The 115,343-nt window shown below is 40.4% G+C and carries 103 protein-coding genes and 2 tRNA genes (2 of these 105 cut by a window edge); 47 read left to right on the top strand and 58 right to left on the bottom strand.

The genetic code is table 11. From position 1 onward, the window contains the following. Positions 1-608: the 3' end of an outer membrane beta-barrel protein gene (locus B2O97_RS12885; RefSeq protein WP_286767508.1), read on the top strand. It extends 2,134 nt beyond the left edge of the window; only the last 608 of its 2,742 coding nucleotides appear in the window; its start codon lies off the left edge, out of view; the stop codon is at positions 606-608. 58 nt (positions 609-666) lie between these two features. On the opposite strand, the gene B2O97_RS12880 is transcribed toward B2O97_RS12885, so the two are convergent. Both B2O97_RS12880 and B2O97_RS12875 read right to left on the bottom strand, forming a co-directional pair. After that, entirely contained in the window at positions 667-1,341 is a 675-nt protein-coding gene (locus B2O97_RS12880; protein ID WP_070561365.1) for a response regulator transcription factor, read from the bottom strand. A 121-nt stretch (positions 1,342-1,462) separates the two neighbouring features. Then, complete coding sequence (locus tag B2O97_RS12875) at positions 1,463-2,899, bottom strand: sensor histidine kinase (RefSeq protein WP_070561367.1); 1,437 nt, start codon at positions 2,897-2,899, stop codon at positions 1,463-1,465. Positions 2,900-3,018: 119 nt separating this feature from the next. Here B2O97_RS12875 and B2O97_RS12870 point away from each other — a divergent pair, with 119 nt between their 5' ends. Next, entirely contained in the window at positions 3,019-4,395 is a 1,377-nt protein-coding gene (locus B2O97_RS12870; RefSeq protein WP_070561369.1) for a DUF4270 family protein, read from the top strand. Between the two features lie 3 nt (positions 4,396-4,398). Beyond that, positions 4,399-5,421, top strand: a complete 1,023-nt coding sequence (locus B2O97_RS12865; protein ID WP_046672697.1) for a Kelch repeat-containing protein — start codon at positions 4,399-4,401, stop codon at positions 5,419-5,421. Positions 5,422-5,969: 548 nt separating this feature from the next. On the opposite strand, the gene B2O97_RS12860 is transcribed toward B2O97_RS12865, so the two are convergent. From B2O97_RS12860 to dnaG, 3 genes are read right to left on the bottom strand one after another with little or no spacing between them, the layout of a single operon-like run. Continuing rightward, a complete protein-coding gene (locus B2O97_RS12860; RefSeq protein ID WP_070561373.1) occupies positions 5,970-6,998 on the bottom strand; it encodes a glutaminyl-peptide cyclotransferase in 1,029 nt (342 codons plus the stop codon). A gap of 30 nt (positions 6,999-7,028) precedes the next feature. Further along, complete coding sequence (locus B2O97_RS12855; RefSeq protein ID WP_046672699.1) at positions 7,029-7,385, bottom strand: YraN family protein; 357 nt, start codon at positions 7,383-7,385, stop codon at positions 7,029-7,031. Positions 7,386-7,393: 8 nt separating this feature from the next. Then, a complete protein-coding gene (gene dnaG, locus B2O97_RS12850) occupies positions 7,394-9,397 on the bottom strand; it encodes a DNA primase (RefSeq protein WP_286767507.1) in 2,004 nt (667 codons plus the stop codon). A 226-nt stretch (positions 9,398-9,623) separates the two neighbouring features. Here dnaG and B2O97_RS12845 point away from each other — a divergent pair, with 226 nt between their 5' ends. Then, complete coding sequence (locus tag B2O97_RS12845) at positions 9,624-11,009, top strand: nucleotide sugar dehydrogenase (RefSeq protein WP_286752773.1); 1,386 nt, start codon at positions 9,624-9,626, stop codon at positions 11,007-11,009. Positions 11,010-11,149: 140 nt separating this feature from the next. Here the strand turns inward: B2O97_RS12845 and B2O97_RS12840 are convergent, their stop codons facing one another. Beyond that, positions 11,150-11,470 carry a hypothetical protein gene (locus tag B2O97_RS12840; protein ID WP_070561379.1) on the bottom strand — a complete coding sequence of 107 codons (321 nt, stop codon included), beginning with the start codon at positions 11,468-11,470 and terminating at the stop codon, positions 11,150-11,152. Positions 11,471-11,597: 127 nt separating this feature from the next. Next, positions 11,598-13,709, bottom strand: a complete 2,112-nt coding sequence (locus B2O97_RS12835) for a M3 family metallopeptidase (RefSeq protein WP_286767506.1) — start codon at positions 13,707-13,709, stop codon at positions 11,598-11,600. A gap of 170 nt (positions 13,710-13,879) precedes the next feature. Between B2O97_RS12835 and B2O97_RS12830 the strand changes: the two genes are divergently transcribed. Then, positions 13,880-14,956, top strand: a complete 1,077-nt coding sequence (locus B2O97_RS12830) for a DUF4407 domain-containing protein (protein WP_070561383.1) — start codon at positions 13,880-13,882, stop codon at positions 14,954-14,956. Positions 14,957-15,062: 106 nt separating this feature from the next. Here the strand turns inward: B2O97_RS12830 and rmuC are convergent, their stop codons facing one another. Together rmuC and B2O97_RS12820 are read right to left on the bottom strand one after the other, a co-directional pair. After that, on the bottom strand, positions 15,063-16,385 hold the full coding sequence (rmuC, locus tag B2O97_RS12825) for a DNA recombination protein RmuC (protein ID WP_046672705.1): 1,323 nt from the start codon (positions 16,383-16,385) through the stop codon (positions 15,063-15,065). A 222-nt stretch (positions 16,386-16,607) separates the two neighbouring features. Then, positions 16,608-17,795: a formimidoylglutamase gene (locus B2O97_RS12820; protein WP_070561385.1), complete on the bottom strand. Its 1,188-nt coding sequence runs from the start codon at positions 17,793-17,795 to the stop codon at positions 16,608-16,610. Positions 17,796-17,986: 191 nt separating this feature from the next. On the opposite strand from B2O97_RS12820, the gene B2O97_RS12815 reads away from it, so the two are divergent. The 5 genes from B2O97_RS12815 (at position 17,987) to B2O97_RS12795 (ending at position 26,115) form a co-directional block, all read left to right on the top strand. Then, a complete protein-coding gene (locus B2O97_RS12815) occupies positions 17,987-18,958 on the top strand; it encodes an NAD-dependent epimerase/dehydratase family protein (protein WP_070561387.1) in 972 nt (323 codons plus the stop codon). A gap of 104 nt (positions 18,959-19,062) precedes the next feature. Then, entirely contained in the window at positions 19,063-20,355 is a 1,293-nt protein-coding gene (locus B2O97_RS12810; RefSeq protein ID WP_286767505.1) for an HAD-IB family phosphatase, read from the top strand. A 137-nt stretch (positions 20,356-20,492) separates the two neighbouring features. Then, positions 20,493-21,077 (top strand): hypothetical protein, encoded by a 585-nt coding sequence (locus B2O97_RS12805; RefSeq protein ID WP_286767504.1) that lies wholly within the window; start codon positions 20,493-20,495, stop codon positions 21,075-21,077. Positions 21,078-21,369: 292 nt separating this feature from the next. Next, positions 21,370-24,705, top strand: a complete 3,336-nt coding sequence (gene mfd / locus B2O97_RS12800; RefSeq protein ID WP_112375070.1) for a transcription-repair coupling factor — start codon at positions 21,370-21,372, stop codon at positions 24,703-24,705. Between the two features lie 219 nt (positions 24,706-24,924). Further along, a complete protein-coding gene (locus B2O97_RS12795) occupies positions 24,925-26,115 on the top strand; it encodes a trans-sulfuration enzyme family protein (RefSeq protein ID WP_286767503.1) in 1,191 nt (396 codons plus the stop codon). Positions 26,116-26,206: 91 nt separating this feature from the next. Here the strand turns inward: B2O97_RS12795 and galK are convergent, their stop codons facing one another. The 5 genes from galK to B2O97_RS12770 all read right to left on the bottom strand — a co-directional run bounded on the left by galK (position 26,207) and on the right by B2O97_RS12770 (position 31,729). Next, positions 26,207-27,358, bottom strand: a complete 1,152-nt coding sequence (gene galK, locus B2O97_RS12790; protein WP_112375072.1) for a galactokinase — start codon at positions 27,356-27,358, stop codon at positions 26,207-26,209. Between the two features lies 1 nt (position 27,359). Further along, complete coding sequence (locus B2O97_RS12785) at positions 27,360-28,409, bottom strand: UDP-glucose--hexose-1-phosphate uridylyltransferase (protein WP_286767502.1); 1,050 nt, start codon at positions 28,407-28,409, stop codon at positions 27,360-27,362. A gap of 68 nt (positions 28,410-28,477) precedes the next feature. Then, a complete protein-coding gene (locus B2O97_RS12780; RefSeq protein WP_070561399.1) occupies positions 28,478-29,752 on the bottom strand; it encodes a metallophosphoesterase in 1,275 nt (424 codons plus the stop codon). Positions 29,753-29,764: 12 nt separating this feature from the next. Further along, positions 29,765-30,799 (bottom strand): ferrochelatase, encoded by a 1,035-nt coding sequence (hemH, locus tag B2O97_RS12775; RefSeq protein WP_286767501.1) that lies wholly within the window; start codon positions 30,797-30,799, stop codon positions 29,765-29,767. An 81-nt stretch (positions 30,800-30,880) separates the two neighbouring features. After that, complete coding sequence (locus B2O97_RS12770) at positions 30,881-31,729, bottom strand: 4-hydroxy-3-methylbut-2-enyl diphosphate reductase (RefSeq protein WP_070561403.1); 849 nt, start codon at positions 31,727-31,729, stop codon at positions 30,881-30,883. Between the two features lie 285 nt (positions 31,730-32,014). On the opposite strand from B2O97_RS12770, the gene B2O97_RS12765 reads away from it, so the two are divergent. Then, entirely contained in the window at positions 32,015-32,434 is a 420-nt protein-coding gene (locus B2O97_RS12765) for a nucleoside-diphosphate kinase (RefSeq protein WP_046672716.1), read from the top strand. 139 nt (positions 32,435-32,573) lie between these two features. Here the strand turns inward: B2O97_RS12765 and ybeY are convergent, their stop codons facing one another. Together ybeY and ruvX are read right to left on the bottom strand one after the other, a co-directional pair. Then, positions 32,574-33,002 carry an rRNA maturation RNase YbeY gene (gene ybeY, locus B2O97_RS12760; protein ID WP_070561407.1) on the bottom strand — a complete coding sequence of 143 codons (429 nt, stop codon included), beginning with the start codon at positions 33,000-33,002 and terminating at the stop codon, positions 32,574-32,576. Between the two features lie 49 nt (positions 33,003-33,051). Beyond that, entirely contained in the window at positions 33,052-33,465 is a 414-nt protein-coding gene (gene ruvX, locus B2O97_RS12755) for a Holliday junction resolvase RuvX (RefSeq protein ID WP_070561409.1), read from the bottom strand. Between the two features lie 322 nt (positions 33,466-33,787). On the opposite strand from ruvX, the gene def reads away from it, so the two are divergent. Then, the gene (gene def / locus B2O97_RS12750) at positions 33,788-35,014 is read left to right on the top strand and encodes a peptide deformylase (protein WP_286767500.1); all 1,227 of its coding nucleotides are present in this window, start codon (positions 33,788-33,790) and stop codon (positions 35,012-35,014) included. 123 nt (positions 35,015-35,137) lie between these two features. Here the strand turns inward: def and B2O97_RS12745 are convergent, their stop codons facing one another. Beyond that, positions 35,138-36,127: an aspartate-semialdehyde dehydrogenase gene (locus tag B2O97_RS12745; protein WP_286710269.1), complete on the bottom strand. Its 990-nt coding sequence runs from the start codon at positions 36,125-36,127 to the stop codon at positions 35,138-35,140. Between the two features lie 577 nt (positions 36,128-36,704). Here B2O97_RS12745 and B2O97_RS12740 point away from each other — a divergent pair. From B2O97_RS12740 to B2O97_RS12695, 10 genes are all read left to right on the top strand, one after another. Continuing rightward, on the top strand, positions 36,705-37,652 hold the full coding sequence (locus B2O97_RS12740) for an NAD-dependent epimerase/dehydratase family protein (RefSeq protein ID WP_046671586.1): 948 nt from the start codon (positions 36,705-36,707) through the stop codon (positions 37,650-37,652). A gap of 2 nt (positions 37,653-37,654) precedes the next feature. Further along, positions 37,655-38,380 (top strand): YebC/PmpR family DNA-binding transcriptional regulator, encoded by a 726-nt coding sequence (locus B2O97_RS12735; protein WP_046671585.1) that lies wholly within the window; start codon positions 37,655-37,657, stop codon positions 38,378-38,380. A gap of 121 nt (positions 38,381-38,501) precedes the next feature. Then, complete coding sequence (locus tag B2O97_RS12730) at positions 38,502-39,653, top strand: hypothetical protein (RefSeq protein WP_286767499.1); 1,152 nt, start codon at positions 38,502-38,504, stop codon at positions 39,651-39,653. Between the two features lie 65 nt (positions 39,654-39,718). Beyond that, positions 39,719-40,462 (top strand): DeoR/GlpR family DNA-binding transcription regulator, encoded by a 744-nt coding sequence (locus B2O97_RS12725; RefSeq protein WP_046673148.1) that lies wholly within the window; start codon positions 39,719-39,721, stop codon positions 40,460-40,462. A 23-nt stretch (positions 40,463-40,485) separates the two neighbouring features. Continuing rightward, positions 40,486-41,946 carry a lipopolysaccharide biosynthesis protein gene (locus B2O97_RS12720; protein ID WP_070561415.1) on the top strand — a complete coding sequence of 487 codons (1,461 nt, stop codon included), beginning with the start codon at positions 40,486-40,488 and terminating at the stop codon, positions 41,944-41,946. Then, a complete protein-coding gene (locus B2O97_RS12715; RefSeq protein ID WP_115046389.1) occupies positions 41,947-42,819 on the top strand; it encodes a glycosyltransferase family 2 protein in 873 nt (290 codons plus the stop codon). It begins immediately after the preceding gene. Positions 42,820-42,822: 3 nt separating this feature from the next. After that, entirely contained in the window at positions 42,823-43,737 is a 915-nt protein-coding gene (locus B2O97_RS12710) for a glycosyltransferase (RefSeq protein ID WP_286710271.1), read from the top strand. A 5-nt stretch (positions 43,738-43,742) separates the two neighbouring features. Further along, complete coding sequence (locus B2O97_RS12705; protein ID WP_070561421.1) at positions 43,743-44,498, top strand: glycosyltransferase family 2 protein; 756 nt, start codon at positions 43,743-43,745, stop codon at positions 44,496-44,498. After that, positions 44,498-44,713 carry a DUF3820 family protein gene (locus B2O97_RS12700; RefSeq protein WP_046673143.1) on the top strand — a complete coding sequence of 72 codons (216 nt, stop codon included), beginning with the start codon at positions 44,498-44,500 and terminating at the stop codon, positions 44,711-44,713. Before B2O97_RS12705 ends, B2O97_RS12700 begins: the two co-directional genes overlap by 1 nt. Positions 44,714-44,808: 95 nt before the next feature. Next, the gene (locus B2O97_RS12695) at positions 44,809-45,795 is read left to right on the top strand and encodes a rhodanese-related sulfurtransferase (protein ID WP_070561516.1); all 987 of its coding nucleotides are present in this window, start codon (positions 44,809-44,811) and stop codon (positions 45,793-45,795) included. 128 nt (positions 45,796-45,923) lie between these two features. On the opposite strand, the gene B2O97_RS12690 is transcribed toward B2O97_RS12695, so the two are convergent. The 5 genes from B2O97_RS12690 to trmB form a co-directional block, all read right to left on the bottom strand. After that, positions 45,924-46,631 (bottom strand): DUF937 domain-containing protein, encoded by a 708-nt coding sequence (locus B2O97_RS12690; protein WP_070561423.1) that lies wholly within the window; start codon positions 46,629-46,631, stop codon positions 45,924-45,926. 129 nt (positions 46,632-46,760) lie between these two features. After that, positions 46,761-48,023 (bottom strand): DUF5689 domain-containing protein, encoded by a 1,263-nt coding sequence (locus tag B2O97_RS12685; RefSeq protein ID WP_139144882.1) that lies wholly within the window; start codon positions 48,021-48,023, stop codon positions 46,761-46,763. 3 nt (positions 48,024-48,026) lie between these two features. After that, entirely contained in the window at positions 48,027-49,496 is a 1,470-nt protein-coding gene (locus tag B2O97_RS12680; protein WP_070561428.1) for a SusD/RagB family nutrient-binding outer membrane lipoprotein, read from the bottom strand. A 12-nt stretch (positions 49,497-49,508) separates the two neighbouring features. Continuing rightward, on the bottom strand, positions 49,509-52,760 hold the full coding sequence (locus B2O97_RS12675; protein ID WP_083295772.1) for a SusC/RagA family TonB-linked outer membrane protein: 3,252 nt from the start codon (positions 52,758-52,760) through the stop codon (positions 49,509-49,511). 636 nt (positions 52,761-53,396) lie between these two features. Continuing rightward, positions 53,397-54,053: a tRNA (guanosine(46)-N7)-methyltransferase TrmB gene (gene trmB, locus B2O97_RS12670; RefSeq protein ID WP_070561432.1), complete on the bottom strand. Its 657-nt coding sequence runs from the start codon at positions 54,051-54,053 to the stop codon at positions 53,397-53,399. Between the two features lie 201 nt (positions 54,054-54,254). Here trmB and fcl point away from each other — a divergent pair, with 201 nt between their 5' ends. Further along, a complete protein-coding gene (gene fcl, locus B2O97_RS12665) occupies positions 54,255-55,196 on the top strand; it encodes a GDP-L-fucose synthase (protein ID WP_070561434.1) in 942 nt (313 codons plus the stop codon). 16 nt (positions 55,197-55,212) lie between these two features. On the opposite strand, the gene B2O97_RS12660 is transcribed toward fcl, so the two are convergent. The 3 genes from B2O97_RS12660 to B2O97_RS12650 all read right to left on the bottom strand — a co-directional run bounded on the left by B2O97_RS12660 (position 55,213) and on the right by B2O97_RS12650 (position 56,582). Beyond that, on the bottom strand, positions 55,213-55,716 hold the full coding sequence (locus tag B2O97_RS12660) for a hypothetical protein (protein WP_070561436.1): 504 nt from the start codon (positions 55,714-55,716) through the stop codon (positions 55,213-55,215). Then, entirely contained in the window at positions 55,706-56,125 is a 420-nt protein-coding gene (locus B2O97_RS12655) for a hypothetical protein (protein ID WP_070561438.1), read from the bottom strand. Before B2O97_RS12655 ends, B2O97_RS12660 begins: the two co-directional genes overlap by 11 nt. Before the next feature lie 187 nt (positions 56,126-56,312). After that, complete coding sequence (locus B2O97_RS12650; protein WP_070561440.1) at positions 56,313-56,582, bottom strand: YtxH domain-containing protein; 270 nt, start codon at positions 56,580-56,582, stop codon at positions 56,313-56,315. Between the two features lie 235 nt (positions 56,583-56,817). Between B2O97_RS12650 and B2O97_RS12645 the strand changes: the two genes are divergently transcribed. Then, positions 56,818-58,362, top strand: coding sequence for a YifB family Mg chelatase-like AAA ATPase (locus B2O97_RS12645; RefSeq protein WP_070561518.1), 1,545 nt, complete (start codon positions 56,818-56,820; stop codon positions 58,360-58,362). Here the strand turns inward: B2O97_RS12645 and B2O97_RS12640 are convergent. Genes B2O97_RS12640 through rsfS form a run of 4 tightly spaced genes read right to left on the bottom strand, consistent with a single transcriptional unit; the run spans position 58,359 to position 62,196 of the window. Beyond that, positions 58,359-58,982, bottom strand: a complete 624-nt coding sequence (locus B2O97_RS12640) for a rhomboid family intramembrane serine protease (protein ID WP_286710272.1) — start codon at positions 58,980-58,982, stop codon at positions 58,359-58,361. The genes B2O97_RS12645 and B2O97_RS12640 overlap by 4 nt on opposite strands. 8 nt (positions 58,983-58,990) lie before the next feature. Continuing rightward, positions 58,991-59,638: a LutC/YkgG family protein gene (locus B2O97_RS12635; RefSeq protein ID WP_070561445.1), complete on the bottom strand. Its 648-nt coding sequence runs from the start codon at positions 59,636-59,638 to the stop codon at positions 58,991-58,993. Positions 59,639-59,693: 55 nt separating this feature from the next. Further along, positions 59,694-61,775: an ATP-dependent zinc metalloprotease FtsH gene (gene ftsH / locus B2O97_RS12630; RefSeq protein ID WP_112375078.1), complete on the bottom strand. Its 2,082-nt coding sequence runs from the start codon at positions 61,773-61,775 to the stop codon at positions 59,694-59,696. 46 nt (positions 61,776-61,821) lie between these two features. Continuing rightward, entirely contained in the window at positions 61,822-62,196 is a 375-nt protein-coding gene (gene rsfS / locus B2O97_RS12625; RefSeq protein WP_046673130.1) for a ribosome silencing factor, read from the bottom strand. Positions 62,197-62,243: 47 nt separating this feature from the next. Between rsfS and B2O97_RS12620 the strand changes: the two genes are divergently transcribed. The 4 genes from B2O97_RS12620 to pfkA all read left to right on the top strand — a co-directional run bounded on the left by B2O97_RS12620 (position 62,244) and on the right by pfkA (position 66,581). Beyond that, a complete protein-coding gene (locus tag B2O97_RS12620) occupies positions 62,244-63,014 on the top strand; it encodes a biotin--[acetyl-CoA-carboxylase] ligase (RefSeq protein WP_083295773.1) in 771 nt (256 codons plus the stop codon). 155 nt (positions 63,015-63,169) lie between these two features. Continuing rightward, the gene (locus B2O97_RS12615) at positions 63,170-63,619 is read left to right on the top strand and encodes a protein-disulfide reductase DsbD domain-containing protein (protein WP_070561447.1); all 450 of its coding nucleotides are present in this window, start codon (positions 63,170-63,172) and stop codon (positions 63,617-63,619) included. 86 nt (positions 63,620-63,705) lie between these two features. Next, positions 63,706-65,409: a protein-disulfide reductase DsbD family protein gene (locus B2O97_RS12610; RefSeq protein WP_070561449.1), complete on the top strand. Its 1,704-nt coding sequence runs from the start codon at positions 63,706-63,708 to the stop codon at positions 65,407-65,409. Positions 65,410-65,606: 197 nt separating this feature from the next. Beyond that, entirely contained in the window at positions 65,607-66,581 is a 975-nt protein-coding gene (gene pfkA, locus B2O97_RS12605; protein WP_046673127.1) for a 6-phosphofructokinase, read from the top strand. 167 nt (positions 66,582-66,748) lie between these two features. Here pfkA and B2O97_RS12600 read toward each other — a convergent pair whose 3' ends face one another. From B2O97_RS12600 to B2O97_RS12580, 5 genes are all read right to left on the bottom strand, one after another. After that, the gene (locus B2O97_RS12600; protein ID WP_070561451.1) at positions 66,749-67,195 is read right to left on the bottom strand and encodes a hypothetical protein; all 447 of its coding nucleotides are present in this window, start codon (positions 67,193-67,195) and stop codon (positions 66,749-66,751) included. Between the two features lie 327 nt (positions 67,196-67,522). Continuing rightward, a complete protein-coding gene (locus B2O97_RS12595) occupies positions 67,523-68,662 on the bottom strand; it encodes a TlpA disulfide reductase family protein (protein ID WP_070561522.1) in 1,140 nt (379 codons plus the stop codon). A 74-nt stretch (positions 68,663-68,736) separates the two neighbouring features. Then, positions 68,737-69,498 (bottom strand): TPM domain-containing protein, encoded by a 762-nt coding sequence (locus B2O97_RS12590; RefSeq protein WP_046673124.1) that lies wholly within the window; start codon positions 69,496-69,498, stop codon positions 68,737-68,739. A 199-nt stretch (positions 69,499-69,697) separates the two neighbouring features. Beyond that, positions 69,698-70,126: a TPM domain-containing protein gene (locus B2O97_RS12585; RefSeq protein ID WP_070561453.1), complete on the bottom strand. Its 429-nt coding sequence runs from the start codon at positions 70,124-70,126 to the stop codon at positions 69,698-69,700. A gap of 155 nt (positions 70,127-70,281) precedes the next feature. Further along, positions 70,282-70,860, bottom strand: coding sequence for a LemA family protein (locus tag B2O97_RS12580; RefSeq protein WP_046673163.1), 579 nt, complete (start codon positions 70,858-70,860; stop codon positions 70,282-70,284). Positions 70,861-71,025: 165 nt separating this feature from the next. Here B2O97_RS12580 and B2O97_RS12575 point away from each other — a divergent pair, with 165 nt between their 5' ends. Beyond that, entirely contained in the window at positions 71,026-72,570 is a 1,545-nt protein-coding gene (locus B2O97_RS12575; RefSeq protein ID WP_286767498.1) for an NAD(P)/FAD-dependent oxidoreductase, read from the top strand. A gap of 59 nt (positions 72,571-72,629) precedes the next feature. After that, positions 72,630-72,702 (top strand) — tRNA-Gly (locus B2O97_RS12570). Positions 72,703-73,220: 518 nt separating this feature from the next. Here B2O97_RS12570 and sufD read toward each other — a convergent pair. From sufD to sufB, 3 genes are all read right to left on the bottom strand, one after another. Continuing rightward, a complete protein-coding gene (gene sufD / locus B2O97_RS12565; protein WP_286710273.1) occupies positions 73,221-74,528 on the bottom strand; it encodes a Fe-S cluster assembly protein SufD in 1,308 nt (435 codons plus the stop codon). Between the two features lie 59 nt (positions 74,529-74,587). Then, the gene (sufC, locus tag B2O97_RS12560) at positions 74,588-75,346 is read right to left on the bottom strand and encodes a Fe-S cluster assembly ATPase SufC (RefSeq protein WP_046673119.1); all 759 of its coding nucleotides are present in this window, start codon (positions 75,344-75,346) and stop codon (positions 74,588-74,590) included. 62 nt (positions 75,347-75,408) lie between these two features. After that, positions 75,409-76,860: a Fe-S cluster assembly protein SufB gene (gene sufB, locus B2O97_RS12555; protein ID WP_046673118.1), complete on the bottom strand. Its 1,452-nt coding sequence runs from the start codon at positions 76,858-76,860 to the stop codon at positions 75,409-75,411. Between the two features lie 332 nt (positions 76,861-77,192). Between sufB and B2O97_RS12550 the strand changes: the two genes are divergently transcribed. Next, entirely contained in the window at positions 77,193-77,663 is a 471-nt protein-coding gene (locus B2O97_RS12550) for an Lrp/AsnC family transcriptional regulator (protein WP_046673117.1), read from the top strand. Between the two features lie 148 nt (positions 77,664-77,811). Here the strand turns inward: B2O97_RS12550 and ung are convergent, their stop codons facing one another. Continuing rightward, positions 77,812-78,486, bottom strand: coding sequence for a uracil-DNA glycosylase (ung, locus tag B2O97_RS12545; protein ID WP_070561461.1), 675 nt, complete (start codon positions 78,484-78,486; stop codon positions 77,812-77,814). Between the two features lie 228 nt (positions 78,487-78,714). Here ung and B2O97_RS12540 point away from each other — a divergent pair, with 228 nt between their 5' ends. Then, complete coding sequence (locus B2O97_RS12540) at positions 78,715-79,254, top strand: hypothetical protein (RefSeq protein WP_070561463.1); 540 nt, start codon at positions 78,715-78,717, stop codon at positions 79,252-79,254. A 68-nt stretch (positions 79,255-79,322) separates the two neighbouring features. On the opposite strand, the gene B2O97_RS12535 is transcribed toward B2O97_RS12540, so the two are convergent. Both B2O97_RS12535 and B2O97_RS12530 read right to left on the bottom strand, forming a co-directional pair. Next, complete coding sequence (locus B2O97_RS12535) at positions 79,323-79,787, bottom strand: hypothetical protein (protein WP_070561465.1); 465 nt, start codon at positions 79,785-79,787, stop codon at positions 79,323-79,325. 67 nt (positions 79,788-79,854) lie between these two features. After that, positions 79,855-80,337: a DUF4293 domain-containing protein gene (locus tag B2O97_RS12530; RefSeq protein ID WP_070561467.1), complete on the bottom strand. Its 483-nt coding sequence runs from the start codon at positions 80,335-80,337 to the stop codon at positions 79,855-79,857. Between the two features lie 194 nt (positions 80,338-80,531). Here B2O97_RS12530 and B2O97_RS12525 point away from each other — a divergent pair, with 194 nt between their 5' ends. Further along, positions 80,532-81,053 (top strand): hypothetical protein, encoded by a 522-nt coding sequence (locus B2O97_RS12525; RefSeq protein WP_070561469.1) that lies wholly within the window; start codon positions 80,532-80,534, stop codon positions 81,051-81,053. Here the strand turns inward: B2O97_RS12525 and B2O97_RS12520 are convergent, their stop codons facing one another. The 3 genes from B2O97_RS12520 to B2O97_RS12510 form a co-directional block, all read right to left on the bottom strand. Then, on the bottom strand, positions 81,054-82,817 hold the full coding sequence (locus B2O97_RS12520; protein ID WP_070561471.1) for an ABC transporter ATP-binding protein: 1,764 nt from the start codon (positions 82,815-82,817) through the stop codon (positions 81,054-81,056). 8 nt (positions 82,818-82,825) lie between these two features. Then, positions 82,826-83,581, bottom strand: coding sequence for a tRNA pseudouridine(38-40) synthase TruA (gene truA, locus B2O97_RS12515; protein ID WP_083295775.1), 756 nt, complete (start codon positions 83,579-83,581; stop codon positions 82,826-82,828). A 330-nt stretch (positions 83,582-83,911) separates the two neighbouring features. Beyond that, positions 83,912-85,213 carry a UDP-N-acetylmuramoyl-tripeptide--D-alanyl-D-alanine ligase gene (locus B2O97_RS12510; protein WP_070561473.1) on the bottom strand — a complete coding sequence of 434 codons (1,302 nt, stop codon included), beginning with the start codon at positions 85,211-85,213 and terminating at the stop codon, positions 83,912-83,914. Positions 85,214-85,597: 384 nt separating this feature from the next. Here B2O97_RS12510 and uxaC point away from each other — a divergent pair, with 384 nt between their 5' ends. The 5 genes from uxaC to B2O97_RS12485 all read left to right on the top strand — a co-directional run bounded on the left by uxaC (position 85,598) and on the right by B2O97_RS12485 (position 91,923). Beyond that, positions 85,598-86,998 (top strand): glucuronate isomerase, encoded by a 1,401-nt coding sequence (gene uxaC, locus B2O97_RS12505; RefSeq protein WP_070561475.1) that lies wholly within the window; start codon positions 85,598-85,600, stop codon positions 86,996-86,998. Positions 86,999-87,007: 9 nt separating this feature from the next. Next, positions 87,008-88,033 carry a sugar kinase gene (locus B2O97_RS12500; protein ID WP_236586150.1) on the top strand — a complete coding sequence of 342 codons (1,026 nt, stop codon included), beginning with the start codon at positions 87,008-87,010 and terminating at the stop codon, positions 88,031-88,033. Then, the gene (locus tag B2O97_RS12495) at positions 88,030-88,674 is read left to right on the top strand and encodes a bifunctional 4-hydroxy-2-oxoglutarate aldolase/2-dehydro-3-deoxy-phosphogluconate aldolase (protein ID WP_070561479.1); all 645 of its coding nucleotides are present in this window, start codon (positions 88,030-88,032) and stop codon (positions 88,672-88,674) included. The genes B2O97_RS12500 and B2O97_RS12495 overlap by 4 nt, the downstream gene beginning before the upstream one ends. Before the next feature lie 115 nt (positions 88,675-88,789). Beyond that, positions 88,790-90,232 (top strand): MFS transporter, encoded by a 1,443-nt coding sequence (locus B2O97_RS12490; protein WP_376745389.1) that lies wholly within the window; start codon positions 88,790-88,792, stop codon positions 90,230-90,232. A 71-nt stretch (positions 90,233-90,303) separates the two neighbouring features. Further along, on the top strand, positions 90,304-91,923 hold the full coding sequence (locus B2O97_RS12485) for an NADP-dependent glyceraldehyde-3-phosphate dehydrogenase (protein ID WP_204990872.1): 1,620 nt from the start codon (positions 90,304-90,306) through the stop codon (positions 91,921-91,923). 83 nt (positions 91,924-92,006) lie between these two features. On the opposite strand, the gene B2O97_RS12480 is transcribed toward B2O97_RS12485, so the two are convergent. The 3 genes from B2O97_RS12480 to B2O97_RS12470 form a co-directional block, all read right to left on the bottom strand. Beyond that, a complete protein-coding gene (locus B2O97_RS12480) occupies positions 92,007-94,415 on the bottom strand; it encodes a TonB-dependent receptor domain-containing protein (protein WP_070561483.1) in 2,409 nt (802 codons plus the stop codon). 138 nt (positions 94,416-94,553) lie between these two features. Beyond that, entirely contained in the window at positions 94,554-96,224 is a 1,671-nt protein-coding gene (locus B2O97_RS12475) for a PspC domain-containing protein (protein ID WP_286767497.1), read from the bottom strand. Next, positions 96,217-96,588 (bottom strand): PadR family transcriptional regulator, encoded by a 372-nt coding sequence (locus B2O97_RS12470; protein ID WP_286767496.1) that lies wholly within the window; start codon positions 96,586-96,588, stop codon positions 96,217-96,219. The genes B2O97_RS12475 and B2O97_RS12470 overlap by 8 nt, the downstream gene beginning before the upstream one ends. A gap of 154 nt (positions 96,589-96,742) precedes the next feature. Between B2O97_RS12470 and B2O97_RS12465 the strand changes: the two genes are divergently transcribed. After that, positions 96,743-97,129: a VanZ family protein gene (locus B2O97_RS12465; RefSeq protein WP_083295776.1), complete on the top strand. Its 387-nt coding sequence runs from the start codon at positions 96,743-96,745 to the stop codon at positions 97,127-97,129. Between the two features lie 131 nt (positions 97,130-97,260). Here B2O97_RS12465 and B2O97_RS12460 read toward each other — a convergent pair whose 3' ends face one another. The 6 genes from B2O97_RS12460 to B2O97_RS12435 all read right to left on the bottom strand — a co-directional run bounded on the left by B2O97_RS12460 (position 97,261) and on the right by B2O97_RS12435 (position 104,324). Next, complete coding sequence (locus tag B2O97_RS12460) at positions 97,261-97,959, bottom strand: ComF family protein (RefSeq protein ID WP_115046362.1); 699 nt, start codon at positions 97,957-97,959, stop codon at positions 97,261-97,263. Between the two features lie 40 nt (positions 97,960-97,999). Next, positions 98,000-99,100 carry a 23S rRNA (adenine(2503)-C(2))-methyltransferase RlmN gene (gene rlmN, locus B2O97_RS12455; RefSeq protein WP_376746079.1) on the bottom strand — a complete coding sequence of 367 codons (1,101 nt, stop codon included), beginning with the start codon at positions 99,098-99,100 and terminating at the stop codon, positions 98,000-98,002. A gap of 74 nt (positions 99,101-99,174) precedes the next feature. Continuing rightward, complete coding sequence (locus B2O97_RS12450; RefSeq protein WP_046673102.1) at positions 99,175-99,756, bottom strand: tRNA-(ms[2]io[6]A)-hydroxylase; 582 nt, start codon at positions 99,754-99,756, stop codon at positions 99,175-99,177. A 71-nt stretch (positions 99,757-99,827) separates the two neighbouring features. After that, a complete protein-coding gene (locus tag B2O97_RS12445; RefSeq protein WP_201639991.1) occupies positions 99,828-100,868 on the bottom strand; it encodes an Atu2307/SP_0267 family LLM class monooxygenase in 1,041 nt (346 codons plus the stop codon). A gap of 171 nt (positions 100,869-101,039) precedes the next feature. Beyond that, entirely contained in the window at positions 101,040-101,708 is a 669-nt protein-coding gene (locus B2O97_RS12440; protein ID WP_286752806.1) for an AcvB/VirJ family lysyl-phosphatidylglycerol hydrolase, read from the bottom strand. A 21-nt stretch (positions 101,709-101,729) separates the two neighbouring features. After that, entirely contained in the window at positions 101,730-104,324 is a 2,595-nt protein-coding gene (locus B2O97_RS12435; protein ID WP_286767495.1) for a phosphatidylglycerol lysyltransferase domain-containing protein, read from the bottom strand. A 124-nt stretch (positions 104,325-104,448) separates the two neighbouring features. Between B2O97_RS12435 and B2O97_RS12430 the strand changes: the two genes are divergently transcribed. Continuing rightward, a complete protein-coding gene (locus B2O97_RS12430; protein ID WP_286767494.1) occupies positions 104,449-105,684 on the top strand; it encodes a glycosyltransferase in 1,236 nt (411 codons plus the stop codon). A gap of 8 nt (positions 105,685-105,692) precedes the next feature. On the opposite strand, the gene B2O97_RS12425 is transcribed toward B2O97_RS12430, so the two are convergent. Further along, entirely contained in the window at positions 105,693-106,775 is a 1,083-nt protein-coding gene (locus tag B2O97_RS12425) for an MBL fold metallo-hydrolase (RefSeq protein WP_286767493.1), read from the bottom strand. Continuing rightward, positions 106,775-107,311 (bottom strand): dCTP deaminase, encoded by a 537-nt coding sequence (gene dcd / locus B2O97_RS12420; RefSeq protein WP_046673098.1) that lies wholly within the window; start codon positions 107,309-107,311, stop codon positions 106,775-106,777. Before dcd ends, B2O97_RS12425 begins: the two co-directional genes overlap by 1 nt. 119 nt (positions 107,312-107,430) lie before the next feature. Here dcd and B2O97_RS12415 point away from each other — a divergent pair, with 119 nt between their 5' ends. From B2O97_RS12415 to B2O97_RS12405, 3 genes are all read left to right on the top strand, one after another. After that, positions 107,431-108,072 carry a 4'-phosphopantetheinyl transferase family protein gene (locus tag B2O97_RS12415; protein WP_112375444.1) on the top strand — a complete coding sequence of 214 codons (642 nt, stop codon included), beginning with the start codon at positions 107,431-107,433 and terminating at the stop codon, positions 108,070-108,072. A 110-nt stretch (positions 108,073-108,182) separates the two neighbouring features. After that, positions 108,183-108,254, top strand: a tRNA-Glu gene (locus tag B2O97_RS12410). Between the two features lie 247 nt (positions 108,255-108,501). Beyond that, positions 108,502-109,812, top strand: a complete 1,311-nt coding sequence (locus tag B2O97_RS12405) for a site-specific integrase (protein ID WP_286767492.1) — start codon at positions 108,502-108,504, stop codon at positions 109,810-109,812. A gap of 42 nt (positions 109,813-109,854) precedes the next feature. On the opposite strand, the gene B2O97_RS12400 is transcribed toward B2O97_RS12405, so the two are convergent. Continuing rightward, positions 109,855-110,391: a hypothetical protein gene (locus B2O97_RS12400; protein ID WP_286767491.1), complete on the bottom strand. Its 537-nt coding sequence runs from the start codon at positions 110,389-110,391 to the stop codon at positions 109,855-109,857. Positions 110,392-110,786: 395 nt separating this feature from the next. Between B2O97_RS12400 and B2O97_RS12395 the strand changes: the two genes are divergently transcribed. Beyond that, on the top strand, positions 110,787-111,134 hold the full coding sequence (locus B2O97_RS12395; protein WP_286767490.1) for a helix-hairpin-helix domain-containing protein: 348 nt from the start codon (positions 110,787-110,789) through the stop codon (positions 111,132-111,134). A gap of 155 nt (positions 111,135-111,289) precedes the next feature. Here the strand turns inward: B2O97_RS12395 and B2O97_RS12390 are convergent, their stop codons facing one another. Next, positions 111,290-111,571 (bottom strand): hypothetical protein, encoded by a 282-nt coding sequence (locus tag B2O97_RS12390; protein ID WP_286767489.1) that lies wholly within the window; start codon positions 111,569-111,571, stop codon positions 111,290-111,292. 360 nt (positions 111,572-111,931) lie between these two features. On the opposite strand from B2O97_RS12390, the gene B2O97_RS12385 reads away from it, so the two are divergent. From B2O97_RS12385 to B2O97_RS12375, 3 genes are all read left to right on the top strand, one after another. Further along, a complete protein-coding gene (locus B2O97_RS12385) occupies positions 111,932-112,888 on the top strand; it encodes a helix-turn-helix domain-containing protein (RefSeq protein ID WP_286767488.1) in 957 nt (318 codons plus the stop codon). A 207-nt stretch (positions 112,889-113,095) separates the two neighbouring features. Continuing rightward, entirely contained in the window at positions 113,096-113,311 is a 216-nt protein-coding gene (locus B2O97_RS12380) for a hypothetical protein (RefSeq protein WP_286767487.1), read from the top strand. 114 nt (positions 113,312-113,425) lie between these two features. Beyond that, the gene (locus B2O97_RS12375; RefSeq protein WP_286767486.1) at positions 113,426-113,770 is read left to right on the top strand and encodes a hypothetical protein; all 345 of its coding nucleotides are present in this window, start codon (positions 113,426-113,428) and stop codon (positions 113,768-113,770) included. 59 nt (positions 113,771-113,829) lie between these two features. Here B2O97_RS12375 and B2O97_RS12370 read toward each other — a convergent pair whose 3' ends face one another. After that, entirely contained in the window at positions 113,830-115,188 is a 1,359-nt protein-coding gene (locus B2O97_RS12370) for a RagB/SusD family nutrient uptake outer membrane protein (RefSeq protein ID WP_286767485.1), read from the bottom strand. A gap of 10 nt (positions 115,189-115,198) precedes the next feature. After that, on the bottom strand, positions 115,199-115,343 hold the end of the coding sequence (locus B2O97_RS12365) for a SusC/RagA family TonB-linked outer membrane protein (protein WP_286767484.1). 3,080 nt of this gene lie beyond the right edge of the window; the window shows 145 of its 3,225 coding nt (coding positions 3,081-3,225); the start codon falls outside the window, past its right edge; it ends in the stop codon at positions 115,199-115,201.

Below are 115,343 nucleotides of genomic sequence, written 5' to 3'. Positions count from 1 at the left end.
GGGTCTATAATCTCAAATGGCAAAATAGCCTTGGATACCGCCTTGAACCATGGAAACTTAACTTCAACCTAAACAATAACCTCTATTTCAACCAGAATTACACCTTATTGAATCTCGAAAAGGTCAATGCGCAAACGTACGGCCTGAGTCAACGGGTCGGTGTAAACACGGCATTCAGTAAGGATGTCATCATCGGACTGGATTACAATGGAAACATCGCCTTCTCCAAGAACTCAGCCAGCGAAAAATCGAATTATTCGGTCTATAAACATACCATTGGTAATTCCATTGCATTGACTTTATTAAAAACTTGGACACTCAATTCAACGTTTAACTACCTTTACAATGGCAGCATCCTGAATTCACCAAGTACGACAAGTTTGTTGTGGAATGTCTCTATCGGCAAGAAATTGTTCAAACGTAGGAATGCCGAGATCAATCTCACGGTATTTGATCTATTTAATGACAATAAAAACATCAATCAGCAGGTCAATGATCTTTGGGTACGTATATCCCAATCAAATGCAATAACGCGCTACGCCATATTAAGTTTTACCTACCATATTCGGGGACTTGGCGGAAAAGGAGAAGCGAAAACCCGTCGTTAATATGCACCACCATCGCCAATCCACGTGGAACACTCCGATCAATCAATCAATCAATCAATCAATCAACAGTAAGCATATAGCCAACTCCTCTGACATTGGTAATCTTGATGCGGTCATCCTGACTGAGGTATTTTCGTATCCGGCTGATAAACACATCCAAGCTTCGTCCCGTAAAATATTTATCATGACTCCAATAGGCGCGCATGATATCCTCGCGTGGGATGACCTTATCTTTTTGTTCGTATAACTTCCGCAGCAGCTCACTTTCACGGAAAGACAGCTTAAGCACCTCACCTTGATAGGTCAACTGATGTTTTAGGCTATCGAGGCTATAGTCTCCTATCATCAGCTTTTGGCCGAACAGCATTTTGGGGCTATTTTTTAACAGGGACTCTATCCGCACAACCAATTCTTCAATCTTAAACGGTTTTTTGACGTAATCGTCTCCGCCCAAACGAAATCCCTTTACAACATCCTCTGTCTGCACTTTGGCCGTCAAGAAGATAATGGGTATCTGCGTGTCTGATTCGCGTATTTTTGTTGCCAATGTAAAGCCATCCATCACGGGCATCATGACATCTACGACCAAAATATCCGGCCGAGCTGCTGTAAATGCTTCCAAGGCTTCATGACCATTGCTACAATGGGTGACATTAAATCCATTCGCCTCCAGGCTATCGGCAACGATCATCCCAAGACTTGGCTCATCTTCTACATATAAAATTTCAATCATAGCGTTGTCATTCAATCAAAATATATTTCGGCTTTGTTTCTAAGAAATCTTTAGCATAAATCAGCCTAATTACTGTCCGATAAACGGCCCTATTTTCTTTCTGAAATATAAATATTGCTTTTTATTTGTAAGGTAATCGGATATTAAAGGTACTCCCTTTTTCCAGCTCACTGTCCACTGTGATCTTGCCCTCGTGCCTTTTTACAACCTGCTTGACATAAGCAAGCCCCAAGCCAAAACCCTTCACATCGTGCAGATTACCGGAAGGAACCCGAAAGAACATATCAAAGATTTGATTATGGTATTCTGCGGATATTCCGTTACCATTATCTGTAATACGAATATGGACATTTTCTTTCATTTCCTTCACTTCTACCTCGATATAAACGTGCTGTCCAGCATATTTTATCGCGTTTTCCAGTAAATTATTGATCACATTTTTTAAGTGGGCTTCATCGCCATTGATCCTTATCTCACTTGGAACGGCAATGAGCTTAAAGTCCACTTGCTTGGACTTATTCAGCTGCGCAACTTCAATGGCTCCTTTCACCATCGCGACAAGATCAAAATCAGAACGCTGCAGCACAATCCCTCTCGTTGCATCAATATCCATCTGAAGCACTTTTTCAATCATATTGGACAGATGCTCCAGTTCTTTTTTGGAGATATTCAGATAACGATTCATCTTTTCCCGGTCATCCTGCACACCATACAACTGTATCGCTTCTATAGCTGCCATCACAGTGGAAACCGGTGTTTTTAGTTCATGCGTCATGTTATCGACAAAGTTCTTACGCAGCTCGGCCATCTTATTTTGGTTGAGAATGGTTTTCATCAAATAGAAGAATGTCCCAAGCAGCAGTCCAATCAAAAGCAGTGAGATCAACAGCTGCCAACTTAAGCTATACAGCAAATACTTCCAATCCTCCTGAAACTTGATAACAAGAAATTCATTTTTTATGGGATTAACCATCATGGGTCTCGTCCAAGCAAGATTTGCTTCGCGGTATTTGCGTCGTACATCTTTGATTTGATCGTGTGGAATCGTGACAATAGCCATTTCAAATGGTACTGCTATGCTCTTATTGTTCAGGGATTCTTTAAACTTCCTTTCGATCAAATCCAGATTAGCTTTGTTCATCTCAAAGTCCCGGAACAGAAAGGGCGGGATAATTGCGCCTTGCCCTTCGCGGCCTTTGGGAAACATTTTCTCCCGCCTACTGTGGATCTCGCGATCAAATCGCTCGTTTTTAGGTCGTTCGGCGCTTACACGTTGTAAAGCCTTATCGAGTTCAGCAGCTGGCAATAAGCCCAGAAGCTCTCGTTTTACATCTTGGAGGAGGCGATTCCGATCAGCCTCGGGGCCATCTAACTTCCGATCACCATTGCGCGCTTGGTATGCCTCCTGAACAGCATTGAAGAGTGAACGCTCTGCGGTAGAAAGGAACAGGTCGCGACGATTGGTATAACTTCCATAAAGCCAAAAGCCTAGCACTACAGTAATTCCTGCCCCTATTAAAACGATCAAACTGATCAGTAATTTAAATCTTCTACCCATAACTAAAACAAATTTAAATTACTAGATTTGCAATCGCTGTGGTAATTAACCATATTTAACAAAATATAACACTGATTAACAGTTCGCATTGATTACTTTTGCACTATTCAAAAATTAATATGATTAAAGACTTTAAGAGACGTAGTATTCAACTTTTACTTCCACTTTTTACATTGGCCGCTTTTGTTGGTTGTAATAAAGACATTTCGCTCTCATTGGATAGTTCAAGAGATGAAACAATCGGTTTAGTACCAATTGATACGGTTTCCGCCAAAGTTTCGACTTATCAATTGGACGATATTCCGACTTCTGCTACTGGAACAATGCTCGTAGGAAAGAATAGCAATGCTGTTACGGGTAGCATGAAGTCTACAGCTTATATGCGCCTAGGAGTAGGAACGATAAGTAATGCTTCTATACCTGATGATGCTACCTTGGATTCTGTAACCTTGGTATTAAAGCCAAACAAATATTTTTACGGTGATACAACGAAAGTACAAAAGATAGCAGTACACCGTGTCACAGAAGAAATTACGCAAACACAGATTGATTTAACCAAACCTGTTGATGAACGTCCTGTTTTTGTAAGTTCAGCAGCGATATTCAGTAAACAAAAGTTTGCCTATGAAAATACCCCACTGGCACAACTTTCCTTTAAACCGCGTATACAATCGGCAGATTCCTTATTTTTTAGATTCAACAACAGCATTAGCAATGAGTTGTTTACAATGATCAAAAATAATGATAACCGAATTCAAAATAGTACAAGTTTCCAAGAGTATTTCAAAGGATTGGCACTTGTCCCTGACAATAGCAATACGGCAGTTATTGGATTCAAAGACACTGTATTTTTACAGGTCCATTATTCATTCCTGAATAATGAAGGAACAAAATCCGTTGGCAAACAATATTTTTCCATTGATAACAAGGCTTATCAGTATAATCAAATTGAAGCAGATCGCTCTGCAACAAAATTTGCGCCGATGACCATAAAAAATCCGCAACTTGCAAGTCAACAAACTGATGGAAATGTATTTTTAGAAGGCTCAACTGGTGTTGTAGCAAAAATTGAATTTCCAACGTTATTAGAATTGGTGAACAATCCATCCATTGCAATCAATAAAGCGGAACTGATCATCGAGGTAGAAAATGGAGCCAAAACAAATTTTGCGCAACCCAAGAATGTAATTTTGATGATTGCCAGTCCAAACGGGAACCCAATTAGTATGTTATTAACACCCTATGCGACTGATTCTAGAAGTGTGCAAGCACCTACATTAGTTCCTGGCGATGATTTTGGTTCCAATGGAAAATATACATTCAATCTGATTGAATATTTGACAAAAATTAAAACAACAGCATACAAAAACACTTCATTATATCTATCTTTACCGACATCGAGTTTGTTTTCAACTGGAGACAGGTTAATATTGGCAAAAGATAATGAGAATGATCCGAAAATTAAATTAAACATCCTTTATACTAAATTTCAATAATTTATGAACAAGAAAAATTGGCTACTCGTTTTATTAGCTTTTGTATTTACAGTTACAACTATCTCTTCTTGTAAAAAAAGTGACGACAGCACAACCAAATCAGATGAATGGTTTGCAAAAGCTGCTTTTAAAGGGCCACAAACTTCATCTGCTGCTAGCTTTTTGATAAATAACGTTGCATATGTCACTACTGGTCTAGCAAGTAACGCTGGTGGTAAACCATTCCGCGTGAAAGACACGTATGCGTATGACGCAGCATCAGATACTTGGGCTGAAAAAGCACCTTTCACAGGTGTTGAGAGAAACGGTGCCATCGGCTTTTCCATTGGTAATGTCGGTTATGTTGGTGGTGGAAATGACGGAACAAACAACCTAACAGATTTCTACAAATTTGACCCTACAGCTAACGGCGGAAAAGGTGCTTGGTCAAGCATTGCTCCACTTCCTATTGCTTTGTCTAATGCAGTAGCTTTTACTTTAAACGGTGCGGCTTATGTTGGAACCGGTGAAACTGTAGTTAGTGGTGGAACAACAAATACCAATGAGTTTTACAAATATGATCCTGCTGCTAATACTTGGCAAGCAATTAGTGATGCTCCTTTTTCAGCGAAAAGAAAAGCAGCTTTCTCTTTTGTTGTCAATAATGTAGCCTATGTAGGTGGTGGTATTTCTAACGGTTCTTACCCAAAAGATTTCTATAAATTTGATGGTAGCAAATGGACTAAATTGAACGATATCAATAGAGCTGATAATTCATATACGTACGATTTGACTCGTTCAAATGCCTCTGCGTTCGCGATCAATGGTACACCATTCGTTGTTGGTGGTTACAAAAATGCAGTAATCAATAGTACATGGAAATATAATATTTCTGGTGACTACTGGACAAATGATAACGGCGCTTTCGCTGGTTCAGCACGCCAAGATGCTGTTGGTTTCGCTGTAGGAAACAACGGTTACATCACGACTGGACTTAACGGTTCATCTCGTTTTGACGATACTTGGATGTTTACTCCGATTTATTAATCGAAATTAAATCAATATAAAAAAAGGAATGGAGTTTCAAACTTCATTCCTTTTTTTGCTTTAACTATTTTGCTCCTACTGGTTCAAAGGGGTTTTTAGTTTCCTTTTATAACTGCCTATTCTAGCGAAATCAGCCAACAATAATAGCATACACCCATCAGCTATATTGATGTCGGGTAAACTCTGCTCTTCTTTATTAGAGAGGCACGCTCCCGGAGATCTGCTCGCCATAATGTTTCATTCACTCCATACACTTCTAAAAGCGATCTGTCTCAGCCCTTGAGGCATCATTATACAAAAGATTGAATTGCATGCCTCATACGATAACATCCATACTTCAAAAAAGAATGGGGCCAATAAAAAAGAAAATGCTCAAAAAGCCAAATCAGACCCGTTGAGAATTGAATCTCTAAAATGATGTGGCAGCGGAATACGTATAAAATTGCATGAAAAAGGGGGTATCCAATCTTTTGGATACCCCCTTCTAATTTTACACAAACTTGCAATACTGTCGACCTTACGAAGAAGGATCAAGACTTGAAGTTCATTTATTTTTCAACTGTCTTGATCTCAAATAATGTATTCCATAACTTCCCTGTGATAAAAAGACGTTTTCCAGCTTGATCGTAAGCAATTCCATTCAATTCATTGTCATAAGCGGAAGTATGCTCATAGATACCAACAAGATTAATCCGTCCTTCTACCGCTCCTGTTTGAGGATTTATAATAACAATAACATCCTTTTGATAGACATTTGCGTAGACTTTGTCGTCTATATATTCCAGTTCATTAAGTTCATCCACGGGTCCAGCTTCATCGTAAACTCCGATAGCATTTAGCTCTTTACCGGTCGTTGCATCTAAAAAGAACAATTTATTGGATCCATCAGACTTTATCAAATGCTGGCCATCGTAGGTCAAGCCCCAACCTTCTTTGCTATTTTCATATTTAAAGGAACTTTCCTTGACAAAAGAATTTTTATCAAAGACATATCCTTCTCCCTGTTGCCAAGTCAACATAAATAACTTATTACCAACCAATGTCATTCCTTCGGCAAAAGTCTTTTCATCAAATTTGATCTCCTGTAGTACTTTGCCTGTTTTTAGATCGACCTTTCTCAAGTTGGACTCTCCATAACGGCCATTGGATTCGTAGAGAATACCATCCGCAAACTGTAGCCCTTGTGTAAAAGCTGTGGTATCGTGCGGGTATTTGTTGACAACCTCAAAACCATAGTTCTTCGCATTTTCAGGTACAACATAAAATGTACTTGAAACAGAATCGGGTTTTCCAGCATTGTATACCAGGGCGGAAATATTACGTGTACCATAGGCCATGTCTTTGGTATCAACCGTAATTGCCGTTGTATCTGTTGATGATCCTACATGTTTATCATCTACAAAATAAGCCACAGAGTCCATTGATACAGATTCAAATTTCAATTTCAATTGGACCTGAGCACCTTTTAAAACAGCTTGATTTGCTCCAGGAGAGGCAAATTCCAAACTTGATTTTTTTGACTTACAAGAAGCAAAAGCTAGTGCTGCAATTGCCATAAAATAAGTTATTTTTCTCATCTATGTATAGTTATTTATAAGTACGTATCCTCAACTATCCCAAAACGCATCTTTGATATGATTGAGTGCTGTTTTGGGAGATTTTGTTATTGCGACAACATCAAATCTGACTTCACCGACATAACCTGTTTTAAGAATATAAGCCTGAGCTGCACGAATCAGTAGACGCTGTTTTTTGCGATCCACAAATTCGTAAGGTTCGCCGAAATCCGTTCCCGACCGCGTTTTTACTTCAACAAATACCAAGGTATCCTTGTCCACGACAATCAAATCTACTTCTAAATTCTTAAATCGCCAATTTCTTAACACTATTTTATAGCCTATCTTGACGAGGTATTCCATGGCCATTTGCTCGCCCCATTCGCCCGTTTCAAGATGCTTTGCCATATCAAAGATTACTTTACAATAGTGTTGCCCAGAAAGCCGCCCAATAGGCGTTCGGCTTCTTTTAATTTCTGATATTTAAAAATAAGGACTTCCAGGTTGGCCACATCTTGTTCATGTTTCATTTCTTCACGAATATGATGCATTTCAGCTTCAATCTTACGTTTCTTGATCCGATAGATCGCTGTAACGACAAGTTGTTTTAGATGTTCGTATTCTTGCGTTACATAAATTTTACGCTTATCGTCATTCCAATTTTCGCTGAGCGAATATTTACTGGCAACGCAATTGATCGCCAAATCTGCTATAGCAGGGTCAGAGTTTGAATAGAATTGTTTCGTATCTGGAATTTCGTATTTTTCCGCAGCTTCTCTATAGACGTTTAAAATATAAGCCGCAGCTTTATCCTTAAATTCAATGTCGCTGATATTTCCCAATAGCAATCCTGCAACTGGAATATCACCGTCACCTTCCCAGGTTGCCAGATAATCACCATAGTTGATTAAAATTCGGACGATCTCACGTTCCTGGAGAATTTCCGAAGTCAGCTGTGCAGGCTGTTCTACAGACTCTATGGGAGGTAATCCCGCCCTTTCACCATCTGTCATAAAGAAATCCGGCGGTGGCCCGTCCATTCCGAAAGGGGGCATCCCTGTATTTGGCGGCGGACTCTGAGTTTTACGAGCAGCATCCTTATCCGCCTTCTTTGCTCTATTGAGCCTAATCTTGTTGAGTTCAGCCAACAAAATACGCTCTTCGATATCCAAAAGGCTGCTACATTCGCGGATAAAAACAGAAACCTTAATTTCATCGGGAATCAATGCAATACTTTCGACCACATCGCGAATAACCTCGGCCCTTTTTATGGGATCGTTATTGGCATCGCGAAGCAGAATATTCGTTTTGTAGAAAATGAAGTCCTGCTGATTGGATTTGACATAATCTTTAAAAGCCGTGGCACCAAACTTTTGCACGTAAGAGTCGGGATCATTACCGTCGGGAAAAAGCAGCACCTTCACGTTTAAGCCTTCTTCGAGCAGCATATCTGTACCGCGTAGGGAGGCTTTGATCCCCGCTTCATCCCCATCATACAGTATGGTCACATTTTTGGTGAATCTGGAAATAAGCTTGATCTGACCTGTTGTCAACGAAGTTCCCGAGGAGGAAACAACATTTTCGACTCCAGCTTGATGTACCGAAAGAACATCTGCATACCCCTCTACCAAGTAGCAATTATCCTCTTCCATAATTGCTTTTTTGGCAAAATTCAATCCATACAGTACATCGGATTTATGGTAGATTTCGCTTTCAGGAGAGTTTACATATTTGGCGACTTTTTTGTCGGTCTTTAGTGTCCGGCCACCAAAGCCAATGACACGGCCTGTAAGGTTATGAATCGGAAACATGACCCGGCCACGGAAACGATCATATAAAGATTTATCATCGCGTTCAATAGCCAAACCACTCGCGGCCAAATAATCTGGGTGAAAACCCGCTACCTGTGCTTTATCGACCAATGCCGTCCATTCCTCAGGCGAATACCCCAATTCAAATTTTTTGATGATATCCTCACGGTAGCCGCGCTCCTTGAAATAGTTGAGTCCGATCACCTGCCCCATTTCAGTTTTCCAGAGTTGCTCGGCGAAGAATTTACTGGCCCAAGCGCTTAGCACATATAGACTTTCCCGTTTATCCTGCGCGGCAAGCTGGGCTGGAGAACGCTCGACTTCTTCAATTTGAATGGAATATTTATCGGCTAAATAACGAATGGCTTCGGGGTATGAGAACTTTTCCAGTTCCATGACGAATTTGAGGGAATCCCCACCGAAACCACAACCAAAACACTTATAGATACCCTTCGAAACAGAAACGTGGAAGGAAGGTGTCTTTTCATGGTGAAAAGGACAATTTCCGATCAAAGAAGTTCCCCGTTTCTTTAAATCAACGAAGTCTCCCACCACCTCTTCTATCCGTGCTGTTTCCAGTACCTTATCAATAACTTCCTGCTTTATCAAAACGTTTCTTTTTTAATGTAAAATTAGAATAAATCTTTTGCATCTCCACTACGAAATGGCTTCTTTAATAGCATTGCATAAGGGCAATTATGCAAATAGAAAGCAGAACAAGTGATGAGCCAGCTCCTATAAATAAATTGTTTTGATATGCTGTGCTTTGTATTGCATATCAAAAGCAATTTATCTAAGTTTGTTCTTCAATTTATAGCTGATTAAGATAATCAAAATGAGCAAAACAATCAAGAAAATATGCTGTATCGGTGCTGGTTATGTTGGTGGACCTACCATGTCAGTTGTTGCAAAGCAATGTCCACATATTGAGATTACGATCGTCGACGTCAATGCAGCCCGTATCGCGGCTTGGAATGATGAAAATCTCGATAATCTTCCTGTATACGAGCCCGGTTTACAAGAGATTGTTGCGGAAGCGCGTCATCGCAATTTGTTTTTCTCAACCGATATCGAAAAAGCTATCGACGAGGCCGACATGATTTTTATTTCGGTCAATACACCGACTAAGAATTACGGAAAAGGCAAGGGGATGGCTGCGGACTTAAAGTATATTGAACTTTGTGCACGGCAGATCGCAGCGGTTGCCAAAAACGACAAAATTGTCGTTGAAAAATCGACTTTACCCGTTCGCACAGCGGCAGCTTTAAAAAGTATCCTGGATAACACGGGTAATGGTGTTAATTTCCATATTCTTTCCAACCCTGAATTTTTGGCTGAAGGAACAGCGATACAGGATTTAATCAATCCGGACCGCGTGCTTATAGGTGGAGAGAATGATGAAGCTATTGCTGCATTGGTCGATATCTATGCACATTGGGTAAGTCGCGACAAGATTCTCACAACAAACCTTTGGTCGTCTGAACTGTCAAAACTAACCGCAAATGCCTTTTTAGCACAACGCGTCTCCTCCATTAATTCCATCTCGGCACTATGCGAGAAAACAGGCGCGAACGTCGATGAAGTCTCCAAGGCAATCGGTATGGATTCCAGAATTGGATCCAAATTTCTGAAAGCTTCTGTAGGTTTTGGAGGCTCTTGTTTTCAAAAAGATATCCTCAATTTAGTTTATATCGCACGGAGTTACGGTCTCACAGAGGTTGCCGAGTATTGGGATCAGGTGATTTTGATGAATGATTATCAAAAACAGCGATTTGCGGACAACATTATCCAAACATTGTATAATACTGTATCGGGCAAAAAGATTGCTTTCTTAGGCTGGGCATTCAAAAAAGACACGAATGATACGCGTGAATCTGCGGCGATCTATGTGGCTGATTATCTATTGAGTGAACAAGCTGAAATCACGGTCTATGACCCCAAAGTTTCTGCTGAACGCATCTATGCCGACCTCGATTATCTGAACACCAGATCTTCGGAAGAAAACAGGGCCTTGGTAAAGGTGGTCAATACCGCCTATGAGGCTTGCAATGATGCACATGCAATTGCAGTATTGACTGAATGGGATGAATTTAAGAACTATGACTGGGCCAAAATCAAGGAGCACATGAAAAAGCCTGCATTTGTGTTCGATGGCCGTAAACTATTGAACCGTAAGGAACTTGAAGACCTTGATTTTAAATATTACGCGATAGGCGAGTAATCAATATATAGGTAAAAAAGAACCCTCAGGATACAGTTGCGTACACTTATGCAGCTATAACTGAGGGTTTTGTTTGTGCCTGTTGTCAACGCATAAGGAAAGAGAGATGAAACACAAGCGATGCAACAGGACTTTTTATCTTAATTATTCAGCATTCCATAAAACTCATTCATGTAATAAGATTCTTGGAGCGCATCTCTGAAATTCTGCCATTGTTCTTCGTCAAATGAAAATACGATATCTGGATAAGGTGTTTTCATGATCAATCGAAATTCACCATCTGGAAATGTGCTAAAAAAGAGTTCATCACCATTACTTTTCGTAATATTCAAGAAGTCGAAGAATTTTTTCTTCGTAAATGTCAGTACAAAACTTTGTTGCCAGATATAATAGGTCTGACACTTATGGCAAACACTAATATGGGTATCTCCTCTTTGGCTTAGAATTTTTGTGTCACACATAGTATCTTTATTTATTTAGACTCATTATAAATAATATTCAAATGTAAGAATAGTTTTTAGAATAACAAGTACCTGAACAAAAAAAAGGCGATATATTTCTATATCGCCTTTTTTTGATTAGTGAGTATTAGTTCAAACCTCTCTTTTTCAATAGATATTTTGGATCTGGATCCGCACCTCTAAACGTACGGTACATCTTAGCAGGATCATCTGTACCTCCTTTTTCAAGAATATTCTTACGGAAAGAATCTGCTGTCACTTGATCGTACAATGATTTTTCCTTGAAAGCTGCAAAAGCATCCGAATCCAATACTTCAGACCAGATATAAGCATAATAACCTGCAGAATACCCACCTGCGAAAATATGTTGAAAATATGTACTTCTATAGCGCGGAATAATAGCATCAATAATACCTATTTTTTTCATTGCCGTTTTTTCAAAGCCATTAATATCTTTTGAAATTTCTTTTGTGGTAGCATGATAATCCATGTCTAACAACGCAGCAGAAAGGTATTCAACGGTTGCAAATCCTTGATCAAAGGTACCGGCCTTTTCCATTTTCTGAATCAATGAATCTGGCATCGCTTCTTTCGTCTTATAATGCTTAGCATATGTTTTTAATACCTCTGGATCTGCTGCCCAATTTTCCATCACCTGTGAAGGTAACTCAACAAAGTCACGTGGTACAGAAGTTCCGGCCATTGAGCGGTATCTTACATTGGAAAGAAGACCATGCATAGCATGTCCAAACTCATGGAACAAGGTAGTTGCTTCATCAAATGTCAACAAGGCAGGATTTTTTCCCACTGGTTTTGTGAAATTGCATACGATGGAAATTACCGGAGCAACACGTTTTCCATCTTTTGTCGACTGATTACGATAAGAAGTCATCCAGGCACCGCCTCTTTTTGATTCGCGCGGGAAAAAATCAGCGTATAAGAGACCTAAATGTGAACCGTCTTTGTCTTTAACTTCATACACTTCTACGTCTTTATGGTAGGTTGGGACATTGTTTAAGGCTACGAATGTCAAACCATATAATTTATTGGCGACACCGAATGCTCCTTCACGAACTGCCGGAAGACTCAAATAAGGTTTAATTTCGTCTTCATTCAATGCAAAACGTTTTTTGCGAATAATCTCTGTATAATATCTCCAATCGTAAGGAGCGACAGCAAAATTGCCGCCTTCAGCTTTAATTTCCTGTGCGATATCAGCCTCCTCGCCTTTCGCTTTAGCAAGTGCTGGAGTCCAAAGTTTATTTAACAGTGCATAGACATTGGTCGGATTCTTCGCCATGGATTCCTCGAGTACATAAGCTGCATGTGAAGAATAACCCAATAATTTTGCTTTTTGAAGACGGAGATTAACAATTTTTTGAATGATTGCCTTGTTATCGTTGGTGTTATCTTGATTGCCACGCAACTGATAGGCTTCCCAAAGCTGTTTTCTCAACTCACGATTTTTTGCATACTGAAGAAAGGGCATAATGGACGGATTCTGTAAGGTAAAGACCCATTTGTCTTTCTTTCCTTTTGCTAAGGCTTCTTCAGCCGCTGCCGTTTTCAACGATTCCCGCAAGCCTTCCAATTGGCTCGCGGAATCAACGACCAATGTATAAGCATTGGTTTCAGCAAGCAAATTTTGTCCGAATTGTGTTGTTAATGTTGAAAGTTCAGCATTAATTTTTTTCATTTTTTCCTTATCCGCATCCTTTAGATTTGCGCCAGAACGAACAAAACTCTTATAGGTTTCTTCTAACAGTTTATTATCCTGTTCGTCCAGTCCAAGTGTATTTCGGCTGCTCCAAACTGTTTTGATACGGTCAAATAATTTGGTATTCATCGAGATTTCATCCGAATGACTCGATAAGATGGGGGCCAGATCTTTCGCTATTGCCTGAATACTGTCATTCGTATTGGCACTATTGAGATTATAAAATACAGTTGATACATTATTCAGTAATCCACCCGCATTTTCTAAGGCGACTATCGTATTTTGAAATGTTGCTTTATCCGAATTGTTGACTATTGTGTCAATTTCCAAATTGTGTATTTTTATTGCTTCATCAAACGCTGGCCTAAAATGCTCTGTTTTGATCTTGTCAAAAGGTGGTACATTAAATGGGGTTTCGTAAGCCAATAAAAGAGGATTATCTGTCATCACTTTTTTTTCCTCACAACCAACAAATGCAGTTGCCACTATCACAAAGAATGGCAAAAGTTGTCTTTTCTTCATATTATCTGATTATTCCTGATTTTTTTCAAAGATAATAAAATTAGGCAAATGCTGTGTCTTCTGGGGGAGGCGTTACAAAGGAGCATGAAAACAGTCATCCTATTGTAAAACAAAAACTTATTCATAAATCTTGTTAAAAATAATCTGTCAATTTGAGTAAAAATATATTAATGAGCGATATTAACCGTTTCTTTTGGAGATGTGCGGGGGTACATCAAGAAACTCTTGAAAAATATCCGGAAGAACATAGTAAGTACACAGCCATAGGTGCTACTATTTTTTTTACGGGATTGTTTGCCAGCCTTTCGGGTGGTTATGCCATGTATTTCGTCTTTAGTGGGGGAACATTTGACTGGCTTTTAGCTATTGTATTTGGTATTATTTGGGGTTTAGCGATATTTAACATGGATCGCTATATTGTGCTCAGTATTAATAAATCCAAAAGTGGCTTTATGCAGCTTCTGCAGGCCCTGCCGCGAATTTTATTGGCTATTTTGATCGGGTTGGTTATCTCTAGGCCATTGGAGTTAAAAATCTTCGATAAAGAGATCCGGGAAAACCTCCGTGTACGGTTTCTTGCCGACCAACGCGCTAAAATTGACACGCTCAACAGTACTTTCAATAAGAAATATGCCAATGAAGTTGCACTTTTGAAAGCAACCACGACAGAACGTGACTCATTGGAATCCAGCATTAAAAATGACCGTACAAAATTGAACTACGAGATATTCGGTAACAAAACAACTGAAACGTCCGGTGTCATGGGGTATGGCCCTTATGCCAAAATGAAAGAAGAAGAGCTGAAGAAAAAAGAGGGCTATTTGGACACTTTACGGAACAAGATAACGACCCAGCAAAACGCTATACGCCAGAAACAGAAATTTGAAGGGATATTGGACCAAAAAGTTTTATCCAACGCTTCTTTGGACAGCGCCGTCAATGTCGCTGGTTTTGCAGACCGCAACTCTGCGCTGGGCAATCTAAGGTACGATGCCAATGGAAAGGTTAACGAGTCCAATGCAAATGCTGTATTTTTTATTGCGTTGCTTTTTGTCTTCCTCGAATGTCTTCCGGTAATCGTCAAACTTTTGGCAGGAAAGGATCCTTATGATAATGAAATCCAAAATCAAAGGACTATTCATGATTATGAATCAGACACCAATGTCACTGTTCAAAAAGAAGCCGTAGACCGTTTAAAGGATACGTATGTTGATGTTTCCATCAATAAGCGCATGAAAGAGCTTTAGTAGAATCGCTAGCAGAAGTTAGCAAAGTAGGTTTTGCATTTCGAAGCTAAAAATTATAAACGGGCTTACCTTTCGGCAAGTCCGTTTTTGTTAATCTTCCTCATCGTTAATCTTCCTCATCTAAAAATTTGGAATCGATCTGTTTATTTGCTTTAGCTCCTAAACGTTTTAATTTCTCTACTTTTCCAATCACATTCCCAGCTCCTGTAGAAAGTTTTTTAGTTGCATCTTCATGGCTTTTTAATGCGCGCTCCAACTGATTCTGCACCTGCTCCATATCGTTCAGAAAGCTCACAAATTTATCGTAAAGGCTCCCGGCTTCCTTTGCTATTTCAATTACATTCCTGGTCTGACGTTCCTGTTTCCAGATACTTGCTATGGTACGCAGGGTTGCCAATAATGTAGAAGGACTTACAATAACGACTTTTCGATCCCAAGCCTCACTAAACAAATCCGGTTTTTGCGCCACAGACATACTCAAAGCCGATTCTATAGGCATAAATAGCAATACAAATTCTGGCGATTCTATACCATACAACTCGTGGTAGTTTTTTGCGGAAAGTTCTTTCACGTGATTTTCCACAGACTGTACGTGTTGTTTTGCGAAAATTGCACGATCCTCATCCGTGTCGGCGTTGACCCAACGTTCGTACGCAATCAGCGAAACTTTTGAATCCACAATCAGGTGTTTATCTTCAGGAAGGTCGATAATCGCGTCGGGCTGCATTCTTCTTCCTTCGGCATCCATAAGAGACACCTGTAATCTAAATTCGCGATCGCGCATCAGTCCAGAACGCTCCAGGACCCGCTCTAAAATTACCTCGCCCCAATTGCCTTGCTTTTTGGTATCCCCTTTTAATGCCTTGGTTAGGCTATTGGCTTCGTCTTTAATTTTAAGACTCTGTTCGACCAGCTGAAGGACAACTCCCTTTAAAGAATTTCTTTCCGCTGCCTCCTGATTGTAATTTTTATCGACTTTCTCTTCAAACAATTTGATTTTTTCCTTCAATGGGTCCAAAATCAACCCCAGGGAACGATGATTGGTCTCTGTAAACTTTTGTGTCTTCTCTTCCAATATTTTATTGGCAATAACCTGAAACTCATTGTTGAACTGCCGTTTAATCTCGGCGATTTCATTCTTCTGTTCCTGAAATTTATCGAGCTGCGCCTCATAAAATGAACGTGTACTTTCTAAAGACCGCTCTGCGACCAGAAGATTCTCCCGTTCCTTATCCAATTCATTTTTTAGCATAAGGCGTTCTTCCAGCAAACTTTGTTCCCGCTGTTGCGATCTGGCAAGCTCAATTTTTAGTGTTTCAACCTCTTTATTGTATGCAGGACCAGCACTGGAATCGGTATTCTTTTTTAATACCAATACGATCAAAATGACCAATAACAATACGATTCCCGCAAAGAAAAATATTTCCATGATTTGTATTTTCTGAAGATGGTGTATGCTTACCTGAGCAGGTCTGTTTAACCATCATTGCATTTAATTAAACCTATAACATCTCAAACTTAATGGATCTGCACGACTAAAAACACTTATAAAAAGTCTGTAGTCAGTTGGCAAGCTGTTGTCAATTTACAAGGTGCATCATCCGCTTCGCCATCGAAGCAGAATCAGAGCAATGTACCGTTCAACGAAGCTTTATTGCAATTTTTGGTGTGTTTTCCACCATAGATCGGGCATTTCACCTGAGACAGCCAATTGATAGTCTTCATAACGGCAAGGCACGAGGTAATAGCGTTCGTTGACTGATTTAGATCCAAAATAAGGCACTTGAATCCACCAGCGGTCTGATTTTTTACTTTTCACAAAGACCAATTCATGCTCCTCGTTTTCCAGTGTGGTGCGATAAATGATATAAGATGATTTGGGATACAACGGCGTATCTTGTTTCCGATTATAATAACCATCAATAAAGCACCAAATCATTTGCGAGACCAACATAGCCGTCTGTTCCATTGGATCAAATGTTGGATTGAATTCATAAAAACCGATGGAAGAACATTTATCCGACATCCCCGCATAGCGGGCAAGTTGACAAGCTTCATCGCCAAATAAACCATTTGGCATTGCATTGGCATTTCCAGGCGCCTCAGAGGCCCGAATGGCTCCTATGTCAAAACTAATCAAATCCGCTGCTCGGATCAAAGGCTCTGATTGGTCCATTTTACCCGCAATCATACCGACTCGTGTTGCATTAAAAAATAGTTTATCATACATATGGATAGACTCTTTACTGACGAGGTAAGTTTGATAGGCTATGGCATTTAAATTGAATAAATAGTCAGGCTGATGCAAAATAATATGGTTCACATAAGATCGGGAATTCAGGCTTACATTTTCGGCGTTCTCCTCATCAAGGTCAAACCGAGCATCTATAATCGCTAGCTCGATCTTTCGTTCTAAATTTTGATACCCCAAATATTGTGCATAGGTAAGGTCCTGTCCACCGCCAATGATAATCGGAAGAATATTCTCTTTGACCAGTTCCTCCACGACAGATTTTAAAGCGATATAGGTATCTTGAATCGTATTACCTGCTTTGATATTTCCCAAATCAACGATATTCATCGTATAATCGCCCTGATATAGTGCATAAAGATGTTTTCGAACAGCATCCGGCGCTTTATCCGTTCCATTATTATTGATGGATGCACGATCTTCCTCCACACCGACAATAGCCAACTGAGGCTGTTTATCCGTTTCCCAGCTCGGAAAATCTGTTTCATAGGCTTGAATAACGTTTCCTAGTTGAGAACTCAAGAACCCATGCTCAGGAGCAAAACCTGTAATTGAAATCGGGCTAAAGAATACGGACAGTGATGACATAAGCTATAATTTGTAAAATCTCCTATTTGTTCTGAAAGCGACTGTTTTAATTGGACTGAAAGAATCTACCTTGGCTTTCATGGTATTTGATACCCGCGAAAGCATGAAGGTTTTTTCAGGATGCAATTCACACAAATATCCATTTATTAACTAACTTTTGAAAACATTATTTTTAACAGTATCTTTATCAAGTGATATTAATAACTGGAGGAACAGGTTTTTTAGGGTCTACACTAATCAGACAGTTGATAGACCAAGGAATTGACGTCATAGCCATCAAAAGAGCTCAATCGACTATTCCGGCCTCGTTGTTATCTTCTTCGTTGGTGCAATGGATCGACGCTGATATCAACAATTATTTTGAATTAGAAGATGCTCTTGAAGGCGTTACTAAAGTGTTCCATTGTGCAGCATTGGTTTCCTACCAAAAGAAAGATGCTAAAGCGCTTTTTAAAGTGAATGTGGAAGGAACGACAAATGTGGTCAATCTTTGCCTTGAAAAGGGCATTCGCTTACTCCATGTCAGCTCAATCGCAGCTTTAGGGACAAATAGAGACAACCTGCCGGTATCCGAGAAAGACCACTGGGAGCACAATGCACTAACATCCAACTATTCGTTATCAAAGTATCAGGCGGAGATGGAGGTATGGCGTGGCATTACCGAGGGTCTAAATGCAGTTATTGTCAACCCCGCCGTAATTTTAGGTGCTTCGGCCAACGACAAAGGCTCTGGAGCTATTTTTTCAATGATCAATAAAGGGCTACGATTTTACCCAAAAGGAAGTGTTGGTGTTGTTGATGTAGAGGATGTTGCCGCGATCATGATTCAATTGATGGAGCGAGACGATATTACTGCTGAACGCTATATCATTAATCATCTCAATATAAGCAACAAGGATCTGTTGAGCGTTGCAAGTGTATTAATGAACAAGCCAGAACCGACAATCGAAGTTTCCGAGACCTTACTCCAAATTGCCTCTACTGTTTCCAGCATGCTTTCCGTATTTAAAAAATCGGATTCAACATTGACAAAAGAAACTGCGGCGGCTTCAAGTGCCAAATTGCAGTATTCCAACGCTAAAATCCAGGGGCTCCTAAACCACAGTTATCGGCCTTTGGAACAAACGCTGAAGGAAATTGCAGATTTATATAACAAACAATAAAACGATAACATAACAAACAACCGAACCTTGAAACCATCGGCACCTACCGATATCGGAGATTAGCATTCAGCACTCTCACGATCGTTTCATAAAAAAATAACAAGATGAAAAACTATTACATCATTGATTTTGATAGTACATTTACACAAGTAGAGGCACTTGATGAACTTGCACGAATCTCTCTTGAGAACCATCCGGATCGCGAATCTATCTATCACGAAATTGAGCGGTACACCAATCTTGCCATGGAGGGTAAACTATCTTTCCGTGAGGCTTTGGCTGGTCGCGTAAAACTATTAAATGCCAATAAATCTCATCTGGATAAACTTGTTTCACATCTTAAGAAAAAAGTTTCAACCTCTTTTTCCCGAAATCGTGAATTTTTCAAGAAACACGCCGACACCGCATGGATCGTTTCAGGAGGTTTTAAGGAGTTTATTACACCTGTTGTTACACCGTATCATATCAAGACCGAAAATATCTATGCCAATACATTCAGATTTGATGAAGACGGTAATATTATCGGTTTTGACGAAGAGAATCCATTATCAAATGAAGGTGGAAAAGTGCAATTATTAAAACAATTAAATATTGAAGGAAGACTGTTTGGCATTGGTGACGGTTATTCAGATTTTCAACTGAAGGAATCGGGATTAATTGAAAAATTCTTTGCATTCACAGAGAATATCCAACGTAAAAGTGTCACTGAGAAAGCAGACTTTATCACACCTAGTTTTGATGAGTTCTTATATGTAAATGATCTGCCCCGTGCCATCTCTTATCCTAAAAATCGTATCCTTTGTTTGATCGTGGGAGATGTACCAGAAATAGCGGCTCATATCTTAAAAAGAGACGGTTTTTCTATCCGCACAAAAGATACATTCGAAGAAAAGTATGTAAAGGATGTAGGGATGCTGCTCTTGGGCGACAATATCGACATCAGTGATGAACAGCTTCAACAGGCCGACAAATTAAAAACAATCGGATATTTGGGCGATATCAAAGGGCATATCAATAAGGATATCTGCAATTCAAAAGGTATTGTCGTTTTCGACGACAAGAAAAATAAAAAGAAAAATTCAGAGTTTATTCCGCGTCGAATGGCCGATTTTATCAACAATGGTGATACTTATTTAAGTCGCAACTTCCCAAATCTAATTTTACCAAAAGTAAAACAGGTCACAAGATTGCTGCATATCCACCAAAATGTTCCCGGAATTATGGCTCAGATTAATAAGGTCTATGCCCAAAATAACATCAATATCGTTGCACAATTTCTAATGACCAAAAGTGACATTGGCTATGCGGTAACCGATATACAAGGTGAATATGATAAAGATCTATTGAAACAACTCAAACAGATCGACAATACAATTAAGTTCAGAATATTGTATTAATAGCAAGCGACGGTAAATGTGGGGCAGCTATTGCGTACATAAACTCCGGCTGATGAAACGAGCAATTTATTCGGGCACACTGACAGCGTGCCTGAATTTTCGCTCAATAACTCTCTTTACACTAAAACACACAGATTATGTCCTTACATCAAGATGCCGAACTAAAGAAAGCTGTCCTTGACCTACCCCAAAAGGAAAAAGACAAACTCCTCGTACGCCTGATAAGCAAGGACAAAATGCTGATCAAGCAATTGCATTTCCAATTATTGGAGAATGCGGAGGATTTAGAGGAACGTATTGAAAAACTACGAAAGCAGCTGCAACAATTGTTCGATAGTGGTTTGAGTCAAATTGGTAATACGCCACAACACAGTAATTTTATTGCGCTTAACAAGCTTATCAAACAAGCAAGCGATTTAGTGAATGAGCACGAAAAAGTCACGAAGGATAAAATCAGTGAAGTAGAATTCAGATGCTATATCCTAAAGAGAGCCATCGCTGATTACGACAGGCTTTTCGCCTCCTCCTATCAGTCTGCTGCCCATAAATTACATAAATATATAACAGGGCGTATCAAGCATGCGGTGGGCAAATACAGTAAACTTCATGAAGACTTTCAATTTGACTATCGGGAAGATTTTCAAAATACACTGGATGCTTTTGGTAATACAACACTTAAAAGCTATATTAGTGAACAGAAGATTGACCTCGACCTAAATTAGTTATGAGAAACAGCAAAAATCGCGTTAAAATTGGATCCTTTCATGTTACAGCTTATGAGCAATATAAATTAATTTACCTGGCCACCTTATTGGTGTTGCTCGTTTTTGCCTATACTTTTTACCTCGCGAAATAAGCCCCTGCACAGATTCATCTATTATAGCTTTTGAGCTTCACAAAGTCATCTCCTTCTTAACGAGCAAGTCAGCTATTTTTTTACCAAAAAATTTAGTACTTCATACCCGATACTTGATACTATTTCGTTAAATTCGCACTTATTCGAAATTTTTGCTCGTGGGAATTCAAGAAATATTAGAAAAATACAGCCAAAGCGAAACTGTTCAGTCGCTTACCAAGGCTTTACAATCCAAAAACCCCAAGATTCAGTTGAAAGGGCTTATTGGTTCTTCGGATGCATTCATAGCCGTATCTTCTTACAACTTACAGGAACGTCCAATGGTCTTTATCTTACCGACTCATGAAGACGCTTCTTATTTTTTAAGTGACCTGGAAAGCCTGTTGGATAAGCAGGTTCTTTTTTTCCCTTCGTCTTATCGCAAAACATTTGATTTTACGCAAACGGACTCCGCCAATGTATTGCAACGTGCGGAGACATTAAGTTCGCTCAATCATACGTCGGAATTACCGAAAATGGTTGTTACTTATCCAGAGGCTATCGCGGAGAAAGTGATCAACCGCAACGACCTGGATAAAAACACCTTAGAAATAACAGAAAACACGGCGCTAAGTATTGATTTCATCAACGAATTTTTGATCGAATATGATTTCGAACGTGTCGACTTTGTGTATGAACCAGGACAATTTGCGATACGCGGTGGCATTGTAGATATCTTTTCTTTTTCGAATGACCTCCCATACCGTATTGAATTCTTTGGCGACGACATCGAAAGCATACGTACATTTGACATTGAATCCCAGCTGTCTGTCAAAAAAATCCACAAAGTAACCATTGTACCAAATGTTCAAGCGAAGTTCCTGACATCCCAACACATTTCTTTATTGGAATATGTAGATCAGGACGCTACAATCTGGATCAAAGACGCTCAATTTACGTTAGATATTGTGAAAGATGGGTTAAAGAAAGCGGAAAAATTATGGGCGGGGTTAACCGATAAGCAGAAAAAGGATAATCCGGAATGGCATAATCCAGCCTATGAATTTACAGACGAGAAAAACCTCAATGCGTTATTTTTTGAGTTTCCCATCATCGAATTCGGCAAACAGTTCTTTTATAAAGCTGAAGCCACGTTCAAGTTCGATATACATCCCCAACCTTCATTCAATAAAGATTTTAATCTCTTAATCCATAATTTCAAAGAGAATGAGAGCCAGCGAATTCAGAATCTGATCTTTTCAGATTCGACCAAACAGGTCGAACGCATCTATACGATTCTGGAAGATCTCGATAAATCAGCCACCTTCATTCCGATTCATAAAGCGTTACGCGAAGGTTTTAGAGACGACAGTTTAAAGTTAGCCTGTTACACGGATCACCAGATATTTGACCGTTATTATAAATATAAACGTAAGAAGGCTTACGAGCGCTCACAGGCAATTACGCTCAAAGATCTACGAGATCTTAAACCGGGCGATTTCATTACACACATTGACCATGGTGTCGGCCGCTACGGAGGTTTGGAGAAAGTAGATGTCAACGGTAAGTCTCAGGAAATGATCCGCTTGATCTATGCGGACAATGATCTTTTGTATGTGAACATCAACTCTTTAAACCGTATTTCCAAATATTCCGGTAAGGAGGGAACTGTTCCCAAAATGAATAAATTGGGTACCGACGCCTGGGACAAACTCAAGAAGACGACCAAGAAAAAAGTCAAGGATATTGCGCGCGACTTGATCATGCTTTATGCCAAACGAAAGGCACAGCATGGAAATGCGTTCTCACCGGATAGCTACCTACAGAATGAGCTGGAGGCCTCCTTTATTTATGAAGATACACCCGATCAGGAAAAGGCTACTGCCGATGTGAAAAAAGATATGGAATCGCCACATCCGATGGACCGATTGATCTGTGGGGATGTAGGCTTCGGAAAAACGGAGGTTGCCATCCGTGCAGCCTTCAAAGCTGTAGCAGACAGTAAACAAGTTGCTGTCCTGGTACCGACGACTATCCTGGCATTACAGCACTACCGGACATTTTCGGAGCGTCTAAAGGGTCTTCCGTGCACGATCGACTATATCAACCGTTTCAAGACGAGCAAACAGATCAAAGATACCTTAGCCAGGCTCGCTGAAGGAAAAATAGACATTATCATTGGTACACACCGCCTTGTTAGCAAAGATGTCAAATTCAAAGATCTCGGCCTGATGATTATCGATGAGGAACAAAAGTTTGGGGTCTCGGTCAAGGAAAAATTGAAAGTCATGCGTGCGAATGTAGACTCGCTAACATTGACAGCAACGCCAATTCCAAGAACATTGCACTTTTCATTGATGGGGGCCCGCGATCTGAGTATCATCTCGACTCCACCACCCAACCGGCAGCCCGTACAGACCGAACTCCACGTTTTCAATGAAACACTAATCGGAGAGGCCGTCAGTTACGAACTTGATCGTGGCGGGCAGGTATTCTTTATCCACAATCGTGTTGCAGATCTACCGCAGCTGGGCAATTTGATCCGCAAGCTGGTTCCTGGAGCACGGGTCGGTGTTGCACACGGCCAACTGGAGGGTGATGAGCTCGAGGATGTGATGCTTAAGTTTATCAATCACGATTTTGATGTCTTAATTGCAACAACGATTATTGAAGCGGGTCTTGATATCCCAAATGCGAATACGATCATTATCAATCACGCCCATATGTTTGGCCTGAGCGACCTGCACCAAATGCGGGGTCGGGTGGGCCGCTCCAATAAGAAAGCTTTTTGTTATCTACTGAGTCCGCCATTGTCGACCTTAACACCGGAAGCCTATAAACGACTTTCTGCAATAGAAGAGTTTTCGGAACTGGGCTCTGGATTTAATGTTGCCATGCGCGATTTAGATATACGTGGCTCGGGAAATCTCTTGGGAGGCGAGCAATCGGGCTTTATTGCCGAGATCGGTTTCGAAATGTATCATAAAATCTTAGACGAAGCTATTCAGGAGCTAAAAGAGGACGAGTTTTCGGCAGTATTCGCGGATGAGAAAGAACGAAAATATGTGTCCTTTACGCAGATTGACACAGACCTTGAGGTATTGATCCCTGATGAATATGTAACCAATATTACAGAACGGTATAATCTGTATACTGAACTCTCCAAATTGGAAAACGAGCAGCAATTGGCAGCCTTTGAAAAAGAACTTGAAGATCGCTTTGGCCCTATCCCACGCGAAGTCTTTGAATTATTCAATACACTCCGTTTACAGTGGTTTGGGAAGACGATCGGGTTTGAAAAAATAGCGTATAAAAAGCATACATTGAAAGGTTATTTTGTCAATAACCCCAAATCCAGCTACTTTGAATCAGATCAATTCGGCCGTGTGCTGTCCTTTGTACAAAGCCATCCCGAGATTAGCAACCTCAAAGAAGTCAAAGGCCAGCTTCGTTTAGCGTTAAATAATGTGAATACCATTGGGTATGCGTTGAGCCTGCTGAAAGAAATGTTGTAAGATGTATTAATGTTGTAAGCGATATTGATGCACCCGATATAAATAAAATCTACATATTGAGTAGATTTTATTTATATTTGAGATACAAGATAAACCGTCTTCGCGCTATTAGCACCAACAATGCTTTCAAACGAACGAAGGGTTCCTTACGGTCAAAGATTCGACAAGATCGAATCATAGACTTTTAAGGCAATACAAGCATCAATCAACATTATTAGCATGGCTACCAATACCGAAACAATACTCGTCCATGAAGGACAGCAATTCAACCAGACATCTGCAGTAACTACGCCAATCTATCAGACATCCACCTACTTTGCAGATCCTGACCCTGCGGAATACATCAAAGCTGCGACCGAGCCGAAACACCCTTATTTTTACCATCGTCATGGCAATCCGACGAATAGCCAAGTCGCCTCCATTCTAGCGAAATTGGAAAAAACGGAGGATGCACTGGTCTTTGCAACAGGTATGGCAGCGATCAGCACAGCCATATTGGCTATCGTTAAATCGGGGGATCATATTGTCGCCCAACATGCACATTATTCCGGAACAGCTATTTTCTTTAAAGAGTTTCTAACGGATTATGGGATCACGGTAACAGCCGTAGACCAGACCGATGTTTCAGCGTTTGAAGAAGCTATTCAAGCAAATACCAAGCTGATATATATTGAGACTCCATCAAATCCCAATCTCCATATCACCGACCTAAAAGCGATCGGAGAACTCGCCAAACAACATGGGATTCAGAGCATGGTCGATAATACATTTGCCTCCCCGATCAACCAAACACCGACAGATTTTGGAATCGACGTTGTTGTCCACAGCGCCACGAAATATTTGGGCGGACATAGTGACCTCACCGCAGGTATTGTCTGCGGTACGCAGGGCTATATCGCCAGCGTATGGAAACGATCCGTCGCTTTGGGCGCATCACTCGCACCGCTTGATTCCTGGTTATTGTTACGGGGACTGAAAACATTAAGTCTACGCGTCAAACAGATCAATACAAATGCGCTAAAACTAGCCGAGTTTCTAAATCAACATCCAAAAATCAATAAAGTCAGTTATCCTGGATTACCCAATCATCCACAACATGAGCTCGCAGCCCAACAAATGAGTGGATTTTCGGGTATGATTTGCATCGATATCAATGGTAAAGATGAAGAGGATGCATTTTTAAATGCACAGAAACTCATCAATGGACTGCACATATTTATTAACGCGGCCAGTTTGGGGGGTGTCGAATCGCTTATTGTACACCCTGCGAGTATGTGGGGAGGTCACCATACGAAGGAACAGAAAGAAGCTTCGGGAATCACGCTAGGGATGTTGCGTATCTCTGTTGGTATCGAACATGCCGATGATCTCATCGCCGACTTAAAACAGGCATTGGATCAGCTTGACTAGGACTTATGTGGTAAGTCCTTATCAAAAAAGGCAAAAAAAGAAGGGGAATAGCACGTGAATGTTATTCCCCTTACTGCACACCTATTTTTTATTAAAGTACGCGGGTACCATCGGCAATCCTGACCTGAATGACCGAAAGTTCTTTATCAAATTTCTCTTTGTATTCTTTTTCAAGTGTTGGCAAAATTGAAGGTAGTACGCCTTCTTTTACGATATTGATTGTACATCCACCGAAACCGCCACCCATCATTCGGGCACCGATCACCTCAGGAAACTGCTTGACGTAATCCACTAGATAATCCAGTTCCGGACAACTGACTTCATACACTTTACTTAATCCCTCATGGCTCTGAAAAATATACTGTCCAAGCTGAACAACATCTCCCGATCGTAGTGCATCACAGGATTTCTCTACGCGTTCATTCTCACGAACCACAAAGCTTGCTTTCGCATAGATATCGGCATCTTTATCTTTCACCAATTCATCAAGCATCGCTATGGTTACATCGCGCAAGTTCTTTACAGCGGGGTACTTCTCCTGCACCCATGCAGAAGCTTGTTCACATTGTTCACGACGTGTATTGTAAGCTGTGGAAGCTAATGAATGCTTTACGTTTGTATTCAATAATACAACTTCATAACCCTTAAGATCAAGTGGAACATACGCGAAACCCAAGGTGCGGCAATCCAGTTTGATGACATTTTTTTCTTTACCAAAGGCTGAAGCAAACTGATCCATGATACCACACATCACACCAGCATACGTATGTTCGGCCTTTTGAGCAATCTGTGGAATATCGAGTCGTTCGACCTGCAAATCGAACAGTTCGCTGAGTGCTAAGGTAACGGCACATTCAACGGCTGCTGAAGACGATAATCCAGCACCCAGTGGCACATCACCATCAATATACAGGTTGAAGCCACCTAGTGTTGCACCACGTTTCAGGTACTGGTCAACAACCCCCAAAATATAGTTTGGCCAATGTTTCTCAGAAATAGCAATAGCCGCTAGCTTGACCTCATGACGTTCCTTGTAGTCTTCCGCGTAAAGCACAATGTTATCATCCGATCGCTTGCTTACAGCAACATATATTGCTTTGTCAATTGCAGCAGGCAATACAAATCCATCGTTATAATCCGTATGTTCTCCAATGATATTAATCCGGCCGGGTGAAGTAACGACAAGAGGTTCTTCTTGATAGAGTTCTTTAAATTTATTTACAATTGTATCTTTTGTTATCATCTTATTTAGCTTTATAATGTACTGTCGAACAATTTCGCAACTGTTCTGCGGCAACCTCCGGTGTGATATCACGTTGTGGATTCGCTAGCATTTCATAACCAACCATAAATTTTTTAACGGTAGCAGAACGTAACAGTGGTGGATAGAAGTGCATATGCCAGTGCCATTCCGGGTGGTCACCGTCATTTACTGGGGACTGATGCATTCCTGCAGAATAGGGGAAGGATGCTTTGAAGAGATTGTCATAACGCGTCGTCAGCAACTTGAGGATAGCGGCAAAATCCGACTTTTCCTTCTCGTCAAAGCCGGCAATGTTTTGGATAGATCGTTTGCTCACAATCATCGTTTCGTAAGGCCAGGCGGCCCAGAAAGGGACTAGCGAAACAAAAGAATCATTTTCGTCAATAATGCGCTCTTCTTTTCTCAACTCCGCTTTAACATAATCTGACAGGATGGTACGTTGATATTTACTGAAATAGTGCAGTTGCTGAACGCATTCTTTCTGGATTTCTACAGGCAAATGATTTTGTGACCAGATCTGCCCGTGGGGATGCGGATTACTACAGCCCATAATCGCACCTTTATTTTCGAAAATCTGAATGTATTTGATCCAGTCAACCTTCGAAAGTTCGACAAACTCTTTTTGCCAAAGATCGACCACCGATTTGATTGCAGCCTGATCCATTTCGGGTAGTGTAAGATCGTGCCGCGGGGTGAATGCAATTACTTTACAGATTCCTTTTTCGGTTTCGGCGATAAATAATTCATCTTCATTAAATTCCTGCTGGCTTGTATCTTTTAATAAAGCTGAGAAATCGTTCACAAAGACAAAACTTTCTTTATAATCTGGATTGATATCACCATCTGCTCGTTTATTTGTCGGACACAAATAGCATTGGGGATCATATTCCGGTCTATTATCCCCGGGAAGATCTTCTACTTGCCCTTGCCATGGTCTTTTACTACGATGCGGAGACACAAGTACTTTTTCCCCGGTAAGAATATTAACACGTGTGTGGGGAGAGTCCCCAAAGTTTAAAGTTGATTGCATGTTATGTATAACTGGTGTACAGAATACACAATTATAGCTATATTAACTCAAAAGTCAAAGGGGATTTTTTAGGCTTTAAACTTTGGGTCCTGCGCTTTTAGCAATTCGAATATGGTAATTTCAGGCAGAATTCCAACACGTCCTGGATAACCCAAAAAGCCATAGCCGACATTAACATATAATCGTTTGTTCTGTTGCGCACGATAAAGCCCTGCCCATTCCTTATAGATATATTGTACCGGACTCCATTGCAACATCTCGGACCTTACACCAAATTGCATACCATGTGTATGTCCGGCAAACATCACATCCACGTCGGTATCCAATACCTGAGCCCGCCAATGCGACGGATCGTGCGATAACAGCAACTTAACAGGTTGCTCTTCGGTACCCATTAATGCTTTTTTGATATCACCATGTTTCGGAAAACGACCTGTCCCCCAATTCTGGACCCCGACAATACAAAGCTCTTCACCGTCGACCTTAATCTTACGATTTTCATCCATTAAAAGATCCCAGCCCATGATTTTATGCACATCGATAACATCCTGGAGGTTCTTACGCTTTGCAGGAGAATCTTCTTTACCATAATAATAGTCACCATAATCGTGGTTACCTAATGTAGAAAACACACCTAAATCAGATTTCACACGCGCAAAAATATCTTGATAACCACGCATTTCAGAAGCTTGGGCATTCACGATATCACCGGTAAAAAATGTCACATCCGCTTTTTCCTTTAAAAGCATATCAATACCACCGCTGACAGCCTTTTTATTATAGAAAGATCCTGAGTGCACATCTGAAATCTGCGCAATGGTCATTCCATGGAATGCTTTGGGCAAATTTGGCAAATACAAGGGGACTCTCCTTACACGATAGTCGTAGGCTCCTGAAATAATTCCCCAGCTCAAGGGTATCAAGGGTGAGGCACCAACTAGAATACCAGCTTTGGTCAAAAATTCGGATCGGCTAATCCCTTTCACTGGATTCTCTGGTAAAGGGTCTCCAGCATCGTCGACTAAATCCTCAACAGATCTCTTTTTTGCGAACAGACGCTTCAACCATACACCCCCACGTCGGATATCATCAATCAACAAAATCAAAAAGAAAAATATCTTTGACGCCGCTGTCAGAAAAAAGGCGACTAAAATAACCGACCGTACGATTAAAGGAATACTATATTGTGCTGAGATAAAAACGCCCAATAGCAGTAAAACAGAATAAGACCACCAGAGAATGGAAAATACTTTTGTTTTGGGAAATTTAATCTTCGTTGCACGGAGCGCAAAGAAAATATAAAAATCCAATATGAGTAATACACACGCGTTTACTAACAACATCTTTTATCGATTTTAGTTTTTGGCATTAAGCGCCAATTGTTTTAAAGATTCGATCCATTTGGGATCATCATTAAGACTCTCTACCAAACACACTTCCTCCCCCCCTAAATGTTTAAATTCATTAGCATATTCCACGCCAATTTCATCAATGGTCTCGATACAATCCGCCACAAAAGCAGGACTAAAAATTAATAACTTCTTATAACCCTTAGCGGCAAGATCATGCAGTAAATCGGAGGTATAGGGCTGTATCCAGGGTTCTTTACCCAAACGGGATTGAAAGCAGAGCGAATATTGTTCTTTTTTCAACCCGAGCTTGGCAGCTATCGTCCGTGTTGTCGCATAACATTGCGAAAGATAGCAATATGAATTGACTGTCATTTTACAAGAATCACAGCCTGATTCGGGGCATTTAAGCTGACCTGTCGGATCTACTTTTCCAAGCTGCCGCACAGGAAGGCCGTGATAACTAAAGACAAAATGGTCAAAACTTTCCAAATCGTGCCTACGGGCATGATCCGCATAAGTTTCTGCCATTAAGTAGTCCGTACAGAAATTGCTTACGAAACTGATTTCTGGCAGATAATTCCATTTGCGAATAAGCTCCATGACACGATCGATGACCGAACCCGATGTTGCTGAAGCGTACTGTGGAAATAAAGGAATGACACGAATGGACTCCAAAAATAGACCCTCCATATTTTTCAATGCAGCCTCAATCGATGGGTTTTGGTAACGCATCGCTAATTCCACATGGTATTCTTCACCCAACGCTTCTTGAAGCAGATTGCGTTGCAAAATACTGTAGTGCATCAAAGGTGATCCCGTTTCTTTATCCCAAATCGTTTCGTATACTTTTGCCGATTTGGGCGCACGTGTACGTGCAATGATTCCCTTGACCAATAAGGTGCGTTGAAAATAAGGAATATCAATAACTCGCGGATCCATTAGGAACTCCGTTAAATATCTCTTTACATCTGGAGTAGTGGGACTATCAGGTGTACCCAATTGTACTAAAAGAATACCTTTTTTGCCTTTATTGCTCATAGCTTACAAAGCTACGCAAAAAAGAATGCACTCCGGATCTAAACCGCGGAATTATGAAATATCTGTGACGGGTAATTGTGCTTATAATGCTTCTAAACTTGCTTTTACATCTTTCATCAACCACATTGGCGTTGAAGTGGCACCACAGATACCAATACGATCATTTTCAGCAAAGACTGATGCATCTAATTCAGCAGGATCAGAAATAAAATAACTAGCGGGATTGGCATTCTGACAAACTTCAAACAGCACCTTTCCATTGGAGGATTTCTTACCTGAGACAAAAACGATCTTATCATATTGTCTGGCGAAAGCGCCAAGATCTTCGTATCGATTGGAAACTTGTCGACAAATGGTATCATTAGCTTTCACTTCATACCCTCGCCTGATCAGTTCGTCTTTGATGGCATAAAATTTATCCACGCTTTTTGTTGTCTGGCTGTATAAGGTAAATGAGGCGGGCAATTCGACTTGATCCAATTCGGAAATATCCTGAAAAACTAAGGCTTCATTATTTGTCTGCCCCTGCAAGCCGATCACTTCAGCATGCCCGTGCTTCCCAAAGATTAAAATTTTCTCCTCTTGATCGAACGACGTTTTTATACGGTTCTGTAGTTTGAGCACTACAGGACAAGAGGCATCTATCAAGGTAATGTTATTTTCCAAAGCAACACGATAAGTCTCGGGGGCTTCACCATGAGCACGGATCAATACCTTTTCATTGCTCAAGGTCGGCAGGGCGGCATGATCGATAATGCGTAAGCCTTTTGCTTTCAATCGGGCAACTTCTTCGTCATTATGAACGATATCTCCCAAACAATAAAGATAACCCTCTTCCTCCAAAATTTCCTCTGCCATATCAATAGCGTATACCACTCCAAAGCAAAAGCCTGAATCTTTATCGATGTCTACTGTTAGATTTAATGCCATAATAACACAAAGTTACATATTCGTATTGAACTTAGATCAATTGTTTTTTTACTTTTCTATAAACGGCCAGATACAAAGTTTTGTTACATACAGAGAAAAACATTGGGCTGGGAACAAAAGGAAACATCTATTTCAGTAGAGGCACAAATCCGGGAACAAAAACCAATAATTTAGCGATAAGGGTGACATCAGCTAGTCGGCTTATCAATAATTGTGTCTATATTGAGGCGTAATGATATTGCATATGAAAAGCAATTTATCTAATTTTGCAAAAAAATTAAAATAATGGCAACTAACAGAACTTTTACGATGATCAAACCTGACGCAGTAGCGAACGGTCACATCGGTGCAATCTTGAACGATATCATTGCTGGTGGTTTTAAAATCATTGCAATGAAATACATACAACTTTCTCAAGAGACAGCAGGTGCATTCTATGCAGTACACAAAGAGCGTCCTTTCTATGGTGAGTTGGTAAACTTTATGACTTCAGGTCCTATCGTTGCTGCAATCCTGGAAAAAGATAATGCTGTTGAGGATTTCCGCACATTGATCGGCGCGACTAATCCTGCTGATGCAGCTGAAGGTACAATCCGTAACAAATATGCTAAATCTATTGATGCAAACGCTATACATGGATCGGATTCAGATGAGAATGCTGCTATTGAAGGAAACTTCTTCTTCTCTCAATTTGAAAGATTCTAGTCGTTAGAAACAACATAAAAAAAGCGTTTTACAAATTGTAAAGCGCTTTTTTTATGTATTGCTTCCTTCTCTCGAGTAAAATAGAATCTTCAGTCGGTTCACCGAACTGTGGGTCCTAATGAATGCACGAAGGAGTATATTAAAAGTTTCTTTTACCGAGATACTCATCCTCCTTGGCGGTCATCTTGGCTTTATCTGCCGGCTTTTTATCCGGATAGCCGCACAGATGCATTACACCATGAATGATCACCCGATGAAGCTCGTCTCGCACATCAACCTTAAATTTTTCGGCATTCTCCTGAATACGTTCCACACTGATAAAAATATCGCCGGCGATGGTGTCCTCATATTCGGAAGAATCAAAAGTAACGATATCAGTATAGGTGTCGTGATTTAAATATTGCTTATTGATTTCAAGCAAGTAAGCATCCGAGCAAAGGATAAAGCTTAATTCGCCCACACGCTTAAATCCTTCGCCTTTGATGGCATCAGCAATCCATTGACGAATCTTTCCCTTTTCTTTTAATTTGAAATCCGTATCCTCGGTAAAAAATAATATGCTCTTCATCCTTCTATTTTTTATTCATTCTTATTTTGACGTATTAGTCGCTGTGTATCTAAAAATTACGGCTATCCATGTAGCTTTGCAAAATAATCGTTGCAGACACCGTGTCAATCAGCCCTTTTTGTTGACGATCCTTCTTTTTTTTGCCACTTTGTGCGATCGCTGCAGAAGCCATTTTAGAAGTAAAACGCTCGTCTATTTCAGCGACAGCAATTGTGGGATAAGTCTTTTTCAGTTTTCGAATAAACCCGACAACATGCTGTGCGGATTCAGAGTCGGTCCCATCCAGTTGCCGTGGCTTGCCTACAACAAAAGTTTCCACCTGTTCTGTCTGTAAATAATCGGCTAAGTATGTCCAGATATCCTGCGGGTGTACCGTCGTCAATGCTGTAGCAATAATTTGCATTGGATCGGTCACCGCAACCCCTATTCGTTTTGTACCGTAATCAAAGGCCATCAATCTCATGGATATATATTTTTCACAAAAATACAAAGTAGTCCTGAGTATTACACAGGAAGATGTAATATTTCAATTGGACACTTCTTTTCAATACATGCCCTTTTCATTTTTGATCTTTTAATTCTGACTTTTTAATCAAAAAAAACTATAACTTTGATAGACTATTTAACAAAAGCAAACTAACTTGCTTTTTGGGGCAATAGATCACCGAATTCAATCCGATCATAGCGGGTCTACCGACTTACCCTATAAGTAAACGGATCAAAATAACAGCAAAAGCAACAGGGCATTTGACTGTGTGAAATCGGGCAAATAAATATGTAAACAAATGAAAAAAACACTCATTGCCAGTTTCCTTTTGGCCTTATGCTTGAATACGCATGCTCAAAGTAAATACGAGCAAAACATTACCGCTCTTCGTGAAGAAAAAGCCGCTGAATTGGCGAAAGAACAATATGGCCCCTTAAAGCCAGATCAAGTAGCTTTTTTGGATTACTTTCCTGTAGACGCCAGCTATAAAGTCAACGCCAAAATTGAGGTGCTGTTTGATGAACCGGTATTCCGGATGCCGACCTACGACGGCACAAGCAACGAATACAAACGTTATGCTATCATAACATTTACGCTTCATGGAAAAGAACATACGTTGAATGTCTACCAAAGTGTTGCATTATTTCAAAATCCTGCATACAAAAAACATTTATTTTTACCATTTTTAGATTTAACAAATGGTCAGGAAAGCTACAGTGGGGGCCGGTATATTGATTTATCCACAGACGACATTAAAGGAAACGATGTTGAGATAGACTTTAACAAAGCCTACAACCCATACTGTGCCTATAGCAACGGGTACCGTTGCCCAGTACCCCCAGTCGAGAACAATTTAGAAACAAAAATTATGGCCGGAGAAAAAGCATTTCATAAGTCAAAGAATGAAAGACCAGTCAATCTTAACGCAGGACAGGAGTTCAGTGCTGCCGACAAGAAAATCATTTTATCAGGAGATGAAAATGCAATTCTTCGCGTATTGCAAACAACAGACGATAAAGATCTGAGAGTTTTAAAAGCGACAAGCAGTGATGTCAAATACAACGACCCATTGATTGAGTCTCTTTCCAAAAGAATGTTCGCGACTGTACGTGATCCCAATCACCCCGGTGTAGGCATCGCATCGCCACAGATCGGCATCAATAAAAATTTAATCTGGGTACAGCGATTTGACAAACCGGATCAGCCATTTGAATTCTATGTAAATCCTAAAATTCTATGGCGCTCCAAACTGAAGCGCAAAGGTGCAGAAGGCTGTCTTTCTATCCCCAACCGTAAAGAAGATGTATTACGGAGTTATGCGATCCGCCTGCAATACATCAATAAAGAAGGTAAAGTTATCGAAGAAAATATCGAGGGTTTTACTGCTGTTATTTTTCAGCACGAAACGGATCATCTTTTCGGCATTCTATTTCCAGATCGACTGGAAGAGCAAAGCAAAGAAAGCTATGCTCCGTTGAATGACAAGATTGAATTTTCGATCCACCCCACAACATTGACACCATAATTTATAGCCCCGACATCAAGGACCAAATCATAAGTATCTAAATTGTGATTTGCTGATGGAACAAAAAGAGCCCCCATGAACGAATTCATGGGGGCTCAATATTTATTATGGAATCTACTTGAGTTAGATCAATCCTTTTTCAGCCAATAACTCCGCTACCTGAACTGCATTTGTTGCAGCCCCCTTACGTAAGTTATCCGCTACTACCCACATGTTGAGCGTATTTGGCTGAGATTCATCACGACGGATGCGTCCTACAAAAACCTCATCTCTACCGTGTGCATCCTTTGGCATTGGATATTGTAGTGACGCAGGATCGTCGACAACAATACAGCCACTTTGCGCGGCTAAAGCTGCACGTACATCATTCAAATCAAAGTCATTTTCAAATTCGATATTCAATGATTCAGAGTGTCCTCCCATAACAGGAATACGCACTGTCGTTGCAGTTACTTTAATAGAATCATCACGCATGATTTTATTTGTTTCCAAAATCATCTTCATCTCCTCTTTGGTGTATCCATTTTCTTGGAAAACATCAATATGCGGAATCACGTTCAGATCAATCTGATAAGGATAAGCTTTTTCACCATCTTTTCCGGCACGTTCATCCATCAATTGGTTAACGGCCTTAACACCTGTACCTGTTACAGATTGGTAGGTAGAAACGACAACACGTTTGATTTTATATTTATCATGTAATGGCTTTAAAGCCACCACCATTTGTATAGTTGAACAATTCGGGTTTGCAATAATTTTATCTTCAGCAGATAACACATCACCATTTACTTCTGGAACAACCAACTTTTTCGATGGATCCATACGCCATGCTGAAGAATTGTCGATCACTGTAATTCCAGCTTCTGCAAATTGAGGGGCAAATTCTTTCGAGGTATCACCGCCAGCAGAAAATAACGCAACATCAGGTTTCAAAGCAATAGCCTCAGATGGTGTAACCACCTTATACTTCTTTCCCTTGAATTCAATTTCCTTACCCTTACTACGCTCTGAAGCTACTGGAATTAATTCTGTTACTGGGAAATTTCGCGCCGCCAACACGGTTAGCATCTCAGTACCTACAAGGCCTGTTGCGCCGACTACTGCCACTTTCATTTTTGTCTGTGTTTAAATTGTGTATATTAAAATTGTTATTTGATTTTGTTTTTAGTTGATTCTCGAAGAATGAATTCTTCAAATTTAAAAAATATTCCCCAATTCCACTATTAAAATAACAAAATATTAAGCGCTTAGCTAAAAATGTCACAACATTTAGCATTTTCCCGCCTAAATTGCTAAAATGGAATCGTTAAGTTCTTTGATTCATGCTATAAAATTAGAATTAAAGCAATTCAAAAAAAATAAAAATTTTCACCGCTTATTCAAAAAAAAAGAACAAACGATTGAAACAGTTTAAAATCTCATAAAAACAGTCCCAAGAGTCTAAAAATTAACATTTTTTCCCGACTTCCTAAAAGACCACAAAGTTGATAGATACTGAAAAGCCTTTATATTTGCATCATAAACCGCCATGGTTGAAATTTCATTTTTCATTACATGATGAAACGTAAATTATGTCAGGCTAGATCCTATCATATCGATAGGAAGAAACGAGCGAAGCGATTCATTTATATTTTTGAGCATAAACACTCATTATAGTGAAAGCAGGAGCTTCATAAAATAAAACTTACAAATGAAAGAAAGCATTATTATCATTGGTGCAAATGGCCAGATCGGCACAGAATTAGCTATCGCCTTGCGCAAAAAATTTGGTGCAGAGAATGTTGTAACCACTGACATTAGAGAACCACAGATTAAAAGCCCTGACGAAAATTTCGAAATCGCTAATGTCCTTGACAAAAATGGACTCGAGACATTATTTCAACAATATAAACCTACTCAAGTATATCTATTAGCTGCCATGCTTTCAGCTACAGGTGAAAAATACCCTGAGAAGGCTTGGGAATTGAACATGAATGGTCTGTTGAATGTGCTTGATCTAGCCGTGAGCTATAAAGTTTCAAAGATATTTTGGCCAAGCTCGATTGCTGTTTTTGGACCGCATTCTCCGAAAACAAATACCGAACAATATTGCGTAATGGATCCGAACACAATTTATGGCATCAGCAAGCTTGCAGGTGAGCGCCTTATAGAATGGTATCAAGAACACCGTGGTCTGGATATTCGCAGTGTCCGTTATCCAGGTATCATTTCTTGGAAAACAGAACCAGGGGGTGGTACAACGGATTATGCAGTCGATATTTTTTATGAAGCATTGAAAACCGGGACTTACGCCTGCTTCTTATCTGAAAACACGGCCTTACCAATGCTCTATATGGAGGATGCCATCCGTGGTACACTCGAATTAATGGATGCACCCAAAGAAAGCCTAAGCATTCGCCACAGCTATAACCTTGGTGGAATTACGTTTACTCCAAAAGAACTTGCGCAAGAAATTAAAAAAATTCTTCCTAATTTTGCAATCTCTTACATCGAGAACGATCCAAGACAACAGATTGCCGATTCATGGCCTGCTAGTCTAGACGATTCTTATGCAAGAAAAGACTGGAACTGGACGCCGGAATTTGACATCCAGAAGATGACAGTCGACATGATTGAAAATCTTAAAAACAAAATATAACAATGGGAAGAGCTTTCGAATTCAGAAAAGAGCGGAAATTCAAACGCTGGGCCAAAATGGCCGTTCAATTTACACGTTTAGGTAAAGAAATCGCTATGGCGGTTAAAGAAAGCGGCCCTCACCCTGAAACTAACTCGAGACTTCGTACAGCAATACACAATGCCAAGGCAGTAAATATGCCAAAGGATCGTATCGAAGCCGCAATCAAACGTGCTTCGGAAAAAGATTCAAAAGGTTACGAAGAATATGTATACGAAGGCTACGGCCCTCATGGCGTACCTGTATTAATTGAAACTGCAACAGATAACACCAACCGCACCGTAGGAAACATCCGTAGCTATTTCACAAAAGCAGGTGGTTCATTGGGGAAAACAGGATCATTGGATTTTATTTTCAATCGTAAATCCATTTTCCGTTTTGCTGCAACAGATGAACTGGACCTAGAAGAGCTTGAATTAGAGTTGATCGATGGAGGCTTAGAAGAATTGTACGTAGAATCTGATGAAGAAGGCAATGATATTGCTGTCGTTCAAACTTCCTTTGAAGACTTTGGTAATATGCAAAAATTACTGGAAGAAAAGGGAATTGAAGTAACATCTGCAAAATTGGAACGTATCGCATTATCGCATTCAGATATTACGGAAGAACAAGCTGCTGATGTATTGAAGATGATCGATAAAATCGAAGAAGATGACGATGTTCAAGCAGTTTACCATAACATGGCTTAAGCTATTGAACCTATAAAACTATAAAAAAGAGCGCTTGTCGCTCTTTTTTATTTAAAGCACCGCCTAGCCCCGTCAGAAAAATTACTACATTTGTAATAGACTAAATCAAACTCGTACCAGAATGACTTTTGAAGAATTTTTCATAAAAAAGAAAATTGATTTAAAAGCTTTAAAAGCTGCAGATGAACCTTTATTTGAAGAGTTCAAAGCACATTATTCTGCTATGGGAGAAAAGAGTTTTGACCACAGCAAAAAGTTTTGGTTCAACAAGCTTCGAAAAAGTTTCCATTTAGCAGAGGAGGAAACTGTTATTGCAAAACCTGTTGAAAAGCAGGTTACCCCAGATTCATCATCCGAGACCTCCAGTATTCCTACGGCAAAACCAGCAGGCTTTAAACCGCGATTCAAGGCTCCTTCTGCCGCTGTAAAAGATGAAGCTCAAGCAACATCCAAACAGGAAATAGCTGATTCAGCGGAATCCACTCCAGATTCAATACCGACAGGCTTCAAACCGAGGTTCAAGGCCGGAGTTACCAAAGCTCCTGACGCAGCGGCAAGCACTCCTGCATCCGAAGAAACGACCGACGAAGCGACGACGGCGACTCCAAAACCAACGGGTTTCAAACCGAGGTTTAAAGCTGGAGTAACCAAAGCTCCTGACGCAGCGGCAAGCACTCCAGCATCCGAAGAAACGACCGACGAAGCATCGACATCGGCTCCAAAACCTACAGGATTCAAACCAAGGTTTAAAGCTGGAATAACCAAAGCAGAAACTGCTGACCAGACACCGCTGTCCGATACGAAAGACGAACTTAAGTTAGATGCGAGCATAAAGGCTGAACCTGAAAACAACAGCACAGAAACACAGGAACCTGCTGCCAGTAAACCTACGGGTTTCAAACCGAGGTTCAAAGCCGGAGTAACCAAAACAGAAACTGCTGAACAAACACAGCTGCCCGATACCAAAGAAGAAATTAAGTTAGATGCGAGCGTAAAGGCTGAACCTGAAAACAACAGCACAGAAACACAGGAACCTGCTGCCAGCAAGCCTACAGGCTTCAAACCGAGGTTTAAAGCCGGAGTAACCAAAATAGAAACTGCTGAACAAACACAGCTGCCCGATACGAAAGACGAAATTAAGTTAGATGCGAGCGTAAAGGCTGAACCTGAAAACGACAGCATAGAAACACAGGAACCTGCTGCCAGCAAGCCTACAGGCTTCAAACCGAGGTTCAAAGCTGGCATAACAAAAATTGATAAAAAGGAAGAATAATTTTCACTACATTTAGACTGATTTCTCAATTAATTTTAAAATTCCGATTAAAAACCAAAAGACCAATGTTAAAGGAAGAAAGACAAGCATTCATCATACATCAGATCAACCTACATAATAAAGTTTTATCCTCAGACCTCAGTGTTCAGCTGAATGTGTCTGAAGATACAATCAGACGCGACTTGAACGAACTTGCTGAGAATGGTAAAGTTCTAAAAGTCTATGGTGGAGCATTATCAAAATCATTTCAGTTCCCTTTTCAGGATGGAAACGTATATGCCAAGGAGGCAAAGAAAGAAATTGCCAAGAAAGCAAGCACTTTAATCTCCAATGGAATGACTGTTTTAGTCGGAGGCGGGACAACCTTAATTGAATTAGCGAGAACAATACCCGATCATCTTCAGTGTACGTTTTTTACTATAAGTCCATTAGTTGCACTAGAATTGGCCGAAAAGCCAAATCTTGAAGTCATTTTAGTTGGCGGAAAACTTTCACGCAATACAAACATTGTTTCGGGAGCCCAAGTCGCTAATGAACTGGCCGATCTTAAAGTCGATCTTTGTTTGTTGGGAACAAATTCTCTTTCCGTAGAAGATGGGGTGACCGATTCAGACTGGGAAGTGGTGCAAATCAAACGTGCGATGATTAAATGCTCAAAAAAAGTAGCTATTCTGAGCATTGCGGAAAAACTTAATTCAGTTCAAAAAATGAAAGTTGTACCGTTACGTGATATTTCTTATTTGATTACCGATGTCAATCCAACTGACGTTTCCCTAAAAGAATTTGCGAATACAATTGCAATACTTTAATATTGCCGCTCATTTAATTTAGCATGTCATCGCAAACGAAAAATGACTCTTTAAAATCAAAAACAACAAAAGGACTGCTATGGGGTGGTATGGCCAGTATCATCCAGCAGTTTTTGGGCTTCGGCTTCGGCATCTTACTAAACCGTAAGCTAACAGCAGAAGACTATGGTTTAGTCGCTATGATCACCATCTTTTCTGTTCTCGCTTCTGCTTTTCAAGAAAGTGGATTTGTGTATGGGATTGTCAATAAAAAAGATGTTGAACATAAAGATTATAACGCGGTATTCTGGACAAGCGTAGGAATTGGAACATTTATTTATATCGTTCTATTTTTTGCAGCTCCTCTTATCGCTTTATACTATAATCAACCAGTACTAGTAGAGCTCAGCAGATTTACCTTTTTGTCCTTTTGGTTAGGTAGTTTTGGTATTGCACACAATGCTTACCTCTTCCGGAATTTAAAAATCAAAGAAAGGGTCATCACGGGAACCTTTGCTCTTATCGCATCAAATATAGTCGGCGTTTATTTAGCCTATAAGGACTATGCTTATTGGGCATACGCGATCCAAATTGTTTCCTATAGTGGTTTCAATATGCTCGGATTCTGGTATTTTTCCAAATTCAGACCTACTTTCCAGTTCGATCTTAAACCTATTCGTGACATTTTAGGATTTAGCAGCAAAATATTGGTCACCAACATTTTTATCAATATCAACAAAAATATATATGCAGCGATCTTAGGCCGGCATTATACCGCTGAAGAACTGGGGTATACCGTGAATCCAAATCGTTGGAGCATCATGGCCCAGAATATATTGACTAATATGGTCAATAATGTGACACAGCCTATTTTAAAAGAAATAGAAGATGATAAGGATAGACAAGTTCGGGTTTTTCGCAAACTGATTTCCTTTACAGCCTTTTTAGCCTTTCCAATGTTATTGGGTTTAACCACGGTAGCACAAGATTTTATTACTATTGCGATCACCGACAAATGGGCGCAAAGCGCCATATTTCTTCAAATATTTTGTATTGGTGCCGCATTTGATTCTGTAAGCAATGTTTTCTCTAACTTAATCATTAGCAAGGGGAAACCTGAAGTTTATATGCGGAATATCATTGTTTTTGGCCTACTCCAAATTGCCATCCTATTTTTCGGCAAATCATTAGGCCTAGAACTGCTCATTGGATTGACCTCGGCATTAAATGCCCTCTGGATATTCGTTTGGTACATATCAGCCAAACCTTATATGAACTATTCATTTCGTTATCTGCTAACAGATATTTTTGCTTATGCACTATTGGCAGCGATAAGCTGCTTAGCAGCACATTATGCCACCGCAGCCATCGCCAACCTCTATCTTCGGTTTGCAAGTACAATTGGAATTGCAGTATGCAGTTATATCATCGTAAATAGAATCTTTAAACCCAGTATTTTGTTGGAATTATACCACTATTTCCTAACAGTTATCCGAAAAAAATAGATGGCCAGGATTCTCACCATAATCGTCTCTTATAATTTTGAGCCTTGGATTCACAAGTGCTTACCCAGCCTATTGGATTCGAGTTACCCAACAGATATTTTAGTTGTCGACAACAACTCGGGGGACAATACAACACAGATCATAAAAGAAAAGTATCCATCAGTAAGACTCATAGAAAGTTCCGAAAATTTGGGTTTTGGAAAGGCCAACAACATTGGACTTGACATCGTTTTGAAAGAAAAGTATGATTATGCATTTTTGGTCAATCAGGACGCCTGGCTGGATCGGGACTGTATTGCCAACTTAGTGAAAGTCAACGCAGACAATATCGGAATTATCTCACCTATTCACTACGATGGAACCGAAACAACACTGGACTATGGTTTTGCTGTCTATACAAAAAACGCCATCATCGAAAATTCTAATCGAATTTGCACGTTCGTCAATGCTGCATTTTGGTTTATCCCCAATCTGGTGATCCGAAAAGTCGGTGGTTTCGCACCGATCTTTTTCCATTATGGAGAAGATAAAGATTATGCCAACCGCATCAAGTACTACGGATTAAGCATTATTCTCGCTGAAGGAGCCAAAGCCTACCACGATAGGCAACAACGTAAAACAGACCGCAAGGCCTTTCTGAAAAGCGAATTTGTCTATCATTTGACAGAATATTGCAATATCAATTATACTTTTGTAAAAGCTTTTTCCATGGCAATATTGGCAAGTCTAAAGAAAATGGCGTCTTCATTTTTTAAAGGTCATGCTTTTGAAGCAAAAAGCTACTTAAACATTGCTTTTAGATTGCTGGGCAAAACAGGAGCAGTTTACCGTACCCGTGTGACCAACAAAAAAGCCTTCAACAAAATCTATTGATAAATGAACAATACTGCTCCAGTCATACTTTTTGTGTACAATCGTCCTGATCATACAATAAGAACACTCTCAGCTTTAGAAAATAATATATTAGCAGACCAGACCACGCTATATATCTATTCGGATGCTGCAAAAAACGAAAAATCTGTTCAGGCAGTTACTGAAGTACGAAAGATTATCAATAAGCAATGGAACTTTAAAGAGGTTATTGTTGTAGAAAGGACAGAAAATTGGGGTTTGGCAGCCAATGTGATCGATGGTGTTACAAAAGTGGTCAATGCCCATGGAAAGATTATTGTTTTGGAAGACGATCTGGAAACTGCGGTGTTTGCACTAGACTATTTCAATCAGGCACTGGAGCGCTATAAAGATCAAGATCGGGTCATGGAGATCAGCGGTTATGGTTATCCGTTAAAAGATTTAGATAAATTGCCGGAGACTTTCTTTTTTCGGGTCGCCAATAGTTGGGGCTGGGCAACCTGGGACCGCGCCTGGCAACATTTCAATCCCAATATTGATGAACTTGTATCGGATTTTACCGCCGACCAAATACACCAATTCAGTATCGAGGGAAAAGAAAACTTCTGGAAGCAAGTGCAAGAATTTAAAGCCGGAAAGATCAACTCTTGGGCCATACGCTGGTACGCTTCTGTATTCAAAAAAAATGGATTAGTTTTGTATCCAAGGAATTCAATGATACAAAATATTGGTAACGATGGATCGGGTACACATACAGCTGCAGAAGCTACGTATCAGGTTACACTAGCGGAAAGTCCTATACGGTATTTTCCGACGGAAATTTCAGAAAACAAGCAAGCTTATGAAGCCATCAAGTATTTCTACGCCCATCGGAAAGGATCTTTATTCAACCGTGGCATCCGATTCCTGAAGAAGAAAATAAATAAATTCAATACATAAAAAACATGTCTGCTCATCCTAAATTTTCGATTATAACTGTCGTTTACAACAATGTGCGTGACATAGAACACACCCTGAAATCTGTTGTCAATCAGAGCTATGGTCATATAGAGTATATTGTCATTGATGGACAATCAACCGACGGAACGTTAGAGATCATCCAAAAATACAAGGATAAAATCGCCGTCATCCTCTCCGAAAAGGATAAGGGTATCTATGATGCCATGAATAAGGGTTTAGCCTTAGCAACAGGCGATTATGTTCTTTTTTTAAATTCTGGAGACGAGATCTATGATCTGAATAGCATTGAGAACCTCGCCAAACTGAGCGATAACGCAGATATTCTTTACGGCGAAACAATCCTCGTGGACGACAACAGGAATATTATTGGTGAACGGCGGCACAAGGTTCCGGCTCATTTCGACTGGAAAAGCTTTCGCTACGGTATGAATATCTGTCATCAGGCGATCTACATCAAGCGGGAAATCGCCGAGCCATACGATCTCAATTATAAATTATGCGCTGATATTGACTGGGTTATCCGTTGTGCCAAAAAGGCAAAAAAAACGGTCAATGCACAGCAATATGTTGCCCGGTATCTTGTTGGCGGGATGTCAAAACAAAGACATCAGGAATCCTTGAAAGAGCGTTTTGCGATATTCAAACGCTACTATGGAGCCATTCCCAATTTATTCAATCATGGCATCATTGCGCTAAAAGCAGTTTGGTACCGTCTCAATTATGGAAAACCTCAAGACTAATGTTGAATCCTGAAATTTTAACCGAACTTGTTACAGTCAAGATGCCATTTGGCAAATACCAGGGATACACCTTATGTAATCTTCCTGAGCCCTATCTCGTGTGGTATAACCAAAAAGGCTTTCCAAAGGGAAAACTAGGCCAGCAGTTAGCAACACTCTATGAAATAAAGCTGAATGGCTTGGAATACCTCCTCGAACCTTTGAAGAAAAGGTGACGAGGGTCATTTTATTCCACTTATTATTTTTCGTAGCTTTGCACTAAATTTATTTTTAGCATTAAACGCCGTTTGCAGCGGTATCAATGAATATCATGACACAATATCAAACTTTGCTGTACTATTGTTACAGCCCTATCGAGGATGCCGAAAAATTCGCATCAGATCATTTAGAATTTTGTAAATCACTGAACTTAGTCGGCCGTATCATTGTAGCTGATGAAGGTCTTAATGGAACTGTTTCGGGTACTGTAGAATCCTGTAAAAGCTATATGGATGCCATTTATGCCGATGGTCGTTTCAATAAAACAGAGTTCAAAATTGACGATGTAGATGAACCATCATTCATTAAAATGCATTGCCGCTACAAAGCCGAAATTGTTCACTCTGGTTTGAGAGATCCAAAAGAAATTGACCCCAACCGTCAAACCGGTGTGCACCTTGAACCGAAGGATTTCTTAGCCATGAAAGACCAAGAGGATGTGGTTGTATTGGATGTACGCTCAAATTACGAGCACAATGTTGGTCATTTTAAAAATGCTGTTACCCTAGATATTGACAATTTCCGCGAGTTTCCGGAGAAAATCAAAGAGCTCGAACAATATAAAGGAAAAAAAATATTAACGTACTGCACAGGCGGTATCAAATGTGAGAAGGCATCTGCTCTCTTGTTAAAAGAAGGCTTCGAGGATGTTTATCAATTACATGGCGGCATTATCAAATACGGAAAGGAAGCAGGTGGTGAAGATTTTGAAGGTCAATGCTACGTCTTTGACAATCGTGTTACTGTCGATGTAAATTCTGTCAACCCATCCGTGGTATCAACTTGTTTTAACTGTGGCAAGCAAACCACTAAAATGATCAACTGCGCCAACCCAACTTGTAATGAACATTTCACACAATGTGATGAGTGCGGCTGGGAGATGGATGGATGCTGTTCGCCAGCATGTAAGGAAAATCCCAATAAACGTGAATATGACGGAACAGGATATTATGTCAAGGTACCTCAACCCGTCAATATTGACAAAATCAGCAAAAGAAAACATAAAAATTTTCCACCGAAAGTATCGGCCGAAGATTAATACAAATTGAACAAACAGAAAGCGGTCGGAAGTGTAGAACTTCCGACCGCTTCCTGTTTAGGATCTGCACCATCTTAGCTTCATCCCATACTAGCTTTTTATCAAGAAAAATAATAACCGAACACAGCTTACTTGCCAAACATACCGGCGATTGAATCAAGAATATTGCCCTTTGCCTGCCCATCGTTATTTTTATCAAAAAAACTGCCTGCCAATCCACCCAACATGTCGGTAACACTACCTCCCGATGCCGGCTGCTCAGTTGCTTGCGCTTGTTCTTCTTGGCTACCGCCTAAGAAAGAGCCTAATATACCACCCAACATACCGCCACCTGCATTTTGTTGTGTTCCACCACCAAGCACAGAGCCGATCAGATCACCAATCCCACCGCCGCTTGAAGCCTGCTTTTGTTGTCCTAGATACCCCATTACTATCGGAGCAAGTGTAGCCAATACTCCGGTGACCTGAGAAGAACTCAAGCCTGCTTTATCTGCTATATGCTGTGTCACGACTTCGGTATTTTGGCCGAACATATGGTTGACAATTTTATTGCCGTCTTCAGAAACATTTTGCTCACCGCCCTGTTCTGCTCCACCCTGTCCAAAGAAATCTCCAATTTTATCGAGTATCCCGCTATTGCTATGCTGGTCAATAGCCTTATCAATATTTTCCGCCTGCCCCTTGTTTTTGGCATTGTAATTCAATGCTGCAATCATCAAAGGAACTGCCGCTGCTACAATCCATTTTGCCTTGGATTCGCTGATACCAGTAATTTTTGAAATAGTCTCTATCGCTTTAGAGCCTACTCCACCTGTAACTAAATCTGTTAAGTTCATAAGTCTTCGTTTATAGTTATATAATGAAGATAACGATTTTTTTTGATGAGTTGAGATAATAGCTGATGATAAAAAAGCCCCATTGGATTACACAATCCAATGGGGCCATTTGAAAATCAATTTTTCAAATTAATAACTTTTATAAATAGCAATATCGTCCAATCCCAACCTTCCGTTATTAATCACATTGTTACTTGTCCCTAATCCAAGTTTGGTAACTCTAAAACGAACCGGCCCCTGAATATTCATTAAGAATACAGCCTGTTTTGAATTCATGCTCTCTGTCGTTGTATGCGCGTCCGAAATAGGCTCGCCTGTTTGCTTCCATGTCGTTCCTCCGTCGGTCGAGTATTCCAACTTGAACGTACACGAACGATCGGTGTAATACGAACCATACCAAAGCGTTACTTTTGAGGCCCCATTCGGCACATCAAAATTCATTTGCACATAACCATCAACACTTAAGTTCTGCTGCATACGGATGGCATTTTTTCCAGAAACGATACGATCACGACCAGCAGTTGTTCCTAGAATAGCCTGATACAGGTTCCATTGCCCCGTTGGAAAGGAGACCGCGTTTTTATCCTTCATATCATAGCTACCTTTCACACTCGCATCTACAGCATCAAAAGTTTCAGGCCAACCTGCATATAACTTACCGCTGGCATAAGCCATATCAGCATAACTCTGCATCCTAACTTGTAGCTTTTCGCCCTCCTTGAATGCAATTCCTCTGAATGATGCACTTGGAGCGATGGACTCCCCAGCAAATGTCGCATTATCTTGTGTATGCAATATAATCTCATTTTTATCACCATCCATTAAGATTTTATCTCCTTTCAACGCTGTCCCAGCTGCGGGTTCAGGTTCAACATCGGCTGTAATATCGATATAGGTTGATTCAAACTCATCAAACTTCGACTTTAGACTGGAAACAGCAACAGGTAATGGGGCAATAGTATTACCAGATGAGTAGACTTTAAGCTGTTGATTATTATCGACTGAAAGAACTAATAAGCCATCTTTTTTAATCAGTTTTGAACCGCTAATATTGATCTGAACCGAATCTCCAAATTTAAATTCAGACGCATTGGGTACCTGAACTAATATTCCACGGCGTTGATTTCGCCAAATATTCTGTACAGCAAGTGTATTTTCTGGTAAATTCTTATTTTCCGCATGCGAAACGACCACTACTTTGATATGTTCTGCCCCTTGTAGCGAAGACGCATTAAGCTGTAAATCGGCATTTTTATATAGACTGCGTAGCGCATACAACGATATTTCAGGATTTAGCGTCCCTATCGATTCATTGACGTTGTCTTTGATACAGCCGGACAGCAATGCTGACATCGCCAACATACTGCATAGTATTGATTTTAACTTTTTCATTGATTAGTTGATTGAAGGTTGCCACCACATTTTTTCATTTATCCCGTCTCCCCCCATACGACTCACAGCATCCTGATAATTTACTTTGTTTAAAGATTGTACAATTGTTGGATAATTTAAACGTACTGGCATTTTCCCTTGATTCAACAAGCCCGGACCTTTGTATAAATCCAATAATTGGGTTCTACGATATTCGTACCACTGTTGGAAATCCGTAAATAGCATCGCATAGTATTTTTGCAAATGCACCTTTTTCAATTTCGCATGATCACTATCTGTGGGCAGCAACTGAACCTTTGCACTGCTTAGGTAAGATGCTGGCGCTGTTAGCCCCCAGTATTCCATAGCCGCGTTCACCCCCTTTAAATAGGCTCCAGGCGCATCAACCTGAGCATACCCTCTCATACCACATTCAGCAATAATAAATTGCAACTCGGCGTAATTCATGATATTCCCCATATGCGAGTCGGCTTTTAGACTTGTTAAAAGCGTTGATTGTTGCTCGGGGACATTTCCTCTCTGGTATCCGGACTGCATACCGCCATATACTCCTAATGTGGCTTCAGTGGCCCAAATTTTTAATCGTGGGTCTGAAAGGTCCAGCAGATTATTGATAAAAAACTCTGAATAGCCTTTGTTTCCATTAAAATCTATGTCACGGCTATTAAAATAAGGATTCATATAAGGCTGTACATTGGTGTAGTATAAAGCAGCCGTTTCTGCATTGCTTTGCATCACCGGATATTCAGCGGCATTCGTTTCTAATATTTCTTTGATCTTTGCAACGGCATTGGTTTCTGACTTATGTGCTATACGTAGCAATAATCGGAGATATAAAGAATTACCAAATTTCTGCCATTTTCCAGGATCTGAATTAAATATAGGATCCATCGCTAAATTGGTCGATTCGACAGCAACCTTACCTTTCAAAAGCGTATTGGCCTCTTCTAATTTTCTAAAGATATCCGCATAAATATCGGACTGTTTATCAAATACAGGAGTTAAATTACTATCACTATACCCTTTATTGCTGTCTGTATAAGGTACATCACCATACATATCAGTTATTAACGAACTCACCCAAGCATCCAATATAAGCGAAATACCCTGGTATGTCTGGTAACCCTTCTGCTGCCCTTCCCCTGCCTTCTGATAAATGTCGCGTATATTCGTCAACTGTACGTACCATCCGGACCAGGTAGATTCCGCTTCTGACGGTCTGATTTCATACCGTTGAATCTCCAATGCATCATTCACCGTTACAGTCACTTGCATAAGCTCGTTGTTGATGCGCATATTCCGTGATAAATTTGTGTTTAACACATTGAGTAAAGCTGGCGCGATGAGACTTTGTGGCGCTGCCGCAGAAATTGCATTTGGATTTGTATTTATTGCGACAAAATCTTTTGTACAGCTCTGTAGTATCCCACAGGCTGCCAACAAAATAAAAGCTTTTCTTATATTCTTTTTCATAATACGCTGGATTTAAAATGAGAATGATAAATTGACACCCATTGTGCGGGTTGAAGGGAACTGGGCAATCTCTGCGCCCTTCTCAATACCGCTTGAATTTAGCGATCCAAACTCTGGGTCAAATGAAGGCCATTTGGTCATGACAAACAGATCTCTTCCGTACACGCCAATTGATGCGCGCTCAATTTTCAAGCGTTCAACAAAAGACTTAGGTAATGTATAGTCAAATCTGACCTCACGAAGCTTTATAAAGTCCGTGGAAAACGTATTTGATTCTATATTATCCCGGTTAAAATGTTTAGCATAATAATCTCCAGCAGACGCAACAACTGTATTCTTGCTGTAGCTTCCATCACTATTCTTCACAACACCATCGCCGATAATACCATTATATCGTCCCGGAATTGTCTTTTTTAATTTTCCCTCTTCCATCAATACGGCATGCGTCAACGAATATCCCACTCCGCCGAATTGACCATCAAATAAGAAATTAAATCTAAATCCTTTGTATTTAAATTCATTCCCCCAACCAAATTTGGTCGTTGCATTTGGATTACCGATATACATGTTCTGTTGGGACAATACAGGAAGTCCATTTTCATAAATAATTTGACCATCCTGATTTCGCTCATATCCGAGTCCATAGATATCACCAAATCGTTTACCAGGTATGGCCACAATTGTTCCTCTACTTCCAAACAACGTGGATAGCACTAATTCTCCTTGCAGATCTGCAGGTATGGAAATAACTTTCGAATCATAGCTCGTAAAATTTCCATACATATTCCAATTTAAGCCATCTTTCTTCTTGATAATATCGCCAGAAAGCGCAATCTCTATCCCCCTATTCCGTACCTCTCCAGCATTCGTAATCTGATTTCTGAAACCGCTTGAAGGATCCAGCGGAGACTCAATAATCTGATCAAATGTCGAGTTTGAATACAGAGTAAGATCTAATCTAAGTCGATCTCTGAACATTCTAAAATCTGTTCCTACTTCATAAGAACGCGTACTTTCGAACGTCAGATTTTCATCTGGAACGGTGGTTGGATTTGTAAGCCCTCCAGTGGTCCCCTCAACACTACGGTAACCATAAGAGTTTAGATAAGCCCGTTTTCCTCCACCTCCGACTTGAGCAATCGATGCTCTGACTTTCCAAAAATTTATCGCTTTTGGCAGGTTTAGCAATTGGGAAATAACAAAACTTGTATTAAGCGAAGGGTATATAAATGGTTTAACTTCATTCCGTTTCGGAGATGCTAATGTACTCGCCCAGTCGATACGATTCGTTGCATCGACAAAAATCATATCCTTATAACTATAATTTAGTAAGGCATATAAGCTATTGGCTGCATATTCCTCGCGGTAAGGTAAATAAACGATTTTTTCCCTCGCATTGGCAAAATTATATTGGTTTGGATAAATAAGACTATTAGCGTAAGCATCATCTTTAATATACTTATTGTGCATCAATGAACCTCCAACCGATGCGCCAAATTTGTGAAGATTGTTCCGTTGATTGTTATATTGCAATAAAAAGTCGGAAGTAATTTCCTGGTTATTGATGGACTGCTCCCGGTAATAGCCATAAGCGTACTTATAGGTATCAAATGGTCTCGATTGTTTGCGTTTATCATAGCTCCAATCGATTCCTGTCCGCACCATCAAATTCAACTCCTTATTGAATTTATAATCGGCCTGTAAATTTCCAATAATATTGTTTTTATCCTGCGCATTGATCATATCATAAGATATGGTTCTTGGATTATCCAACAGGTTTGAAAACGGAGTCATCTGTTCAATTCCTTCCTTTCCTAGAATCCAATTCTGCTCTAGCCAAGCTGCATTCACATTCGGCACAATGCCCCGTACAAAGTACATGTAACTTTGATTGTTATAACCGCTATTTGGTAAATTGTCTGATCCTCTATTATTAAAATTAATTTTTGTTGAAAGACTCAACTTATCCGTAATCTTATTATTGAACTGCATCGCGATGGTATTCCGATTATAGCCCATGTTGGGAATAATCCATTTATTCGTCACATTCGTATAAGAAAACCTTGAGCTGGTCTTTTCTGTGGCACCAGAAATACTGATCGAATTGGTAGACGTGAGCTCCGTTTGGAAAAGATCCTTTCGGTTGTTTTCATAGGGTCTCCATAAAGTCCGCTCTGGAGGTGTCAAACGATAGAAATTAGGATCGTACTGGTAATAATACTGTCCATCAAATTTGGGTCCCCAAGCAGAAGACGTACTTAAAGTACTTGCACCATCCTCTGACTGTCCGTAGGAATAATAAAGATCCTGATCAATCGCACCTTGACCATATTCGTATTGATAATCGGGCCATCTGTTAATTGTCCCAATTGCCGTATTCGAATTAACGGATACACCAATTTTATTTTTAGCCCCTTTTCCCTTTTTTGTGGTAATAATCACCGCGCCATGTGCGCCACGGGAACCATAGAGCGCTGAAGCGCCTGGTCCTTTCAATACTGAAACGGACTCGATATCATCCGGATTAATATCCGCCAATGATGTTCCAAAATCTACAGGAGAATCACTATCCAAATAATTGGAACTACCATTACCGGTCATCCGCGTCCCTCCTCCCATGACAACACCATCCACAACAATCAATGCGGAATTATCGCCCGTAAAAGATGTTTCCCCTCTTAAAATAATCTGATTGGATCCCAATGGCCCCGCACCCGACTTTACCAAATTCAAACCAGCGACTTTTCCTGTTAGAGCATCCGTCCAATTGTTTGAAATTGCATTCGTCAATTCCTCGCCTTTGACCGTGCTTATGGAATAGCCTAATGCCTTCTCTTCTCGCTGTATGCCTAGTGCTGTCACAACGACTTCATTGAGCGCCTCCGATCTCGAACTTAAAAAAATTTTAGCATTCAATTGGGCTGACGAAAAAGTTTGCGTTTCCGCTTCGTAACCGATTAGCTGAAAACGGATTGCTGTCCCTGATTCTACTTCAATATCGAAATTACCATTTCTGTCCGTCGCTCCTTTAACTACACCCGCTGCAAGGATTGATACGGATGCCAAAGGTTCTTTCGTCTGATTATCGACAACTTGCCCTTTTACTCTAATCTTGGTCTGCTTAACTGCATGCACAGCTTGATCAGATCCTAGTGGAGCCGCCATTGCTGTAAAATCCATATTACAGGCAATTGCTAATGCCACAAATAGCACTTTCGAGGAGGAGTGCCTTAGATTAATTTGGATAGGGTTAATACTAAACATAGTTATTGGTGTAAATTGTTAATTTTCAATTTGGCACAAAAATATATTCTTAACAAAAAGTTTGTTTTAACTTAATGTTTTCTTTTTGTTAACAATTGTTTCGAATAGCATTTCCTTTTATCATACTATTACCGTTTTAATAAAATGCTTTGAAGTTCACCCTGAAGGGATTATCATGCATTAGGCACGCTTTTAAGCGATCTTTCTTTGGTTATTTTATATTTACAAATCGAAAATAATTAATAATATTTAAAAAACGAAATAAATCGAAATTATTTAAAAGCCCATATTAAAATAAAAAAAACAAGAATTACTTAGTCTTTTAGGAATTATAAGACCGTCGGAAAGGGCCCGAAAGGAGGATTCTAGGATGTTTTAAGTAAATTTACTCCCCCCTTTAAGTAGCTATTTAGTATTTTACATAACTACTATATCCATGCTAAAACAATACCGTAACTATACTGGAAGTATACGGTAACTTTCATGTAAAACTACGACAAGAGTAAATAACCGTAGACACAGCTGCCAACTGGGGTAAAAAGTGGGTGATCAAAGCTTCAGTATCCGCAATACTGAAGAAAACAAAAAGAGCCCAAACTTTCGTTGGGCTCTTTATTACAATAGAAGCGTTAAGGCTTAAGCCTTCTCGAAACTCCACTTCACATAGTTAATGTTCTTGTCATGCGCCAAATACTTCCGTTCGTAATATGTTTTAATGGATAAAACGTTATCAACCAAGTCTGAATGGTAAAGATCTGTCGTTTCCTTATATTTTTTCAAACCCTGTAAATCGATCTGCTCTAGTGTGTAAGCATAAAAACCGTCATTGTCTGTTTTCAGATTCATCATTCCTTCAGGCTTCATAATGATTTTATAACGTTCCAAAAACTTTGGCCCGGTCAATCGTTTCTTTTCTCGGCTATCTTGCGGTTGCGGATCCGGAAAGGTAATCCAGATCTCATCAATTTCATTTTCAGCAAAATGTTCAAGGATAGTCTCAATTTGTATCCGAAGAAAAGCAACATTCCGAATTCCATCCTCCAAAGCTGTTTTGGCTCCTCGCCAAATACGATTACCTTTAAAATCGATACCGATGAAATTTTTCTCCGGAAACAATCTCGCTAGATTAACAGTATACTCACCTTTACCACAAGCAAGCTCCAAAACAACTGGATTATTGTTACCAAATTGCTTCTCAGCCCATTTTCCTTTATATTCTTTGCCTGCGTCGAGTTGGATTACATTTTCAAAAGTAGCAACTTCAGCAAATTTACGTAGTTTGTCCTTTCCCATTTTTTAATAAATATCCCGCAAAAATAACCTTATATTCCCGCTAAAAAAAATAAATCTGAGAGACAGCACGAATACCGGTAATTACAGAACAATCTGAAGTCCTGTAGCAGACACAGGAATGCATAAATTGCATCCACACGGGCGAATTATATTGCATATAAAAAGCAATTTATCTAAGTTTGCAGGAATCAATAACTTATCGTGGAGAAAGACGCTAAAATTTATATAGCAGGCCATCGTGGAATGGTCGGATCGGCAATTCATCGCAAACTATCGGAGCTTGGGTACAACAACATTGTCACACGCACATCTTCCGAATTAGATCTGCGCAATCAGCAAGCAGTGGCTGATTTTTTCGATCAGGAAAAACCGGACTATGTTTTCTTAGCCGCAGCCAAAGTTGGCGGGATCATGGCGAACAACACCTATCGCGCTGATTTTATCTACGAGAATATGGCTATACAGAATAACGTCATCAAATCTTCCTACGATAATAAGGTTAAAAAATTAATGTTCTTAGGCTCAAGCTGTATCTATCCAAAAATGGCTCCGCAGCCTTTGAATGAAGACATGCTACTCACGGGTACTCTGGAGCCTACAAATGAGCCTTACGCAATTGCTAAAATCGCGGGAATAAAAATGGCGGAAGCTTTCAGGGATCAGTATGGATGCAATTATATCTCCGTTATGCCAACAAATCTTTACGGAATTAACGACAATTACCATCCGCAAAATTCACATGTCTTACCGGCCTTGATCAGAAGATTTCATGAAGCTAAAATCAATCAGCTCCCTGAAGTTATGATCTGGGGAACAGGGACCCCCTTACGGGAATTTCTTTTTTCCGATGACCTGGCAGATGCCTGCGTTTTCTTAATGAATAATTACGACGAGAAACAATTTGTCAACATTGGCATTGGCGAAGATTTAAGCATTAAGGAACTTGCCGAATTGATTAAAGACGTCATTGGTTACCAGGGAACTATTTCCTTCGACAGTTCCAAACCTGACGGAACACCGCGAAAACTCATGGATGTCTCAAAACTACATGCGCTGGGCTGGAAACATCGAGTTAACCTTCGGGAAGGCATTCAACTAGCTTATGCGGATTTTTTGAAGAAAGAAGCAAATGCTTTTGAATAAATCCAACGCGATCGCATTAGTAGGTCTCGCTATAGGAAGGAATTCCGTACTCGTTAACCTCATCCTTGATCACTGCATTTTCAGCTTCCGCAGCTTTATTTTTCTTCTTTTTCTTGGGACGAATAAAGCTCGTTAATTTACCGATGAGGCCGGTGATTTTATCTTGATTGATCTGGCCGACAGCACGCTCTGATAACAGCAACATCAGCGCTTTCTTTAAAACGCCCGTATTTTTTAGGAACAACCTATTCATAACAAAGGGAACCCCAATACGTAAGATCTTCGTTAACCAATCAGAATCTGGATTATTACTTTTGGCAAACATCTGCTGTATAATATTCGCACCCGGGATATTATTTTTTAAGGAATTAAAAAAACGGATGGGGGCCTCTATTTTATTGTTAAGCAATGTAAATTGAGCCTTTAGATATAGCTCCTGCTCATTCTTTAATGTCTTTAAGCGCAATATTTCAGCTTTAAGTTCCTGTAAATTACGTATTTTGGTCTGTTTATTGTTCATTTGTAGCCCTTTCTCTATCAAGTTTTTCTTTATGCAGTTCTTCCTCTTCTTCCTCAATTTCATCGTTCCATTTAGCCAAAAAACGTCGAATGGAGAGATCCATAAATTTTGATTCCAGCATAGGCTCAAAAACGCGGATTAGGATAATGATCACTAAGAAGATACCTGCTGTTGCCAAAAAACCTAATGAATAACTACCCAATAACTCTCCCAGCCAAAAACCTAGTGCTAAGCATAAGAAAAACAGAACAAATAAAGTAAAAATAAGCTTAGTTGCATCTACCACTAAGCTTGCAATTAAACGAGATGATCGTTCAATTGTTTTTAATTTAACAAGTTTAAATTGGGAGTCAATATACTCCTTGGTCTTTTGAAACGTACCACTTAGTGAAAATTTTTCTTCTTCCATGCATCTAAAATTTATTCAGGCTATTTCAGCCCATAACTAAAAAAACGAAAACGCTGTATCTTATAACCGCAACACAGCACTACTCTATACCCATGAAGAGCGCGCAGCTATCGTAAAAACAGCTATCTCGCGAAATAGCCTGATAATATGTACTCTACACCAATTATTCTTTTGAATAATCTGCGAACTATGCATGTTCGATGATATCATCATCCAGCACTTCTTCTGCCTGATTTAACTTCCCTTTTAACGTAGAAACAATCTTCTCTTTGAAATCATTCAACTGATCAAATTGCTCCTCTGCTCTTTCCCGAATAGCATCACTCAAATCGCTTAATGAATCATTTATTTTATCTCTTGTATCCGACCCTTTGTCTGGAGCAAATAAAACTCCCAAAGCTGCACCCGCGGCAAGACCGGCTAATAACGCCAAAGCTACTTTACTTGTGTCATTCATTTCTTTTTCTTTTAAAGTTCTAAATCTATTACGAAGAATCTAGTCCTCGTTAATAATACAATTAACAAAGCAAATCGTTTGCCAAACAATGCTTTTTATCCGTTATTAATAAGGAACTATATTAACAATATAATCATTTTTTTCGGTAATCTTGGATCCTCCATCAATATTTCACCCGACAATTATTAACTTACTCAATTTTTTAGTATCTTTAAATCAGTCGATTATGAAAATTATGCTAAATAAAACCTATTGCAGCGCCGTCTATGGGATAAATGCCTGCACTATTACCGTCGAGGTAATCGTATCTACTGGCCTCCATTATTATATCGTTGGCCTGCCTGACAATGCCGTTAAAGAAAGCTTAAGACGTATCGAAAGTGCCATTAATTCCTGTCAACTTCACATGCCACGCCAAAAGATCGTTGTCAACTTGGCACCCGCAGATATTCGTAAAGAAGGTTCAAGTTACGACCTATCAATTGCAATAGGCATATTAGCATCTTCCGGCCAAATCACAAATATCCGTCTGGAAGACTATCTTATTTTAGGCGAGCTATCATTAGACGGAAGTATTAAGCCCATACGTGGTGTTCTACCAATTGCATTACAGGCGCGCAAAGAAGGGTTTAAAGGAATAATATTACCTAAAGCCAATGCAAAAGAGGCAGCTATCGTCACTGAAATCGATGTTATTGGTGTAGAAAATCTGACCCAAGTAGTGGAATTTCTCAATCATACTGTAACAATCGAGCCTACAAAAGTTAACATACAAACATTTTTTCAGGATGATACGGCCATTTATGACGTCGATTTCTCTGATGTACAAGGACAGGAGAATATCAAACGAGCGCTGGAAATCGCAGCATCTGGTGGACATAACCTTATTTTAATAGGTCCACCAGGAGCAGGAAAAACCATGTTGGCAAAAAGACTACCAACGATCCTTCCCCCACTCAATATGACCGAATCGCTGGAAACGACCAAAATACACTCTGTGTCTGGAAATCTAAAGGCGAAAGACTCCCTCGTCACTGCACGGCCCTTTCGTTCTCCACATCATACAATATCCGATGTGGCCATGGTAGGGGGCGGCTCAAATCCATTGCCGGGTGAAATTTCTTTATCCCACCATGGCGTATTATTCCTTGACGAATTGCCAGAATTCAAACGGAGCGTCCTCGAAGTCATGCGTCAGCCACTTGAATCGCGTCAAATTACGATATCAAGAGCTAAACTTACCGTCGAGTACCCCGCAAGTTTTATGCTCATTGCTGCCATGAATCCCTGCCCCTGTGGTTATTTCAATCACCCCGAGAAAGAATGCATCTGCGGCACTAACACCGTTCAGCGTTATCTAAGCAAAATATCAGGACCACTTTTAGACCGTATAGACCTCCACATCGAAGTCACCCCCGTGCTATTTGATGAATTGAATACAACACGTTCTATAGATGATAGCCGCACGGTACGCCGTCGGGTCATTCAGACACGCGAAATCCAGAAAGAACGTTTTAAATCCTTCCCAGACATCCATTGTAATGCCCAGATGAGTACACAATTGACCCGAGAAATATGTCAGATTGATGAGCCCGGAAGGAAGTTACTTAAAACGGCTATTGAACGTCTGAGCCTATCTGCAAGAGCATACGATAGAATACTCAAAGTTGCTCGAACAATCGCTGATATGGAGCAAAGTAAAATGATCGAAAATCATCATCTCGCCGAAGCGATCCAGTATAGAAATTTAGATCGGGAAACCTGGGGTGGAAAATTTTAAAACTGAGCCAAACAATGCTTAATAACCCAAGGGAAACAGATAATCGTCAAGATCAGACCCGACAATGCGCCAAAGAAATGAGCATCGTGATTTATACCATCTTGCGCTTTTTTTGACGCCCACACACAGTAACCTAAAAACAAAAATGCAAACAGATAAGCCGGCATCGGTATAATCATCATCACACCAATGGTAATTTTCGGATCGAAAAGAATGTAGCTAAACAGAACCGCACAAATCGCACCTGAAGCGCCTAAACTATAGTAACCGGGGTTATTTTTTTGCTGGATGATTGTTGGAATATCGCTCAAGATCAAACTACCGACATAGATTACGGCAAATAAAATATGACCGTATGGACTTGCTTCTGCAAGTATGCGCTCCAAACAAAATGCAAAATAATAGAAGGTAAGCATATTAAACAGCAGATGCCCCCAATCTTTATGCACAAAGCCACTGGTAAGGATGGTATACCATTTTCGATTACGTGCGATACTATACGGATGCAACATCAGTTTACCGTAAAGTTGTTCATGTGAAAACGTATAGATACTGGTAGCGAGCGTAAAAAAGAAAATAATACTCGCAATAGGCATTTCTGTTAGATAATATAATAGCATAGTAATTCCTAGAATCGATCCTCTAAAAGTAAAACGTAAAGTTCTTTTGGTCCGTGTGCACCCAAAACCAATCTTTTCTCAATATCAGCCGTCCTGGAGGGGCCGGTAATTGTCGAAATCATTGTCGGTATTTCCTGACCGTAACGCTTCTGCATATAGGCTAAAGCATCCTTTAGATCCCAAACCAATTGCGAAGCTTTGGCAATGACAATATGAATTGGAGGATATATACTCAACCTGCGTCCTGAAGCATTTGCATTACTCACCATAACACTTCCATTACGTGCAACCAATGCTTCACATGAGGTAATGCTCGCATTTGCTGATTCAAAATCTTCCGCTGTTTTTAAAAAAGGGAAACCATATGGACTGAGTAAATTTTGAACACCTTGTTCCCAAGCGTATATATTTTTGATATTATTCTCCTCGGTCAATAAAATCAGATTTTCAATCAGACCGATCTCGCCATCACAATACAGAAACTTGCCTCCCGCAGCAGTCAATTCGCGAACAAAAACAATATCCACCAACTCATCCTCTTCTTTATAAAGCGGCGTTTCTTTGAAATTGGGATGTGGATTATCGTTTTTCTGTAGTAATGCCTGACGTACCCGTTTTAACATTATCTCTTTCGCTGTTGCGTTCTTCACGTTCATGGCGCAAATATATATAAATGCAGCGCTAGATCACTCTAGCGCTGCAGCATTCAAATTAATTCAAATTATTGGAGGGTGTTTCTGAACTCTGCCCTTCGTTAGATCGCGCTTCGTCCGGATGAACATCCAACGGTAAATCTGTCTGTGGAACTCCACCACCATCAGCACCATTCACAAACTCCTCGTAAGTAGTCTTGGTTTCAAATGGACGTTTACCTAATATCTCTTCCAAGTCCGACTGAAAAAGAATCTCTTTTTCCAATAGCTTTTCTGCTATTTTAATCAAACCCTCACGTTTATCCAGCAATAACTGTTTGGTACGTGCATAGACGTCATTAATTAAGTTACGTACCTCTGCATCAATCAGCTCTGCCGTTTTGTCAGAATACGGCTTTTGGAAAGATGCCTCAGAACTATCTCGGAAGGAAACATTTCCAACTTTATCATTCATACCGTAGATTGCAATCATCGCATAAGAAAGTTGCGTGATACGCTCTAAGTCATTTTGAGCACCTGTTGAAATTCTTCCAAAAGTAATATCTTCAGCGACACGACCACCCATAGTCATACATAAACTGTCTATAAGCTGTTCTGTCGTATATAGGAACTGCTCACGGGGAAGATACTGTGCATAACCCAAAGCAGCGACACCACGTGGTACAATAGACACTTTTACCAAAGGATCGGCGTGCTCTAAAAACCAGCCCGCAATAGCGTGCCCAGCCTCATGATAAGCAACAATACGTTTCTCTTCCGGAGAGATGATTTTGTTTTTCTTCTCAAGACCACCGATCACACGATCAACGGCATCCTGAAAATCCTGCATATCAATCTCGGGTTTATTTTTACGGGCAGCAATAAGGGCTGCTTCGTTACACACGTTGGCAATTTCAGCTCCCGCAAAACCAGGTGTCTGCGCCGATAATTTTTTTGCATCGACCTCAGCCGATAATTTCAACGGCTTTAGATGCACTTTGAAAATTTGCTCACGGCCAATCAAATCCGGTTTATCAATAGAAATTTGACGGTCAAAACGTCCTGGACGCAACAATGCTGTATCCAGTACATCGATACGGTTAGTAGCCGCTAAAATAATAACGCCTGAATCCGTACCGAAACCATCCATCTCCACCAATAATTGGTTCAATGTATTTTCACGCTCGTCATTACCGCCCATCATCGAGTTTTTACCACGAGCACGACCTATAGCGTCAATCTCATCGATAAAAATGATACATGGCGCTTTCTCTTTCGCTTGCTTAAACAAATCGCGAACACGCGATGCACCTACACCCACAAACATTTCGACAAAGTCAGATCCGGATAGCGAGAAAAATGGCACTTGAGCCTCTCCGGCTACAGCTTTAGCCAATAAAGTCTTACCTGTTCCTGGAGGCCCTACAAGCAAAGCGCCTTTCGGAATTTTACCCCCTAGATTGGTATACTTACGTGGATTTTTTAAGAAATCCACAATCTCCATAACTTCTTGTTTCGCTTCTTCAAGACCAGCAACATCATTAAATGTGATATTGATCTGCGATTCTTTATCAAACAACGTCGCCTTGGATTTACCTATATTAAAGATCGCACCGCCACCGCCGCCAGCACCACCGCCCATACGACGCATCAAGAAGATCCAGATTGCAGCCAATACCAACAACGGCAACATAAACGTGATAAACCAGCTTGCCCAAGGGTTGGAACGATCATCATAAGTCAACTGGACCTTTGGTGTACCTGGCGTTAATTCCGCTTGCGATGCAGCTAATTTCTTTTCTAAAACATCGGGAGAGGCATCCTTAAAAATATATTGTGGACCCTTGTCTTCCTGTCCTGATAGACTTGGAAGCGGATCAGCAGCTTTTGTAGCGTCTTTAAAACTTGGGTTATCTTTCCAGCCCTTTTTTAGATAGACCTCCACTTCGACAAGATCATTCTTTTTATAGGCGACGAGACGCTCTACAGCGCCTGTATTCAACATACGTGTCTCAAAATCACTATAGCTAACTTCCTTAGCTGGGCTTTCTCCAAAAACGTACTGTAAGGCAAAAAAACCTAAAAACATGGCAATCATAAGCCACACAAAATTGAATTTTGGCGGTTTCGGGCTTACCTTACTACTCGGGATTTTTTTCATTATATCGTAATTATATTTTCTTTATAAATTTTTTCGTTGAGGACAATTAAGCGCTTTGGAAATGCTGTACTTCTGCATCTCCCCATAAATCCTCGATACCATAATGCGCTCTTTTTTCGGTCTTAAAGATATGTACAACCACATCCACAAAATCCAAAATCAACCATTCACCATTGGATTGTCCTTCTTTATATTGGGGTTCTTGACCAAATGCCTTATAGACTTCTTCTTCGACACTCTTTGCTATCGCATTCACCTGAATGTTAGAATCGGCATGACAAATCACAAAATAATCGGAAACAGAACTGTGAAGATCTCTTAAATCCAAGCGAACGATCTCGTTTGCTTTCTTTTCTTGCATACCATAAACGATAATTTCTGATAGACGTTGGGACAATTCTGAACTTTTATTTTTACTCATTAAAAAATGTGATAGTTTTGACTTAATATTTATTTAATACTTTCAGTTTGCAAAATAACAATATTTCGGGACTTATCATCGGTCAAAATACAATATATCTTGACAAAGTCGCCTCTACAAACGATTATCTCAGGGAATTATTGTCAAATTTCAAGCCACTAGCTGAGGGGACTGCCATTTTAGCAGAAGAACAATTTCAGGGCAAGGGGCAGCGTGGAAGCTCCTGGGTCAGTGAACCAGGGAAAAATCTAACAACATCGATCCTCTTAAAGCCTCATTTCCTGCCCATAGCGGAACAATTTGCGCTTTCCGCCACAATCGCCATTGCAACCGTCAATTGGCTGAAAAGCAAAACCGAGCAGCCTGTAGCCGTGAAATGGCCCAATGATATTTACGTCAATTCAAAGAAAATAACAGGCATTTTAATAGAAAATAAATTAAAAGGCAGTAAAATAGACCACGCAATTATTGGCATTGGTGTAAATATTAATCAAATTAATTTTGACACAGCAACAACAATAACCTCGCTCGCCTGCCTGACCGATCGACAGGATTACAACATCAAGGAACTGGCACAGGAGTTATTCCAAGTGATCCAACAGGAGTACCTGAACCTGTATAAGGAGGGGGCTCAATATCAGTTAAACCGCTACAACGCGTTATTGTTTTGGAGAGGTGAAGAAAGACCATTCCTAGTCGACGGCATCAAAAAAACTGGCATTATTCAACAGGTGTCTAATGACGGGAAGCTACTGGTTCTTTTGGAAGACACCTTGCGCGAATTTGATATCAAAGAAATTACACATCTTATTACTTAATCTTTACAAAAAAAGGATAACCCATTTTAGGATTGTCAAACCTTTGTTCTAAATTTGTCAACAGCGTGATTAAACCTTTATTCACCCGAAGTATCAAAGAACAAGAACACACTGCAATCATTGTAGTGAAAAAGGAAAGAACAAATTAAATTCTGATGAAAAAGTTAATACTGTTAATGACTGTGGTAATTTTTGCAGTTACGGGAGCATTCGCTCAGATTCACAAACCGGTAAAATGGACTGTGGCGAGCAAAAAGTTAAATAACAAAGAAGCTGTAGTTTATGTAAAAGCTACAATCCAAAATGGATGGCACATATATTCACAAAATGTGAAAGATGGTGGCCCAATTCCAACTTCTTTCAACTTTGCTAAAGCGGCAGATTATACATTGGTAGGTAAAACTGCAGAGCCGAAACCAAAAGTAAAACACGAGGATGTATTTAAGATGGATGTTGGTTATTTTACAAACGAGGTAATTTTCCAACAAAAAGTAACTTTAAACAAAGGAACTGCCACCGTTAAAGGCACTGTTGAATGGCAAGCATGTGATGCATCACAATGTCTTCCTCCAGACGAATATGCTTTTGCTGTGACAATCAAATAGTAAAAATGATTCTACACGGATAAATTAATAAGGCGATTCTCATCGCCTTTTTTTATTTTTGACCATAACATCAGAAATTCATACGCATGTTAAAAAACACATTCATTCTACTTTTAATTGCTTTTTTCAGTCTTTCTTTAACGACAGCAACTTTTGCCTCCGCACAAGATAGTTTAACAAGTACAGAAGGACTTCAATTTGAATCATCACCGGATACAGCTACCGCTGTTGAAGCGGTACCTGAGGATCTAAATTTTACAGCTTCACCTGACACAATGGTTAGTCAGGACAGCAGCAAAATAGCTCCTGTTAAGGCAAACGCTCCCTCCGGGCAAGAATCAAGTAAAAAATCACTTTGGAGTATCTTTATCGCAGGATTAGTTGGCGGCTTCGCAGCGCTACTCATGCCATGTATATTTCCAATGCTCCCACTTACCGTAAGTTATTTTACAAAACAGGCTGGAAGCCGCGCAAGCGGTATCAGCAAGGCACTCCTCTACGGTCTCTTTATTATTGTGATCTATGTCGCTTTAGGAATGATTATTACCATTTCCTTTGGTTCGGATGCATTGAATGCTTTATCCACAAATGGGGTATTTAACTTCCTATTCTTCCTCTTATTAGTTGTTTTCGCCGCATCCTTTTTTGGTGCTTTTGAAATCACGTTACCGAGTTCTTTTGTCAATAAAATGGATGCCAAATCCGACAAAGGCGGTCTCGTAGGGCTTTTCTTTATGGCATTCAGCCTTTCACTGGTCTCCTTCTCCTGTACTGGCCCCATTATTGGCACCTTATTGGTCGAAGCGGCCTCAAAAGGAGAACGCCTAGGTCCCGCAATCGGTATGCTTGGCTTTTCTATAGCACTTGCAATTCCTTTTGGCTTATTTGCGATGTTCCCTTCGATGTTAAAATCCCTGCCAAAATCTGGTGGCTGGTTAAATTCGGTGAAGGTTGTACTCGGCTTCTTAGAGCTTGCACTGGCACTGAAATTCTTATCAAATGTAGATTTGGCCTACCATTGGAATTGGCTGGATCGGGAGGTGTTCTTATCGCTATGGATTGCCATCTTTAGTATGATGGGCTTATATCTTATTGGAAAGATTAAATTTTCACATGACAGTGAATTAAAATTCCTCTCCGTACCGAGAACTATTCTCGCTATCATTGTATTCTCCTTCGTTATCTATATGGTACCGGGGCTATGGGGAGCTCCCCTAAAATCAATTTCAGCTTTCTTGCCACCCTCGGCAACACAGGACTTTGACCTGTCGGCAGGAATAGCAGCCGCTCCCGCACACAGTGATGGTAAAGTCAAAAAATACGCGGAGATTTTTCACGAACGCGGTACACCAAAAGGATTTGATCCATATTATGATTATGATCAGGCCTTGGAAACAGCAAAAGAACTGAATAAACCTGTATTGATAGATTTTACAGGTTGGAACTGTGTTAACTGTCGGGAGATGGAAGCAAATGTCTGGACTGATCCTGCGGTTGCCAAACTATTGAAGGAAGAATTTGTTATGGCCGAATTGTTTGTCGATGATAAAACAGAATTACCTGCAAACGAACAATTCGTATCAAAATACAGTGGCAAAAAGATTAAAACGATAGGAAATAAAAACAGTGATTTCCAAGCATCGACGTTCAATAGCAATTCACAACCGTTATATGTTATTGTAGACGCCACTGGAAAGGTATTGGTACCTCAGTCTGGTGCAAATAGAAATATTGAACAATATAAAGCGTTTTTACAGAGCGGAATTGATGCATTTAAGGCAAAAAAATAGCCTGTATACAGCAGAAGGTATCCGTCGAGATTAACAGCAGAGAACAAGCAATTATTAAATTTGCATTATCTTTAGCTCACACTTAGATGAATTGCAGTTAATAAAGCGATTGCTTGTTCTTAATAGCGATATTGGCGACTTCTAATAACGGAAATATAATTGTATATACGCTTAAAAATAGCTAAGTTTGAGTACGTATGAGTAACATTAAAAAAATTGCTGTTTTGACATCTGGAGGAGATGCTCCAGGAATGAATGCTGGTATCCGCGCTGTTGTTAGAGCGGGGATCTACAATAATCTTGAAGTATTTGGGGTACGCAGAGGTTATGATGGTCTAGTTAATGGTGAGATTATCCCTATGGATGCTAAATCTGTAGCCAATATCATACAACGTGGTGGTACTATCCTAAAAACAGCCCGCAGCGAGGCTTTCAAAACAATTGAAGGACGTAAGCAGGCTTATGAAAATTTACGCAGCCACGGTATTGATGCCATGGTTGTTATCGGTGGCGATGGTACATTTACCGGCGCATCCAAATTTATCGAAGAATTCGATTTTCCTATCATCGGTCTTCCGGGCACAATCGATAACGATTTGGCCGGCACAGACTTCACTATTGGCTATGATACAGCCATTAATACAGTTATCCAAGCCGTAGACAAAATTCGCGACACCGCCGAGTCTCACGATAGACTTTTTGTGATCGAAGTGATGGGCCGCGACTCTGGTCTTATCGCCGTCCGTTCTGGTATCAGTACCGGTGCTGAGGCAGTTCTGGTTCCTGAGTTCGAGGTAGACTATGATGCGATTATGAAAAGACTTGACAAAAGCCGTAAAAATAAATCATCCCGCATTATTATTGTTGCTGAAGGCGACAAAGAAGGCGGTATGGTGGTATCGGAAAAAATCAAGGAAAATTTCCCGCATTACGACGTTAGATTATCTATTTTAGGACATATTCAGCGTGGCGGAAGCCCTACTTGCATGGACCGCGTATTGGCCAGCAGGCTTGGAGTTGCAGCGGTAGAGGCTTTACTACAAGGCCGCAGAGGTGAAATGGCCGGACTGATCTGCAGTGAAGTAAGATTCACACCCTTTAAGAGCGCCATCAAGCATAACGTAAAAATGAATGAAGATCTGCTTCGTATCATTGAAATCCTTTCGTTGTAAATGATCTAGTTTATTCTTGACTAACAATAAAAAAAGAGTATACATCGTGATGTATACTCTTTTTTTATGCCTTGTGTTTCTTGATTTGTTCAAATTCTTTGTAAAGGCCTGATACCCGAACGGTCATATTCCATAAGCGTACATGAGCTCCATATCAATCCCAGTTGTTATTTAAGCAAATTATTGCGGTATTCTTCAGATACCGGCGGCAACTGAATGGCCTGACCAGCTTTGGCCATCGAGTCCGCAAAATGATTCGTATTGCTGATCGCCTGTTCATATGCCTTAATAACCTGTTCCGATAGGTGTAGGACCTTTGGATCTTTAAGATCAACACGGTATTGATTATTTTCCAGTGTAACATGCTGATAAAAACGATATGCCGCAGCCTTTAGTTGACCCAGCTCCTGTTGTGACAACTGATCGATCCGGGCATTAGGCGGCAACGTAACATCGATAAATGTCGTGTCTTTAGCCAATTGATCAATCGGGTGATCCAAAGGTATGGCATGCAACGCCTCTAGGTTGACAACAGGAATTCCCTTATCTTGATCGCCACCGCAGGAAGCAATCACCGTCCCCAAGAATATACCCAAAATTACTGTTTTCTTCATCTTTACAATTTTATAACCCCAATAGCGCTAGAAATCCCATTGATCACCATGTTTAAATACCTAGGATTCATCATCCCCTAATCCCGCTGTTACGAGGATATGGCGGTTTCATGAAATGATTCGCTAGAGCAGCAGACGAAGTTAGCGAATTCATTCAATGTTTTGCAGTCGTCACGCTATTCCCCTTTTAGAGTCGTCAATTAGTCGCGGCGCCAAAAAAGCGATTGGATGAGGACGACTATAAAAAGAAACCCCTCATTGCAGACTCAGTTCACATGAGTATAACAATTAGGGGTTATTCATGCCCAATGGCAACTAAATATCAGTTTACTTTAGCAATTCAGCTAACTTCGCATCCAAAGCCTCACCTCTTAAATTTGATGCGACAATTTTACCAGAAGGATCAATGAGGAAGTTTTGCGGAATACCACGTACTTCGTACAATTTTACCGGAGCTGATTTCCAGCCCTGTAGATCTGAAACGTGTGGCCATTGTTGTAAATTATCATCATGGATAGCTTTCACCCAAGCATCTTTTTTACCGGGATTGTCTAAAGAAACACCAAACACGGTAAATCCTTTATCTTTAAATTTATTGAAAGCCGCAACGACATTCGGGTTCTCATGACGACAAGGACCACACCAACTTGCCCAAAAATCCAACAAAACATATTTTCCTCTTAAGGAAGATAAGGAAATATTCTTTCCTGTTGTGTCTGGCAATGTGAAGTCAGGAGCTACCGAACCAACAGCTACTGCTTTCAATTTCTGGATACGCTCAGCCAATTCCTTCCCTTTTTCAGAATCTTTCAGTTCAGGAGACATTTTCTCAAAAGAAGCTACATATTCATTGACGTTTTCACCGCTGACATTCTCAGACAACAAATCCAACGTATACCAGCTTTTTGGGTTTTTGTTAATAAATTCAGCATCTGCTTTTTCCATTTTTTCGGAAATCTCACCAGCTTGTTTTTGTAAGCCTTCGATGAATTTAGGATCCTGTTTTTGCGTCTCCGAAGCCGCATAATATTGTTGGTTCAATGCCTCGAACGCATCCGTATGCGGTTTCACAAAAGCCTTGTACTGCGTCAGATCGTCATTAAGCGCCGTACCTGAGACCGTTGCATTTTTAAACCCTTTGGTAGCATCGACTTTGATAACGCCTTTAGAAAGATATAACTGTGCTGTCTCAGGTTGCTTTTGACTATTTCTAAGTTCTGCAAAAGTTAAGCCCTCCGGCGAATAGATCATCATACCTTTTGTTGGTGTAGCTACCTGTCCGTTGAACTTAAATTCGCCTTTTACGACCGTTGCTGAATCAGTCTGACGAGTGCCATTCGCAGCATACTGCATAAACACTTTCGCTTTGTCTGACGTCGTGTTTACTTTTCCTGTAACCGTGAAGCTTTCTTGTGCCATTAACAAGGCTGGTAAAAAGCTTAAACCCATTAATATTCCCTTTTTCATAATTATATACTTCCCATAAATGTAAAACATTTCCGTTTCACTGTCGTCCTATTTAACATTATTTAGCAAAGATGTTACCAACGTCCGGAAGCACCACCACCACCAAAATCACCGCCACCGAAACCGCCAAATCCGCCACCAGAGCCTCCGCCGAAGCCACCGCCGCCACCTCGGCCGCCACCGCCGCCAAGACCATTCAGCAATGTCCACCAAAAGATATCAGAAGCGCCGCGTCCATTCATCACACGGCCACCACCGCCACCACCTCGTCCACCGCGATTGGAGAAAAGAACAACCAAGACTATCACAATAATAACAACAAACATCACCGAACCTGATCCCTTTCCTTTCGGTTGTTTTGGATCAGCTTTGTACTCACCTTTTGTGTAGGAAATTAAGGAACTGGTCGCATCGTCCACTCCTTTGTAGTAATCGCCCTGACGAAAAGCCGGCTTGATATCATTTTCAATAATACGATATGCAATGGCATCCGGGACAGCGCCCTCTATGCCATAACCTGTTTGAATAGTCACCGCCCGATCTCCCAGAGCGACCAACAACAGAATACCGTTATTATACTTTTTATTCCCAATACCCCATTTTTTCGCTAAACGAACCGCATAATCAGAAATATCATAGCCACCGGTAGAATTCATCATAACCACTGCAATCTGCGTAGATGCGGAATCCTCAAATGCCAATAGCTTCTGCTCCAATAATTGCTTCTGACTTGCGGTCAATGTGTTTGTATAATCATTGACAAGCCTATTTGATGTTTCTGGGAAATCTTGACCCAATACTGTGGCTACCGACAGCAAACAAAGCAACATAGCCATAGCAGGGATCCGAACCCGAGAAAATAATCTCGATACAAATTTCATCCTATAATTCTCTTTTATTCATTTTTATTTGCCTTGAGCAGTTTTCATGCAAATGGCGTTCGGTGAATCCCGAAATCGGGTTTATCACGATCTTTATCAGTTTATTTGTGAGACAGGAAATAGCTTTTCGGGACTGTTTCTAGTCACTTAACAACTAACGGTCTCCAAAAACAATATCATTTGGAAGCTCGTTGATGTCATCGTGTTCACGCGGGAAGAATTTTGCCAATTGTTTACCCGCATGTTCGATCCCCTTGACCAAGCCCTCAACAATGCGATCCACCCGAAACTCCGCCACCATTAGATCTTTGGTACTGTTCCAAAAATCACCTTCTACACGTTGGTGAATTCCCTTATCGCCGATAATGGAAAATTTATGGTCTTCCAGCGCGATATAGATAAGAACACCATTTTTCAATGTAGTCTTATGCATGCCCAATTTGGAAAAATAATAGGTTGCACGATCATGTACCTCGTCGGGGCAATGATTTTCGACCACTACACGAATCTCACCAGAAGTCTCATTTTCAGCTACATTAATAGCGTGAACGATCTTCTCTTGTTCTTCAGAATTTAATGCCATAGTTTGTATACGTTTGCACTCCAAAACTAGATTACCATACCGGTTATTCCAGATTCAAAGGGTCTAAACTAATTAAAACACGATAAAAAAATGGATGATGTGCTTCTACGAAAGCCGCATCATCCATCATCCTGTTCATTCCTAACAATTTGCTGTTAGAATGATACCGTTGGCGCTTTATCCGAACCTGGGGCCGCAGTAAATGTACCTTTTGCCTTAAATCCGAACATCCCCGCCATTAAATTATTCGGGAAGCTACGTACGGTGGTATTATATTGCTGTACCGCTTCATTGTAAGATCTACGTTCTGTTGAAATACGATTTTCAGTACCTTCCAGCTGTGCTTGTAATTCCAAAAAGTTCTGATTGGCTTTCAAATCAGGATAAGCTTCAACAGACGCCAAAAGACGACTCAACGAACCGCTGAATTCATCCTGAACTTTTTGAAACTTGGCAATATTCTCCTCAGACAAGTCATCGGCATTAATCGTCACCGAAGTAGCTTTAGCTCGTGCCTCTACAACAGCTGTCAATGTACTTTCTTCGTGTTTTGCCGCTCCTTTTACCGTATTAACCAAATTTGGAACTAGATCCGCACGACGTTGATACGCATTTTCAACTTGTGCCCATTTTCCTTTAACATTCTCATCTTGTGAGACCATCGTATTGTAGCCACAGGAGTTTAATGATACTAATGCAAATAAACCACATAGGGCGACCAAAAATCTTTTAATTTTCATTGTTCAAAGAATTAAATACTATTCAAATTATACGGTTACACTATCAAAGCATATACCAAGCTCTTACTAAGATAAGAATATTTTTATTTCCAAATCTCCAAATAGCCAATATTCATTAACTTTGTCCCGGTTTTGGGATAAAAACCCAGCCCTTATACTATGCAAAAAGAAATTGAAATTGCGATACTTCCAGAAAGAATCGAGGACGATCAGTATATTCTACAGCAAGGGATCAAAGCCCTGAAAGTCCAACCTCAACAAGTCAAAGGTTATAAAATCCGCAAACGTTCCATTGATGCCCGAAGCAAGCAGGTTGTTTATCGAGCTCGGGTTATTTACTACATTGACGAGCTTCCTGTTCCAGAAATCTACGAAAATAATTTTAAGTCCGTTAAAGACGGAAAACCCGTTATTATTATTGGCGCGGGCCCTGCCGGCCTGTTTGCAGCAATACGCTGTATTGAACGTGGTCTCAAACCAATTGTAATCGAACGCGGTAAAAAGGTCCAAGACCGTAGACGCGATCTAGCTAAGTTGAACCGGGAAGGCATCGTAAACCCTGAGTCAAACTACTGCTTTGGCGAAGGTGGAGCTGGAACGTACTCAGACGGAAAATTATATACACGTTCCAATAAGCGAGGTGACGTAGACAAAGTACTCAGACTTTTCGTTTCCCATGGGGCAACGACGGATATTCTGGTCAATGCGCGCCCACATATCGGTACAAATAAATTGCCGCATATTATTGAAGCCATGCGCGAGAGCGTCCTTGAATTTGGGGGCGAATTTCATTTTGACCAACGTGTCGATGACATTTTAGAATCCTTCGGTCAAGTACGCGGTGTCAAATTAGCCAATGGTGAAGAAATTAAGGCAGATCATGTCATTGTAGCAACAGGGCACTCTGCGCGGGATATTTTCGAGCTTTTTCATCGCAACAATTGGCTGATCGAAGCCAAAGCATTTGCTTTGGGCGTGCGTATCGAGCACCCGCAGGCAATCATTGATCAGGCGCAATACCACTGCCAGGTAAGAAGCGAGCATTTGCCGCCAGCCTATTATAGCCTGGTTGAACAGGTGAATGACCGTGGTGTATTTTCATTCTGCATGTGCCCAGGCGGCGTCATTGCTCCCTGTGCAACAGATTTAGATGAAATCGTTGTCAACGGATGGTCACCATCCAAACGAAATAATCCGCACGCCAATTCAGGCACCGTTATTCAGATCAACCTTGAGGACGTTGCCAATGCACATAGGGATCCATTTGCATTACTGAATTTTCAGAAAGAGATCGAACGAAAGGCTTTTGCCGTAGGTGGCGGTAAGCTCGTTGCTCCGGCGCAACGCATGGTCGACTTTGTCGAAGGACGTGTATCTATGGATCTGCCAGAAAACTCGTACAAGCCCGGAACAGCATCTGCAGATCTCACCGAAGTGCTACCTGTTTTTGTTCACGAAGCATTACGCGGTGCGTTGCCCATCTTTGGCAAAAAGATGAAAGGGTATTATACCAATGAAGCCATTTTAGTCGGTGTAGAGTCACGTACATCTTCACCGATTCGGATTCCTAGAAATAAAGAAGATTTACAACACCCTCAGGTCAAAGGACTTTACCCTTGTGGTGAAGGGGCAGGTTATGCCGGCGGTATCATTTCGGCGGCTATAGACGGTATTAATTGTGTTGATGCGATCAATTTAAGTTAATATTTTTTGCTTTTCCTCTTGCAGAATACGAATAAATGCCTTACTTTTGTAACATCAACGCGAAAGTAGCTCAGTTGGTAGAGCACAACCTTGCCAAGGTTGGGGTCGCGAGTTCGAATCTCGTCTTTCGCTCAAAAAAGCTTCCAAAATTTGGAAGCTTTTTTCGTTTAATAGTGCTCTGTTATTCCCTACATTTCAGCCCTTCATCACCTTTATCTTTGTTTGATTTTAACTAAAATTGCCGAAAAAATTATTAGCACAATTTAAAGCAAGTACCAAGAACGGATTAGTTTCAACGTTGGTTCCATTCATAGCTTCCTCGGTGCTTCTTCGGAGCTTGTTCGGTACTTGTTCGGTGCTTCTTCGGTTGTGAGCGAACAAATAGCGTTGTAGCTCCGATTAAGATCCGTTGTTATACCGTGAAAATGACGAAGTTGATATCCAAAATTACTAGGGTCTACCCTACAGCAAACAATGATAACTTTAAGCGCTTCTCCCAATACGATTAAACGCTCTTCCGTCCAAGCAAGAGCAACAAGACGCAACTTGGCGCTTGATACGAAGGCTATGATGTATTGGTCTATGAAAAAAAATGGCGTTTACCTATTCAGTAAACGCCATATTTAAAAGCTATATGATCCTAAATGGATTTAATTTGTTCTTAGGTTTTCTTCTACAAGCTCTTCAACATATTTGCGAACAACCTCATTTGAGAAACGTGTCGTTACGTCAAATGCAAATGCGTGCACCAACAGGATACGGGCAGACTCTTCGCCAATTCCTCTTGCTCTCAGATAAAACAGCGCTTCATTATCAAACTGACCGATGGTACACCCGTGTGAACATTTTACGTCATCGGCAAAGATTTCCAACTGTGGTTTGGTATAAACCGCCGAATTGTCTGACATCAACATATTATTATTCTGTTGAAAAGCATTCGTTTTCTGCGCATCCTCGCGCACAAAGATTTTTCCATTGAAAACCGCAACGGACTTGTCCTGTGTAATATTTTTATACCATTCATAGGACTCACAATGTGGTTTCAGGTGGTCTACGATGGTATGATTATCGACCAATTGATCGGCAGCCGTTAAGTTGATTCCATATAAATGGCTCTCCACATGCTCGGCATCCAAACGGACGTTGATATTGTTACGGATAAACGAAGCGCCTGGAAAATTACAGTTGTAATTATTGTAAAGACTGTATTTTTCTTGATATACCTCTGTATGATTAAAGTAACGGCTTACAGATTCCGCGAGCTGCAAATAATAATGTTGTACTTTAGCATTCTCTTTGACGATAATCTCAGAGACCTTATTGTGCACATTATTTGCGGTACCTTCTGCAGTGATAAAGCTTTCGATCAATTCAAGTTCTGCATTTGGCTCGACAACGATCAAATTACGTGTTTGTGAAAAGAAATCCTCTTTCCCTGTAGCGACGTGAATAATCTGTATTGGTTTATCAAGTACAACTCCCTTTTTCAAATGGATAAAAACACCATTGGTAAAAGCAGCCGTATTCAAAGCGACCATAATATTGTCTGACTTATCCGCATATTTAGCAAAATGGGACTCAAATGCAGGCTCTGAAGTGGCTTCATCCATTGGAATAACCGACAGTCCCTTTACATTTTCTAATTCACTTACTGCTAATACATACTGACCATTCACCAAAATAATGCGGTAGGCATCCAACTGCGGAATCTCACCTGCACTAAAGTCTAAGCCTTCGATATCCACATCGACATCAAGCGCATAAGGCTTATTGATAATACTGTGGATGTTTGTATATTTCCATTCTTCATTCTTAACGGTGGGAAAGCCTGCTGCTTCGAAACGCTCGAATGCAAGTTGGCGGGCTTCCACGAAAAACGAAGGTTCGTCTGAAACGCCTTGCTCTTTGAAAGCTCCCAACACTTGTTGAAGTAATGATTCTGAAACTAATGTACTCATGTTATTTTTTAATCAAATCGCCAAAATTCTCCTCTAATACTATTTACTCAGGTAAAAGATTAGGCGTTTTGTGTATCATATTCTTTTAACCAATCGTATCCTTTTTCTTCGAGCTCCAAAGCTAATTCTTTAGGTCCCGATTTCACGATACGGCCATTATACAATACGTGAACAAAATCTGGAACGATATAATCCAACAAACGTTGGTAGTGTGTAATAACAATAAAAGCATTGTCTTTAGAGCGCAATTGATTCACACCATTTGCAACGATACGAAGTGCATCGATATCCAAACCAGAATCTGTCTCATCCAAAATAGATAATTTCGGGTTCAACATCGCCAATTGAAAAATTTCGTTACGCTTTTTCTCACCACCGGAGAATCCTTCATTTAAAGAGCGGTTAGCCAAATTAGCTGAAAACTCAACCAATTTTTGCTTGTCTTTTACCATTTGTAAAAATTCCTTCGCTTCCATTGGCGGAAGACCTTTGTACTCACGAATATCATTTACAGCCGTTTTCAAGAAATTGATATTCGATACGCCCGGAATCTCAACAGGATATTGAAAAGCCAAAAACAGCCCTTCACGCGCACGGTCTTCAGGGGAAAGATCCAATAAATCCACACCGTCCAATAGTGCGGAACCTTCACTTACCTCATAGGATTCACGTCCTGCTAATACATTCCCTAATGTACTTTTACCAGCACCATTTGGTCCCATAATCGCATGAACTTCGCCAGCTTTTACTTCTAGGTTTAACCCTTTTAATATTTGTTTGTCTTCTACAGACGCATGTAAATTTTTAATGCTTAACATTTTATTCGTATTGAGTATGGTATAATGTAGCGACTTAAACTACATTCCCAATGATTTTTTATCTATCCTACTGAACCTTCTAATGAAATTGCCAATAATTTTTGAGCCTCTACAGCAAACTCCATCGGCAATTGATTTAATACTTCTTTTGCATACCCGTTGACAATTAAACCAACAGCTTTCTCAGAATCGATACCCCGTTGATTCAAATAGAATACCTGGTCCTCACCGATTTTGGAAGTAGTCGCCTCATGCTCTAATTTGGCCGTCTTATTTCTATTTTCGATGTAAGGGAATGTATGTGCCCCACATTTATCACCGATCAATAAGGAGTCACATTGTGTAAAGTTACGCGAGTTGTCGGCATTTGGACCGATTTTCACTAAACCTCTATAACTGTTGTGGCTCTTACCGGCGGAGATACCTTTAGAAATAATTTTAGATTTTGTGTTTTTACCCAAATGAACCATCTTCGTTCCTGTATCAGCTACCTGATGATTACGCGTCATGGCTACAGAGTAAAACTCACCAATAGAGTTATCACCCTTTAAAATCACACCCGGGTATTTCCATGTAATTGCAGAACCGGTTTCTACCTGTGTCCAGGAGATTTTACTGTTATCGCCCTTACAGATTCCACGCTTGGTTACAAAGTTATAAATACCACCTTTTCCTTCTTTATCACCAGGGTACCAGTTTTGAACGGTAGAATATTTAATATCAGCATCACGTTCGGCAATCAATTCAACCACTGCCGCATGCAGCTGGTTTTCATCACGCATAGGTGCAGTACATCCCTCCAAATAAGAAACATAAGCCCCCTCATCCGCAATGATCAACGTGCGTTCGAATTGCCCAGTATTCTGTGCATTGATACGGAAATAGGTAGACAATTCCATTGGACATCTAACGCCTTTTGGAACGTAAACAAAGGATCCATCCGAAAACACTGCAGAATTTAATGCTGCATAAATGTTATCTGTCTGCGGAACCACTGTACCCAAATATTTTTTCACCAGGTCAGGATGCTCTTGCACGGCCTCACCAAATGAACAGAAAATAACTCCTTGCTCTTTTAATTTCTCACGAAACGTTGTTTTTACAGATACCGAATCGAAGACAGCATCTACAGCCACAACTCCCGCCAATATTTTTTGCTCATCCAAAGGAATTCCCAACTTTTCGAAAGTGGAAATCAACTCAGGGTCAACCTCATCCATCGAATTAAGCTGCGGTTTTGCTTTCGGGGCTGCATAGTAGGAAATCTCTTGAAAATCAATCTCGGGAGCTTTGAAATTCTGCCAAGTAGGCATTCTTAACGTCAAGAAATGACGGAAAGCTTTTAACCTCCATTCCAATAGCCATTCAGGTTCATTCTTTTTTGCCGAAATAAAACGAACCGTATCCTCAGTAAGGCCTTTGGCTGCAATTTCCATTTCGATATCTGTCGTGAACCCGTATTTATATTCTTCGAGCTCTAGCTCTTTTAACAAATCGTCGTCTTTAGTACTCATATTGCGCTCTCACGGTTTAACTAATTTGGGAGGGCTTCACCTCCGCACCTATCGAACTGCAAAGTTACAATTTCAAAGCCAATAAAACAGCATTTAATAGCACCTTACGAAGGCATTTTTAATAAAAAAATGACATTTATCACTCCATTTCATTAAAATGAGCACATTTCAATCGATTATGACAGTCAAATGATTTTGAATCGATTAAAATTATAATTATAAAAACACGATATAACTAAAATCTATTTATCACCAATAATTTTGTATATTTTTAAATTTCCAAATATAATTTTGTATATTTACAAATACTATTGATTATTAAGACTTAAGATATGCCCTTTGCACCGGATAAAACAGATTTAAAAATTCTTAAACTATTACAAGAGAATGGTCGTATAACTAATTTGCAACTCGCATCTAGCATCGGACTGTCCCCCGCGCCAACCTTAGAGCGTGTGCGAAAACTGGAAAACTCAGGCTTCATCAAAAGTTACCATGCCTTTGTGGACGAGGAGAAACTGGGGCTTGGGATCAAGTCGTTCATACAGATCTCACTCGATTTCCATACCCACAACGCTATTCCTGAATTTGTAGCTGCAGTCAAAATGATACCTGAAGTAACCGAATGCCATCACGTTACAGGCAATTGTGATTTCATCCTCAAGGTTTACGTAAAAGATATCAAAGCTTATGAAGGCGTCATCATGGAAAAAATATCCAAAATACCTTTTGTAAAGACATTCCAAACCATGATGATTATGTCGACCAGCAAAAAAGAACCCATTATTCCTTTAGAATATTAAGCGAGGGAATTAAGCCCAATCAAAAATATCATTACCGGAATCTCGCTCTTGGACGCATTTGCGCCATGCGCGAATCACCGGCAATGATGTTTATCTACTTTAGCTATTGGACAGCAAACGCTTCGCAAAATTTAACCCAAGCCACAACTTAAATCAGGCGCCAATCAATTGGGGTTTTACCATGTGCCGTCAAATACTGGTTTGCGCGTGAAAAATGCTTACTACCAAAAAAACCACGATAGACAGACAACGGTGAGGGATGAACCGCCGTTAGAATAAGATGCTTCTTCGCATCAATGAGCACACTTTTCTTTTGGGCATAACTTCCCCACAACAAAAACACCACATGTTCACAACGCTCCGAAATGGCATGAATAATACTGTCTGTAAAAATCTCCCAGCCTTTCTTTTGATGAGAACCAGCCAAATGCGCCTGAACTGTCAAGGTCGCATTTAACAATAATACCCCCTGCTTGGCCCAAGAAGTCAAATCGCCAGCATGCGGCGCAACAAAACCAGGGATATCATCTTGCAATTCCTTAAAAATATTTTTTAAAGATGGGGGCAAGGCAATCCCTGCCGGAACTGAAAAAGACAGCCCATGTGCCTGCCCGTCATTGTGGTAAGGATCCTGCCCTAAAATAACCACTTTCACCTGATCCAATGGCGTCAGCTTAAAAGCATTCATCACCAGATCTGCCGGTGGAAACACTTTCGTTTTCTGACGCTCTGCTTGCACAAAAGTAGATAACTGTTTCATGTAGGGCTGAGCGAACAAAGGCCTTAACACAGGAGCCCAAGAATCATCGTATTGCTTTTCCATAATTCAAACATAGACAAAGTTGCATATAAAGGCAAATTTATCCGGCTGCCCACCTATTCGGCGTTGTACCAAAGCAAGATTATCAGAACACATCGATTAACATAAAAGCTACCATTTTCTAGAAAAACACATTTTTACAAAATAACAACCTGAACGAGTTGCTTAAACGGTGAAATTAACGGATATTTGCAGAATTAAATTGAATACAAATATTTTAAACAAAGATTTATGTCAAATCTCGTTAGAATCATTATTTGCAGTGCATTGCTTATCGGAACAGTTGCCTTATTCTGGACCGGAAATTGGGGATGGGGAATTTTAGGGATCTTGGTCACGATCTTGGGTTTTGTTACTGTATTTTTCCATGAATATATGCTGATTGCGCAATGGCATATGCGTAAACAAAATATGGCCGCAGCTGAAAAATGGCTAGGTAAAATCACCAACTACGAAAAGCAATTGATCCCACAACAGCATGGTTACTACAACATGCTGATCGGACTGATCGAATCACAACGTGCACCTATGCAATCTGAAAAATATTTTAAGAAAGCATTGGCATTGGGTCTACATATGGACCATAACATCGCCTTAGCAAAATTGAGCCTAGCCGGTGTAGCCATGGCGAAGCGCAATAAACGTGAAGCCGAAAAACTTCTTCAAGAAGCTAAAAAAGCAGATAAAAATAAGTTGTTAGCTGATCAGATCAAAATGATGAAAGACCAGATGGGCATGATGGACAAACAGCAGATCAGATACAATCGATAATATTGAATAATCAAAAAAAGCTTCGAAGTTATAACTTCGAAGCTTTTTTTGTCAAGAGACAAAATCAATTATTTCTTTAATGAAATAGGAACCTCCAAAAACTCCCCCTCTTCTGTACTGCTCTCAAAGACCAGTTTAACCATAACCGGTTTATCCGTTTTCTTCCAATCCTTTACAACGACCTGTATATCCACAGGCTTATCTTCTTCTAGCAAATAGTGCAGATAATTCTGCTTATCTTCAAATTTAACCAATACATTTCCCATCTGAATCGTGGAAAAGAAATGGGGCTGTTTCTTCTGATCCAACACTTGCGTGGAAAAGGTGTTCATTTTATATTCCCGAGGATTCTTACTATACGATATAGCAAACAAATTGATCACCAATTCATGCTTAGGCTCATCTACGTGAAATTCCTTTACATCGAATTGAATATCATCAACAACCAACAATGAATCTGCCGACTGCGCCTTTACAAACCCACCGACAAGGAAGAGCATTAAGACAACAACATATCTAAAAAAAACGTTCATATCATATTATATTTAAAAAAGCCACGGTCTTCGTGGCTTTAACTATTATTGGATTATTCTTTCAAAATTATGCCCTCAATCGATCGGCAGACCGGATCAACTTTTCATCTTTACGTACACCTCCCATGGCTAACGCACAGAAAATAATCGAGATAGGCAACAAAAAGAATCCTACGCCGATATTCCCAGCACCCAAAAATTGGTTCACCGTAGCGAGATGAGTACTTGCAGAAGAATATAGCCACACTGCAAATAAGATAATTGCGACAACCTCTACCCAAATAAGCAAAAGTTGAACTTTACGCTGTTTAAATTTAAATATCGTGAACAGGGGAAGCCCGCCTAATAATACGGTGGCCACAGTCTGGAGAATATAACCAAATCCCCCCTCGTGTACCGGCTGACCCGCAGCGACACTATACACACCGGTCACCTTCACATTCTTTCCTAAACCAACTAAATCGCTATAATTAACATAGGGAAATAGAAACAAGCCGAATATGACTAATCCTGCTATCAGCAAATAAACAGTTTGGATACGTTGAATCATAGTTTAATTTTTGTATACCAACAAACTTAGATAAATTGATTTTTATATGCAATATAATTGCGATCGAAAAAACAATCAACCTTACAGCTCATTAAACAGCAAAACAATTAAACCCTATATTTTGTTGCATTTTTTTACACGATACCAAAGGGCTTCATTTTAGAAAGTTTTATCTTTGCGAAAAAAAAAATACCATGTTATATATATACGGTGCAACTGCTCACGCTAAAACTGCGGTAGATGTAGCAGAAGATTTAGCGATTGAAATTGGTGGTCTTATTGACAAATCATTGCTCATTGAAGATGTATTCGATTATGAGGTTCAACTTCACCATCAAGTAAAAGGCACGGAGGAAGATTTCTTTATTGCAGTCAAGAACCCAGGCCTTCGCCAACGGATTGTATCGGAAAATGCAGACTGGAATTACCAGACCCTCATCCATCCCAAAGCCTACGTATCAAAACGAGCGGAGATTGGTGAAGGCACCATTATCCTCCCCGGCGCTTCCATCGCCCCCGATGTACAGATAGGCAACCATTGCGTTATCGCCGGTTCTGCTGTTATCGAAAGCAATACCATTATTGAAGATTTTGTCAACATCGGACCAAATGTCTCAATCGGAGCAAACGTTCTCGTAGGGCGAGGTTCAGAGATTAAAGCAAATACACGGATCGAAGATGAAGAAACGATCCCCAAAGAGAGTATAATCGCTTAATTAAATCCCCGCGGAATGAAATTGCAAGTCGTATAGTTTTTTATAATACCCATCAAAAGATAGCAATTCCTGATGCGTTCCAATTTCCTTGATTTCGCCTTTATCCAACACAATAATCTTGTCCGCCTTCTGAATGGTGGACAAGCGGTGGGCAATAACAATCGATGTTCTTCCTTTCATGAGGTTATCGATTGCATGCTGGATCATTTCTTCCGTTTCGGTATCTACTGAAGATGTCGCCTCGTCTAAAATTAGAATCCGGGGATCGTGTACCAAGGCCCGGATAAAAGAAATCAATTGGGCCTGCCCCGCGGATAAGGTTGCACCCCGCTCTTTCACATCATAATCATAGCCCCCAGGTAGTCGCATAATAAAATCATGCGCCCCCACTTCTTTTGCGGCTTCAATGACCTGTTCTCTAGATATCGCTGGATCACCTAATGTGATGTTATTGATGACGCTATCCGAGAAGAGGAATACATCCTGCAATACCGTCGCAATGGTATTTCTCAGATAATCGAGATCATAATCGCGGATATTACGGCCGTCCAACAGAATTTCACCTTTATTGATTTCATAAAAACGGCTTAGAATATTGATGGTAGAAGATTTTCCAGCACCAGTAGCCCCAACTAAAGCCAGCGTCTCACCCGGATTAACGTTAAAGTTAACATCCTTTAGGACCCAGTTTTCCTCATTATAGGCGAACCAAACATCGCGAAACGCAATCTCACCTTTGATGTGTGCAGGTTTCAATGTACCCAAATTTGGGGTCTTTTCATCGGTATCCAACACTTCAAAGATCCGTTCAGCGCTAACCATGCCCATTTGAAGCGTATTGAATTTGTCAATAAGCTCCCGAATGGGCCTAAAGATCATATTGATATACATGATAAAGGCCACCACTACACCCGGAGAGATCACATCACCCATAATTTGTTTGGAACCGAACCAGACCAACAATCCCAAAGCAATGGCCATGATAATTTCCAAAACAGGGAAAAAGATGGAGAAATACCAATTGGTCCGAATATGGGCATTACGATGTTGCGCATTAATTTCCTTAAATTTATCCATTTCCTGCTTTTCACGCGCAAAATATTGGATAATACCGACGCCCGTAATGTGTTCCTGCAAAAAGGTATTTAAGTTAGAAACCCATTTCCGCACATCGATAAAGGCAGACTTCATCGCCTCTTTAAATACGTAAGTCGCTGCCACCATCAAAGGCATCGGAATTAAAACAATCAATGTCAGCTTCCAATCGGAGTAAAACATCACAACCAGAATAACGACCAACTGTAATAAATCACCGATAATCTGAATCAAACCTTCAGAAAAAATATTGGAAAGAGTCTCCAAATCAGAGATGGTACGGGTAATTAATTTTCCCAGTGCTGTGCGATCAAAATACTTCAGCCTGAGTTGAACAATGTGGTTAAATACCTGAATCCGAATATCACGGATAACCGACTGCCCCAGAGTATTTGTCATTAAGGTATGGTAATAACGGATCAAAGTCTGCAGGATGACCAATGCCAACATTGCAATCAGCATGAGGGACAATCCATTGGTATCGAAGTTTAGGATATAGTTATCCAGCGTATGCTGGATTAGCATAGGTAAAGCGGGGGCTACTGCAGCCAGCAATATCGTTAGGACGACCGATATCCAAAATGCCATATGATATGGACGCATATAGCGACTCATGCGTTTCACCAAATTGATATCGTAGGTTTTACCAGTTATTTTATCTTGACTCACGTTAAATTCTATATATAAGGATATGCTACTTCTGTTAAATACAACCCATGTGCCGGCACGGAAACACCTGCCTTCCCCCGGTTTTTGCTTTGGATAACCTCTTGCATAAATGAAACAGGTTTACCTTTTATGCCTATTTCCAACGATGTACCCACAATAGCACGGACCATATTGCGCAAAAAGCGATCAGCGGTAATATGAAAGACCAAATGTTGTTCGGTATGCCATACCCACTCGGCTCTACGAATATCGCAAATATTTGTAAACACCTGCGTATGAGACTTACTAAAGCATTCGAAATCTTGTTTACCCAATAAAAATTGTGCAGCTTTATTCATCTTTTCAACATCCGGACGATCGCGCATAAAACATGAATAGGGATAGATAAAAGGATCTTTATAAAAATGAAGGTGGTATTCATAGGATCTTTGCGTCGCATCGAAGCGAGCATGTGCTTCGGGTTCCACTTCGATCAGGCGCTTCACGGCCACATCAAAGGGCAATAGTGCATTGAGCGAATGAATAAAACGATCAGCTTTTTGTAGAATACCCACAGGGGCTGCATCGAAATGTGCATACAATTGCTTGGCATGAACACCTGTATCTGTACGGCCAGCTCCAGTTGTTTCAATGGGTTCCCGCAACAGGGTTTCAAGCGCCTTATTCAGCACTTCCTGCACGGAAATTGCATTGTTCTGAATTTGCCAACCATGATAAGCCTGTCCAAAATAGGCTATTTCTAAAAAAAAACGTCTTTTATCCATTATAAGCAACAAAGGTACGTTTTTCCAAATGAGCATCATTTCTCCGTAGAACGAATTTGCTCATTTTCCTCATTATTTAATCCTTACATGACAAAACTGTTTGTTTTGCACTTCTTTTCGCTCGACGCTACTGGGCGAGTCGTTCGGGATTCAGTGGAGCGAAGGTTTCCGCAACATCCTATCAACTTCGTCCCGCAACCACGGTAAGTCCACAGTGAGTCCACGTTGAGTCCACCTTTTTAAGTACATTCAATGCGGGAGCACCATGGTCGCCATATGTTCGCACCCCGAACTTATCCCCTCGTTGTGCATAGCATAAAGCTAAAAAGGCTACAGTAGTTCGACCAGATTTTCAAAGGCCATACCCCTTGACGCTTTCAATAAGACCGTGCTGTCCACAATAGGATTTTCGCTGATTGCCTGTTTTGCTTCGGCAGTAGTTTCATAAAACGCTCCACCCTCATACCGATGTGCGAAAAATTCTTTTCCTACAAAAATTTTGCGATCTGCAGGAATAGCTCTTACGTTCTCGACAATTTTTTTATGTTCTTCAAATGATTCTGTCCCCAATTCAAACATATCACCCAATACAATAGCCTTCTTATCCGCTTCAATAATCCGAATATTATCCAATGCAGCAGCCATGCTTGTTGCATTTGCATTATAATAATCGCAGATTAGCGTATTTTGGGCAGTTTTCATAACCTGCGAACGATTGTTCGTAGGGGTATATCCTTCAATACCCCGATTGATTGACGCAGAAGAAACGCCAAAATGCAAACCTACTGCAATAGCTGCAAGAAAGTTTTCGGTATTATAAGATCCTGTTAAGTGGGTATCGACAACATGAGATTCGGTCGTACCTTTCTTGTGCCATTCAATTTGCAAGAGGGGATTTGCCCTAAGAAGCTTTCCAATCACATCATTACCTTCAGAAAAACCATAAGTGACAATGTTGGCTATCTTGCGGGCGGAAGCCATCTCTTTAAGATGTGGGTTATCTGCCTGCAAAAATAATATCCCTTGATGGTCCTGCAGCCAATCGTACAGCTCGCCCTTGGTTTTCTTTACTCCTTCAAAAGATCCAAAACCTTCTAGATGTGCTTTGCCAACGTTAGAAATCAAACCATGTGTCGGTTCGGCAATCCCACACAAAAAAGCAATTTCTTCCAAATGATTTGCCCCCATTTCGATGATTGCTAGCTCAACAGAATTATCTATGGCCAATAATGTCAATGGAACACCAATATGATTATTCAAATTTCCTTTTGTTGCATAGGCCTTGTATTTCTGCGAAACAACAGCGTACAACAATTCCTTTGTCGTGGTTTTTCCATTGGTTCCCGTCACTCCAATAACTGGAATATCCAATTGCTGTCTGTGGTAATTCGCTAGTTGCTGTAATGTTTTTAAAACATTATCAACAAGAATATACGCTTCTCCTTTTCGGTAGGTCTCGTCATCAATAACAACATATTTAGCACCCATTTCAAGCGCTTTCTCGGCGAAAGTATTCCCATTGAAATTGGCCCCTTTTAAGGCGAAAAATAGACTATCTTTTTCAATTTTACGTGTATCTGTTGTAATATTCGGATACTGTTTATAAATCTGATAAAGTGATTGGATATCCATGTTGAGCAATTTGTTGAACAAACTTAGAGAAATTGCTTTTTATATGCAATACAATTACGCTTTAGCAGATCATATTATTCGGGACTTATTCAAAATTTCAAGCAATCTGCGATAGCGAAAACGTGCTTAGAAAACGTAGAAAATGCGGTATAACCCGATTGCCTTAAACGCTACCGATAACGTTTGCGCATTTATTTTATTGAATTTCCTTTAAGTATGACCTGAATATTGGTAATTTCATTGACCATTTAAACAGTTTGGGAAATTCAGGCGACCGTACTTTCACCCCTTTTTGCATTTTTTATGTCCGATTACTTCAGCAATAAAAAGTTTGACAAGCAAAAGAGGATAGAAAACAGATGAACCTACAAATCAATACATTGTATGAAAACTTTTTTAGACGACAACTTTTTATTGAACACAAAAACGGCTGAAGAGCTGTACCATAATTATTCAAAACATCTGCCGATTATTGATTACCATAATCACCTAATCCCGGAACAGATTGCAAATAATGTCAAGTTTGATAATATTAGTCAGGTTTGGTTACATGGTGATCATTACAAATGGAGGGCCATGCGTGCCAACGGTGTCAACGAACATTATGTGACCGGAGACGCTTCAGATGAAGAAAAATTCATCAAATGGGCAGAAACTGTCCCCTATACCTTACGTAATCCACTACACCATTGGACGCACCTTGAATTACAACGCTATTTTGGCATAACAGATGTATTGTCTCCAAAAACCGCGGCCAAGATCTATGCAGATACCAGTGCTTTACTGCAACAAGATAGTCATTCTGTCCGCGGACTACTCAAGATGATGCATGTTGAAGTCGTTTGCACAACAGACGACCCAATCGATAGTCTGGAATTTCATCAGCAGTTTGCGAAAGAGCGTGAATCATTTAAAATGCTTCCGGCATTTCGTCCGGATAAAGCAATGAATTGCGATGACCTGCCTGCATTGAACCAATACATCAATAAGCTTGAAGAAGTCAGCAATATGCAGATAAGCAGTTTAAGCGACTACCTCAAGGCCTTGAAAGCAAGGCACGACTTCTTTGCGACCAACGGCTGTAAAGTCTCAGATCATGGTTTGGAACAGATCTATGCTGAAGATTACACCGAAACTGAAATCGCATTCATCTTTGATAAAATTCGTGCAGGCAAAGAAATAACTTTTGATGAGAGCCTGAAGTTTAAATCGGCCATGTTAGTCTATTTTGCAGAATGGGATCATGAAAAAGGCTGGGTGCAACAATACCATTTGGGCGCTTTACGTAACAATAACTCCCGCATGCATCGCTTGATCGGTCCTGATACAGGCTGGGACTCCATTGGGGATTTTAGTCAGGGACGTGCATTATCAAAGTTTTTGAATAAATTAGATAACCAAGATAAGCTAACCAAGACAATTATCTATAATCTCAATCCAGCCGACAATGAACTTATTGCGACAATGATTGGGAATTTCAATGATGGTTCTATCAAAGGAAAAATTCAGTTTGGTTCAGCTTGGTGGTTTTTGGACCAAAAAGACGGCATGACAAAACAGATTAATACCTTGTCGAATATGGGCTTGTTAAGTCGTCTTGTAGGCATGTTGACCGATTCCAGAAGTTTTCTTTCTTTTCCAAGACATGAATACTTCAGAAGATTGGTCTGTGACATCTTTGGACAGGACATCGAAAAAGGAGAAATACCAAATGATATCGAATGGGTCGGGAAAATCATACAGGATATCAGCTACAATAACGCAAAAGAATATTTTGAATTTTAATAAATGAACATGCAGGGTAAAGTTTTAAGCTTTGGGGAATTGCTGTTACGGATCTGTCCGGATATTGAAGACAATTGGATTGAACAGCACCAATTGCCTTTCTACGTTGGAGGAGCAGAATTAAATGTCGCTACAGCTTTGGCCCTATGGAACGTGCCATCATCCTACTTATCTGCGATACCGCAAAATGCCATTTGTGAAGGTATAGATGTCTATTTGAAACGTAGAAACATAGACACATCGGCGATGCAATGGGGCGGAGAGCGCTTGGGCATTTACTATCTCCCCAAAGGTAAAGATCTTAAAAATGCGGGGGTTATCTACGATCGCGCCAATTCATCTTTTGCAAGCCTCAAAGTCGGCAGTATTGATTGGGACAAAGCCTTGAAGGATGTGAAATGGTTTCACTTTTCGGCAATTTGCCCAGCAATTAGCCAGGATATTGCAGACCTCTGTCTTGAAGCTGTGCAAAAAGCACAGGAAAAAGGAATTTTTGTGTCCTTAGACCTTAACTACCGATCGAAGCTTTGGAAATATGGTAAAACACCGAAAGAGGTTATGCCTCGGATTGCCAAGTACTGCAATTTAATTATGGGCAATATATGGGCCGCGCATCAGATGCTGGGCACGCCGCTTGACGAACAATTCTTAACAAACACGTCAGGATACACCGAAGAAGAGTTACTCGCGCAAGCAGATCGAACCAGCCGAGAAATCATTGCTTCCAACCCCATGTGCCAGTATGTCGCCAATACCTTCCGTTTTGACCACCATACCAAAGGGATAGAATACTACAGCACATTATTTGATAAAGACCGTTTGATCAAATCCACAACCTATATAGCGGAAGAGATTTTGGATAAAGTAGGAAGTGGCGACTGCTTTATGGCGGGTCTGATTTATGGATTGTATTCCAACCTTTCGCCGCAGGAGACGCTAGAATTTGCAACAAGCGCGGCATTCGATAAACTATTTATCGCCAGCGATGCAACAACAAGTACAGTGGACGATATTAAAAAGAGATTAACAACATGAATTTAAAAGAGATTGTATTAAATAAAATTATCGAACAAGGAACACTTCCTTTATTCTTCCATCATGATCAGGAAGAAAGTATCGATATTCTACGAACATTATACCGAGCGGGTGTACGCGTTTTTGAATTTACAAATCGTGGCCCCGAGGCGTTGGCTGTTTTTGAGCGCCTTGTTGCAACGAGGGACCTTGAGATGCCAGACCTCTACTTGGGTATTGGCACCATCAAATCGGTGGACGATGCACAACAGTTTCTCCAGGCCGGTGCTGATTTTATTGTGGCACCCTTAGTGAATCCTTTGGTTGGCTCGCTTGTACATGAGCACCATAAGTTGTGGATTCCGGGCTGCATGACACCGACCGAAATCTACACGGCTCAACAGCAACAGGCCGCATTGATAAAATTATTCCCTGCAAATATTTTGGGACCAGCATTTATGTCATCTATTCGGGATCTTTTTAAAGGTCAGAACTTTATACCAACGGGGGGTGTAGACATCGAAATAGAAAATCTAAAAGCATGGTTCAGGTCAGGTGTATGTGCGGTAGGTATGGGCAGTAAACTGATTGATCCAAAGGACACCAGCAATTTATTCGAAAATACACAAAAAGCACTTGATCTTGTCTCAAAAGCACGTTAAAAACAATAAGATTGCTTGTATGCCTTCCACGAGCATCGTAAAAGGAAGGCATACAGCGTTCATTATTCGTCATTTGAAGCGATAGGTTCAAGAAAAATAAACAATTAAACCCATTATGATTAATACAGAGAAAAAGGGTAATTACCGTTGGGTAATCTGTGCCCTCCTATTTTTTGCTACCACAATCAATTACTTGGATCGCCAGGTATTATCCTTAACCTGGAAAGATTTTATCAGCCCTGAATTCCACTGGACAAATACGGACTATGGAAATATTACCGCTTTATTTTCTATTTTTTACGCCATCAGCATGCTTTTCGCGGGACGTTTTGTCGATTGGATGGATACAAAAAAAGGTTTTCTATGGGCGATTGCTATTTGGTCCATTGGCGCCATATTACATGCTTTTTGTGGTATTGCAACCTCAGGAATTGTCGCTGGCGAGTGGTTTGTTGGATTTGAGGGTGCAAAAGAAGCTATTTCTCATGTGAACAATGTCGGTTTAATCATCAGCGTTAGTGTAAACTTATTTATTTTCGCCCGGTTTGTATTGGCTGTCGGTGAAGCTGGAAATTTCCCAGCTGCCATTAAAGCGACCGCAGAGTATTTTCCAAAGAAAGATCGTGCATTGTCCACCAGTATTTTCAATTCAGGGGCAACCATAGGAGCATTGGCTGCTCCATTGACCATTCCGGTCATCGCAGCACACTGGGGCTGGGAGATGTCTTTCATCATAATAGGAGCCCTTGGGTTTGTCTGGATGGGTTTCTGGATCTTTCTTTATAAAAAACCGCACGAGAATCCAAAAGTAAATGCGGCTGAATTGGCTTACATTCACCAAGATGACCATGAACACCAAACGGAGCATTCTGCCTTAACAAAACAGCCCAAAACCACCATAGCAGAATGCCTCAAGTACAAGCAAACCTGGGCCTTTGTCTTCGGAAAATTCATGACCGACGGCGTCTGGTGGTTCTTCTTATTCTGGATGCCAGCCTATCTATCAGCCGTTTACGACATAAAGTCTTCTGATACAGAAGGGCAATTGGCCATATTTGTTTTATATGCGATCACCATGCTGTCAATTTACGGCGGCTGGTTGCCGACGTATTTTGTGGAGAAAAAGGGAATGAATGCCTATGAAGGTCGAATGAAAGCTATGTTGCTGTTTGCTTTCGTCCCATTAGTCGTACTCTTTGCACAACCCTTGGGGCATATTTCCTATTGGATACCCGTTATTTTAATTGGTTTTGCAGGTGCGGCACATCAATCGTGGTCGGCCAATATTTTTTCCACTATTGGCGATTCTTTTCCAAAACGCGCCATTGCCACTGTTACAGGAATCGGCGGGCTTGCGGGCGGTGTAGGAGCCTTTATTATCAATAAAACTTCGGGCTGGCTATTCGACTATGCCAAAGAGACTCAACTTGTCTTTATGGGTTTCAAGGGAGAAGAAGCGGGATATTTTATTATTTTTTCGTTCTGTTCAATCGCATATTTAATTGCATGGATTGTAATGAAAACACTAGTACCTAAACTTATTTTAATAAAAAATTAACAAATATTGTAATATTTACAGTATATTAGCAATATCTTTATAAATATCAATCTAAACCACTTTTAAAAACAATGAGCTTAAACTTAGAAGGTATCTTCTACGAGGAGAAAGACATTCCCGCAGAATTTACGCTAGACGAACAGGTCGATCAAAGAGAGTTCCTTTCCAATGGAGAAATGATTTCTTGGACGGGTCAAGTAAACGAAGTATTTTCACCTATCTGTGTAAAGACTAAGGACGGCTTGAAACGTAAGCGCATCGGTAGTTTCCCTGTTTGTACTGAAAAAGAGTCCATGGAAGCCTTGGAAGCTGCTGTAAAAGCATACGACAATGGCCGTGGAGAATGGCCGACAATGAGCGTTGCCGATCGTATTACTTGTGTTGAAAATTTCACACAAAAGATGATTGCCAAGAAGGACATTGTTGTCAAGCTTATTATGTGGGAAATTGGCAAATCCTATGCTGACTCTGTTAAGGAGTTTGACCGTACGGTAGAGTATATCTACGCAACGATCGACGCATTGAAAGATATTGACCGCGATTCTTCCCGTTTTCAGATCGAACAAGGTATTATAGCCCAAATCAGAAGATCTCCACTAGGAGTTGTTTTATGTATGGGACCATTCAACTATCCATTGAATGAAACCTTCACAACGTTGATCCCTGCTTTGATCATGGGGAACACGATGTTGTTCAAACCACCTAAACATGGTACATTATTACATTACCCTTTATTAGAGGCTTTCAAAACAAGCTTCCCGAAAGGCGTTGTCAATACAATTTATGGTCGTGGAAACAAGATCGTTCCAAGTCTTATGCAGTCTGGAAAGATCAATGTGTTGACGTTGATCGGTTCAAGCCGTGTTGCTGACGAACTTAAGAAATTACATCCTAAAGTTAACCGTCTACGCGCAATTCTTGGTCTTGACGCAAAAAATGCGGCAATCATCACGAAGGATGCCGATTTAAATCTTGCTGTTTCTGAAACCGTACTGGGTTCTCTTTCATTCAATGGCCAACGCTGTACCGCACTTAAAATTATCTATGTACACCGCAGCTTGGCACAAGAGTTCCTAAAACGTCTTTCTGCGGAAGTTGCTAAATTAAAGTATGGTATGCCTTGGGAAAAAGGCGTGTCTTTGACACCTCTTCCAGAGGTTAACAAACCAGCTTATCTGACGGAATGTATCGAAGATGCAAAAGCGTATGGTGCAAAGGTGATTAACGAAAATGGCGGACAAGTAGCAGAATCTTTCTTCTACCCAGCGATCGTTTATCCGGTCAATTCTCAAATGAAACTTTACAGAGAGGAACAATTTGGTCCAGTTATCCCTGTTGTGCCATTTGATGACCTTGAGGAACCTATCGAGTACCTGATCGGCTCTTCGCATGGACAGCAGGTCAGTATCTTTAGTAACAATGCGGCTGTTGTGTCGTCTTTAATCGATCCATTGGTCAATCAGGTAAGTCGTGTCAATATCAACTGCCAATGTCAACGTGGTCCAGATACCTTCCCTTTCACCGGAAGAAAAGATAGCGCTGAGGGAACATTATCCGTTGTGGATGCTTTGCGTTCATTCTCGATACGCTCCCTGGTCGCGGCAAAGTTCACCGATGAAAACAAGAAATTGTTGAATGACATTGTTAGTGAAAATGAATCGAACTTTTTAAGTACCAAATACATTTTCTAATAGCATTGTCTATAAAAAAAAGCGACACCGCAGGATGATTTAGATCATCTCGCAGTGTCGCTTTTTTTAGAAAATTCAAGGGCCTATTGCGCTCTTTCTTTCTCCTCATTACTTGTATCTTTCTTACGATAGTTGTTTTTTAAATTTCCGAATTTATACGAATAGGTCAATCGAACCACGCGACGATCTTGGTATTGCCTGATACTGGAGTCAAAATCGCCGAAATTGGTTTTCAGATTCTGATTCCCTGTATTAAACAAGTCGCTCACCGCCAGCTTCAACGAACTACGTTGATCTTTAAATGTCTTGGTCGCTCCTACCTCCATATCCCAACGGGCCTTCATATCGTATACATTATAGTTGAACGGCGAGAAATACCTCAAATTGACATTAGCGGACAGACTTTTCGCCAGTTTTAAATTGTGCATCGATGTAGCCTGCAAAAGAAAGGAGGTCCTTTTCAGCGGATAACCACTCACCATGCCATCAAAGTTAAAGTGGATGCCTGTAATATTGTTATTCATGCTCCAAATCTTGGATACCGTAACCGGGATGTTCAGATTCAGATAAGCCGTCAAATTTTTACCTAAATTTTCACGTATAACCCACGTTTGTTTTAGCACCGAATCTTGCCCCATGCTCTCTACAATCGCATCCCGCACGTCGTTAATACCCAATGTCACATTATAACGTTGCATCAAGGTATAGTTTAGGGTGAATTCATTGGAAAATTGCGGATTCAGGTAAGGATTACCACGTTCAAAGGTTAGTTTATCAATAAAATAATCAAAAGGATTCAACTGTCGGTAATTAGGACGCGTGATCTTCCTTGCGTAACCTAAGGAAAGGATATGATTCTCATGGAGTGTATACGTCAGATTTGCATTCGGAAAAAGTTTAAAGTAATTCCGTTTCACTTGCTTATTTAAGGTCAACGAGTTCCCGTCAGAAAATGTATATTCTCCCCTCGCGCCGACCTTCAGGCCCCATTTCCCTATGGTATTATTATAGTCTATATATCCAGCGGCGATCTGCTCCTTATACACAAAATGATTCGTACGCTTTTCATTATTAATCCAGGAATTGTTCAAAAAGTCTTCAAAGGTTAAATCGTTATCCGACGTAACGTTAGAATATTTAGCCCCCATCTCAAGCTTGGAGACCTTAGATAGCGGTTGTTCATAATCCAGTTTGGCGACATAGATATCGATTCCGATAGGCATTCTACTGCGTTGGATCTCTTCGGGCGTAATCGCATTCATCTGACCATCAAAATATTGGTTATTATAACCTACGCGTTTGCTGCTTTTGAATTTACTCCAATCCAGGTCAAGGGTAAGTTTTCTGCCATTCGAATCAATTCTAAACTCATTGTTTAAATTAGCGGAGTAACGATCAAATAATTCTTTGAACTGCGATGTTGAAATCAAAAGCGAATCCAATGTTGTAAAAGACTTTCCTACATTGGTTTTACTATCGTTATCGTTGTATTCGATATTATTCGATCCATTAAACTGCACGGTTAAGGTGTTTCTGGCCGATGTCCTTTGCTCAACACCGAAGCGATAGGAATGGTTCTGTTCCTTTTCGTCCAATATCGACCTTTGTTTAAAATAGGTCTTTTCACCTTTATTCTGAATAACACGATCAAGCAGAAGCTTCCGGTGGCTTTTTTCATCCGAATACGCATACGATCCAAATACTGTCGTATTGTTCTTCTTATAGTTTAAGGATAAGGAGCTATTCCCTCTGAATTTTTCTCCCCTCCCTGCCGTCATGTTAAAGGTTCCGTTAAAACCTTCCATCCGATTTTTTTTGAGGACAATATTAATTGTACCCACTGCTCCCTCAGCGTCATCTTTTGCTGCACGCGTAGTAATCACTTCGACGGACTTAATCTGATTGCCATCCGTACTCTTCAAAAAATTCACCAACTGTTCACCGGACATATAGGTCTGCCGACCATCGATGGTCACGGATACACCAGATTGCCCCATCAACTGTAGGTTATTATTGTTATCTAAACTCACTCCAGGAGCCCGCTGTACAATATCTAAGGCATTATTCCCTGCGGCTAAAGGCGAATTTTCCACATTTAAAACCAGTTTACCGGGCTTGCTTTCAACCATCGGCCGCTTACCCTCTACGGCGACCTCCTGCAATTTTCGTGTATCCGTGTTCAGCAGGATCGCCGGGACCTTGTGGTCTGATTTGCTGATATCAAAAACATTGCTCTTATTGGTGGTATACCCGACCATTTTCGCCTCGACATAATAACTTCCAGCTTGTATATCCGAAAATTGGTATTCTCCATTTTCATCAGTAACAACGGCTTTCAGAATGACAGTCGTCTTTGCCTTCATCAGATAAGCAGTTGCCGAGGCCAAAGGCACATTATTTTCCACATGTACTTTTCCTGTAACTTTCACTTGCGCATAGGCAAATGAAGTAATTAAAAAATTTAAGAGTAAGAGGTAAAAATATCTTTTCATTCGTTTATAAATAGGTGTAATAGCATTTACTTTTAATGGTATTAAATAGGCTTATAACACGAAGGTCAGTACTGATTTTCGATTGGTTATAGCGGTAATAATTTGTCTTCCGCCTTCAGGCGGAAGACTTGGTTTATGTTATTTCTTTTTTGTCTCTATGGTAACACCATCTTTTTTGAGATTAATAATGGTATCCCGACGGATGACAACAGACGTATCATGTGCAACTACCTCATTCCCCTCAGTGGCTGTTTCGTCACTGCCATCTGACTTTTTGGGCGGCAAGGCACATTTCAACCCAAGTGATGTAACTACAAATTCGACTTCTTTTATATCCCTTAGATCTTCACTATAACGGTCACGACATTCGTAAAATGAAATATCCCTTAATTTATCTTCCAAATTATCATTAATGATCAACTTGGTACCTACTGGGAGAAACAACGTAATATTGACTTCTTGATCCCGATAGAGCTCACCTTCATTCAATTGGAACGCATTGTCAAATGTTAATGATGTACTATCTTGTCTCAATGCATAGTTAATTTTACCAGCTCTATCCGTTGCGACTTTATAAGAATTTCCTTTAGCCGAATACTCATACCGTACATAAGGTTCCTGTAGGGAGTCGATACGTTCGACACGGATACGAATATTACGTCGCAGATAGGTCGAAAGGTTTTCATTCCTGATCCCCAAACCGCTTTTTACGCCATTTTTTAAGCGGATTACCCGAATATCATTTTCATTTAAGTAATAAACAGCTTGTTTTTGCAGTGGCTTCTCTTCAACAATCGTACTAGATTCTTTGAATTCCTTTGCTACCGATGTAGCGTAGTAGATGATACCGCCTATCGATGCCAACCAGACTAAAAACAAGGTGGTTGTCAAATAGTTGTTCATTGGTTTTTTCTCGAAGAGAACACGGAGAAGCAAATAGAACAAGCCGGCAAAAGGGATAAAAATGGCCAAGAAACCCGCGATCAAAGCGAAAGGTACATCGCTCGGATTCATGAGGTAGAAAGGACCAGAATCGTCCATGACGTCAGGAATTACGTTCACAATAGCCAGTGCAAAGAAGATAAGTCCAATGATCAATCCGATGAGCGTTAACCCGACGATAATAACAAAGAATACGCCGATAACTTTCACAAAGACCTGCAATAATTTAGCAACACCATCTCCGGTGCGGTCCATTCCCCTCGAGAACGAGTCCCTTACCCCGCTCATTTCTTCATCAAAAGAACGTTTGAAGTTCTGAATATTCGGTGCTTCACCACGCATTTCCATCTTATCTGCACGGGTTACAGCGAGCGGCATTACGATCCATAGGATAACATAGACCAATACGCCCGATCCACCGATCACAACAAATAAAGCAAAGAGTAAGCGTACCCATTTCGCCTCAATACCAAAAAAGTGCCCCAATCCGCTACATACTCCACTGAAAACTTTGTCATCGGGATCGCGCATCAGCTTCTTCCCTACTTTAAAACCATCTGCATTTGGCTGGCGCTGAAAAGACGCATAACCATCCTGATCCTCAGACTCGAAATCGCTGACGCTCCCCATTTGCTCGATAACGGCATTAACATCGTCCATATTCAGAACTTCTTTGCTGCCAGCCTGAATCTTCTCGGTAAACATTTCAGAAATACGATTTTCGATGTCCTCCAAAATCTCCTTACTATCTTCCGATTGTCCAAAGTGCTTCTTTATATCAATCATGTAGGAGCGAAGCACCTCATAAGCATCCTCTTCAATATGGAAGACGATACTATTTATGTTGATAATTATTGTCTTATTCATCGTTATTATCTTTAACTGGTTTAATTGAATCATTGTTTCTACCCACCAATGACGTGTTTACAGCAAACACGAGCTCATTCCAGGTAACATCTAGTCGCGAAAGGACTTCTAACCCTTCTTGGGTAATTTCATAATATTTTCTAGGCGGACCTGAAGTTGACTCCTTCCATATATAGCTTAACAGTCCATTGTTTTTTAGACGTGTTAGAAGCGGATATAAGGTTCCTTCCACAACCAATAATTGAGCTTTCTTCAGTTCGCTGATAATATCGGAGGCATAAATTTCTCCTCGAGAAATTATGGATAGGATACAATATTCAAGTATCCCCTTCCTCATTTGGATTTGTGTATTTTCAGCTATCATAACAATACAAAGATATATGTATTTTATGGTACCATGCAATACATAGTACCATATAAAACAAAACAATATAACTAAACAACTGATTTACAGTGAAATAATTTTTAAATAAATAATATTTTTATTTCTATCAGGAAATTTTTGGATATTTATCGCCATGATTAAAATCTTATTAGACTATAAGTGGTGTTTTATTTGGGCCATAATAGTTATTGTTTTATGCACCCTCCCGGGCAATAATTTTGATGCAGTTCCCGCCTATCCAGGTATGGATAAATTAGTCCATTGTGGGATGTTCTTTGTTTTCTGTACATTGCTATACAACGGTGTAATCCAGCAATTCCATGGTAAACCGACCCGTTGGCTTCCAATCTTTGTCGTTTCCATCCTTGGTTTTTTATTTGCAGGACTGACAGAGTTACTTCAGCTTTATATTTTTACGTATCGCAGCGGTGACTGGTGGGATTTATTTGCAGACAGCATCGGAATCGGCATGGCAGGATTTGCCTATCTCCTAAACTATGTCAACCGACGTCGCAAATAACGTGTTGAATTCGTTTTGACCTAGTCATTACTATTGAAGGCATGGCCTGCTCGTAATAGTGGTTACCGTAATTATTGAAATTCGCTTTATCCGGACGGAGAAGGGTATAAGTTATGGGATAGACTTTCGAACTAGGCTCTTGCCAGCGTAGCAACAGATACCCTGCAATCAACTGCATCTAAGAGTGTCAATGCTGCTGAAACAACCGTTGCTCCCGTGGTCAATACATCGTCAACCACAAGGATATGTACGTTAGCCGGCAACATAGTGCCTTTGTAATCGAAAATATCACTTACATTGTCGTACCGGTCGATCCGCCCCTTACCCGTTTGGCTCATTGTCGCTTTCTTCCTGACTAAAATATCTTCCCGCAAGGGGATTCCCATTGCTCTGGACAACCCTCTTCCGAAGTAAGTGGATTGGTTGTAGCCTCTTTTTCGGAATTTGCTACGGTGCAATGGCACAGGAACAATACAATTGATATCCTGATAGGCCTTTATTTTGATTAATTTTAAGCCGTATAGATAACCAAAATATTCTGCAAGAAAAGGTTGGTTATTGTATTTAATCTGATAAATGAGGCGCTCTACGCGACTATCCTTTTGCAATAATAAGAATGAACAGGCCTCTTCCACAGGAGCTTTCCCCCAGAGCTGTCTTGCGGTATCATTATCCGAATATTCGTGAAAGTTAGTATAAGGCAAATGGAAATCGCATGCTGTACAGACAAACTTTTCCTGATATTTTAGCACACAGCCGCAACAGCCACATTCCCTTGGAAAAAATATGGCTATAAAATCGCTAAAAACCTTATTTAATTCGGATTTCATCTGGTTAATTCCCTATTAAAGATAGGAACTATCCTTCAGATTATGCTTCGGATTCCTCTTTTTCCTTATCTTTAATTGCTAATTGTCCGCAGGCTGCATCGATATCTTTACCACGGCTACGTCTCACATTCGTGATGATACCTTGGCTTTTTAAATAATTTGCAAATACCTCGATTTTATCTGCTTCAGCATTCAGGAAATCGGCCAGTGCGATAGGATTGTATTCAATCAGGTTGACCTTACAAGGAACATGTTTACAGAACTTGGCCAGTTCTTTTGCATCCTCCAACTCATCATTGAAATTGTTAAAGACAATATATTCAAATGTAATTGGGCTCTTTGTTTTCGCATAAAAATATTTGAGTGCTTCTGCCAATGCTTTCAGTGAGTTCTGCTCATTGATAGGCATAATTTCATTCCGTTTTTTGTCATTTGCCGCATGCAAAGAAAGTGCTAGGTTAAAACGTACCTGATCATCACCCAATTTCTTAATCATTTTTGCGATACCCGCTGTGGACACCGTGATCCGCTTGGCGGCCATATTCAATCCATCTGGCGCTGTAATGCGCTCAACAGACTTCATCATATTGGCATAATTCAACAAGGGCTCGCCCATCCCCATATAAACGATATTTGTCAGTGGCTGCCCATAGTGCTCTTCGGCTTGCTTGCTGATAAGAACGACTTGATCATAGATCTCATCGGCATTAAGGTTCCGTTTACGGTCCATATAACCTGTTGCACAGAACTTACAGGTTAAGCTACAGCCCACCTGTGAGCTGACACAAGCGGTCATTCGTTCCGGAGCAGGTATTAACACCCCTTCAATGATGTTGTTGTCATAGAGCCAAAAACTACTTTTAATTGTTTTATCTGAGCTGATCTGAGATTCTTTGACTGTAACTGCATTGATCGTAAAATTCGCTTTCAGCTTCTCACGAAGGGGCTTACTCAAATTACTCATCTGATCAAAATCTACGCAAGATTTCACCCAAATCCATTCATAAATCTGCTTCGCACGAAAGCCCTGCTCCCCCAACGCGGTAAGTTGATCTTTGATCTGATCCAAAGACAAACTCCTGATATCTATTATTTTACTTTTTTCAATCACGGTACAAAGATAAGAATAAATAAGTGACAAAAAATCCCGTTCTAAGAAATAGAACGGGACAACTGTTATGTATGTGTTTTAAAATAGGTAGGAGCGAGGTTCAATTAGCCATGAATGGCTTCTTTACTTCCGTACGACTGAATTAGCTTCCCTTCAAATTCCAACCACTCCTTCCAACGCTTTTCTACGTCGACGTCTACGGAATATTTGCGTGCAAAATTTAGAAATGTGGTGTAATGATTTGCCTCAGACACCATTAAATCATAGTAAAACTTCGCAAGATCTTTATCTTGAATATTTTGTGAAAGCACTCTAAAACGTTCGCAGCTACGGGCTTCAATCATCGCCGCGAATAATAAACGGTCAATAAAAGCCATATTTCTACTGCCATCCTTTTTAGAGAATTTCATCAATTGACCGACATAATCATCTTTCCGTTCACGACCCAAGGTATAGCCACGTTCTTTGATGATATCAATAACCATCTTAAAATGTTCCATTTCTTCGATTGCGATTGCTGTCAGCTCATGCACCAAATCTTCGTGTTCTGAGTTGTTGGTAATTAAGGATATGGCATTTGAAGCAGCCTTTTGTTCACACCAGGCATGATCTGTCAAAATCTCTTCTAAATTTCCTTCTGCAATGTTTGCCCATCGCGGATCTGTCAACAACTTTAATCCAAGCATCTTACTCTCTAAAATGATTTACGACACAAAGGTAGCGAATATCTCAGCGTTAAAAAAATGATAATCGCTCTTTAGGCATCTTTATGAAGAGCCTTTCGAATTTCAGGTGCTATTTTCTCACCAAAAATCTCTATAGAACGCAGCATTTCTTTATGCCCAGGGGCGCCCACATCCATATGTGCAGAGAAGCGTGTCAATCCAAATTTCTCCTGTATTTGCAATATTTTATCTACGGCATAAGCAGCATCCCCAACAATAAGGTGTCCTCTGGAAGACCTTCCGAAGTCATATTGTGTGCGTTGGTATGGCGGCCATCCACGACTTGCACCGATACGATCCATCTGTGCCGAATAAATCGGATAATAGTAGTCTGCTACCTGCGCGTTGTTATCGCCAAAGAACGCATGCATGTGTACTCCGACCTGAAAATTAGCCATATCATGCCCATTATCCTCATATGCTTGACGGTACATGTCAAATAAATGATCGAAGCTTTCATACATCCCGCCGATGATGGCAAACATAACCGGTAAGCCCAACTTTCCGGCACGGATCACAGAAGATGTTGTGCCACCTACTGCAACCCAAATCGGTAGTGATCCATTTTTAGGTCGTGGGAAAACTTCCTGATTGATTAATGGTGCTCTAAAATTACCGCGCCAAGTTATCGGATTTTGCTTGTTCAGGCGAAGTAAAAGCTCTAGTTTCTCCTCAAACAACTCGGAATAATCTTTTAGATCATAACCAAATAAAGGGAAGGATTCAATGAAGGATCCTCTTCCTGCCATGAGCTCAGCACGTCCATCGGATAAAAGATCGACGGCTGCGAAATCCTGAAATAATTTAACCGGATCGGCAGAACTTAATACCGAAACTGCACTGCCCAATTTAATATTTTTGGTAACGGTAGAAGCCGCAGCCAAGATAATTTCGGGTGCTGCAACCGCATAATCTGCACGGTGATGCTCCCCTATTCCAAAGAAATCCAATCCTACTTGATCCATAAGCTTGATCTCTTCGATAATTTCTTTCATTCTATCTTGTGCTGCCTGGATTTGACCTGTAACAGGATCTATCCTCGAGTCGCCAAACATTCCTATTCCTAATTCCATTTTTATCTATTTTATAAGTCATTCAAAAGTAACACCTTCTTTCCCTGAATTATTTGATCTAGGATAAGAAAATGATACCGCACCATACCCTGGATCACAAAAAAATAAAGAGCTGTCTATTTGGTCGCCTACTTGATCTGACCATCAACAAAGTTATACTAGGCTCCTCGGCTAAAAGAGTGCAACAGTATTCTTCGCGACCTGGTCTGCATTGCCACTAAAATGATGCCCGCCGGAGAGGTATTTTTTTGTAAAATTCTTAAGTGTTATCTTCTGTATCGGGAAATCAGCTTCATCATCACCAAGAATAACGCCCGTTTTGACTGCACCCATTCGATTGATTTCCGCGATCACGTCAAGACTCCGTTTTGTATTACTCCGACCCAAAATATCCGCTATATGAATCTCCAAATCTGTTGACACAGATGGTTCCAGCAGGACAACACTCTTTAGGTTCTTCTTAATGACGGGATCCAGGCGATTAATAATAAAAGGAACCGCGTCTGCGCCAAATGAATACCCCACTACAAAAAGATGCATATTTTGCCGTGCTAAGAGTACGTTTTTCAGTGTATTCGAAACATCGGCAGCAATCTCACTCGGGCTTTTCTTCTTCCAGAAATAGGTTTTCGAATCGATCGCTGCTACAGTATATCCTACTCCAGCAATCAGCTCACAAAGCTTGTTAGAGAATGAATTAAATCCACCATCGCCACTCAGATAGAGAACCAAAGGTAATGCAGCTTTATTGTTCCAATATTTCATGTCAATCAAACGCTGTTGTGCAAACGCATGAAACGCCATGCCAGCAATTATTAATAAGGTAGCTATTTTTTTCATCTGTACAGCATCTACATGAATCTATTCGTTCGGTTTCATTACTTTGACCAGTGCTACAGGAAGTTGTATGAGATCAAAATCATTATCAAATATAAGGTATTTATTTTCCCAAAATGTCGCATACTTCTCTTTAAAGTCGCGCAGACTATGGTAATGTTTAAAGTTGCCCAATCGTGTTGAAGCAAACTTCATAATCTTTTCTGCGGGACTATCTGTCGCCCCCAAGCCCGTCATCGGTACCATGCCCAAATTTAGATAGACGTACTTTTTGGCCTTAGCATACGCAATAAGTTCAACAATCAATGCATCCATGCTACCACCCGGTGCATCAAGAGACTTCCGAATCATATCGTAGGTGCACTCATCTTTCGCATAGTCGGGGATGATATTCAGAAAGGCTACGATAGTATTCTGCTCATTTTTCAGTACAATGATATCTTGCAAAATAAGCTCATTTTCATCAAACATCCCTTGCGAAAAAACCATTTCCTTTTTATCAAATTCTTTTAACCATTCGTTGGAAATTATCCTTAACTGATCTATAATTGCCTTTTCCTGCGGCGCTTTCAACACTTCTGTTGTAAAACCCTTTTTTTGAATTGCATTAAGTCCATTGCGTAATGACTTACGTTCTTTTCCTTCGAGCTTGAATGTTTCCAATTCTAATACAGCCTCTTGTCCAATGGTGATCTTCTGTTTACGTAGGGATGAAAAATGAACCAAACTATTTTCATCAACACGGTAATAAATGGCCTTTAAACCATTCGCATAACAGTATTGATCGAATTCCTGGACCAACTCTTCCTTATCCCCCTGTTCACAGACAGGCTCATCCAATACAATAGCAAATTCATTCGCCAAGCGATAAGCGGTAAATCCCTCCGAGACTTCTGAGAAAAACAAACTCTTATCTTTTCCCAATTTAAAGAAATCCATGGGAGACTGACCAAACTCAATCAATAATTGTTCTGCACGTTCCAATTCAGATTGGCTGGAGTCTTCATCTGCGAGGAGACGGGGACGAGCTAACGCGTAGATTAGTAGGAGCCAACAAAAAAGTCCAAGTACTTGCGTAATCCGCAGGAATTCTTGTCCAAATGCCGTTTGGGGCATCAATTCATCATCAGCAAACAAGAGGAAGCTTCGTGCTGTATGATAGATAGATTGTCGCCAGGTGAAGTCGACACCGAAATGCTGTTTATCAATGAAGTAGAAGCTCAATACGTCAAACAGGCATATGGCTAGGAGAGCAACAAAAAATGTGATAAACCCGATTCGCACCCAGCGAATATTACTCTTGATCCGATATTGCTTATAGCTCACGGCCAGTAAAATCAAGGTCAATAAAGCAACCGAAGCTTCTTCATAGTCCAATGCCTTAAACACGTGCCCAAAAAGCGACAAGGCGCTAAACACTACGGCGATCCAAAATGCAATTCGGAAACCTTTGATCAAGTAAGCCGAGGTCACCAACAGCCCTAAGCCTAAGACTAACACCATAAATTTGGAAGCGTGAATTGCTTCTAAAGGCAAATAGAAACGATCAAGTTTCATCCGGTCGGCCAAAGGAGGCGTCAATACAGATACGAGATTTACCATGCCCAAGAAGAAGATAAGCAGCGCTGGGCCAATACGTGCCAGCAATTGTTTCCCACGCCATGCAAAAGCCAGAAGCCCCAGGACTAAAGGTAGCCAAAATTCGAATGCCCGGTAGAGAATTGTAATGCCCAATCCTTCTGCCTGCGAGTAGCCGTACGCTTTAAAAATATACAGCATAGTCAACTCTACAGCCCCAAGCCCCCGTAGAAAAGGAGAAACAATCATCAATACCACCGAAACAGTATAGGCAATAGCCGCAGCCTCGAAAGAGTGGTCCAAACCAAGGGCATACATACTTACAAAAGCATGGGCAATACCGCAACATTCAACGACCATCGATGCCAGCATGGTACCCAACAAATATTTTAGCTTGACCTCTCCTGAGAATATTTCATCAATATTAGAGGCTACAGCAGGAAATTTTAGTTCAACCCAACGATAGACGCCTTTGTGTGTTCTAAAAGACCAAACGAGCCAAAATACGACGCCCAGAAGCAGCCCCAAAACCACCAAGGAGATCCAGGCATCACCAAAATTTTTATTGTGCCAAATCGTATACAATATAACAGGTACACCGATCAGAAAGACCGTCAGTAGTCCGACATAGCCATACAGCGCCCCTGCTTGATGAATTTGCGTCGTATTCAAATTTCTTTTTCGCAACTGCGTTGTGGTATAGGCCAAAGAACTAATCCCACCCGCAGGCAGAAACACACTGAGTAAATTTCGCTTGAGGAAAAGATCAATAGCGATTCTCAGATTAATAGAAAGGCCTATCGCTTTAAAACTCTGAACATACATCAATCCCTGAAGTACAATATAGACGAGAGTAATTCCAACGCCGACCAAAACCCAGGTTAGATTGGCCGCACGCAAATGTGGAATGATGGCAGCAAGCTCTTTTCGTTCATTTCTAAAAAATACAAAGGCCAACAAAATAACCAAAACAGCTATTAGTTCCTTCCAATAGGTCTTTGGTGAAAAATGTCGAATTCGTTGCGCAATAGTTTTGGCCATATAATCGTTTAATGATGAATAACCTTGAGATATAGTATAAACACGAAATAAAGCTAATCGTTTGAAAATGACTAATTGTTAATTTTTCGTCAATTCTTTTCACATTAATCAGTAATTTTCCGGCATGAAAGAGAAAAAGGTTTTGTTCATCGGACTGGTGTGGCCAGAGCCAACATCTTCAGCAGCGGGCTTCCGTATGATGCAATTAATTGAGACGTTTGTTAATCGCTCTTATCAGATTACATTTGCTTCTGCTGCTGCCAAATCGCCGTATAGTGCACCTTTACAGTCTCTCGGGATCCAGGAACAGGCCATCGTACTGAATAGCAACAGCTTTGATGAATTTATTGCGCAGCTTAAGCCCGACATTGTTGTATTTGACCGCTTTATGGTAGAAGAGCAATATGGTTGGCGTGTTGCACAGCATTGTCCAGATGCACTCCGCGTACTTGACACGGAAGATTTGCATTTTTTGCGTCAGGCGAGACAGACATCCGTCAAAAATAACGGTGATTTTTCCTTTCAAGAGTTATTTACCAATACGGCCAAACGGGAAATTGCCGCGATATTGCGCAGTGACCTCTCGTTGATCATTTCCGAATCCGAAATGAAGATTCTGATCGAAGAATTTCGCATTTCACCCGATATCCTTTATTATCTCCCTTTTCTTGAAGATGAGATCACTGCTGCAGATGTGGAGCAATGGAACACCTTCGAAGAGCGCAAGAACTTATTATTTATCGGAAATTTTATCCATGAGCCGAACTGGCATACGGTACAATACCTAAAAACACAAATCTGGCCGCAATTACGGAAGATGCTCCCAAAAGTAGAATTACATATTTATGGCGCCTATGCAACCCAAAAAGTACTACAGTTAAACAACCCAAAAGAGAATTTCCTGATCAAGGGCCGAGCGGAATCTGCTCGTCTGACCATGGAAAGTTACCGTCTACTGGTGGCTCCAATTCAATTTGGTGCCGGTGTGAAAGGGAAGTTTATCGACGCCATGCAGACAGGTACACCATCTGTCACCACGAAAGTTGGTGCAGAAGCCATGAAGGGCAATTTGGACTGGAATGGCTTTATCGAAGACGATCCCGAAACGTTCTGCCGAAAGACTGTTGAGCTCTACGAAAATGAAGATCTTTGGAAAACGGCTCAAGAACATGGTACCCGTATTATCAACGAGCGTTATGAAAAACGAAAGTATCAGTCCGATTTTATGACTAATCTATCTTTATTAAAAGTACAGATTGACAGGCATCGTCAACAAAACTTTATTAGTCAGATATTATTGCACCACACGATGCAGAGCACAAAATATATGTCTTTATGGATCGAGGAAAAAAATAAATAGATCCTTAGTTAACTTCCCGCCACCAAGGGGCGTATACGCATTTCCCCTATTTTTGGCGTAAGCAGTGTGATCTGTTCTTTGTTCGCCGTATCGTAAAATTTCTCCATGGGTTCTTTCCAATCGTGCATCGCCAACGCGAATTTAGAAGAGTGAACGGGTAAAATAGCTTGGGCCTTCAGATCCTTCGTTTCAGCAGCCCATTCATCAGGTAAAGAATGGATATAATGCCAGGCATCGTTATACTGGCCATTTTCCAAGATCGCTAAATCAAATGGACCAAATTGGTCACCTATTTTTTTGAAGTGCTTACCATACCCACTATCTCCCCCCAAGAAAATGCTGTACTTAGAAGTTTTTAACACAAAAGATGTCCACAAGGTATTATTCCGTGTAAATCTACGTCCCGAAAAGTGCCTTGCGGGTGTGAAGGTTACCTGAAAATCGGGCGCCAGTTTTATCTGGTCATACCAATCACCCTCGATGATCTGATCGGCCTTGTATCCCCAAGATTCAAAATGCGCCCCTACTCCGAGACCACAAATCACCTGACCGACTTTATCCCGCAATTTCACAACAGTCTCATAGTCCAGATGATCGTAATGATCATGCGAGATAAACAAATAGTCAATTTTCGGAAAAACCATCGCCGCATAGTCGACCGACATCTTAAATGCTTTATTGCTACCTGGTATGGGAGAAGCATTTGAGCTGAATACTGGATCTACCACTATTAATTTTCCATCTAACTTCAATAGATAGGAGGAGTGACCAAACCAAATCAGTACGTCATCTGCGGGAAGATGTGCTAAATCGCATTCCATAGCTGGCAATACACTGATAGGTTTTAAGTGGGAATTCTTGTTGAAAAGGAAATCCCACAACAAAGAGACCATATTCACATCGCCTTTCAACGATGGCGTTACTTCGAGGTTATGAAAAATACCATTTTTAAAATTGCGGGACTGTTTCATACGTTCAAGCCGAGCTCCCTTGAAACTTCCACCAAACATTGGATGAACAAAATAATAAAGCACGCTACTGATGAGCGCAATCAATAGCGTCGCTAATACAATCCATCCAATCGTTTTCATTAGAAGTTATTCTTCCACATCATCGACTCCACCGGACGGATGGTCTTGCCATTGTATTTTGCATTACCTTTGGTGTTATAAAATGTCTCGATATCGCCTTCTACAGCAAAATAGATCAATTGTCCAATTGGCATTCCCGCGTAAACCCGAACAGGCTGAGCAACCGAAATTTCCAAGGTCCAGGTATTACAGAAACCGACATCGCCCTTTCCTGCAGTTGCATGAATATCTATCCCTAAGCGACCAGTACTCGATTTGCCCTCTAAAAAAGGAACATGTTTATGCGTTTCGGTATACTCTTGCGTAACACCTAAATAAAGGGTGTTGGGTTCCAAGACGAAACCTTCTTCCGGGATTTCAAAATGCTGAATTTCATTGTGCTTCTTGGCATCAAGTACACGGTCTGCATACGTTGCCAAATATTTCCCCAAATGCACATCGTAGGAATTTGTTCCTAAACATTTACGATCAAATGGTTGAATGACAATGCTGCCATTTTCAATCTCTTCGAGAATTCTTTTATCAGATAAAATCATGTGTATCAAAATAGCAAAAGCATCAGGCAATGCTATACAAATTCAAAAATACAGTTCTCCCACTAATTTTACTTCATTTTTCAAAACAAAAATCTGCGATTTGTTTTTTAAATTTGGGTATGAGTCTAGTGTATCTACGTGAAATTGATAGCCAAACCAAATTTGCAATTTGGCGAATTGAGGAATCGGACGACGATTTACTGTCGAAACTTCAATTGGATGAACGTGAAAAAGCGAAATTAGGGTCTTTCAACAAAGGGAAAAGACGGTTACATTGGCTTGCCACCCGTGTGCTGTTGCGCACCTTATTAAACACATCCCGTTATATAGAATGTCCATCTGATGCAAATGGCAAGCCTTATCTCGCCAATTTCCCCCAAAAAATATCACTTTCACACTCATTTGATTATGCCGCAGCTATGATCAGTACAAAAGGAGAGGTGGGTATCGACATGGAAATCATCAAAACAAAAGTAGAGCGTATCCAACATAAGTTTCTAAAACCTGCGGAGCTTGCATTCATCGCACAGGATGAGAACCGATATGAGCAGCTTTATGCTTGCTGGTGCGCTAAAGAAGCGATTTATAAACTTCAGGGAAATGCAGGGGTCTCCTTCTTGAATAACATGACCATACAACCATTCGACTACCAGGTGCAGGGCATATTAAAACTCGAACTCCACAGCGATCAACATACACATCTATATGACGTACATTACGAGAAGTTCAATGAATATATGCTCGCCTACGCTGTAGAATAGGTCCTTTAAAAAAATAATTTTTCTCAATTTCAATGAATTAGCACACAGACAGCACTTTTTTTTTGTGCTTTTTGAAAAAGCTTCTATATTTGCATCATCGAAAACGATATGGCCCGTTCGTCTAGGGGTTAGGACGCAAGATTTTCATTCTTGAAACAGGGGTTCGATTCCCCTACGGGCTACACATCTAAAAGTCAAAACATACAAAAGCTTGCAAATTAAACGTTTGCAGGCTTTTTTGTTTTTCAGTATCTACAAAACTTACACGTATTCTCAAGAAAAAAGTGAGTCATTCAGTGAGTCATTTTCGCTCATTTACTTACTCACTGAAATGGCAATAACATTCTTATAATCAAGTTGTTTAAAAATAAAACATCTTGATCCGTTTTAGTTGCAAGGCTAATTTTGTTTCACTTAAATGATGTTGTCATGAGTACAAATTATTCCTTGCTCTTCTACTTGAAGAAACCAAAAAATTATGTTACTGGCCCCAAGCCAATTTACATGCGGATCACTGTCGACGGCTTTCCAAAAGAGACCTCGGTGGGACGTGAATGCGAGCCATCGAAATGGAATTCCAAAGCTAACCGCGCAAAAGGCACAACAGAAGCTGTAAAAACCCTGAACAGTTACCTTGATACGCTCGTAACTAAAGTAAGCACGATCCATACTGCTATGGTAGCGGCAGGAGAAGAAATTACAGCGGAGTCCATTAAGCTGCGGTTTCAAGGAAAAGATATCAAACGCAAAAAATTCTTAGATGTGTTCATGGAGCACAACAACCAGATTGAAGCGCTTTTGGGCAATGGGTTTAAGCCCAATACGCTCAAAGGGTATAAAACCTCTTTATCCCATGTTGGTGGATATCTGGAAAAAGAATACAGGTCGCAGGATATCGACACAAGAAAGATTGACCATGCTTTCGTCACAGGATACGAGTTCTTTCTACGTTCTACAATGGGCTGTTCGGCTGTATCGGCTGCAAAGTACATGAAACATCTGCGCAAGATCATCAAGATCTGTATCGCACACCGCTGGATCACCGAAGATCCATTTGCATTTTACAAGATCAAGGCGAAGGCTAAAGAGAAGGAGTTTCTAACAAATGCTGAACTTCGTAGGATAGAGGAAAAGGAATTCAAAATACCACGTCTTGCGCATGTGCGTGATATTTTTGTCTTCTGTTGCTATACCGGTCTGTCTTATGCCGATGTAAAGAAATTAAAATGGACAGATATCGCAGAAGGAGTGGACGGAAAACTCTGGATCTTCACAAGCAGGGAAAAAACAGAAACATCATCAAATATTCCGCTATTGCCAAAGGCACTTGAAGTTATTGAAAGATATCGTGATTATCCACCCTGCGTAGCTAAAGATATGGTACTTCCTGTTCTCAGTAATCAAAAAATGAACAGTTATCTCAAGGAAATCGCTGACCTGTGCGAGATCACCAAAGAACTCACTTTCCATAAATCACGCCATACTTTCGCTACTTCGGTTACACTGGCCAATAGCGTACCTATTGAAACAGTATCCAAGATGCTCGGACATACCGACATAAAAACCACACAGCATTATGCGAAACTCTTGGATAACAGGGTTGCCGTGGATATGGACAGACTGGAAAGAAAGATCGAGAATAAACCGGTTCCTGCAAATCAGGCTAAAATCGCTGAGTTATGTACTCCACAGGCTCTTACTTTTATTAGAACAGATCACAGTGGTCGAAATATCGCATAAATCCCAAAAGGAAGCTGTCTTTTATGCAGCTTCCTTTTCAGATTACGGTTGTAAATCCTTTTTATATATAAAGGTTACTTTACTTGTTTGGATGATATCTTCCTTGAAATTTAACAGGGAAACACTATATTCCATTTTTTCTCCTTCCTTAAATGTCAAAATCCGATCCATGTCCTTCGGTAAGAGTACTTTGTTGATTTGGATCACTCCTTGCATGGCATAAACTACGTCCCGGTTTTCTTGTTCGGCTGTTTTGATCTTCCACGAAAGTGGACTATTCACCGTTTTATTGCGGTTATCAAACTTCCCTTCACAGGTAAATAATGCAAATGAAGCGCTAATGTCTTTCGTATAGGTCAACTTAACGGGCCTATCTTTATACATGACGTATAGGCCTTTAGCATTAACGAAAAGTGTATCTGGATAGATCTTGTAGATATCATCTGCCTTTGGACAAGCATATTCTATGATGGGTTCCGGCTCTGGCTGAGGTTTTGGGTAGAATGGTTCATCACGGCTACAAGATGCGACAATTAAAAACAATACACTAAAAAGTGGAATAGTTAGTTTTTTGCTCATTATTGAAAATACTAGTATGGTTTATAAAATTCATATAAAAAGACGAAAAAAATATTCGTTATGTTACAGTTGAACCTATAAAATTTCAGTTATACCTCTTCTTTCTATACGTGCCCAAATTCTGTTCTCTTGTTGAGCGTCTGTTTTTTTGCTCATCTTCTATTAGCAATGGATCAATCTATCAATAGAAATTCTTTCTAATAGGTGTTGTTGAGAAAAACCTGGCCTACAGGTTTAATTAATCGAGTATTTTAAATGCTTGAGCATGGTCAAATGGGAGTTGGTCGAATAAATTTGGAATTATTATCCACCTTTACCTAATTTGAATGTTGATTTCGAGCAGGATAATGGTCGGAACAGATAGCCATTAATATATAACCAAACCCTCTGAAAACATGAATGAACACGAAATTGATATTTATCTGGAAGATGTGAAAACGAGGCTTGATCTTCGAAAGATGGATTACAATTCACTTCGAAACCTTTCCCTGAAATTGCAGAGGATATTGGGCGATAATCAATTTATCCATGAGTTGGTCCTTGAAAGCGACCTCTTCTATTTCCGGCAGGAGATCAGCGGAAAGACCGTCAGTGCCCTTCACAAGCATGGGATAATAACGGTTGCACAGCTCATGGACTGTTCTTATGGAGATCTTGCCGGCATGGACGGATTAGGCCAGAAATCCCTTTCAGAAATATCAGGCTTTGTTAAGGAACTTGGAAAATGGCCCGCCGAATTTTGAAAGATCTTCCGAAAAGTGTAATTTGATATTGTTTTTCAAACAAATCCCATAAACTAATCCTTAAGCGGCTGCTCCGAAAGGGTGGCCGTTTTACTATGGATACCCCTCAGTGGAAAGTTCTTCGGAGATAAGGATCATGGTATGGGTCGACGCTTTTATAGGTCTGGATTTTCTTCCCCTTTATCCCTTCTCCATTTTTTCTCGGTATAGGAGTTAAAATTTGATTTTTTCCATTTGGTCAGGTGGTAGCCCTTGCAATGCGTACAGTAATATGCACGTCGCTGTGTGGGCCTTCCCTGCCGGTGCTTGACGCGGCGGCCTGTTTCGTCCCTTTTGAAAAAGTAGTTCCACTTAATGTCGAGCATGACGAGCCGGGCCTCTATCCAGGAAGCAAATATCACCTTTCCGGTTTCCCTGCATTTTTTATTGGTCGCCATAGAAATAAGTTTTGTTTTTCTGTATTCCCTTCGGTTATATTTTGGTCCTTTGAGGCAATATATTTCGAAAATATTTCTCTGCCCGTCAGCATGTCCAGATCGCTCCCTATTTCGACCATAGGTATTGACAGCTTTCTAAAGCTAACCAATTTGCTGCTGAAAACGAAGCAGGCAGCTGTCAGGTCAGGAGAAAGGCTGTGCGAAAAAGTCAGATATCGAGGAAATCGTGCAGCTTATGGTGGTCAGACGTCTGTTTGTCGAAAAAATTTGCTAATGTGAAATGTAACAACCTACATTTAATGTATTTCGTGCTCCTAAAGTAGCCCAAATAGAACAGGATACAATTATTTTTTTGCGTTTATGACGGATCATTTTGATATTATTTTTACCACAGAGCCCCTTTCCGTACTTGATTTAGGTAGCAGTCCTGCTGGCTGGACGGAAAGTGTTTTAAAGTCAGCAACATCGTCCTTAAGGTATTTTTTTCCGAAAGCAGAAGTCCTCTGCGGGAAGCTACTCCTAAAAAAATACCATATTGAACTTTTACAGGTCCATACAGAAGAACCTTTCTGCCTTCGATTTCAGTTGGACCGTGACAGGCTTTTCCTTTTATTTACGATACAGGGAGATCTCAGGTTTTCTACAGAAGATGGTGCCGAAGTCACCACGGCAAACGAAGACAGCTTTTATCCCTCACATAGCAGGGCCGGAGTCTACAGAGGGGAAATTGTAAAAGAGTCTGTAGTAAAGGCTCTCATTATTTCATTTGATCCGAAATGGACAGAAAGTATTGTCCGGCCCTATAGGGTCCTATGGGAGGCGTTAAGGGAAATAGCGCTTTCCGATAGACAGTTCAGCATCCTTCCGCGCCTTAGGATTGATCATGTGCTGGGAGAAGAACTTGGTGAGATACTGGACTTCAATGATGCCAATATCGGGATCGTCAAGCTCAAAATGCGCAAGAAGATTGCTATGGTCCTGAAGTCTTACCACGAAATGCTGGTCAGCTCGGGACTGGACAGGATCTATCTTGCAGGATTATATATAATGAAAAATTTTACAGATCCAGAAATTGATATCCAGTCGCTGCTACAGGATCTACCCATGAGCAATAAAACTTTTCGAAGAAAGTTCAGGGTCATATTTGGAACAACACCCTATGACTATTGTGTCAGGCTAAGAATGGAGAAGGCTCAAAAATTCATCAATGAACAGGGACTGACCCAAAAAGAAGTATATTCCCTGGTCGGCTACACGGATCTTGGTAGCTTTTCACGTATCTATCGCAGCTACTGCCGAAATGGGGGAAAGAAATAACCCTCATGTAGATCTTTCTATTGTATCTCTTTTGTTACCCAAAAAGGGAATAAACGGACATTCTGGTTAAAAATAGGCCAAAAGTTGTCCGTTTTTTCCTTTCCCAGCTAAAATTTGACCCTGAACTTTGTATTAAAGCTTTTCCTAGATGCTTTTTAGAAAGCATATATGGATGAAGCTGGAAACATATAATAAAATATTTATACCATGAACAGGTCCACATCAGCAGCGAAAAAGCAGATAAGACATCTCCTTCGGAGGACAGTATTGCTGTTCTATTGGATACCGATATGGCAGAGGATATGCATCAATGCGATATTTGGACTGATCCCGCCCAAAGTTCATGTTCGGAGAATATGGTATGCCAATAAATTTGCACTGTTCACGGTTTATGCGGCCCATTGGTTTCAAGGAGACCGGTAGGCCAATGACCAGGATCCCTCAACCGCATAACTGTGAGGCAAAACCGGAGTGCACAAAAAATAACATCATTATAAACTAAAGTTCGCACTTATCTTCAAGTGCATAATTTGCCTTATGGGTATATTAAAAAAGAGCTGGCTACGTGCTGGCACATTAACATTATTAGGATTGGGCATGATATACGGTGCTCAAAGTTTTACGGAAAAAGAAGAAGCTAAAGAAGAAGCCCAAAAGACCGAATTAGTAGGCGAAAAATGGTTTCATTTAAAAAATGGTGGCGATCAAACAAATCCCGCGGACTATACCTTAGCCAACGGAAATGGGAATTCTCCTGAGTCATGCAACTCTGGAGATGACGAGATCTGCTCGATTTATGCGCAGCCTTCTTCAAATCCTACCCAACCCAATTTAGCAACGGTTGACGAAGAAAAAACAATTATGAGAGAGGCTACCAATTAGCCTGAATCCAAAAATAACATAAATATAGGCAGGAAAACTACTTCCTGCCTATATTTATGTTAACGCAAATTTTGTTCCATGCCAGTCCTTTCAATCACCCGTCTAGGGATAGGCAGCGTATACATCGGACTATTTGGCAATAATTCATATACTTTTTCCCCTAATTTTCTTTTTATAATGTTTTGAAGACCGGATTCTCGATTCAATCGCCTTAAATCGCTCCAACGGGTACCCCTTAGAATAAGTTCTTTTCTTCTATGATCCAGAACAATTAATAAGAGATTTTTGCGATCATCCAATTCCAACGGGTGAAAATCGTTCTTATCTATTCTATTGGCCAGAAATAAATTTAATGTCTGAAGCCCTTGTTTTAGTTTATCTTGCCTTATCTGACACTCCGATTTTATCAATAGCATTTCATCTACGGCAATTCCATTGAACAGACTTGAAGAACCATCATAGCCCCCTTTGAAAGAATAGCCTCCAGTAGCCTCACTTTTAAAATAGATTTTCTTTCGCAGGTCATTTTCCGCATAACTCTTTATCAGAATGGAGTCCACTTTGTGCCTTGGTGAACGAAGAACGGTTTTGGAAAGCATCGAACTGTGAAATATCACCTCTTCGTTAAACCTCTTAAATGGAGAGGACAGAGAAGAATTTACCATGTTGAAATCGATAATCTTTGATTCTGTAGACTTTAGGCAATCATCAGCCATTTGCTCCGCCTTTGAATAGTCACCCATTATCAAATAAATTTTAGAAAATAGACCGATGGCAGCACTCTTGCTTGGAAGTGTCTTGACATCAGTCTTTTCTGGCAATAGATCAACTGCCATTTTCACATCTTCCATAATTTGCGAATAGGTTTCCAGCATTGTAGAACGAACAGATTTTTTATTAAGATCAGGATCCAACCTTAAAGGTAGCCCCAATTTTTTTTGCGCAGAAGCTGATTCATAGGGCTCCATATAAATTTGGGCCAACTGGAAATAGGCGTAGGACCTAAAGAAAAGAGCCGTTCCCTTTAATCTGTCATGATCTGGCCTACTGATCTGTTCCTTATTTTTTTCTAATGTCTCCAATACAACATTTGCAGTAAATATCGTAACATAGCCATAAGACCATTCATTATTATCACTGTCCAGAAAGATCTGGTCATCCCATATATATGCATTCCTTGCATCGAGATCAGTCAACACATTCCATGTATTTTCGTCAAGATAATAGTTGTCACACGAAATTTCACCAAATGATGGATAATAGATATTCATTTTGGTTGTATTGTTCAACAATGCCCAAAGGTCTTCGGCCGACTCAGGGACCACTTGGGATTTATCCGGTTTGATGTCAAGGTATGAATTACAGCTCGTAAAACTTAACAAAAAACAAAAAGCAATTATTTTTATATGATTCGCCATGATCTTATATTTATTTAAGTGAGAACCTGAGCCCTACTGAGAAACTTCTCGCTATAGGGATTTCTGATAATATATCGGGGTCATAGTTTTCTTTATGGGCACGCCATATTGTCCCTATGTTATCGGCCTGGAGATATAGCCTGAGATTATTGATA

The sequence above is a fragment of the Sphingobacterium sp. UBA865 genome (assembly GCF_002295765.1).
GTDB classification, from domain to species: domain Bacteria; phylum Bacteroidota; class Bacteroidia; order Sphingobacteriales; family Sphingobacteriaceae; genus Sphingobacterium; species Sphingobacterium multivorum.
Note: the sequence above shows the minus strand (reverse complement) of the source record. Positions and strands in the feature narration are given on the sequence as shown.

Coding starts and splice junctions, on each gene's coding strand:
- B2O97_RS12445 (WP_201639991.1), bottom strand. CDS start 100,868: ATGGAATTAGGAATAGGAATGTTTGGCGACTCGAGGATAGATCCTGTT.
- B2O97_RS12645 (WP_070561518.1), top strand. CDS start 56,818: ATGCTAAATAAAACCTATTGCAGCGCCGTCTATGGGATAAATGCCTGC.
- B2O97_RS12660 (WP_070561436.1), bottom strand. CDS start 55,716: ATGAACAATAAACAGACCAAAATACGTAATTTACAGGAACTTAAAGCT.
- B2O97_RS12765 (WP_046672716.1), top strand. CDS start 32,015: ATGGCAACTAACAGAACTTTTACGATGATCAAACCTGACGCAGTAGCG.
- hemH (WP_286767501.1), bottom strand. CDS start 30,799: ATGAGCAATAAAGGCAAAAAAGGTATTCTTTTAGTACAATTGGGTACA.
- B2O97_RS12490 (WP_376745389.1), top strand. CDS start 88,790: ATGATTAATACAGAGAAAAAGGGTAATTACCGTTGGGTAATCTGTGCC.
- B2O97_RS12475 (WP_286767497.1), bottom strand. CDS start 96,224: ATGAATAAGACAATAATTATCAACATAAATAGTATCGTCTTCCATATT.
- B2O97_RS12590 (WP_046673124.1), bottom strand. CDS start 69,498: ATGGCTATGTTGCTTTGTTTGCTGTCGGTAGCCACAGTATTGGGTCAA.
- B2O97_RS12785 (WP_286767502.1), bottom strand. CDS start 28,409: ATGCAATCAACTTTAAACTTTGGGGACTCTCCCCACACACGTGTTAAT.
- B2O97_RS12635 (WP_070561445.1), bottom strand. CDS start 59,638: ATGAACGTGAAGAACGCAACAGCGAAAGAGATAATGTTAAAACGGGTA.
- B2O97_RS12540 (WP_070561463.1), top strand. CDS start 78,715: ATGTCAAATCTCGTTAGAATCATTATTTGCAGTGCATTGCTTATCGGA.
- B2O97_RS12780 (WP_070561399.1), bottom strand. CDS start 29,752: ATGTTGTTAGTAAACGCGTGTGTATTACTCATATTGGATTTTTATATT.
- B2O97_RS12840 (WP_070561379.1), bottom strand. CDS start 11,470: ATGTGTGACACAAAAATTCTAAGCCAAAGAGGAGATACCCATATTAGT.
- rmuC (WP_046672705.1), bottom strand. CDS start 16,385: ATGGAAATATTTTTCTTTGCGGGAATCGTATTGTTATTGGTCATTTTG.
- B2O97_RS12550 (WP_046673117.1), top strand. CDS start 77,193: ATGCCCTTTGCACCGGATAAAACAGATTTAAAAATTCTTAAACTATTA.
- B2O97_RS12725 (WP_046673148.1), top strand. CDS start 39,719: ATGTTAAAGGAAGAAAGACAAGCATTCATCATACATCAGATCAACCTA.
- sufD (WP_286710273.1), bottom strand. CDS start 74,528: ATGAGTACATTAGTTTCAGAATCATTACTTCAACAAGTGTTGGGAGCT.
- ruvX (WP_070561409.1), bottom strand. CDS start 33,465: ATGAGATTGATGGCCTTTGATTACGGTACAAAACGAATAGGGGTTGCG.
- B2O97_RS12675 (WP_083295772.1), bottom strand. CDS start 52,760: ATGTTTAGTATTAACCCTATCCAAATTAATCTAAGGCACTCCTCCTCG.
- B2O97_RS12715 (WP_115046389.1), top strand. CDS start 41,947: ATGGCCAGGATTCTCACCATAATCGTCTCTTATAATTTTGAGCCTTGG.
- B2O97_RS12485 (WP_204990872.1), top strand. CDS start 90,304: ATGAGCTTAAACTTAGAAGGTATCTTCTACGAGGAGAAAGACATTCCC.
- B2O97_RS12720 (WP_070561415.1), top strand. CDS start 40,486: ATGTCATCGCAAACGAAAAATGACTCTTTAAAATCAAAAACAACAAAA.
- B2O97_RS12845 (WP_286752773.1), top strand. CDS start 9,624: ATGAGCAAAACAATCAAGAAAATATGCTGTATCGGTGCTGGTTATGTT.
- B2O97_RS12695 (WP_070561516.1), top strand. CDS start 44,809: ATGACACAATATCAAACTTTGCTGTACTATTGTTACAGCCCTATCGAG.
- ftsH (WP_112375078.1), bottom strand. CDS start 61,775: ATGAAAAAAATCCCGAGTAGTAAGGTAAGCCCGAAACCGCCAAAATTC.
- sufB (WP_046673118.1), bottom strand. CDS start 76,860: ATGAGTACTAAAGACGACGATTTGTTAAAAGAGCTAGAGCTCGAAGAA.
- B2O97_RS12460 (WP_115046362.1), bottom strand. CDS start 97,959: ATGAAATCCGAATTAAATAAGGTTTTTAGCGATTTTATAGCCATATTT.
- B2O97_RS12390 (WP_286767489.1), bottom strand. CDS start 111,571: ATGGCGACCAATAAAAAATGCAGGGAAACCGGAAAGGTGATATTTGCT.
- B2O97_RS12395 (WP_286767490.1), top strand. CDS start 110,787: ATGAATGAACACGAAATTGATATTTATCTGGAAGATGTGAAAACGAGG.
- B2O97_RS12450 (WP_046673102.1), bottom strand. CDS start 99,756: ATGCTTGGATTAAAGTTGTTGACAGATCCGCGATGGGCAAACATTGCA.
- sufC (WP_046673119.1), bottom strand. CDS start 75,346: ATGTTAAGCATTAAAAATTTACATGCGTCTGTAGAAGACAAACAAATA.
- B2O97_RS12880 (WP_070561365.1), bottom strand. CDS start 1,341: ATGATTGAAATTTTATATGTAGAAGATGAGCCAAGTCTTGGGATGATC.
- B2O97_RS12870 (WP_070561369.1), top strand. CDS start 3,019: ATGATTAAAGACTTTAAGAGACGTAGTATTCAACTTTTACTTCCACTT.
- B2O97_RS12690 (WP_070561423.1), bottom strand. CDS start 46,631: ATGAACTTAACAGATTTAGTTACAGGTGGAGTAGGCTCTAAAGCGATA.
- B2O97_RS12820 (WP_070561385.1), bottom strand. CDS start 17,795: ATGTCATCACTGTCCGTATTCTTTAGCCCGATTTCAATTACAGGTTTT.
- B2O97_RS12735 (WP_046671585.1), top strand. CDS start 37,655: ATGGGAAGAGCTTTCGAATTCAGAAAAGAGCGGAAATTCAAACGCTGG.
- B2O97_RS12465 (WP_083295776.1), top strand. CDS start 96,743: ATGATTAAAATCTTATTAGACTATAAGTGGTGTTTTATTTGGGCCATA.
- B2O97_RS12805 (WP_286767504.1), top strand. CDS start 20,493: ATGTCCTTACATCAAGATGCCGAACTAAAGAAAGCTGTCCTTGACCTA.
- B2O97_RS12830 (WP_070561383.1), top strand. CDS start 13,880: ATGAGCGATATTAACCGTTTCTTTTGGAGATGTGCGGGGGTACATCAA.
- B2O97_RS12430 (WP_286767494.1), top strand. CDS start 104,449: ATGAAAGAGAAAAAGGTTTTGTTCATCGGACTGGTGTGGCCAGAGCCA.
- B2O97_RS12710 (WP_286710271.1), top strand. CDS start 42,823: ATGAACAATACTGCTCCAGTCATACTTTTTGTGTACAATCGTCCTGAT.
- B2O97_RS12405 (WP_286767492.1), top strand. CDS start 108,502: ATGAGTACAAATTATTCCTTGCTCTTCTACTTGAAGAAACCAAAAAAT.
- B2O97_RS12705 (WP_070561421.1), top strand. CDS start 43,743: ATGTCTGCTCATCCTAAATTTTCGATTATAACTGTCGTTTACAACAAT.
- B2O97_RS12400 (WP_286767491.1), bottom strand. CDS start 110,391: ATGAGCAAAAAACTAACTATTCCACTTTTTAGTGTATTGTTTTTAATT.
- B2O97_RS12385 (WP_286767488.1), top strand. CDS start 111,932: ATGACGGATCATTTTGATATTATTTTTACCACAGAGCCCCTTTCCGTA.
- B2O97_RS12650 (WP_070561440.1), bottom strand. CDS start 56,582: ATGAATGACACAAGTAAAGTAGCTTTGGCGTTATTAGCCGGTCTTGCC.
- B2O97_RS12585 (WP_070561453.1), bottom strand. CDS start 70,126: ATGGCATTAAATTCTGAAGAACAAGAGAAGATCGTTCACGCTATTAAT.
- B2O97_RS12500 (WP_236586150.1), top strand. CDS start 87,008: ATGCAGGGTAAAGTTTTAAGCTTTGGGGAATTGCTGTTACGGATCTGT.
- galK (WP_112375072.1), bottom strand. CDS start 27,358: ATGATAACAAAAGATACAATTGTAAATAAATTTAAAGAACTCTATCAA.
- ybeY (WP_070561407.1), bottom strand. CDS start 33,002: ATGAAGAGCATATTATTTTTTACCGAGGATACGGATTTCAAATTAAAA.
- B2O97_RS12875 (WP_070561367.1), bottom strand. CDS start 2,899: ATGGGTAGAAGATTTAAATTACTGATCAGTTTGATCGTTTTAATAGGG.
- B2O97_RS12610 (WP_070561449.1), top strand. CDS start 63,706: ATGTTAAAAAACACATTCATTCTACTTTTAATTGCTTTTTTCAGTCTT.
- B2O97_RS12535 (WP_070561465.1), bottom strand. CDS start 79,787: ATGAACGTTTTTTTTAGATATGTTGTTGTCTTAATGCTCTTCCTTGTC.
- B2O97_RS12730 (WP_286767499.1), top strand. CDS start 38,502: ATGACTTTTGAAGAATTTTTCATAAAAAAGAAAATTGATTTAAAAGCT.
- B2O97_RS12575 (WP_286767498.1), top strand. CDS start 71,026: ATGCAAAAAGAAATTGAAATTGCGATACTTCCAGAAAGAATCGAGGAC.
- B2O97_RS12425 (WP_286767493.1), bottom strand. CDS start 106,775: ATGAAAACGATTGGATGGATTGTATTAGCGACGCTATTGATTGCGCTC.
- truA (WP_083295775.1), bottom strand. CDS start 83,581: ATGGATAAAAGACGTTTTTTTTTAGAAATAGCCTATTTTGGACAGGCT.
- B2O97_RS12525 (WP_070561469.1), top strand. CDS start 80,532: ATGTTATATATATACGGTGCAACTGCTCACGCTAAAACTGCGGTAGAT.
- B2O97_RS12795 (WP_286767503.1), top strand. CDS start 24,925: ATGGCTACCAATACCGAAACAATACTCGTCCATGAAGGACAGCAATTC.
- uxaC (WP_070561475.1), top strand. CDS start 85,598: ATGAAAACTTTTTTAGACGACAACTTTTTATTGAACACAAAAACGGCT.
- B2O97_RS12835 (WP_286767506.1), bottom strand. CDS start 13,709: ATGAAGAAAAGACAACTTTTGCCATTCTTTGTGATAGTGGCAACTGCA.
- B2O97_RS12380 (WP_286767487.1), top strand. CDS start 113,096: ATGAACAGGTCCACATCAGCAGCGAAAAAGCAGATAAGACATCTCCTT.
- B2O97_RS12435 (WP_286767495.1), bottom strand. CDS start 104,324: ATGGCCAAAACTATTGCGCAACGAATTCGACATTTTTCACCAAAGACC.
- B2O97_RS12530 (WP_070561467.1), bottom strand. CDS start 80,337: ATGATTCAACGTATCCAAACTGTTTATTTGCTGATAGCAGGATTAGTC.
- B2O97_RS12370 (WP_286767485.1), bottom strand. CDS start 115,188: ATGGCGAATCATATAAAAATAATTGCTTTTTGTTTTTTGTTAAGTTTT.
- B2O97_RS12440 (WP_286752806.1), bottom strand. CDS start 101,708: ATGAAAAAAATAGCTACCTTATTAATAATTGCTGGCATGGCGTTTCAT.
- B2O97_RS12740 (WP_046671586.1), top strand. CDS start 36,705: ATGAAAGAAAGCATTATTATCATTGGTGCAAATGGCCAGATCGGCACA.
- B2O97_RS12810 (WP_286767505.1), top strand. CDS start 19,063: ATGAAAAACTATTACATCATTGATTTTGATAGTACATTTACACAAGTA.
- B2O97_RS12495 (WP_070561479.1), top strand. CDS start 88,030: ATGAATTTAAAAGAGATTGTATTAAATAAAATTATCGAACAAGGAACA.
- B2O97_RS12375 (WP_286767486.1), top strand. CDS start 113,426: ATGGGTATATTAAAAAAGAGCTGGCTACGTGCTGGCACATTAACATTA.
- B2O97_RS12860 (WP_070561373.1), bottom strand. CDS start 6,998: ATGAGAAAAATAACTTATTTTATGGCAATTGCAGCACTAGCTTTTGCT.
- rsfS (WP_046673130.1), bottom strand. CDS start 62,196: ATGAGTAAAAATAAAAGTTCAGAATTGTCCCAACGTCTATCAGAAATT.
- B2O97_RS12865 (WP_046672697.1), top strand. CDS start 4,399: ATGAACAAGAAAAATTGGCTACTCGTTTTATTAGCTTTTGTATTTACA.
- B2O97_RS12700 (WP_046673143.1), top strand. CDS start 44,498: ATGTTGAATCCTGAAATTTTAACCGAACTTGTTACAGTCAAGATGCCA.
- B2O97_RS12745 (WP_286710269.1), bottom strand. CDS start 36,127: ATGAAAGTGGCAGTAGTCGGCGCAACAGGCCTTGTAGGTACTGAGATG.
- B2O97_RS12600 (WP_070561451.1), bottom strand. CDS start 67,195: ATGAAGAAAACAGTAATTTTGGGTATATTCTTGGGGACGGTGATTGCT.
- pfkA (WP_046673127.1), top strand. CDS start 65,607: ATGAGTAACATTAAAAAAATTGCTGTTTTGACATCTGGAGGAGATGCT.
- B2O97_RS12855 (WP_046672699.1), bottom strand. CDS start 7,385: ATGGCAAAGCATCTTGAAACGGGCGAATGGGGCGAGCAAATGGCCATG.
- B2O97_RS12770 (WP_070561403.1), bottom strand. CDS start 31,729: ATGGCATTAAATCTAACAGTAGACATCGATAAAGATTCAGGCTTTTGC.
- B2O97_RS12655 (WP_070561438.1), bottom strand. CDS start 56,125: ATGGAAGAAGAAAAATTTTCACTAAGTGGTACGTTTCAAAAGACCAAG.
- B2O97_RS12640 (WP_286710272.1), bottom strand. CDS start 58,982: ATGCTATTATATTATCTAACAGAAATGCCTATTGCGAGTATTATTTTC.
- def (WP_286767500.1), top strand. CDS start 33,788: ATGAAAAAAACACTCATTGCCAGTTTCCTTTTGGCCTTATGCTTGAAT.
- dcd (WP_046673098.1), bottom strand. CDS start 107,311: ATGATTTTATCTGATAAAAGAATTCTCGAAGAGATTGAAAATGGCAGC.
- B2O97_RS12615 (WP_070561447.1), top strand. CDS start 63,170: ATGAAAAAGTTAATACTGTTAATGACTGTGGTAATTTTTGCAGTTACG.
- B2O97_RS12470 (WP_286767496.1), bottom strand. CDS start 96,588: ATGATAGCTGAAAATACACAAATCCAAATGAGGAAGGGGATACTTGAA.
- B2O97_RS12680 (WP_070561428.1), bottom strand. CDS start 49,496: ATGAAAAAGAATATAAGAAAAGCTTTTATTTTGTTGGCAGCCTGTGGG.
- B2O97_RS12480 (WP_070561483.1), bottom strand. CDS start 94,415: ATGAAAAGATATTTTTACCTCTTACTCTTAAATTTTTTAATTACTTCA.
- ung (WP_070561461.1), bottom strand. CDS start 78,486: ATGGAAAAGCAATACGATGATTCTTGGGCTCCTGTGTTAAGGCCTTTG.
- B2O97_RS12415 (WP_112375444.1), top strand. CDS start 107,431: ATGAGTCTAGTGTATCTACGTGAAATTGATAGCCAAACCAAATTTGCA.
- B2O97_RS12595 (WP_070561522.1), bottom strand. CDS start 68,662: ATGAAAAAGGGAATATTAATGGGTTTAAGCTTTTTACCAGCCTTGTTA.
- B2O97_RS12685 (WP_139144882.1), bottom strand. CDS start 48,023: ATGAAAAAGTTAAAATCAATACTATGCAGTATGTTGGCGATGTCAGCA.
- trmB (WP_070561432.1), bottom strand. CDS start 54,053: ATGGGAAAGGACAAACTACGTAAATTTGCTGAAGTTGCTACTTTTGAA.
- B2O97_RS12510 (WP_070561473.1), bottom strand. CDS start 85,213: ATGGATATCCAATCACTTTATCAGATTTATAAACAGTATCCGAATATT.